General features: G+C 69.7%; 97 protein-coding genes, 3 tRNA genes and 1 pseudogene (1 of these 101 cut by a window edge). 50 read left to right on the top strand and 51 right to left on the bottom strand.

What is annotated here, in order from left to right:
• The 11 genes from GQR16_RS05500 to GQR16_RS05550 form a co-directional block, all read right to left on the bottom strand.
• A protein-coding gene (locus tag GQR16_RS05500; RefSeq protein ID WP_157414143.1) for an MATE family efflux transporter crosses the window boundary here: on the bottom strand, positions 1-781 show its 5' portion. It extends 707 nt beyond the left edge of the window; only the first 781 of its 1,488 coding nucleotides appear in the window; its start codon is at positions 779-781; the stop codon falls past the left edge of the window.
• 156 nt (positions 782-937) lie between these two features.
• Positions 938-1,735 (bottom strand): SDR family oxidoreductase, encoded by a 798-nt coding sequence (locus tag GQR16_RS05505; RefSeq protein WP_211373446.1) that lies wholly within the window; start codon positions 1,733-1,735, stop codon positions 938-940.
• 27 nt (positions 1,736-1,762) lie between these two features.
• Complete coding sequence (locus tag GQR16_RS05510) at positions 1,763-2,713, bottom strand: alpha/beta hydrolase (protein WP_157414145.1); 951 nt, start codon at positions 2,711-2,713, stop codon at positions 1,763-1,765.
• Between the two features lie 188 nt (positions 2,714-2,901).
• Positions 2,902-3,561: a sigma-70 family RNA polymerase sigma factor gene (locus GQR16_RS05515; RefSeq protein ID WP_157414146.1), complete on the bottom strand. Its 660-nt coding sequence runs from the start codon at positions 3,559-3,561 to the stop codon at positions 2,902-2,904.
• Between the two features lie 112 nt (positions 3,562-3,673).
• Positions 3,674-6,487: an AfsR/SARP family transcriptional regulator gene (locus GQR16_RS05520; RefSeq protein WP_157414147.1), complete on the bottom strand. Its 2,814-nt coding sequence runs from the start codon at positions 6,485-6,487 to the stop codon at positions 3,674-3,676.
• A 148-nt stretch (positions 6,488-6,635) separates the two neighbouring features.
• Complete coding sequence (gene dnaB / locus GQR16_RS05525; RefSeq protein WP_157414305.1) at positions 6,636-8,009, bottom strand: replicative DNA helicase; 1,374 nt, start codon at positions 8,007-8,009, stop codon at positions 6,636-6,638.
• 523 nt (positions 8,010-8,532) lie between these two features.
• Entirely contained in the window at positions 8,533-8,985 is a 453-nt protein-coding gene (gene rplI, locus GQR16_RS05530; RefSeq protein ID WP_157414148.1) for a 50S ribosomal protein L9, read from the bottom strand.
• A gap of 11 nt (positions 8,986-8,996) precedes the next feature.
• Positions 8,997-9,257, bottom strand: a complete 261-nt coding sequence (gene rpsR / locus GQR16_RS05535; protein WP_022889097.1) for a 30S ribosomal protein S18 — start codon at positions 9,255-9,257, stop codon at positions 8,997-8,999.
• A gap of 78 nt (positions 9,258-9,335) precedes the next feature.
• Entirely contained in the window at positions 9,336-9,857 is a 522-nt protein-coding gene (locus tag GQR16_RS05540) for a single-stranded DNA-binding protein (RefSeq protein WP_157414149.1), read from the bottom strand.
• Positions 9,858-9,862: 5 nt separating this feature from the next.
• Positions 9,863-10,234, bottom strand: a complete 372-nt coding sequence (gene rpsF, locus GQR16_RS05545) for a 30S ribosomal protein S6 (RefSeq protein ID WP_055854044.1) — start codon at positions 10,232-10,234, stop codon at positions 9,863-9,865.
• 208 nt (positions 10,235-10,442) lie between these two features.
• Positions 10,443-11,873, bottom strand: coding sequence for a CCA tRNA nucleotidyltransferase (locus GQR16_RS05550; RefSeq protein ID WP_157414150.1), 1,431 nt, complete (start codon positions 11,871-11,873; stop codon positions 10,443-10,445).
• 148 nt (positions 11,874-12,021) lie between these two features.
• Between GQR16_RS05550 and GQR16_RS05555 the strand changes: the two genes are divergently transcribed.
• The 6 genes from GQR16_RS05555 (at position 12,022) to GQR16_RS05580 (ending at position 20,091) form a co-directional block, all read left to right on the top strand.
• A complete protein-coding gene (locus GQR16_RS05555; RefSeq protein ID WP_157414151.1) occupies positions 12,022-14,436 on the top strand; it encodes a DUF6049 family protein in 2,415 nt (804 codons plus the stop codon).
• Positions 14,429-16,045 carry a murein biosynthesis integral membrane protein MurJ gene (gene murJ / locus GQR16_RS05560; protein ID WP_157414152.1) on the top strand — a complete coding sequence of 539 codons (1,617 nt, stop codon included), beginning with the start codon at positions 14,429-14,431 and terminating at the stop codon, positions 16,043-16,045. Before GQR16_RS05555 ends, murJ begins: the two co-directional genes overlap by 8 nt.
• A gap of 182 nt (positions 16,046-16,227) precedes the next feature.
• Entirely contained in the window at positions 16,228-17,202 is a 975-nt protein-coding gene (gene trxB / locus GQR16_RS05565; protein WP_157414153.1) for a thioredoxin-disulfide reductase, read from the top strand.
• 39 nt (positions 17,203-17,241) lie between these two features.
• Positions 17,242-17,565 (top strand): thioredoxin, encoded by a 324-nt coding sequence (gene trxA / locus GQR16_RS05570; protein ID WP_157414154.1) that lies wholly within the window; start codon positions 17,242-17,244, stop codon positions 17,563-17,565.
• Positions 17,566-17,773: 208 nt separating this feature from the next.
• Positions 17,774-19,096: an aminotransferase-like domain-containing protein gene (locus GQR16_RS05575; protein WP_246200555.1), complete on the top strand. Its 1,323-nt coding sequence runs from the start codon at positions 17,774-17,776 to the stop codon at positions 19,094-19,096.
• 17 nt (positions 19,097-19,113) lie between these two features.
• Positions 19,114-20,091 (top strand): D-alanine--D-alanine ligase family protein, encoded by a 978-nt coding sequence (locus GQR16_RS05580; RefSeq protein WP_157414155.1) that lies wholly within the window; start codon positions 19,114-19,116, stop codon positions 20,089-20,091.
• A 138-nt stretch (positions 20,092-20,229) separates the two neighbouring features.
• Here the strand turns inward: GQR16_RS05580 and GQR16_RS05585 are convergent, their stop codons facing one another.
• The 8 genes from GQR16_RS05585 to rpmH all read right to left on the bottom strand — a co-directional run bounded on the left by GQR16_RS05585 (position 20,230) and on the right by rpmH (position 27,719).
• Positions 20,230-21,216 (bottom strand): ParB/RepB/Spo0J family partition protein, encoded by a 987-nt coding sequence (locus GQR16_RS05585; RefSeq protein WP_157414156.1) that lies wholly within the window; start codon positions 21,214-21,216, stop codon positions 20,230-20,232.
• The gene (locus tag GQR16_RS19870) at positions 21,216-22,094 is read right to left on the bottom strand and encodes a ParA family protein (protein WP_281351373.1); all 879 of its coding nucleotides are present in this window, start codon (positions 22,092-22,094) and stop codon (positions 21,216-21,218) included. Before GQR16_RS19870 ends, GQR16_RS05585 begins: the two co-directional genes overlap by 1 nt.
• A 2,415-nt stretch (positions 22,095-24,509) precedes the next feature.
• Positions 24,510-25,175: a 16S rRNA (guanine(527)-N(7))-methyltransferase RsmG gene (gene rsmG / locus GQR16_RS05595; protein ID WP_157414158.1), complete on the bottom strand. Its 666-nt coding sequence runs from the start codon at positions 25,173-25,175 to the stop codon at positions 24,510-24,512.
• Positions 25,176-25,191: 16 nt separating this feature from the next.
• Positions 25,192-25,692 carry a Jag family protein gene (locus GQR16_RS05600; protein ID WP_157414159.1) on the bottom strand — a complete coding sequence of 167 codons (501 nt, stop codon included), beginning with the start codon at positions 25,690-25,692 and terminating at the stop codon, positions 25,192-25,194.
• A 2-nt stretch (positions 25,693-25,694) separates the two neighbouring features.
• Complete coding sequence (gene yidC / locus GQR16_RS05605) at positions 25,695-26,651, bottom strand: membrane protein insertase YidC (RefSeq protein WP_157414160.1); 957 nt, start codon at positions 26,649-26,651, stop codon at positions 25,695-25,697.
• A gap of 9 nt (positions 26,652-26,660) precedes the next feature.
• Positions 26,661-27,167 carry a membrane protein insertion efficiency factor YidD gene (gene yidD / locus GQR16_RS20170; protein ID WP_157414161.1) on the bottom strand — a complete coding sequence of 169 codons (507 nt, stop codon included), beginning with the start codon at positions 27,165-27,167 and terminating at the stop codon, positions 26,661-26,663.
• Entirely contained in the window at positions 27,160-27,573 is a 414-nt protein-coding gene (gene rnpA, locus GQR16_RS05615) for a ribonuclease P protein component (RefSeq protein ID WP_157414162.1), read from the bottom strand. The genes yidD and rnpA overlap by 8 nt, the downstream gene beginning before the upstream one ends.
• Positions 27,574-27,581: 8 nt before the next feature.
• A complete protein-coding gene (rpmH, locus tag GQR16_RS05620; protein WP_022889115.1) occupies positions 27,582-27,719 on the bottom strand; it encodes a 50S ribosomal protein L34 in 138 nt (45 codons plus the stop codon).
• Positions 27,720-28,158: 439 nt separating this feature from the next.
• On the opposite strand from rpmH, the gene dnaA reads away from it, so the two are divergent.
• The 10 genes from dnaA to GQR16_RS05670 all read left to right on the top strand — a co-directional run bounded on the left by dnaA (position 28,159) and on the right by GQR16_RS05670 (position 39,045).
• The gene (dnaA, locus tag GQR16_RS05625) at positions 28,159-29,589 is read left to right on the top strand and encodes a chromosomal replication initiator protein DnaA (RefSeq protein ID WP_157414163.1); all 1,431 of its coding nucleotides are present in this window, start codon (positions 28,159-28,161) and stop codon (positions 29,587-29,589) included.
• Between the two features lie 494 nt (positions 29,590-30,083).
• Complete coding sequence (dnaN, locus tag GQR16_RS05630; protein ID WP_157414307.1) at positions 30,084-31,244, top strand: DNA polymerase III subunit beta; 1,161 nt, start codon at positions 30,084-30,086, stop codon at positions 31,242-31,244.
• Positions 31,245-31,301: 57 nt separating this feature from the next.
• The gene (gene recF, locus GQR16_RS05635) at positions 31,302-32,573 is read left to right on the top strand and encodes a DNA replication/repair protein RecF (protein ID WP_157414164.1); all 1,272 of its coding nucleotides are present in this window, start codon (positions 31,302-31,304) and stop codon (positions 32,571-32,573) included.
• Positions 32,566-33,063, top strand: coding sequence for a DciA family protein (locus GQR16_RS05640; protein WP_157414165.1), 498 nt, complete (start codon positions 32,566-32,568; stop codon positions 33,061-33,063). The genes recF and GQR16_RS05640 overlap by 8 nt, the downstream gene beginning before the upstream one ends.
• A gap of 123 nt (positions 33,064-33,186) precedes the next feature.
• A complete protein-coding gene (gene gyrB / locus GQR16_RS05645; protein WP_157414166.1) occupies positions 33,187-35,202 on the top strand; it encodes a DNA topoisomerase (ATP-hydrolyzing) subunit B in 2,016 nt (671 codons plus the stop codon).
• Between the two features lie 103 nt (positions 35,203-35,305).
• A complete protein-coding gene (gyrA, locus tag GQR16_RS05650) occupies positions 35,306-37,840 on the top strand; it encodes a DNA gyrase subunit A (protein WP_425482612.1) in 2,535 nt (844 codons plus the stop codon).
• A gap of 6 nt (positions 37,841-37,846) precedes the next feature.
• A complete protein-coding gene (locus GQR16_RS05655; protein ID WP_157414168.1) occupies positions 37,847-38,251 on the top strand; it encodes a DUF3566 domain-containing protein in 405 nt (134 codons plus the stop codon).
• A 65-nt stretch (positions 38,252-38,316) separates the two neighbouring features.
• A tRNA-Ile gene (locus tag GQR16_RS05660) sits at positions 38,317-38,390 on the top strand.
• 42 nt (positions 38,391-38,432) lie between these two features.
• Positions 38,433-38,505 (top strand) — tRNA-Ala (locus tag GQR16_RS05665).
• Positions 38,506-38,577: 72 nt separating this feature from the next.
• Positions 38,578-39,045, top strand: a complete 468-nt coding sequence (locus GQR16_RS05670; RefSeq protein ID WP_157414169.1) for an NUDIX hydrolase — start codon at positions 38,578-38,580, stop codon at positions 39,043-39,045.
• A gap of 287 nt (positions 39,046-39,332) precedes the next feature.
• Here GQR16_RS05670 and GQR16_RS05675 read toward each other — a convergent pair whose 3' ends face one another.
• On the bottom strand, positions 39,333-39,584 hold the full coding sequence (locus GQR16_RS05675) for a hypothetical protein (RefSeq protein WP_157414170.1): 252 nt from the start codon (positions 39,582-39,584) through the stop codon (positions 39,333-39,335).
• Positions 39,585-40,156: 572 nt separating this feature from the next.
• On the bottom strand, positions 40,157-40,687 hold the full coding sequence (locus GQR16_RS05680; protein ID WP_157414171.1) for a hypothetical protein: 531 nt from the start codon (positions 40,685-40,687) through the stop codon (positions 40,157-40,159).
• A 119-nt stretch (positions 40,688-40,806) separates the two neighbouring features.
• On the opposite strand from GQR16_RS05680, the gene GQR16_RS05685 reads away from it, so the two are divergent.
• The gene (locus tag GQR16_RS05685) at positions 40,807-41,346 is read left to right on the top strand and encodes a peptidylprolyl isomerase (RefSeq protein ID WP_157414172.1); all 540 of its coding nucleotides are present in this window, start codon (positions 40,807-40,809) and stop codon (positions 41,344-41,346) included.
• 7 nt (positions 41,347-41,353) lie between these two features.
• A complete protein-coding gene (locus tag GQR16_RS05690) occupies positions 41,354-42,217 on the top strand; it encodes a rhomboid family intramembrane serine protease (RefSeq protein WP_157414173.1) in 864 nt (287 codons plus the stop codon).
• A 138-nt stretch (positions 42,218-42,355) separates the two neighbouring features.
• Here the strand turns inward: GQR16_RS05690 and GQR16_RS05695 are convergent, their stop codons facing one another.
• On the bottom strand, positions 42,356-42,595 hold the full coding sequence (locus GQR16_RS05695; protein ID WP_092963691.1) for a cell division protein CrgA: 240 nt from the start codon (positions 42,593-42,595) through the stop codon (positions 42,356-42,358).
• Between the two features lie 72 nt (positions 42,596-42,667).
• On the opposite strand from GQR16_RS05695, the gene GQR16_RS05700 reads away from it, so the two are divergent.
• From GQR16_RS05700 to GQR16_RS05705, 3 genes are read left to right on the top strand one after another with little or no spacing between them, the layout of a single operon-like run.
• Positions 42,668-43,492, top strand: coding sequence for a class E sortase (locus GQR16_RS05700; protein ID WP_246200557.1), 825 nt, complete (start codon positions 42,668-42,670; stop codon positions 43,490-43,492).
• Complete coding sequence (locus tag GQR16_RS19570; protein ID WP_170298420.1) at positions 43,493-43,651, top strand: hypothetical protein; 159 nt, start codon at positions 43,493-43,495, stop codon at positions 43,649-43,651.
• Positions 43,648-44,289, top strand: coding sequence for an anthranilate synthase component II (locus GQR16_RS05705; RefSeq protein WP_157414174.1), 642 nt, complete (start codon positions 43,648-43,650; stop codon positions 44,287-44,289). The genes GQR16_RS19570 and GQR16_RS05705 overlap by 4 nt, the downstream gene beginning before the upstream one ends.
• A 29-nt stretch (positions 44,290-44,318) precedes the next feature.
• Here GQR16_RS05705 and pknB read toward each other — a convergent pair whose 3' ends face one another.
• From pknB to GQR16_RS05750, 9 genes are all read right to left on the bottom strand, one after another.
• On the bottom strand, positions 44,319-46,013 hold the full coding sequence (gene pknB / locus GQR16_RS05710; protein ID WP_157414175.1) for a Stk1 family PASTA domain-containing Ser/Thr kinase: 1,695 nt from the start codon (positions 46,011-46,013) through the stop codon (positions 44,319-44,321).
• 79 nt (positions 46,014-46,092) lie between these two features.
• Positions 46,093-47,832: a protein kinase domain-containing protein gene (locus GQR16_RS05715; protein ID WP_157414176.1), complete on the bottom strand. Its 1,740-nt coding sequence runs from the start codon at positions 47,830-47,832 to the stop codon at positions 46,093-46,095.
• Complete coding sequence (locus GQR16_RS05720) at positions 47,829-49,286, bottom strand: peptidoglycan D,D-transpeptidase FtsI family protein (protein WP_157414177.1); 1,458 nt, start codon at positions 49,284-49,286, stop codon at positions 47,829-47,831. Before GQR16_RS05720 ends, GQR16_RS05715 begins: the two co-directional genes overlap by 4 nt.
• Complete coding sequence (locus GQR16_RS05725) at positions 49,283-50,617, bottom strand: FtsW/RodA/SpoVE family cell cycle protein (protein ID WP_157414309.1); 1,335 nt, start codon at positions 50,615-50,617, stop codon at positions 49,283-49,285. Before GQR16_RS05725 ends, GQR16_RS05720 begins: the two co-directional genes overlap by 4 nt.
• Before the next feature lie 109 nt (positions 50,618-50,726).
• A complete protein-coding gene (locus GQR16_RS05730; protein ID WP_157414178.1) occupies positions 50,727-51,959 on the bottom strand; it encodes a PP2C family protein-serine/threonine phosphatase in 1,233 nt (410 codons plus the stop codon).
• 3 nt (positions 51,960-51,962) lie between these two features.
• Positions 51,963-52,493 carry an FHA domain-containing protein FhaB/FipA gene (locus GQR16_RS05735; RefSeq protein ID WP_157414179.1) on the bottom strand — a complete coding sequence of 177 codons (531 nt, stop codon included), beginning with the start codon at positions 52,491-52,493 and terminating at the stop codon, positions 51,963-51,965.
• Positions 52,490-53,227 carry an FHA domain-containing protein gene (locus tag GQR16_RS05740; protein ID WP_157414180.1) on the bottom strand — a complete coding sequence of 246 codons (738 nt, stop codon included), beginning with the start codon at positions 53,225-53,227 and terminating at the stop codon, positions 52,490-52,492. The genes GQR16_RS05735 and GQR16_RS05740 overlap by 4 nt, the downstream gene beginning before the upstream one ends.
• A 66-nt stretch (positions 53,228-53,293) precedes the next feature.
• The gene (locus GQR16_RS05745) at positions 53,294-55,810 is read right to left on the bottom strand and encodes a glycoside hydrolase family 65 protein (RefSeq protein WP_157414181.1); all 2,517 of its coding nucleotides are present in this window, start codon (positions 55,808-55,810) and stop codon (positions 53,294-53,296) included.
• Positions 55,807-56,691, bottom strand: coding sequence for an HAD family hydrolase (locus GQR16_RS05750; RefSeq protein WP_211373448.1), 885 nt, complete (start codon positions 56,689-56,691; stop codon positions 55,807-55,809). The genes GQR16_RS05745 and GQR16_RS05750 overlap by 4 nt, the downstream gene beginning before the upstream one ends.
• A gap of 244 nt (positions 56,692-56,935) precedes the next feature.
• On the opposite strand from GQR16_RS05750, the gene GQR16_RS05755 reads away from it, so the two are divergent.
• Positions 56,936-57,019: transfer RNA gene (locus GQR16_RS05755), tRNA-Leu, on the top strand.
• Positions 57,020-57,105: 86 nt separating this feature from the next.
• Here GQR16_RS05755 and GQR16_RS05760 read toward each other — a convergent pair.
• Positions 57,106-57,576, bottom strand: a complete 471-nt coding sequence (locus tag GQR16_RS05760; RefSeq protein ID WP_157414182.1) for an NUDIX domain-containing protein — start codon at positions 57,574-57,576, stop codon at positions 57,106-57,108.
• Positions 57,577-57,691: 115 nt separating this feature from the next.
• Between GQR16_RS05760 and GQR16_RS05765 the strand changes: the two genes are divergently transcribed.
• Together GQR16_RS05765 and GQR16_RS05770 are read left to right on the top strand one after the other, a co-directional pair.
• A complete protein-coding gene (locus GQR16_RS05765; protein ID WP_157414183.1) occupies positions 57,692-59,542 on the top strand; it encodes a threonine/serine exporter family protein in 1,851 nt (616 codons plus the stop codon).
• Between the two features lie 127 nt (positions 59,543-59,669).
• Positions 59,670-60,767, top strand: coding sequence for a DUF2278 family protein (locus GQR16_RS05770; protein WP_157414184.1), 1,098 nt, complete (start codon positions 59,670-59,672; stop codon positions 60,765-60,767).
• Between the two features lie 48 nt (positions 60,768-60,815).
• On the opposite strand, the gene GQR16_RS05775 is transcribed toward GQR16_RS05770, so the two are convergent.
• The gene (locus tag GQR16_RS05775; protein ID WP_157414185.1) at positions 60,816-62,300 is read right to left on the bottom strand and encodes an NAD(P)/FAD-dependent oxidoreductase; all 1,485 of its coding nucleotides are present in this window, start codon (positions 62,298-62,300) and stop codon (positions 60,816-60,818) included.
• Between the two features lie 122 nt (positions 62,301-62,422).
• A complete protein-coding gene (locus tag GQR16_RS05780; RefSeq protein ID WP_157414186.1) occupies positions 62,423-62,689 on the bottom strand; it encodes a hypothetical protein in 267 nt (88 codons plus the stop codon).
• Positions 62,690-62,855: 166 nt separating this feature from the next.
• Between GQR16_RS05780 and GQR16_RS05785 the strand changes: the two genes are divergently transcribed.
• From GQR16_RS05785 to GQR16_RS05805, 5 genes are read left to right on the top strand one after another with little or no spacing between them, the layout of a single operon-like run.
• Positions 62,856-65,828 (top strand): alpha-mannosidase, encoded by a 2,973-nt coding sequence (locus GQR16_RS05785; RefSeq protein ID WP_157414187.1) that lies wholly within the window; start codon positions 62,856-62,858, stop codon positions 65,826-65,828.
• A complete protein-coding gene (locus tag GQR16_RS05790; protein WP_170298421.1) occupies positions 65,825-67,159 on the top strand; it encodes an MFS transporter in 1,335 nt (444 codons plus the stop codon). Before GQR16_RS05785 ends, GQR16_RS05790 begins: the two co-directional genes overlap by 4 nt.
• Complete coding sequence (locus GQR16_RS05795) at positions 67,156-68,136, top strand: hypothetical protein (protein WP_157414189.1); 981 nt, start codon at positions 67,156-67,158, stop codon at positions 68,134-68,136. The genes GQR16_RS05790 and GQR16_RS05795 overlap by 4 nt, the downstream gene beginning before the upstream one ends.
• A 33-nt stretch (positions 68,137-68,169) precedes the next feature.
• A complete protein-coding gene (locus tag GQR16_RS05800; RefSeq protein ID WP_157414190.1) occupies positions 68,170-68,769 on the top strand; it encodes a GrpB family protein in 600 nt (199 codons plus the stop codon).
• A 44-nt stretch (positions 68,770-68,813) separates the two neighbouring features.
• Complete coding sequence (locus GQR16_RS05805; RefSeq protein ID WP_157414191.1) at positions 68,814-69,227, top strand: nitroreductase/quinone reductase family protein; 414 nt, start codon at positions 68,814-68,816, stop codon at positions 69,225-69,227.
• A gap of 81 nt (positions 69,228-69,308) precedes the next feature.
• Here the strand turns inward: GQR16_RS05805 and GQR16_RS05810 are convergent, their stop codons facing one another.
• The 7 genes from GQR16_RS05810 to GQR16_RS05840 all read right to left on the bottom strand — a co-directional run bounded on the left by GQR16_RS05810 (position 69,309) and on the right by GQR16_RS05840 (position 78,784).
• Positions 69,309-70,355 (bottom strand): NAD(P)-dependent alcohol dehydrogenase, encoded by a 1,047-nt coding sequence (locus tag GQR16_RS05810; protein WP_157414192.1) that lies wholly within the window; start codon positions 70,353-70,355, stop codon positions 69,309-69,311.
• Positions 70,356-70,522: 167 nt separating this feature from the next.
• A complete protein-coding gene (locus GQR16_RS05815) occupies positions 70,523-71,128 on the bottom strand; it encodes a GNAT family N-acetyltransferase (protein ID WP_157414193.1) in 606 nt (201 codons plus the stop codon).
• Positions 71,125-73,317, bottom strand: coding sequence for a penicillin acylase family protein (locus GQR16_RS05820; RefSeq protein WP_170298422.1), 2,193 nt, complete (start codon positions 73,315-73,317; stop codon positions 71,125-71,127). Before GQR16_RS05820 ends, GQR16_RS05815 begins: the two co-directional genes overlap by 4 nt.
• 10 nt (positions 73,318-73,327) lie before the next feature.
• Positions 73,328-75,328 carry an IucA/IucC family protein gene (locus GQR16_RS05825; RefSeq protein ID WP_157414195.1) on the bottom strand — a complete coding sequence of 667 codons (2,001 nt, stop codon included), beginning with the start codon at positions 75,326-75,328 and terminating at the stop codon, positions 73,328-73,330.
• 5 nt (positions 75,329-75,333) lie between these two features.
• A complete protein-coding gene (locus GQR16_RS05830; protein ID WP_157414196.1) occupies positions 75,334-75,918 on the bottom strand; it encodes a GNAT family N-acetyltransferase in 585 nt (194 codons plus the stop codon).
• Complete coding sequence (locus tag GQR16_RS05835) at positions 75,915-77,339, bottom strand: lysine N(6)-hydroxylase/L-ornithine N(5)-oxygenase family protein (RefSeq protein ID WP_157414197.1); 1,425 nt, start codon at positions 77,337-77,339, stop codon at positions 75,915-75,917. Before GQR16_RS05835 ends, GQR16_RS05830 begins: the two co-directional genes overlap by 4 nt.
• The gene (locus GQR16_RS05840) at positions 77,336-78,784 is read right to left on the bottom strand and encodes a pyridoxal phosphate-dependent decarboxylase family protein (RefSeq protein ID WP_157414198.1); all 1,449 of its coding nucleotides are present in this window, start codon (positions 78,782-78,784) and stop codon (positions 77,336-77,338) included. Before GQR16_RS05840 ends, GQR16_RS05835 begins: the two co-directional genes overlap by 4 nt.
• 365 nt (positions 78,785-79,149) lie before the next feature.
• Between GQR16_RS05840 and GQR16_RS05845 the strand changes: the two genes are divergently transcribed.
• Positions 79,150-80,286, top strand: coding sequence for an LLM class flavin-dependent oxidoreductase (locus GQR16_RS05845; protein ID WP_246200559.1), 1,137 nt, complete (start codon positions 79,150-79,152; stop codon positions 80,284-80,286).
• A gap of 13 nt (positions 80,287-80,299) precedes the next feature.
• On the opposite strand, the gene GQR16_RS05850 is transcribed toward GQR16_RS05845, so the two are convergent.
• Positions 80,300-80,647 (bottom strand): DUF6578 domain-containing protein, encoded by a 348-nt coding sequence (locus GQR16_RS05850; RefSeq protein ID WP_157414199.1) that lies wholly within the window; start codon positions 80,645-80,647, stop codon positions 80,300-80,302.
• 58 nt (positions 80,648-80,705) lie between these two features.
• Between GQR16_RS05850 and GQR16_RS05855 the strand changes: the two genes are divergently transcribed.
• Together GQR16_RS05855 and GQR16_RS05860 are read left to right on the top strand one after the other, a co-directional pair.
• A complete protein-coding gene (locus GQR16_RS05855; protein ID WP_157414200.1) occupies positions 80,706-81,194 on the top strand; it encodes a DUF805 domain-containing protein in 489 nt (162 codons plus the stop codon).
• A 14-nt stretch (positions 81,195-81,208) separates the two neighbouring features.
• Positions 81,209-81,400 (top strand): annotated as a pseudogene (locus GQR16_RS05860) (RidA family protein); the annotation flags it as partial.
• Between the two features lie 56 nt (positions 81,401-81,456).
• Here GQR16_RS05860 and GQR16_RS05865 read toward each other — a convergent pair.
• A complete protein-coding gene (locus GQR16_RS05865; RefSeq protein ID WP_157414312.1) occupies positions 81,457-82,350 on the bottom strand; it encodes a formylglycine-generating enzyme family protein in 894 nt (297 codons plus the stop codon).
• Positions 82,351-82,455: 105 nt separating this feature from the next.
• On the opposite strand from GQR16_RS05865, the gene GQR16_RS05870 reads away from it, so the two are divergent.
• A complete protein-coding gene (locus tag GQR16_RS05870; protein WP_157414201.1) occupies positions 82,456-83,955 on the top strand; it encodes an arylsulfatase in 1,500 nt (499 codons plus the stop codon).
• Between the two features lie 132 nt (positions 83,956-84,087).
• A complete protein-coding gene (locus tag GQR16_RS05875) occupies positions 84,088-85,065 on the top strand; it encodes an alpha/beta hydrolase fold domain-containing protein (RefSeq protein WP_246200561.1) in 978 nt (325 codons plus the stop codon).
• Between the two features lie 51 nt (positions 85,066-85,116).
• On the opposite strand, the gene GQR16_RS05880 is transcribed toward GQR16_RS05875, so the two are convergent.
• Positions 85,117-86,388, bottom strand: coding sequence for a TetR/AcrR family transcriptional regulator (locus tag GQR16_RS05880; protein WP_157414202.1), 1,272 nt, complete (start codon positions 86,386-86,388; stop codon positions 85,117-85,119).
• A 140-nt stretch (positions 86,389-86,528) separates the two neighbouring features.
• On the opposite strand from GQR16_RS05880, the gene GQR16_RS05885 reads away from it, so the two are divergent.
• Both GQR16_RS05885 and GQR16_RS05890 read left to right on the top strand, forming a co-directional pair.
• Positions 86,529-87,848, top strand: a complete 1,320-nt coding sequence (locus GQR16_RS05885; RefSeq protein WP_157414203.1) for an MFS transporter — start codon at positions 86,529-86,531, stop codon at positions 87,846-87,848.
• 4 nt (positions 87,849-87,852) lie between these two features.
• Positions 87,853-89,670, top strand: a complete 1,818-nt coding sequence (locus GQR16_RS05890; RefSeq protein WP_157414204.1) for a glycoside hydrolase family 3 protein — start codon at positions 87,853-87,855, stop codon at positions 89,668-89,670.
• Between the two features lie 118 nt (positions 89,671-89,788).
• Here the strand turns inward: GQR16_RS05890 and GQR16_RS05895 are convergent, their stop codons facing one another.
• Both GQR16_RS05895 and GQR16_RS05900 read right to left on the bottom strand, forming a co-directional pair.
• A complete protein-coding gene (locus GQR16_RS05895; protein ID WP_246200563.1) occupies positions 89,789-91,051 on the bottom strand; it encodes an ion channel protein in 1,263 nt (420 codons plus the stop codon).
• A gap of 219 nt (positions 91,052-91,270) precedes the next feature.
• The gene (locus tag GQR16_RS05900; RefSeq protein WP_170298423.1) at positions 91,271-91,714 is read right to left on the bottom strand and encodes a pyridoxamine 5'-phosphate oxidase family protein; all 444 of its coding nucleotides are present in this window, start codon (positions 91,712-91,714) and stop codon (positions 91,271-91,273) included.
• A 92-nt stretch (positions 91,715-91,806) separates the two neighbouring features.
• On the opposite strand from GQR16_RS05900, the gene GQR16_RS05905 reads away from it, so the two are divergent.
• Complete coding sequence (locus GQR16_RS05905; protein WP_170298424.1) at positions 91,807-93,162, top strand: choice-of-anchor A family protein; 1,356 nt, start codon at positions 91,807-91,809, stop codon at positions 93,160-93,162.
• Positions 93,163-93,300: 138 nt separating this feature from the next.
• On the opposite strand, the gene GQR16_RS05910 is transcribed toward GQR16_RS05905, so the two are convergent.
• The gene (locus GQR16_RS05910; protein ID WP_157414207.1) at positions 93,301-94,029 is read right to left on the bottom strand and encodes an SOS response-associated peptidase; all 729 of its coding nucleotides are present in this window, start codon (positions 94,027-94,029) and stop codon (positions 93,301-93,303) included.
• Between the two features lie 84 nt (positions 94,030-94,113).
• Here GQR16_RS05910 and GQR16_RS05915 point away from each other — a divergent pair, with 84 nt between their 5' ends.
• Both GQR16_RS05915 and GQR16_RS05920 read left to right on the top strand, forming a co-directional pair.
• Positions 94,114-95,043, top strand: coding sequence for a DNA-3-methyladenine glycosylase family protein (locus GQR16_RS05915; protein ID WP_246200565.1), 930 nt, complete (start codon positions 94,114-94,116; stop codon positions 95,041-95,043).
• A 363-nt stretch (positions 95,044-95,406) separates the two neighbouring features.
• Positions 95,407-96,435 carry an acetylxylan esterase gene (locus GQR16_RS05920; RefSeq protein WP_157414208.1) on the top strand — a complete coding sequence of 343 codons (1,029 nt, stop codon included), beginning with the start codon at positions 95,407-95,409 and terminating at the stop codon, positions 96,433-96,435.
• Here the strand turns inward: GQR16_RS05920 and GQR16_RS05925 are convergent.
• Complete coding sequence (locus GQR16_RS05925; RefSeq protein ID WP_157414209.1) at positions 96,432-96,917, bottom strand: winged helix-turn-helix transcriptional regulator; 486 nt, start codon at positions 96,915-96,917, stop codon at positions 96,432-96,434. The genes GQR16_RS05920 and GQR16_RS05925 overlap by 4 nt on opposite strands.
• Positions 96,918-96,994: 77 nt before the next feature.
• On the opposite strand from GQR16_RS05925, the gene GQR16_RS05930 reads away from it, so the two are divergent.
• Positions 96,995-99,358, top strand: a complete 2,364-nt coding sequence (locus GQR16_RS05930) for an LLM class flavin-dependent oxidoreductase (RefSeq protein ID WP_157414210.1) — start codon at positions 96,995-96,997, stop codon at positions 99,356-99,358.
• Positions 99,359-99,487: 129 nt separating this feature from the next.
• On the top strand, positions 99,488-99,976 hold the full coding sequence (locus GQR16_RS05935) for a hypothetical protein (RefSeq protein ID WP_157414211.1): 489 nt from the start codon (positions 99,488-99,490) through the stop codon (positions 99,974-99,976).
• Positions 99,977-100,012: 36 nt separating this feature from the next.
• Here the strand turns inward: GQR16_RS05935 and GQR16_RS05940 are convergent, their stop codons facing one another.
• The gene (locus GQR16_RS05940; protein WP_157414212.1) at positions 100,013-101,428 is read right to left on the bottom strand and encodes a pyridoxal phosphate-dependent decarboxylase family protein; all 1,416 of its coding nucleotides are present in this window, start codon (positions 101,426-101,428) and stop codon (positions 100,013-100,015) included.
• A gap of 291 nt (positions 101,429-101,719) precedes the next feature.
• Here GQR16_RS05940 and GQR16_RS05945 point away from each other — a divergent pair, with 291 nt between their 5' ends.
• The 3 genes from GQR16_RS05945 (at position 101,720) to GQR16_RS05955 (ending at position 107,736) form a co-directional block, all read left to right on the top strand.
• Complete coding sequence (locus GQR16_RS05945) at positions 101,720-102,826, top strand: phospholipase D-like domain-containing protein (protein ID WP_170298425.1); 1,107 nt, start codon at positions 101,720-101,722, stop codon at positions 102,824-102,826.
• 91 nt (positions 102,827-102,917) lie between these two features.
• Positions 102,918-106,808: an SCO7613 C-terminal domain-containing membrane protein gene (locus GQR16_RS05950; protein ID WP_157414214.1), complete on the top strand. Its 3,891-nt coding sequence runs from the start codon at positions 102,918-102,920 to the stop codon at positions 106,806-106,808.
• A 109-nt stretch (positions 106,809-106,917) separates the two neighbouring features.
• On the top strand, positions 106,918-107,736 hold the full coding sequence (locus tag GQR16_RS05955; RefSeq protein WP_157414215.1) for a DNA/RNA non-specific endonuclease: 819 nt from the start codon (positions 106,918-106,920) through the stop codon (positions 107,734-107,736).
• A 498-nt stretch (positions 107,737-108,234) separates the two neighbouring features.
• On the opposite strand, the gene GQR16_RS05960 is transcribed toward GQR16_RS05955, so the two are convergent.
• Positions 108,235-109,200 carry a cation diffusion facilitator family transporter gene (locus GQR16_RS05960; protein WP_246200567.1) on the bottom strand — a complete coding sequence of 322 codons (966 nt, stop codon included), beginning with the start codon at positions 109,198-109,200 and terminating at the stop codon, positions 108,235-108,237.
• 94 nt (positions 109,201-109,294) lie between these two features.
• Here GQR16_RS05960 and GQR16_RS05965 point away from each other — a divergent pair, with 94 nt between their 5' ends.
• From GQR16_RS05965 to GQR16_RS05980, 4 genes are all read left to right on the top strand, one after another.
• Positions 109,295-110,053, top strand: a complete 759-nt coding sequence (locus GQR16_RS05965) for a GAP family protein (RefSeq protein WP_211373459.1) — start codon at positions 109,295-109,297, stop codon at positions 110,051-110,053.
• Positions 110,054-110,148: 95 nt separating this feature from the next.
• On the top strand, positions 110,149-110,964 hold the full coding sequence (locus GQR16_RS05970) for an MBL fold metallo-hydrolase (protein WP_157414217.1): 816 nt from the start codon (positions 110,149-110,151) through the stop codon (positions 110,962-110,964).
• Positions 110,965-111,125: 161 nt separating this feature from the next.
• Positions 111,126-111,992: an AraC family transcriptional regulator gene (locus GQR16_RS05975; RefSeq protein ID WP_157414218.1), complete on the top strand. Its 867-nt coding sequence runs from the start codon at positions 111,126-111,128 to the stop codon at positions 111,990-111,992.
• Positions 111,993-112,049: 57 nt separating this feature from the next.
• Positions 112,050-112,982 (top strand): EamA family transporter, encoded by a 933-nt coding sequence (locus GQR16_RS05980; RefSeq protein WP_246200569.1) that lies wholly within the window; start codon positions 112,050-112,052, stop codon positions 112,980-112,982.
• A gap of 6 nt (positions 112,983-112,988) precedes the next feature.
• Here the strand turns inward: GQR16_RS05980 and GQR16_RS05985 are convergent, their stop codons facing one another.
• Positions 112,989-113,567 carry a GIY-YIG nuclease family protein gene (locus tag GQR16_RS05985; protein WP_157414219.1) on the bottom strand — a complete coding sequence of 193 codons (579 nt, stop codon included), beginning with the start codon at positions 113,565-113,567 and terminating at the stop codon, positions 112,989-112,991.
• 90 nt (positions 113,568-113,657) lie between these two features.
• On the opposite strand from GQR16_RS05985, the gene GQR16_RS05990 reads away from it, so the two are divergent.
• Positions 113,658-114,362, top strand: a complete 705-nt coding sequence (locus GQR16_RS05990) for a hypothetical protein (RefSeq protein ID WP_157414220.1) — start codon at positions 113,658-113,660, stop codon at positions 114,360-114,362.
• Positions 114,363-114,453: 91 nt separating this feature from the next.
• On the top strand, positions 114,454-115,080 hold the full coding sequence (locus GQR16_RS05995) for a dihydrofolate reductase family protein (protein WP_157414221.1): 627 nt from the start codon (positions 114,454-114,456) through the stop codon (positions 115,078-115,080).
• Positions 115,081-115,343 lie beyond the last annotated feature (263 nt).

Consider the following 115,343-nt stretch of genomic DNA (forward strand, 5'->3'; position numbering starts at 1 on the left):
GTGCGACCTGCACGGCGAGGGTGCCGATCGCGATGATCGACGCCTGGAAGCCCATCGGCAGGCCGAGGCGCAGGTGCTCGCGCAGGTCGGCGCGCGTGATGGCCCAGTCTGCTCGCTTCAGGTGCAGCACGGGCACGCGTCGGCGCACGTACTCGAGGCACATGAGCACCGAGATCGCCTGCGCGACGACCGTGGCGAGGGCGGCGCCGCCGACGCCCCAGTCGAGCGGGCCGACCATGAGCACCACGAGCCCGACGTTGAACGCGCACGCGATGCTGAGGAAGATCAGCGGGGTTCGCGAGTCGCCGATCGACCTGATGATCGCCGACAGGTAGTTGAACGCCATCATCGTCGAGGCGCCGAGGAAGCTGACCTGCGTGTAGACCGTCGCCTCGTCGAGGAGCTCGGGCGGGGTCTGCATGAGCTCGAGTGCCGGCCGCGCGATGAGCGGTGCGGCCACGGTCAGGAGGAGGCTCAGGATGCCGGTGAGCAGCGTTCCGGTCGCGACCGAGCGCCGCACGGCTGCATGGTCGCGACCGCCGAACGCCTGCGCCGTCGGGATCGCGAATCCGGATGTCACGCCCCACGCGAACCCGAGCAGCAGGAACAGCAGGCTCCCCGTCGCACCGACCGCGGCGAGCGAGTCGACGCCGAGGTGCCGCCCCACCACGATCGCGTCGGCGAACTGGTAGAGCTGCTGCACGACGTTGCCGATGAGCAGCGGGATCGAGAAGAGGAGGATGACGCGCCAAGGGCGTCCGGTCGTCAGGGCGGTGGACATCGGTGAGGGCTTTCGCGGACGGGTGCGGTCAAGAATGAGGCGGTCCGCTCGGGCACCGCGCCGACCATTGTATCGAATCGATTCGACCCCCGCAGGGCCATTCGCCTCCGCCTCACGCATGACCCGACCCGATCCCGCGCACGGATCAGGCGCCCATCACTGCACCTGATCGGTCGGCCGCACGAGGATCTCGTTGACCGAGACGTGCTCCGGCTGACTCAGCGCGTAGACGATCGCCTCGGCGATGTCCTCGGGTCGAAGCGTGCGCATCGACGCGGCGATGCCGGCGGCCGCCGCCTGCATTGTCGTGTCGGTGATGTGGCTCGTGAGCTCGGTATCCACGAAGCCCGGCTGGATCACGATGACGCGGACGCCGCGGCGGGTGACCTCCTGACGCAGCGACTCCGAGAAGGCGCTGATGCCGAACTTCGTCGCGGCGTAGACGCCACTGCCGAGCGACGCGGACCGAGCGGCGGTCGACGAGACCTGCACGACGGCGCCCTTCGATTCGAGCAGGTGCGGCAGCGCCGCGTGCACGGCGTACATCGAGCCGAGCAGGTTGGTGTCGATCATGCTTCGCCACTCGCGCACATCGGCGCCGACGATCAGCCCGCTCTGCATGAGCCCCGCATTGTTGACGAGCGCGTCGAGGCGGCCGAAACGGGCGACGCTCTCGCTGACGGCGCGCTGCACGGACTCGGGGTCGGTGACGTCGAGCTCGAGCGGCAGGATGTCGCCGGGCGCCGCGTCGACGAGCGCGGCGAGCCGGTCGGTCCGGCGCGCCCCGATCGCGACGCGCGCGCCGACACGCGACAGTGCCAGAGCGGTCTCCCGCCCGATGCCGGACGATGCCCCGGTGACGAGCACCACCTTCCCCTCGAGCGGCCGGCCGGCATCGAGCGAGCGGCGCGCCTCGGGCGTGCGGCCGACCCCTGCGGATGGTTCGGTGTTCACGGTGCTCCCCTTCTGCGTCATCCGTGTTCAGACCCGTCCGAGCGCCTTGCGGAGCACGTGCACCGCCTGCTCGACGGCAGCAGTCACTGCGGCGGAGGGCCGCAGCGGGTTCAGCATCATGAAGTCGTGCAGCGTGTCGTTGTAGCGCACGCTTGTGGTCCGCACGCCCGCCTCCACGAGGCGCCGCGCGTACGCCTCGCCCTCGTCGCGGAGCACGTCGTTCTCGTCGGTGATCACGAACGCCTCGGGGAGCCCGGTCAGCTGTTCGGTCGTCGCCCGAAGCGGCGAGGCGGTGACGTCACCACTCTTCGCGGCATCCGGCAGGTAGCTGTCCCAGAACCACGCCATGGCGGCCGCGGTCAGGTATGGGCCGTCGGCGAACTCGCGGTAGCTTTCGGTGTCCTGCGCGGCGTCGGTCACGGGGTAGTAGAGCGACTGGTGCACGAACGACACATCGCCGCGCTCCTTGGCCAGGATCGCGACCACAGCGGTCATGTTGCCACCGACCGAGTCGCCGGCCACTGCCAGGCGCCCGGCATCGAGCCCCTTCTCCGCGCCAGAGCGGGTGATCCACCGGGCGGTCGCGTAGGCCTGCTCGATTGCGACCGGATGCTTCGCCTCCGGCGAGCGGTCGTACTCGACGAACACCACGGCGGCGTCGACACCGACCGCGATCTCCCGCACGAGGCGGTCGTGGGTGGCGGCGTTGCCGATGACCCAGCCACCGCCGTGGATGTAGAGGATCGTCGGCAGCAGGCCGGTCGATCCCACCGGCTTGACGATCCGCACCCGCACGTCACCGACCTCGGCGGGAACGGTGACCCACTCCTCGTCGACATCGGGCTTCGCGATCGGGGCGGCCTGCAGGTCGTCGAGGACCTTGCGGGCGCCGTCCGCGCCGAGCTGGTAGAGGAACGGGGGAGTCGACGTGGCGTCGGCGATGGCCTGCGCCTCGGGATCGAGGATGTGCGCGTTCATGATCGTGTGCCTTTCCGTTGAGCGTCGGTTCTCTGAGCGGGCGCATCCGGCGGATGCTCCTGCCCACTACGACCGGGCCGCGCCCGTCGTTGTGACGGACACCCTCCCTGACCGCCGGGGCCACAGGCGCACGCCCTGGGCTAGGACGTCCAGCGAGCAGCACCTGAGCCTCGAGGTCAGGCGCAGCCTCACGCCCGCGTCAGCACGAGCTCCAGCGCTGCCGCATCACCCTCACGAGCGGCATTCCGGAATGCGCGCAGGAGCCGCTGATGGGCGCCGGGGTCGACGACGCGCTCCTTGGCGATCGCGAGGTGTTTACGGGCCCGGCTGACGAGCTGCCGCACGGCGGGCTCCGTCGTCTCGATCACGGCGGCGATGTGCGGGTACGGGTAGTCGAACCCCACGCGCAACACGAACGCGGCCCGTTCCGCCGGTGTGAGTCGCGCCATCATCAGGTACGTCGCGCGTTCGAGCTCTTCGTCCCGCTCCACGACCGCGGCGGGGTCGAGCACGTCATTCGGTCGAGCCTCGAATTCCTGGCCGACGGATGTCTCGCGACGTACCCGCGCGCTCTGCAGTACGTTGATCGAGGCGCGAGTCGTGGTCGTCGCCAGGAACGCCATCGGTTCGCGAACGCGGCTCCTGTCGCACGTCTGCCAGCGCACCCACACGTCCTGCAAGACGTCCTCTGCCTCGGCGGCGCTTCCGAGGATGCGGTACGCGATACCGAAGAGCCGGCGGCGGCCCTCGATGAAGACGCTCAGACCGCCGACCGGTGTGCTCGGCGACTCCGCAACCTCTCCGCGGCGGTACCCCGCGAACCCCGGACGATCGATGATCGTGCTCATGCTGTGTCCCTCCCATCGAGTACGGATCCCATGGATCACACACAAGCGAGAGGGCGTGCAGGACGAGTGAAAGCTCAGTGCATGTGCAGTGCACCGGCGGACGAACCCGAGATCAGTGGGCCAGACGGCCCTCCATCGCCGCGATCGCGTCATCCATCCACGGACGCATGATCGCCGACTCGTAGTCGTTCGTCAGGAATTCCTCGTGGTCTCGTTCGAGCCGATCGAACAGTTCGCGGGCCTCGTAAGCCATCTCACGAAGATCGGCACCCGCGGCCGCGATCACGGTGGCCATCGCGCTGTGCGCCTGGATCATCACGTCGAGCGAGTCGCGTGTGGTCTCGACGAGCGCGAGAGCCTCGTCGAACTGCCCGGCTCTGGCGTGGACGATGGCTCGATACACGACCACATAGGGAGTCAGATAGTCGGACCCCGACTCTGCGACACATCGATCCGCCTCGACCGTGACCGCCGCGAGTTCCTCGTTTGTGCCGAACATCAGCACGATGGCGGCGTAGGACACGAGGGAGATCGCGAGGATGTCAGATCTCCCCGACCTGCGGGCGGCCGCGACCGACTGCGCGGTCAGCACCAGACGGGTCGAAGGGTCCGCATCGAGGTACCCGAGATTGCGCAGGGTGTTCGCTTCGCCGGCGTCGTCTCCCCATTCACGGTAGGTCTCGAGCACTCGCTCGAAATGGTGCTGAGATTCCATGTCATGACCACTGAGACCCAGGTTCACCGCGAGATCTCGCCGAAGTTCGATCTCAAGCCGCTCGTCCCCGCATCTGGCCGCAGCATCGGTCGCCTGCCCGATCGCCTCGATCATGATGGACGGCGGATCGACCGCCTGACGCATCGGCCGCCAGTCCAACGCGATCAGCGCGGCCTCGCGATCGAGTCCCAGCGCGAGTGCGAGGCCGAAGGTCTCGAGGACGGCCTTGCGCTCGGAGAGAAACCATCGGACGGCGTCATCCGGCGATGCGAAACTCGAGATCGCTTCCGCCACCGGCGGCGGCGATTCCACCTCCGCCACCGGCTCCCGACCGAAGGCCAGGAACGCGCGTCTGGTCATGTGCACGTAATGACCGACGAGTCGTCGCTGCGCCTCTACCCGCTCGAACGTCCCTCCGGACATCTCGGAAGCATAGATCCGGAGCAGGTCGTGCACGGCGAACTCACCCCTCGCGACCTGCACGAACATGTTCGCACCGACCAACTCGCCCAGGGTCGCGGACGTCCGCGCCAGATCCAGGCACGCAATACTCGCGAGGGCACCGTGGGGATGGGTGACGCCGGGATGCACGGACGCCAAGCGGAACAGCCGTGCAGCGTCTTCCGACAGGGCACGATAAGACCACTCGAAGGTCGACCTCAGATCGTTCTCTGCGTCGAGCGCGAGGAAGTCAAGTGCCGATGACGTGGCCGAGAGTCCGTCGGCCACATCCTGCATCGCCTCAGGTGAACCGGACGCGGAGGCCGCGGCCAACGCCAGGGCAAGCGGCAGTCCGGCACAGGACACGACGATCGAATCGATGGAAGCCGGGTCCGACTCCACGCGAACCGCACCCAACCGTCTAGCCAGGAGCCGACGCGATTCCTCGTCCGTCAGGCGGTTCAACGGCACCGGGACTGCGCCGTCCTTGACGACCAGGCCGGGCAGATGTGTTCGGCTGGTGATGATCACGAGGCAACCCGGCACGCCAGGGAGAAGTGATCGCGCTTGCTCGACATCGGCGACGTTATCGAGCACGACGACCATGCGCCTGCCCGCGATGGCTCGGCGGTACGCCTCCCCCAATGGACCGTCGCCGCCTTGGATCCCCGCGCCCGAACCACCGAGATCAGCGAGGAATTGTCCAAGCGCCTCGGCACTCGACACGGACTCGCCCTTCGGCGAATAGCCGCGCAGGTTGACGAACAGTTCCCCGTCGGGAAACCGGTCGGCCACCGAGTGTGCCCATTGCACTGCGAGCGTCGTCTTGCCGATTCCGGCCATCCCGCTGATCGCGAGAATGGCGGGCTCACCGCGCAACGCGGTCGCAGTGGCCTCCTCGAGGACGGTTCGGATGCCGGCCCGATCGACCACAGCGGCCGGCGCCAGCGGGAGCTTCCGCGGCACGTCCGCACCGGAGGCAACCCGTGCGTCTTCGCTCAGGATGTCGTCGACCGCCTCCTGCAACTCGGGGCCCGGCGCGATCGAGAGCTCTTCCCAGAGGCGGCGCCTGGCGGTGTCGTACACCGCGATCGCCTCGGCGCGACGACCGCAGCGGGCGAGCAGCGTCACCAGCCTGGCCTGCAGGCGCTCGTCGAGCGGCGCATCGGCTGCGACGCGCTCGAGCGCCTGAGCGAGCGACGACGGGTCGCGGAGCTCGAGCGCACAGTCGGCCGCGTCCAGCGCGAGGGCGATGCGGTCTCGCTCGACAGCGGAGAACTGTGGGCGGGTCAGCTTCCCCCATGCGAGCCCACTGAAGGGCGCGCCCGCCACGAGCTCGAGCGCCTCGAGATATGCAGGCGCCGCCTGCGCCGCGCTGGAGCGCCGAGCCTGAGTCCACAGCACGGCGACGCGATCCAGGTCGGAGCCCACGACCGCGGGGTCGAGCCGGTATCCATCTCCTGCGCCCAGTACTGCCGTGCCCGTTGCTCGCGGAGGAAGCTCCGGCTCCAACAGACGGCGCAACTCGCCGACATGACGTTGCACCTGGTTGATCGCGGTCGACGGCGGCTCCTCCCCCCACAGGATGTCGACGAGGTCGCTGACGGAGACTGTCCTGCCGCGGGCGGCGACGAGAGTCGCCAGGATGAGGCGCTCGCGGGGCGGTCGGCTCGCGAGATCGACTTCGGGGCGAATGAGGCGGAGACCGCCGAAGACCCCGACCGAGACTGTCCGCTCAGTGCGGCCCGAACGAGCTGGTGAGGAGGTCAACGATTCCGCCGATCGGTCCGCGGGGAGTGAGCGAGACCAGAATATCCATCACGACTCCACCGCGACGCGCGCGGAGGTGTTTCGTGTCATGGCCCACGAGCGCAACGGTCGCGCGCGTTGATTCGGCGATCCGGCAGCACCGCCGGCGCTAGACCTGCACCATGTCGGTGAACCGCGAGAAGTGGCCGTGGAACGCGACCGTGATGGTGCGGGTCGGACCGTTGCGGTGCTTGGCGACGATGAGGTCGGCCTCGCCCGCACGAGGGCTGTCGCGCTCGTAGGCGGCCTCGCGGTGCAGCAGGATGACCATGTCGGCGTCCTGCTCGATCGAGCCCGACTCGCGCAGGTCGCTGAGGGCGGGCATCTTGTCGGCGCGCTGCTCGGGGCCACGGTTCAGCTGCGAGAGGGCGATGACCGGCACCTGGAGCTCCTTCGCGAGCAGCTTCAGTGCACGCGAGAACTCCGAGACCTCCTGCTGGCGGCTCTCGACGCGCTTGCCGCTCGTCATGAGCTGCAGGTAGTCGATGACCACCATCTTGAGCCCGACGCGCTGCTTGAGCCGTCGGCACTTCGCGCGGATCTCGACGAGCGTCATGTTGGGGGAGTCGTCGATGTAGAGGGGGGCGTCGTTGATGCGCCCGCGGGTCGACGCGATGGTGGTCCAGTCGCGCGTGTCGACCGTGCCCTTGCGCATGTTCTGCAGGGGAACGGATGCCTCGGCCGAGAGCAGGCGCATCGCGATCTCGCTCTTGCCCATCTCGAGGCTGAAGAACACGGCGGGCATGTCGTTCGTGATGGCCGCGGCGCGGGCGAAGTCGAGCGCGAGCGTCGACTTTCCCATGGCGGGACGCGCGGCGACGATGATCATCTGGCCGGGGTGGAACCCGTTGGTCAGGTCGTCGAGGTCGGCGAAGCCGGTGGGCACGCCCGTGAACTTGCCGTCGGTGTGGGAGGCTGCCTCGATCTCGTCGAAGGCCGCGCTGACGGCCTCGGAGAGCGGCACGTAGTCTTCGGTCTCGACCGAGCCCGTGACCGAGTAGATCTCGGCCTGCGCGTTGTTGACGAGGTCGACGACCTCGCCCTCGCCCTGGTAGCCCATCTGCACGATGCGCGTGCCGGCCTCGACGAGACGGCGGAGCAGCGCCCGCTCGGCCACGATCGAGGAGTAGAAGCCCGCGTTCGCCGCGGTCGGCACGAGGCTCGTGAGCGTGTGCAGGTACTCGACGCCGCCGGCGCGCTGCAGCTCACCGGTCTTGGTGAGCTCGTCGGTGACGGCGATGACGTCGGTCGGCTCGCCGTGCGAGTAGAGCGTGAGGATCGCGTTGAAGACGACCTCGTGCTTCGGCACGTAGAAGTCGACGCCGCGCACGGTCTCGATGACGTCGGCGACGGCGTCTTTGGAGAGCATCATGCCGCCGAGGGCGCTCTGCTCGGCCAGGAGGTCGTGCGGGGGGACGCGTTCGCCGCGTCGGGCGTCACCGTCTTCGGACGGTTCAGCGAGCCCGATGTGCGCGATCGACAACTCCATGACCTCCGGTTCCGGCCGTCTGGCCGCATACGTCTACGCCCACGACCGAGTCTCGGCGGAACCACTGACATGTGGGTTCCGACACGCGAAGGACAGGGTGATCGAAGGACGCTGCTTCACGATATGGAAGCGAACTCCACAGCACAACCCGGCCTGTGGATAACTCTGGGGAGAATCTGGGCGAAACGCCGCAGAACATGTGCAATCGGCCTGTGGATATCTGTGGAATTCGTGTGAATTACATGGGTTGAATTTCAGACTGATCAGGCATTTACTCTTTCCACACCTGTGTGGAAAAACTTCTTGAAAAGTCCACGGTCATGCACACCCCACCTGTGTACAACAGTCACAGGAAACACTGACGATTCCTTGCTTTCGCGGCCGATCGGATGCGCTCGATCACGCGCCCGGAACCGCGCGCGAAGCCCTCGTCGGCGCTGGGCACGGCGCTCGGGGCAAGACGCGAAACGGCGGTCCGGGCCGAAGCCCGAACCGCCGTCCGTGATGCGTGCGCGAATTACTTCGCGGCGACCACCTGAAGGATGATCGTGGCCGAGAGCTCGTCGTGCAGACGCACGACGGCCTCGTGGTCGCCGACCGACTTGATCGGCGAGGGGATCGTGACCTTGCGCTTGTCGACCGAGCCGAGGCCTGCGGCCTCGACTGCAGCAGCGACATCCGAGGTCTTGACGGAGCCGAAGAGGCGTCCGCCGACGCCGGCCTTGACAGCCAGCTTGACCTTGCCCGACTCGAGCGAGGCCTTGAAGGCCTGCGCGTCTTCGAGCGAGTGCAGAGCGCGAGCCGTGCGAGCGGCCTTGATCTGGTCGACCTGCTTCTCGCCACCGCGGGTCCACGGAGTCGCGAAGCCCTGGGGGACGAGGTAGTTGCGTGCGTAGCCGTTCTTGACCTCGACCACGTCACCGGCGACACCGAGGCCGGAGACCTCGTGCGTGAGAATAACCTTTGCCATTGTCGTGCTCCTTAACGGCCAGAGCCGGAGTAGGGCAGAAGGGCCATCTCGCGTGCGTTCTTGACGGCACGGGCGATCAGGCGCTGCTCCTGCACGGAGACACCGGTGATGCGGCGGGCGCGGATCTTTCCACGCTCGGAGATGAACTTGCGAAGGGTCGCAACGTCCTTGTAGTCGATGATGCCGACCTTGATGGACTTCGCCGGGGCGGCGTTCTTCGCGCCCTTCCCGCGGCTCGGCTTGCGGCGATCGCCGCTGCTCTTTCCAGCCATTGGATTTCCTGTCTATTGAAGATTTTCGAGTGAAGCGGACGCACCGGCTGGCAGCATCCGAATCACCGGCCGTGAGGCCTAGAAGGGCGTCTCGTCGCCGTAGTTCGTTCCAGGCGTGTTCCAGACGTCGCCGCCGCCGCCCGACTGGGCTGCGGGAGCGCTGGGAGCCCAAGCGTCGTCGGACTGGTTGCTGCCGCCCCCGTAGGAGCCGCCGCCACCGACCGCACCGCGGTTGGACTGTGCACGCGTGATGGAAGCCGTTGCGTACCGGAGCGAGGGACCGATCTCGTCGATCTCCAGCTCCATGGAGGTGCGCTTCTCGCCTTCCTTCGTCTCGTAGGAACGCTGCTTGAGACGTCCGGTAGCGATGACCCGGGAACCCTTGGTGAGCGAACCTGCGACGTGCTCGGCGAATTCACGCCAGCAGCTCGCACGCAGGAACAGCGCTTCGCCGTCCTTCCACTCGTTCGCCTGACGGTCGAACGTACGAGGAGTGGAAGCGATGGTGAAGTTGGCAACCGCCAGTCCGCCCTGCGTGTACCGCAGTTCGGGATCTGCCGTGAGGTTGCCCACCACAGTGATGATGGTCTCGCCTGCCATGGGGACTAGGCGTCCTTCTTGGCCGAAGCGGCAGCCTTCTTGGCGGCCTTCTCTTCCTGAGCCTTCGCGTGAGCGGCGACCTGTGCGATCGCCTCTTCTGCGCGGAGCACCTTCGTGCGCATGACTGCTTCGCTGAGGTTCAGCTGGCGGTCGAGCTCGTCGGTGGTCTTGGACTCGGCGGTGAAGTCGACGACGGCGTAGATGCCCTCGTTCTTCTTGTTGATCTCGTAGGCCAGGCGACGACGTCCCCAGATGTCGACCTTGTCGACACTGCCGCCATCGTTACGGATGACGTTGAGGAACTTGTCAAGGCTGGGAGCAACGGTGCGCTCATCGATCTCGGGATCGAGGATAACCATCAGCTCGTACTGGTGCATGACTAACCCACCTCCTTCGGACTCAAACGGCTACAGGATCTCTGCAGCAGGAGGGTTGTGCATACGCCACCCGAGGAGGCCTCACATTCGAGGCGCACGGGCAACCTTGACAGTCTAGCGGATGCCGCGTGCAGAAGCCATTCGGCGGCGAGCCGCCGAGCGGGCCGGCGCTCGGCGCCGAACCCCGACACGACGTCCGGCGACGGACTCAGGCCTCGCGCGAGGCCCACCAGTCGCGCAGGCGCTGCTCTGCGGCATCCGCCCCGATGGGGCCCTCGTCGAGCCGCACCTCGAGGAGGTAGCGATAGGCCTCGCCGACGACGGGCCCGGGCGGAATCGAGAGCAGGCGCATGATGTCGGCGCCGTCGAGCTCGGGCCGCACGGCTGCGAGCTCCTCCTCCTCTGCGAGCACGGCGATGCGCTCCTCGAGGTCGTCGTACGCGAATCCGAGGCGGTCGGCCTTGCGCCGGTTGCGCGTCGTGACATCGGCGCGCGTGAGGATGTGCAGGCGCTCGAGCTGGTCGCCCGCGTCGCGCACGTAGCGTCGAACCGCGGAGTCGGTCCACGCGGCATCCGCATAGCCGAAGAAGCGCAGGTGCAGCTCGATGAGGCGCGAGACCGCCGCGATGGTGTCGTTGTCGAAGCGCAGGGCGCGCAGGCGCTTGCGCGCGAGCTTGGCGCCGACCACGTCGTGGTGGTGGAACGACACCACCCCGCCCGACTCGAGCCGCCGCGTGCCCGGCTTGCCGATGTCGTGCAGCAGTGCCGCGATGCGCACCACGAGATCGGGGGAGTCGAGGTTGCCGCGCGAGACCTCGTAGTCGATGGCCTGGTCGAGCACGGTCAGCGAGTGCTCGTAGACGTCCTTGTGGTGATGGTGCTCGTCGACCTCGAGGCGAAGGGCCGGCACCTCGGGCAGCACGCGCTCGGCGAGGCCCGAGTCCACCAGCAGACGGATGCCGCCGCGGGGCGACGACGTCAGCAGCAGCTTGACGAGTTCGTCGCGCACGCGCTCGGCCGAGATGCGGTCGATCTCGGCGGCGAGCGTCGACATCGCCTCGAGCGTGCCCTCCTCGACCTCGAAGCCGAGCTGCGCCGAGAAGCGGGCCGCGCGCAGCATGCGCAGCGGGTCGTCGCCGAACGAGCGCTCGGGCGCGGCCGGTGTGCGGAGCGTCTTCGCGAGCAGGTCTTCGACGCCGCCCGTCGGGTCGACGAGCTCGAGCTTCGGCAGGCGCAGCGCGAGCGCGTTCACCGTGAAGTCGCGGCGGCCGAGGTCGCCCTCGAGGCTGTCGCCGAAGACCACTTCGGGCTTGCGGGACTCGCCGTCGTAGGCGTCGGCCCGGTACGTCGTGATCTCGACCTGCTCGCCCGCGACCTTGGCGCCGATCGTGCCGAACGCGCGGCCGATGTCCCAGTGCGCCTCGGCGATGGGCTTCACGATCGCGAGGATCTCGTCGGGCGTGGCGTCGGTCGTGAAGTCGAGGTCGTTCACGGGCCGGCCGAGGAACGCGTCGCGCACCGGACCGCCGACGAGGGCGAGCTCGTGGCCGGCGCGCTCGAACGCCGTCGCGAGCTTCGAGACCGTCGGCGAAGCCGCCAGCTCGCCCAGCCGGTCGAGGGCTGCCGCGACACTCTCCATGCCTCCCATGTTAAGCGGGGCGGATGTCGCTGCGCCGCGCCCGTCGAACGCGACGGGTCCGATCGCAGCCGCCCGCGGCATCCGTCGACCGCCTCGAAGCTGTGCAAACACGCACAGACACGGCGGACTCACGCCGTAGAATCCCTGCATGGCCGACTCGAATGCTGCGCGTCGTCGCGCCCGCAGGCGAGTCGGTTCCACCGGCGCGACGGGCGTGCGACGCACCCTCCTCGTCAGCGCCGCCACCGTCGCGGCCGCGACCCTCGTGCTGGTGCCCCTGGCGGCCGGCACGACGGGCGCCGACCCCGTCGGCGACATCCAAGACGTGCTGTTCGGCACCGAGAACGCGTTCGACCCGACCGCGGGCGACTCCGGCGACGAGGCCGCGAGCAGCGCCGCGATGCTGGGGCGCGCAGCCCCCGAGGGCGGAGCAGAGGGTGTGCTCCTGAGCATCGCGCCGACGCTCGCCCCCACCTACACGCCGGGCACGGCGACCGCGCCCGTGACCATCACCGTCGAGCTCGAGAACCGCAGCGGCTCCTTCGTCGAAGCCGGCTCCGTGCGCCTCGTACGCTCGGCCGACGCGATCGACGACGACTCCGAACTCGATGCATGGCTCGCGACCCTCGACACCGGCGCCGCATTCGGGTCGAGCAGCGTCGCCCTCGGCGAGACGGCCTCGCGCACGCTCGCCGCCGGCGGCGTCACCCAGGTCGCGTTCACGGTGCCCGCCGCCGCCTTCGACGAACTCGCCGCATCGCCCGTCGTCGGTCTCGGAGCCGAACTCGTGGTCGGCGACACGGTCGTCTCGACCGGCACGTCGGCCTTCGCGAACACGGCGGTCGCCTCCGCCGGCGCACCGCTCGCCCTCGTCGCACCGATCACGGTTCCCGCCTCGTCATCGGGCCTCATCGCCAGCGACGACCTCGAGAACTGGACTTCGGCCAGCGGACTCCTCACCCGGCAGCTCGACGCGCTGAGCGGCCGCCAGATCGCGATCGGCATCGATCCGCGCATCATCGCCTCGATCCGTGTGCTCGGCACCTCCGCACCGGTCACCGCGACCGAATGGCTCGATCGCCTCGCCGCCCTGCCCAACGAGACGTTCCCGCTCGCCTACGCCGATGCAGACCTCGCCCTCGAGGCGCAGATCGGACTCCCGGCACCGCTGCAGCCGACCTCGTTCGACGACGTGCTCGACCCCGACGACTTCCTGGTCGACCCCGCAGCCGGGCAGAACGCCGATGGCGATGACGCCGCGACCCCCACGCCGACGCCCGTTCCCACCGAGCCGGTGTCGCCCGTTCCGAGCATCGAGGCGCTCCTCGACTGGCCCTACACCCGTGCCGACATCGCCTGGCCGGGCGACGACACGGTCGGGCCGGGCAACCTCTCCTTCTTCAGCTCGGCTGGGCTCACCACGACCGTGCTCGACTCGGCGAACGTCGAGCCGCTCGAAGGGGCACGTGCCTCCGCCCTGGTCGATGGGGGCACGGCCATCGTCTCCGACGACGACCTCACCGAGGCCGTCCGCACCGCCGGCGCCGCCGCGACCGACCTCGAGTGGCGCGACGCCACCGGCGAGGTATTGGCCCGCGCAGCCCTCGACGGCTCGGCGAACGCGTCGAACGGGCCGCTGCTGGCCACGTTCGGCCGCGACTACGGCCTGGTGTCCGACCGGGTCGGCGACCTGCTCGACGAGCTCGCGACCGCACCGTTCGTCTCGCTCACCGGGCTCGCGCAGGCCATCGGCGCACCGCCCACGGCCCGCTCGCTCGTCGACTCGACCGAAGACGAGGCGCGGCGCACGCTCGCCGAGAACATGGTGACCGTCGAGGGCGACGTCGACGCCTTCGCGACCGTGCTCGAAGAGCCGACCGAGCTCACCGGCCCCGTACGTCGCGACATGCTCGCACTGTTCGACACCGGCTGGCTCGCCACCCCCACCGAGTGGAGCGCCTCGACGACCGAGTGGATCGCCGCCCAGCATGCCGCCGTCGACTCGATCTCGGTCGTGCCGAGTAGCACCGTGCTCGTCGTGGCGAGCGAGACCGGCATCCCCGTCACCGTGCAGAACACGCTCTCCTTGCCGGTCACCGTGCAGGTCGACGTCGCCCCCTCCAACGGCCGCCTGGTCGTCGACGAGCCCGTACAGGTCACCGTCGAGCCCGAGTCCCGCAGCACGGTCATCGTGCCGGTCGCCGCCGGCGTCGGCAACGGCGAGGTACGGCTCGCGGTCTCGCTGCAGTCGCTCACCGGCGTGTCGGTCGGGTCCACCGTCATCATCACCGCAGATGTCCGCGCCGACTGGGAGGGCCTCGGCGCCGCGATCCTCGGCGGAATCGTCATCATCGTGTTCGGCATCGGCCTGTGGCGCAACATCCGTCGCCGCCGCCGAGCACGGGCCGCGGATGCCGCAGCCACGGCCGAGTCCTCCGAGCCCGCCGGTGCGAACGAGTCGTCCGAACCGAACGAACGCGACGAACACGACGAACCGACCGAACCGACCGAACCCGACGATACGACCGAACCCGATGAAACGAGCGACCGAGACGATGACTGACGACCGCATCGGGCGGGCGAGCCTGTTCCTCGCTTCGGGAACGCTCGTCTCGCGCGTCCTCGGGTTCGTGAAGGCCATCGTGCTCGCGGGCACGATCGGCGTGGTGCCGTCGATCAGCGCCGACGCCTTCGCCGTCGCGAACGGACTGCCCAACACGGTGTACGTGATCGTCGCGGGCGGCGTACTGAGCGCCGTCCTCGTGCCGCAGATCGTCCGTGCCTCGGCCCACGCCGATGGCGGCACCGGATACATCAACAAGCTGCTCACCCTGGCGATGGTGATCCTGCTCGGCGCCACGCTGCTCGCGACCGCCCTGGCCCCCCTGCTCACCTCGCTGTACGCAGGTTCCAACGCCGACATCCTGCCGTTGGCCATCGCCTTCGCCTGGTGGTGCATGCCGCAGATCTTCTTCTACGGGCTCTACACGCTGCTCGGCGAGGTGCTCAACGCGCGCCGGAGCTTCGGCCCGTTCACCTGGGTGCCGGTGCTGAACAACATCGTGGCCATCGCGGGTCTCGTGGTGTTCGGCTTCGCGTTCGGCTTCGACCCCGACGGTGCTCGGGGCGTCGACGACTGGACCTCTGGCATGGTCGCCCTCCTCGCCGGCTCGGCCACCCTCGGCATCGCGGTGCAGGCGCTCGTGCTGTTCTGGTTCTGGCGCAGGGTCGGCCTCCGGTTCCGGCCCGACTTCGCCTGGCGCGGCGTCGGCCTCCGCACCGCGGGCAGGCTCGCCGGCTGGACCTTCGGGATGCTCCTGCTCACGACGCTGGCGGGCATCGTGCAGACCCGTGTTCTCTTCACGGCATCCGGTCAGGGCGCCTCGGTCGCCGCATTCGACACGGCGTGGCTCGTCTTCATGCTGCCGCACTCGGTGATCACCGTCTCGATCGCCACCGCCTACTTCACCCGAATGAGCGAGCATGCGGCGATCGACAACCTCGACGAGGTGCGGAGCGACCTGTCGAGCGCCGTGCGGGGCGTGCTCGTGATCCTCGCCCTCGCCGCCGCCGGTCTCATCGTGGTCGCCTACCCGTTCGGCGCTGTGTTCCAGACCGGGTTCGCCGCGGCATCCGCCATCGGCAACATCCTGATCGCGCTCGCGATCGGTCTCGTGGCGTTCAGTCTCCTCTTCGTCGTGCAGCGCACCTTCTACGCACTCAACGACACCCGCACCCCGTTCTTCTTCACGCTGTTCCAGGTGATCGTCTTCTCGATCGCCGCCTTCTCCTGCCTGTTGCTGCCCCTCGAGTGGATCGGCGTCGGTGTGGCCGTCGCGACCACCCTGGCGGTGCTCGCGCAGTTCGTGCTCGCCACGGTTCTCCTGCGCCGACGCCTCGGCACGCTCGACGGTCGTCGCATCGGTGGCGCGGTCGCCCGGTCGCTGCTCGCGCTCGTCGTACCGGTGATCGTCGGGCTCGCACTGCTGGTCGTCCTCGGCGGAACCACCGAAGGCGGTTACGCCGTGTCCAGTCGAATCGGCGCGATCGTCTCGATGGTCGTCATCGGCATCGTCATGTCGGGCCTGTACTTCGGCGGACTGTGGCTGCTCAAGTCGCCCGAGTTCCGCGGATTCGCCGAGCCGGCCATCGCGCGCCTGCGCCGGCGCTGAGCCGCAGCCCCGAGGCGCTGACCGCAGGCGGCACGAGCGCCGACCCGCGGCATCCGTCACAAACCGCGTGCGCCGAGGGCACCGGAATACGCGACGCCTAGACTGTGTTGACCATGTCGGTGCCTCCGATCGACTCCATCGATCCGGAAGCCACGAACCACCGAACGACGACAGGAGCTTCCTTGCGCGACATCATCATCATCGGCTCAGGTCCCGCGGGCTTCACCGCGGCGATCTACGCAGCCCGCGCAGAGCTCAAGCCCCTGCTCATCGCGAGCTCGGTCGAGATCGGCGGCGAGCTGATGAACACGACCGAGGTCGAGAACTTCCCCGGTTTCCCCGAGGGCATCATGGGTCCCGACCTCATGGGCAAGCTGCAGGCGCAGGCCGAGCGCTTCGGCACCGAGGTCGTCTACGACGACGTCGTGTCGCTCGACATCGACGGCCCCGTCAAGCGCGTCACGCTCGGCAACGGCGAGACCCACGAGGCTGCGGCGCTCATCTACGCGACCGGCTCCGCCTACCGCAAGCTCGGCCTCCCCGAGGAGGAGGTCCTGTCGGGCCACGGCCTCTCGTGGTGCGCCACCTGCGACGGCTTCTTCTTCCGCCAGAAGACCATCGCGGTCGTCGGCGGCGGCGACTCGGCCATGGAGGAGGCGACGTTCCTCACGCGCTTCGCCGACAAGGTCTACGTGATCCACCGTCGCGACAGCCTCAAGGCATCGAAGATCATGCAGCAGCGCGCTGCCGACAACGAGAAGATCGAGTTCGTCTGGAACTCCGAGGTCGCCGCGATCCAGGGCGAGACCGCGGTCACCGGCGTCACGCTGCGCGACACGGTCACCGGCGAGGAGCGCCTGCTCGAGCTCGACGGCCTGTTCGTCGCGATCGGCAACGACCCTCGTACCCACCTCGTGCACGGCAAGCTCGACCTGACCGCCGAGGGCACCATCTGGGTCGACGGCCGCACCTCGAAGACCTCGCTGCCCGGTGTGTTCGCCGCCGGCGACGTCATCGACCCGCACTACCGCCAGGCCATCACCGCCGCAGGCTCGGGCACGGTCGCCGCGCTCGACGCCGAGCACTACCTCGCCGCGCAGGGCAACGTGCACGCTGCCGAGGCCCTGCTCGAGAACGAATTCGTCTCGGTCGACTGACCGACGACGCTGATCCACTTCACCCCTGAGGAGACATCCATGAGTGCACGTGCAGTGAACGAGGCCACCTTCGAGCAGGAGGTCCTCAACAACGAGAAGGCCGTCCTGGTCGACTTCTGGGCCGAGTGGTGCGGACCGTGTCGTGCGGTCAGCCCGATCCTCGACCAGATCGCGACCGAGCACGCCGACAAGCTCGACATCGTCAAGATCAACGTCGACGAGAACCCCCAGCTCGCGATGAAGTACCAGATCACCGCGATCCCCGCGTTCAAGGTCTTCGAGAAGGGCGAGGTCGTCAAGACCGTCATCGGCGCCAAGCCGAAGCCCGCCCTCGAGGCCGACCTCGCCGCCTACATCTCGTAGCCGGCAGCCTCGTAGCGCATCGAGACCCGCCCGGCACACGCCGGGCGGGTCTTTCGCATCTCCAGGGCAGGTCTCGCGGATGTCGCATGCGGATGTCGCGGCATCCGCCCAGCACGTCGCCGCCGCCCTCACCGGGCGACGCGGTGCGAATCACCCCTCCATGCGGCAATTAGCATGGAACAACTCGAACAGAACGGAAGAACCACTCGTGACCTCTGACGGCGTCCCCCAGCGGACCGGCAACAACCTCGACCCGTGGTACGCGAACTACGCCGAGCGAGCCGCCGGCCTGGCCGCCTCCGAAGTCCGAGCCCTGTTCGCCGTCGCCTCGCGGCCCGAGGTGGTCTCGCTCGCCGGCGGCATGCCGTTCGTCTCCGCGCTGCCGCAAGAACTGATCATCTCCTCGATGGATCGGGTCATGCGCACCGATGGTCCGACCGCTCTGCAATACGGCTCTGGCCAGGGAGTTCCCGCCCTTCGCGAGCACATCCTCGACGTCATGGCGCTCGAGGGCATCCACGGCTCGGTCGACAACGTCGTCACGTCGACCGGGTCGCAGCAGGCACTCGACCTGGTCGCGAAGCTGTTCATCGATCCCGGAGACGTGATCCTCGCGGAGTCGCCCAGCTACGTCGGCGCGCTCGGCGTGTTCCGCTCCTACCAGGCGAACGTGGTGCACGTCGCGATGGACGAAGACGGCCTGATTCCCGAGGCCCTCCGCCAGACGATCGCCCACCTTCGGGGCCAGGGCCGTCGCATCAAGTTCCTCTACACGATCCCGAACTTCCACAACCCGGCAGGTGTGACGCTCTCGGCCGAGCGCCGACCCGAGATCCTCGAGATCTGCCGAACGAACGAGATCCTCGTCCTCGAAGACAACCCGTACGGCCTGCTCCACTTCGACGAACCCGCACCGAATGCGCTGCGATCGCTCGACCCCGAGGGGGTCATCTACCTCGGATCATTCTCGAAGACCCTCGCGCCCGGGTTCCGCGTCGGATGGGCGCTCGCACCGCACGCGATCCGCGAGAAGCTCATCCTCGCCGCCGAGTCGGCGATCCTCTCGCCGAGCTCGTTCAGCCAGCTCGTGGTCTCCGAGTACCTCTCGACGACCGATTGGCGTGCGCAGATCGACACGTTCCGCGGTGTCTATCGCGAGCGGAAGGACGCCATGATCGAGGCACTGGGGGAGCACCTGCCCCAGCTCAGTTGGACCAACCCCAAGGGCGGGTTCTACGTCTGGGTCACCATGCCCGACGTCCTCGATTCGAAGCAGATGCTGCCCCGCGCGGTGAAGGAGCTGGTCGCCTACACGCCCGGCACGGCGTTCTTCGCCGATGGCCGAGGCCGACACGCGATGCGCCTCTCGTTCTGCTACCCGACGCCAGACGCGATCCGCGTCGGCATCCGTCGACTGGCCACCGTCGTCAACGGCGAGCTCGACCTGCTCGACACGTTCGCCGGCACCGGAACGCTCCAACTCCCCGCGACGCCCGGCATCGAGCTCGCGCCCCCGACCGACCTCAAGTAGTGGAGAAACCCCAGATCATGAGCGATTCCAACGGTCTGAACGTCGTCGTCCTCGCGGGCGGCATCTCCCACGAGCGCGATGTCTCACTCCGCTCCGGGCGACGTGTCGCCGACGCACTCACGTCCGCGGGCCACACCGTGACCCTCCGCGATCCGGATGCCGGTCTGCTGCCGTTCCTCGCCGACACCCGCCCCGACGTGGTGTTCCCGGCACTGCACGGCTCGAGCGGCGAAGACGGATCCCTTCTCGGCCTGCTCGACGCCCTCGGCATCCCCACCGTCGGATCCACGGCGGCCGCCGCGCGACGTGCCTGGTCGAAGCCGATCGCGAGCTCGCTCATCGCCGCCTCGGGTGCGTCGGTTCCCGAGTCGATCGTGCTCTCGCACGAATCGTTCCGCGAGCTCGGAGCGGCCGGCGTGCTTCAGATCGTGCGCGACGCCCTGCCGGGCGAGCTCGTCGTGAAGCCTGCGATGGGCGGCTCGGCGCAGGGTGTCAGCATCGTCACCGACCCGAGCGACCTGGCACGTGCGATGGTCGATGCCTTCACCTACGCCGACGTGGTCGTCGTCGAGCGACGAATCCTCGGCACCGAGATCGCGGTCGCCATCGTCGATGCCGGCGAGGGTCCAGTCGCATTGACTCCGGTGGAGATCGACCCAACCGCGGGCATCTACAGTTTCCAGGCACGGTACAACGCGGGGGAGACCACGTTCTATGCACCGTCGCGTCTCGACTCCGCGGCGATCGAGACGGTCGCGGCAGCAGCGATCCATGCACACACGACCCTCGGTCTCCGTGATCTGTCGCGTGTCGACTTCATCGTGGATGCCGCAGGGGTGCCGTGGTTCCTCGAGGCGAACGTACTGCCTGGACTGACCGAGACCTCCCTGGTGCCCCTCGCCATCGAGGCCTCGGCGACGAACGCGGCGGCCGTCTACTCCGGTCTCGTGCATGCGGCGGTCGCGCGAGCAGCCCGGACCACCGCGCGGGCCTGACCGCGTTCGGTCGATCGACCTTCGACGGCGCACATCCTTCGTGCGCTGAATCGAGAAACGGCACCTGATCCAGACGGATCAGGTGCCGTTTCTCGTCGATTTCAGTTCGTCAGGAACGATTCTGAGCGCGAGATCGCATCACACGCCTTCGAGATCCTCGCCGAGGTCACTGAGAATGCGACGAAGGTCCTGCACGGTGGCGAAATCGATGCTGATCTGGCCTTTTCGTGCTCCCAATGCGATCTTCACGCGGGTGTTGAGGCGATCTCCGAGTCGCGTGGCCAGGTCGTCCAGAAAGTCCTGGCGCTTGCCCGCTGCGGGCTTCGCTCGGGTCGCCGCCGGCGCCTGCGAGGTGGCCGCTGCTTCGGCCGCGCGGACGGACAATTCCTCGTTCACGATCTTGTCGGCGAAGCGCTGCATCGATGCAGCATCGCCTGCCGTCGCCAGGATGGCGCGTGCGTGGCCCGCGCTGAGAACGCCGGCCGCGACACGGAGTTGCACCGGCTCGGGGAGCTTCAGCAGACGAAGCGTGTTGGAGATCTGCGGACGCGATCTACCGATGCGCGACGCGAGTTCCTCCTGCGTGATGCCGAAGTCGGCGAGCAACTGCTGGTACGCCGATGCTTCCTCGAGAGGGTTGAGCTGTGAGCGGTGGAGGTTCTCGAGGAGGGCGTCGCGGAGCATGTCCTCGTTCGCAGTGTCCTTGACGACCGCCGGGATCGAATCGAGGCCCGCTGCCTTGGTGGCGCGAAGGCGCCGCTCTCCCATGACCAGCTCGTACTTGCCGGGCAGATCGGGATGCGGACGGACGACGATCGGCTGCAGCACGCCGAACTCGCGAACCGAGTGCACGAGCTCGGCAAGGTCATCGGGATCGAACACGCTTCTCGGCTGGACCGCGTTCGGCACGATGTCTTCGGGGTTTAGACGAGCGAGATGGGCACCAGGAACCGCAAGCAGGCCCTCGTCGGCGACGGCCTGCTCGATCACGGCGACGGACGCGACCGGTGCGGCGTCTGCACCGGGGAAGAAGACGTCAACGGGTCGTGCAGCGCCCTCGGTGGTCTCGCTCGACGGAATGAGGGCGCCGATGCCCCGACCGAGACCGGTTCGCTTGGTGGCCATCAGATTCCTTCCTTCTGCGCCGCAGCAAGAGCGGCACGCTGTGCGATCTCAGCGGCAGCTTCGCGATACGAGAGCGATCCGGACGACGAATAGTCGTAGCTGATCACGCTCTGCCCATAGCTGGGGGCCTCGGAGACGCGGACGGAGCGGGGGATGATCGTCTCGAGCGTCTGGACGGGGAAGTGGTCGCGAACCTCTTGGGCCACCTGCTGAGCGAGGTTGGTCCGCGAGTCGTACATCGTGAGGAGGATCGTCGACAGCCGCAGTTCGGGGTTCAGATGCTTCTCGATCAGCTCGATGTTGCTGAGCAACTGCGAGAGACCCTCCAGTGCGTAGTACTCGCACTGGATCGGAATGAGCACCTCACGCGCAGCGACGAACGCGTTGATCGTCAGGAGCCCGAGCGAGGGCGGGCAGTCGATGAACACGTAGTCGTACGGGCGCTCCATGGCAGCCAGGTGCTTGTCGATCGCGCGACGCAGGCGTTGCTCACGGGCAACAAGGGAGACGAGTTCGATCTCGGCACCAGCGAGGTGGATCGTGGCGGGAACGCAGTCGAGACGCTCGTGCTCGGTGGATCGACGCACGACCTGTGCAAGGTCGAGATCGGCGACCAGCACCTCGTAGACGCTCTGCTGGTCGGAGCGATGATCAACACCAAGGGCGGTCGAGGCGTTGCCCTGCGGGTCGAGATCGACCACCAGGACGTGAGCGCCCGAACGCGCGAGGGCTGCCGCGAGGTTCACGGCGGTGGTCGTCTTGCCGACGCCGCCCTTCTGGTTCGAGATCGTGATGACCCGGGTGGTCGCCGGGAGCGGCAGCACTGCGGTTTCGAGAGCGATGCGTCGACGAGTCTCGTCGGCAATCTGGTCAGCCAGGGGAGTTCCTCCGAATTCGGCGGGCGTTTCACGTGAAACGCCCGTTGCGGGTGCCTGCTCGGTCGGGCGCTGCGGTGCAGGCGCCGTCGGGGGAGCGGCGGACGATGATGCGATGGGCGCGTCGGTGCGTTCGACAGGCGCTTCAGCGTTGGTGGCGAGCGTTGCAGACGCGTCCGTTTCACGTGAAACGGGCTGCGTGGCTACTGATGTCAGGGGGGCTGGGGAAGGATCCGTCCGCGCCTCGTCGGCAGCCGGTTCGATCGATCCCGTGAAAGCGTCTGGTGAATCTGACGTAGGCGGTGCAGACCGCGGTGATTCCTGAGCGTGCTCGCCGATTGGCGCGGCCCCCGCGTCCGAGAGCGTGGCGGTCGGTCGTCCACCGTTGTCAACGAAGCGCTGGGTCTCGGTCTGTGGACTCGGTGGGGTTGCAGTGGTCTCTGGCTTCAAAGCCGTATCGTCCACGGTCACCGGCGTGGAAACCGCTGGGGTCGGTCCGGCACTCGCCGCTGCGCGAGCCGAGTGCAGCGAACTCACCGTGTCGACGGCGGCATCGCCGACGATCTCACGAATGATGTCCTCGAGGAGCCGATCAGGTTCGCTGACCGTGTGCTCGTGCGGCGTGGTGCGAGGCGGCGCATCGGGCTCCGCGAACGCAGCAGCCGTCGCGGCGTCCCAGTCGTAGGCAGCCGAGCGCGGTGCGGGCACAGGACTGGCAGTCGACGCAGGGTTCGCCGACGCCGCAACCGGGCTCGATGAAGCAGCGGGGGGTGACGGCACCGTCTGCTCGTATCGCTGAGCGGGAGGTAGATCACCTGCTGGGGGAGCCGTGACGGGAACCAAACTGTTCGGTCGCGCCGAATCAGAGGAGCCGTGGGACACCGGAGACACCTCGGCCGGCGCCTCGAAGGACTGAGTGCCAGCGACGTCTTGGGGTGGAACGTGGTTCGAAGGGGGCAGCACTGGCTCGTCAGACTTCATTCGGGGAGCGGATGATTGGTTCTCGGATGCCGGTTCAGGCTGTGGGCGACGCCGATGAAACCATCCACGTCCTCCGCCCTGCGCCATACCGAACTCTCCTGCCCTGATCCGTCATTCCCCACGATCGGCCGCCCACCACGTTCGGCGAGTCTCGATGGACTCGCCAGACAGTCAAGCTTAACCGTCGGCACCGACGCAGACCGACTGATTGCGCTGGTATTCGTGGTCACGCACGACTCTGTCGGCAGAAGAGCCAGATGTGCGCGAATGCCGTTCAAGATCCCGCCGTTTCACGTGAAACGCAACGTACCGCGCACCGTCTGTGCGCGGTACGCGTCCAGCCCAGGTTCCCGTGGTGCTCGCGAGCCGGACGACCGAAGAGACATGCCGACTGAACCCGCCGGGCCGCTCGTCTGACACATCACCGTTTCACGTGAAACGGTGATCCGGCACGAGCGAATCCACGCACTGCGGTGAAGTCGAGTCGGCGGGATGGATGTGCTGGCGTACCAGCCTGCGGCATGCGAGTCGCCGACGAAGTGCGTCGAATGTCGACCTAACGGCACTCCGTATCGCTTCGCATCGACAGGCTCCGACCAACACCCAGGCGACGATCACCGCGCGCGTCCCTGAAGGCCACGTCGTTGGTTAAGTCTGCAGGTGCCTTCACTCTCGTTCCCCGCGCGCTGCAGCCATGCCAGAGGTCTCCTGATACAGCGTAGGCACCTGCCGCAAGCCTCCAGAGAGGAGCAGCCTCCACGATGGAGCCCCGCCATTCGAGGGCGTCGTGCCTGTGCGCGGCAGACAACGCGCGAGCGTGATCGTTCGAACGCGCGGTCCCGGCGCCGTCACCCAGGCACTGTGATCTAGGCGCCGTGACCCAGGGGGCCGACTGCGGTAGCCCCGCCCACCAGTGCGGACCGACCGGACACCCCTCCAGCAGATCACTTCGGCGGTGCGTCCTGATGACTCTGTCGATCGACATGGGGGAGCGGTCCAACCGAGCACCCCTGTAGCCCGCACCTGCCGGCAGTCGCAGAACCGAAGGACACGTCTGTGAGCTGAGCGCACACGACACAGCGCGCCGCGCAGCACGCCCAAGGCGCCGATGTTCGAACATTCACGCCACAAGAAGCTCGACCCTCACCGACCAGCAACGCGCGGCCACGCCATCACGGACCAGGACGGCATCCGTGTGACTGCGCACTGAAGTGCAGGCCAAGGGACGACCGCGCCATCTCGGTGGTCGCATCGCCTGAGCGATATCTCCAGAGTTCTGCAACGCGACCGCAGTGGGCGCAAGCCAGCCGCCCCACGAGACCGCACCGAGCGACCACCAACGCAGAACGCCCGGCTCCGCTTCGATGAAGCGAAGACCGGGCGTTCAGTGGAACCGGTCGGCGAGCTCGACAGAGCACGCCATGGAGTAGGGGAACGTCAGGGCGCTGCGATACGGGCCCGGAACACCCGAGTGACTTCGGTGTCGAGCTCTTCACCGAGCAGCACCACCTCAGGATCGATCACCCGGTACTTGCGGAAGACCTTCTCGGCGGCACCCATCTCGCCATCGACGCCGGCGCCCTTCAACAGCACGAACTCGCCGCCGGCCTTCAGTAGGGGAGCGGTGACCGGGATCAGCGTACGCAGCGCGCTCACTGCACGGGCGGTCACCTGGTCGAACTGGTGCTTGAACCCGGAGTCTTCAGCACGAGCCCGCTCGACGACGACGTTCGAGAGTTGCAGCTCATCGACCTGGCGCGACAGCCAGTCGACACGACGCTCCATCGGCTCGATCAGGGTGAACGAGACATCCGGTCGAATGATCGCGAGCACGAGTCCGGGAAGCCCGGCGCCGGAACCGACATCGGCGACCCGGCCCGGCCGCAGCAGAGGCGCGACAAGGGCGGAGTTCACGATATGGCGCGTCCAGAGACGTGGGAGTTCGAGCGGGCCGATAAGCCCCAACTCCTCGCCGTGCGTCGCGAGCGAAGCAGCGAACTGCCGGCCGAGGTCGAGATGCGAACCGAAGGCTGCGGCCGCCGCGGCCGGCTCTGCCTCGAGTTCAGTGTTCACGGGTGCAGCACCCGACTCGTCTGTCGTCATCGTTTCACGTGAAACGTCACGCGGAACGCGTGATGACCGTGTGGCGGTCGGCACCCTCACCGCGCGACGCGGAGTGGAAGCCGCGCTCACCGACGAGGTCGTGCACGAGCTTGCGCTCGTAGGACGACATCGGCGGCAGCGACGCCTCGGCGGAGCCGGCCTCGATGCGCTCGACCGCACGGTCGACGAGGCGTGCCAGCTCGTCGCGACGCGCATCGCGCGAGCCACCGATGTCGAGGATGAGGCGTGAGAACACCCCGGTCTTCGTCTGCACCGCGAGGCGCGTGAGCTCCTGGAGGGCGGTCACGGTCTCGGGCTTCGAGAGCAGGTTCAGGTTCGCGCCGTCGCCTGCGTTGACGGAGATGTACGCGCGGCCGTTGCGGGCATCGATGTCGATGTCGCCATCGAGGTCGCAGATGTCGAGAAGCTCCTCGATGTAGTCCGCGGCGATGTCGCCCTCTTCTTCGAGCTGAGGAACGGTGCGCTCGTCATTCACGTGCTGCTGAACGTCGGTCATGGTTACTTTCCACCCTGCTTCTTCGCGCGGTTCTTGCCGACCGGCTGCTGGCGCTGCGTCGTCGTCTTCTTCTCCTCGACGACGATCGTCGTCGAGTCCTGGTCTTCCACCACGAGCTTGCCGCGCTTCGCGAGGCGAGCCTCGCGGGCCTTGGCGGCTTCGCTGCCCGGAGTCGGCATGTTGCGGATCACGAGGAACTGCTGGCCCATGGTCCAGAAGTTCGAGACGAGCCAGTAGAACATGACGCCGATGGGGAACGCCACGCCCGAGAACGCGAAGACCAGGGGGAGCAGGTACAACATGATGCGCTGCTGGCGGAACATCGGGCTCGCCTTGGTCTCAGGCGACATGTTCTTCGAGACGATCTGGAGCTGCGTGATGAACTGCGACGCCGTCATGAGCACGATCATCGTGGCCGCGATGACCATGACCTGCCAGGGGTACTCGCCGTTCATCGCACCGATGAACGTGCCTTTCAGCGGAGCGCCGAGGAACTCGGAGTTGGCGAACGAGTTCGCGAGCTCTTGGGTGAAGACGCCGACGCCGGCCTTGTCGTGCTGCGCATCGTTGAGCACGGAGAAGAGGCCGAAGAAGATCGGCATCTGCAGCAGCAGGGGGAGGCACGACGAGAGCGGGTTGGTGCCCGTCTTCTTGTAGAGCTCCATGGTCTCGCGTGACATCGCCTCGCGCGAGAACTGGTCCTTCTTGCCCTTGTACTTCTCCTGGATCTTCTTGAGCTGCGGCGCAACCTCGAGCATGCGTCGCTGGCTCTTGATCTGGCGCACGAAGATCGGGATCAGCGCGGCACGCACCACGATGACGAGGCCGACGATCGAGAGGATCCAGGTGATGCCCGCATCGGGGTCGAGCCCGGTGAACGTCCACAGCGAGTGGAACGCGACGAGGATCAGCTCGATGACCCATTTGATGGGCCAGAGAACAAGGCTGATGATATCCATTGCTGCGGGTCAGTCCTTTCGGGACAGTGCGGGGGAGGAAACCGAAAGCGCCGGCTCGACGACGAGCGGGCGAAGCATGGGGGCGCCGGAGCCGGAAGGCGACGTCTTCGAGACGTCGGAGGCAGGAGCGTCGGAAGCGACGTGCGCACCGGGGGAGAGGTGCGCCTGCTCGTGGGCGAGGCGGGCGGCCGCGGCATCCGCCTCGGCCTTGGGGAACATGCCCTTGGGCACGACCCATCCGAACGTCGTGGTCCGGTAGCGGTCGTGTCGAGGAGGCCGGACGTCGTCGATGCCGCCGGCGGTCCAGGGGTTGCATCGGAGGATGCGCCACGCCGTCAGGGCGCTGCCGAGCAGAAGGCCTCGTTGCTGCACGGATCCGAGTCCGTATGCGGAGCAGGAGGGGTAGTAGCGGCAGACATCCCCGTAGAGCGGGGAAATCGCGGCGCGGTACCCGCGGAGCAGCAGGACTCCGAGGTTTCGCGGGATCAACCCCACGAAGAGCGCGACGTCACGCATCGCGCACCGTCTTCGCGGAGGGCGCACCCGAAGAACCCGGCGCCCTCGGGGCGTCGGGTTCGGTATCGGCGATCACGTTTCGCCGCACGAGCGCGTTGAGCACTTCGGAGCGGAGCTCGGGCCAGGTGGCGTCGGCAGCGCCCGGGAGCGCACGCACGACGACATCGACATCGCAAGCACCGGCGAGCAGCGCTTCGCGACTCACGGCCTTGAGCCGGCGACGGATGCGATTGCGTCGCACCGCAGAGCCGACCTTCTTCGAGACGATGAAGCCGAATCGCGCGTCGCTGGTCGCTTCGCGCGACCGGACGTAGCTCACGGTGTGCTGGGTCGCCACCTTCGCACCACGACGCACGACGACTCGATAGTCATCGGCGCTCGTGATGCGATTGGCCTTGGCGAGCACCGAACGACTTATGCGGAGAGTTCGGTGCGACCCTTGGCGCGACGTGCCGACAGGATGGCACGGCCGGCGCGGGTGCGCATGCGAAGACGGAAGCCGTGCTTCTTGGCACGACGACGGTTGTTCGGCTGGAACGTACGCTTGCTCATTCTTCTTCTCCGACTTTCGGATCTCCGCGCCGCTCAGGACGTTCGGCAGGAGCCGAACCAGAGGGTGACGGGAAAACTGGGTGCCCGGAACGGGCTGGGGTCAACTGATTAAAACTACGGCCTCGAGGCCCCGTGGTCAAACCAGGCATGGTTCCAGTCGGCGTAGCGCAAACGAAAGAGTATCTCTCGTACCTCCGGAATACCTGTGGAAAGACACGCCGAGAACGCGGGATCCCCCAATCGGCATTTGTCCACAGGCCCGACTTTCGCTACCGTTTGAGACCAGTTATCCCCAGCTTCGGGCGCGGAATCACGCGCATCGCCCAGAATCTGCCCACAGCCAGTGGATAACGTTGTGAATACTTCGCCTCGCGCCGCTCGCTCCGTCGTTCGGGGGGACGACGAGCGGATGACGAGAGCACCGAGATTGCGGGGAAAGATGACCGAACAGCCCATCACCGATACATGGGCGGCCGTCCTCGATCGACTTTCCGAAGACACGGCGATCACGCCGATGCTCCAGGGCTTCCTCAGCCTGGTCGAGCCGAAGGGCATCGCCGCGGGCACGTTCTACCTCGAGGTGCCGAACGACTTCACGGCGACCATGCTGAATCAGCGCATGCGCGTCTCGCTGCTCTCGGCCATGAGCGTGATCGAGGCGCCGACCCCGGTCACCTCCTTCTACGTGGTCGTGAACCCCGAGCTCGAAGAGGTCCGCGCGCCCGATCCCGATCCGCTGTCGCCGATCGGCCTGACAGCACTCGAGGATCGCGTCGACCTCCCGGCCAGTCCGCAGTCGGTGTTCGAGAACACGAGTCCCGATCGACCGGGCGACACCCGACTCAACCCGAAGTACGCCTTCGAGAGCTTCGTCATCGGCCAGTCCAACCGGTTCGCGCATGCGGCCGCGGTCGCCGTGGCCGAAGCGCCGGCCAAGGCGTACAACCCGCTGTTCATCTACGGCGACTCCGGCTTGGGCAAGACCCACCTCCTGCATGCCATCGGCCACTATGCGATGAGCCTGTACCCCGGTATCCGGGTGCGGTACGTGAGTTCCGAGGAGTTCACGAACGACTTCATCAACTCGATCGCGAACAACCGAGGCTCCCTGTTCCAGCAGCGCTACCGGAGCATCGACATCCTGCTGATCGACGACATCCAGTTCCTGCAGGGCAAGGCGGAGACGCAGGAGGCGTTCTTCCACACCTTCAACACACTGCACGATCACAACAAGCAGGTCGTGATCACGAGCGACGTGCCTCCGAAGCTGCTGACGGGCTTCGAGGACCGCATGCGCAGCCGGTTCGAGTGGGGCCTCATCACCGACGTGCAGGCGCCCGACCTCGAGACGCGCATCGCGATCCTCCGCAAGAAGGCGCAGTCCGAGCGTCTGCAGGTGCCCGACGAGATCCTTGAGTACATGGCCTCGAAGGTGTCGAGCAACATCCGCGAGCTCGAGGGCACCCTCATCCGCGTGACCGCGTTCGCGAGCCTGAACCGCACGCCGGTCGACATGCCCCTGGTGCAGACCGTGCTGAAGGACCTGATCACGGATGACGCCGACAACGTGGTGGCGCCGGTCGACATCATCACGGCGACCGCCGACTACTTCAAGCTCACGGTCGACGACCTCTACGGCTCGAGCCGGTCGCAGGCCGTCGCGACCGCGCGTCAGATCGCGATGTACCTGTGCCGTGAGCTCACGAGCCTGTCGCTGCCGAAGATCGGACAGCTCTTCGGCAACCGCGACCACACGACGGTGATGTACGCCAACAAGAAGATCTCCGAGCTGATGAAGGAGCGGCGGTCGATCTACAACCAGGTCACCGAGCTCACCGCACGCATCAAGCAGGTCAGCCGCTACCGCTGATCCGGATGCCGCAGCGCGCCGCGGTACGCCCGCGCCGGCGGTGACCGGCGACCCCGCGAACGCGGTCGGCGGGCCGCCGAACGGCCGGGACACGCCCGAAATGCGCGCGGATGCGACATCCGGAACCGAATCCCACACCTGTGGACAGCTTGTGGATTGTTAACGAGCAACCGCCTGAACACTGTGAACCTTTCGCGCAGGCCTGTGGAGAACTGCAGACGGCGTGCAGATATGACCGGGGTCGAGACCGTGCGAATCCACACACCGTGCACAGATGCGATGGCCTCCGATCGGCACCGTTCCGCGCATCTCCGAACACCATCCACAGTTTCCACAACGGTTAACACCGTTAAGAGAACTGGTTAATCCCAGAGGGCTCCATAACATGTGCGGTCGGGGAGCGCTCCGCGACCGCATCGCTCGATTCGCTCGGCGTGCTGCTGCACCCTGCGGATAGCATGGGAGCCACCCAGCACCTCCACGACAGGAGAACCGTGAAGTTCCAGGTCAATCGCGACGTCTTCAGCGAAGCCGTGTCGTTCGCCGTCAAGCTGCTGCCGCAGCGAACCACGCTTCCGATCCTGTCCGGCGTGCTCATCCAGGCGAACGAGGGCGGCCTCGTGCTCTCCTCGTTCGACTACGAGGTCTCGTCGCAGACCGAGATCCAGGCCGACGTCGAGGAGCAGGGCACCGTGCTGGTCTCGGGCCGACTGCTCGCCGAGATCGCCGGCCGTCTGCCGAACGCGCCCGTGCGCATCGCGACCGAGGAGTCGCGCATCCAGGTCAGCTGCGGATCGGCGAGCTTCACGCTGCTGTCGATGCCCGTCGAGGAGTACCCGTCGATCCCCGAGATCGGCGAGCAGTCGGGCGTCGTTCCGGCCGAGGAGTTCGCGGCCGCGGTCGCACAGGTCGCGGTCGCCGCATCGCGCGACGACGTGACGCCGGTGATCACGGGCGTGCAGCTCGAGGTCCGCGAGAACAGCCTGGGTCTCGTCGCGACCGACCGCTACCGCGTCGCCGTGCGCGAGATCGACTGGGACGGCGGGGCCGTCGGCGGCACCGCGGCCGCCGAGGAATCGGTCACCGCGCTCGTTCCGGCCCGCACCCTGCAGGAGGTCGGCAAGACGTTCGGCCACTCCGGCACCATCTCGGTCTCGATCACGAGCCGCGACGATCGCGAGCTGATCGCCTTCAGCGCCGACCGGAAGACCGTCACGAGCCTGCTCATCAAGGGCAACTTCCCTCCGGTCCGCCGGTTGTTCCCCGAGACGGTGGAGAACTACGCGGTCATGAACACGGCTGAGCTCATCGAGGCCACCCGCCGCGTCTCGCTCGTGCTCGAGCGCGAGGCGGCACTGCGCTTCACGTTCACGTCCGACGGACTCACGCTCGAGGCCATCGGCAGCGAGCAGGCCCAGGCGCAGGAGAGCATCGATGCGATCCTCACCGGCGACGACACGGTCGTCTCGCTGAAGCCGCAGTTCCTGCTCGACGGGCTCGGCGCCGTGAACTCCGAGTTCGTGCGCATCTCGTTCACCAAGACCGAGAACCCGAACAAGCCGGGCCCTGTGCTCATCACGAGCCAGACCTCGCGCGAGCAGGCCGGCGCCGACACGTACCGCTACCTGCTGCAGCCCAACCTGTTGCTCCGCTGATTCGGGTGTCGGCCGCCGCCGATAGCGTGGGTCGCGTTCGAATCGAAGGGAGCTGACGTGCACGTCGTGCGGCTCTCGTTGACCGATTACCGCAACTACGCACGCGCCGAGCTCTCGCTGGGGCCGGGCACGACGGTCTTCGTCGGTCGCAACGGTCAAGGCAAGACCAACCTCGTCGAGGCGATCGGCTATCTCGCGACGCTCGGCTCGCACCGCGTCTCCAACGACCAGGCACTGATCAAGGCCGGGTCGGACGCCGCGATCGTGCGGGCACTGCTCGCCCACGCCGAACGCGAGCTGCTGGTCGAGCTCCAGTTGAACCGCAAGGGTGCGAACCGTGCGCAGCTGAACCGATCGGCCGTGAAGACCCGCGAACTTCCCCGCTATGCGCACAGCGTGCTCTTCGCCCCCGAAGACCTCGCGATCGTGCGCGGCGAACCCTCGGTCCGCCGGCGCCTGCTCGACGAGCTCCTCGTGCAGCGCACTCCGCGACTCGCCGGCGTCATGGCCGACTACGACCGGGTGCTCCGTCAGCGCAACACCCTGCTGAAGAGCGCCAGGGCTCGCGGCCTCGCGGCCGACAAGCTCACGACCCTCGACATCTGGGACGAACGCCTCGTGCACTTCGGTTCCGAGATCATCGATCGACGGGTCGCGCTCGTCGAAGAGCTCGCCGGCCCGCTCGCCGAGGCCTACGCATCGATCGTCGATGCCGACCATGCGCCCGAACTGCGATCGATGCTCTCCGTCGACGGCGCCGATCCCGACGCCGACGCGCTCGACGGCGGGTCGGTCGAGGGGAGCTCGATCGACGGTGCGTCCGATTCGGGCGATCAGGTTCCGGATGCCGGTGGCCCGCCGGTCTCGGGCACGGCCCAACGATTCGCCGAGGCCCTCCGAACGCTCCGCGCGAAAGAACTCGAGCGCGGCGTCACGCTCGTCGGCCCGCATCGCGACGACGTGCTGCTCATGCTCAACGGCCTGCCGGCGAAGGGGTACGCGAGCCACGGGGAGTCGTGGTCGTTCGCACTCGCCCTGCGACTGGCATCCGCGCAGCTCCTCCGACGCGATTCGGCGACGGGCGATCCCGTGCTCGTGCTCGACGACGTCTTCGCCGAGCTCGATCGGGCGCGGCGCGAGCGCCTGGCGGCAGCGATCGGCGGGTACGAGCAGGTGCTCGTCACGGCGGCCGTGCTCGAAGACGTGCCCGAGCACCTGGTGGCTCGCGTCATCCGCATCGATCATGGAACCGTGCTCGAAGACGACCCGACCGAGGCAGTCGACGAGGCCGGGCGCGCCGACGCCGAAGACGGAGCGGTCGATGGCTGAGCGCCCTGCAGAATCCGAGTCGCTCCGCGTCTACCAGCACTTCCGCGAGGTGTTCGGCGGCCAGCCGCGCACGGGCGGCGCACGCCTTCGACGCAAGGTGCGCGAGCGCTCGGGCAGCGAGCCGTTCACGCCCGGTCGCGACCCGAAGCCGCTCGGCGACGCCATCGACGGACTCACGTCGCAGCTCGGCTGGAGCGCACCGCTGTCGCAGCACGAACTGCTCGCGTCGTGGTCCTCGCTCGTCGGCGACGAGATCGCGGCGCACTCCGAACCGATCGGCATCGAGCACGGCGTTCTCCAGGTGCGGTGCGAGTCGACCGCGTGGGCGACGCAGCTGCGAATCCTGCGTGCCGACCTCGTCACCCGCATCCTCGACGGATTCCCCGAAGCGGGTGTCGAGAGCATCCGCTTTCAGGGGCCGGACGCCCCCACCTGGAAAAGGGGCCCCAGATCGATTCCAGGGCGCGGTCCGCGCGATACCTACGGCTGAGACGGCAAATTCGGTCGCCCGAGGTGCGTTCTCGTCTGAGAACGGCGCTTCCGGGCTGCTCCGGCGTCTCCGTTTGATAGGATCGAGAGTCGCCAGTACGACGGTTTGGAGCCCGATTCACCCATGACAGCGGAACCGATCAAGGCCGAGAGCGAGCCTGAATACGGCGCCGATGCGATCCAGGTTCTCGAGGGCCTCGAAGCGGTTCGCAAGCGCCCCGGAATGTACATCGGATCAACCGGGCCGCGAGGACTCCACCACCTCGTCTACGAGATCGTCGACAACTCCGTCGACGAGGCGCTCGCCGGCTACGCCGACACCATCGACGTGACGATCCTGCCCGACGGCGCGATCCGGGTCGTCGACAACGGTCGCGGCATTCCCGTGGGCATCCACAAGACCGAGGGCAAGTCGACCGTCGAGGTCGTGCTCACCGTGCTCCACGCCGGCGGCAAGTTCGGCGGCGGCGCCTACGCCGTCTCGGGCGGCCTGCACGGCGTCGGCTCGTCGGTCGTGAACGCGCTGTCGACGCGTCTCGAGGTCGAGGTGCGTCAGCAGGGTCAGGTCTGGACCCAGTCGTACCGCGACGGCGGTGTGCCGCAGGCGCCCCTGGCCCTGGTCGGCGAGAGCACCGAGACCGGCACCACGATCACGTTCTGGCCCGACGGCAGCATCTTCGAGACGCTCGAGTTCGACTACGAGACGCTTCGCACCCGGTTCCAGCAGATGGCGTTCCTCAACAAGGGCCTTCGCATCGAGCTGACCGACCTCCGCGCCGGCCACAGCGAGATTCCGCTCGAAGACACGGCCGAGCACGAATCGGATGCCGCGGCTCCGCGCACCGACACCTTCCTCTACGAGCGCGGCCTCGTCGACTACGTCGAGTACCTCAACCGTTCGAAGAAGTCCGACGTCGTGAACGACGAGATCATCTCGTTCGAATCCGAGGACACCGAGCGCAAGATCGCGCTCGAGGTCGCGATGCAGTGGACCACCTCCTACTCCGAGTCGGTGCACACCTATGCGAACACGATCAACACGCATGAGGGCGGCACGCACGAAGAGGGCTTCCGTGCAGCGCTGACCACGCTCGTCAACCGGTACGCGCGCGAGAAGAACATCATCAAGGAGAAGGACGAGAACCTCTCCGGCGACGATGTGCGCGAGGGGCTGACCGCCGTCATCTCGGTGAAGCTCGGCGAACCGCAGTTCGAGGGCCAGACCAAGACCAAGCTCGGCAACACCGAGGCGAAGTCCTTCGTGCAGAAGGTCACCGCCGACCAGCTCGGCGACTGGTTCGAACGCAACCCGACGCAGGCCCGCGAGATCATCCGCAAGGCGATCCAGGCCGCAACGGCTCGACTCGCCGCCCGCAAGGCGCGCGAGGCGACCCGCCGCAAGGGCCTCCTCGAGTCCGGCGGCATGCCGGGCAAGCTCAAGGACTGCTCCTCGAAGGACCCGTCGATCTCCGAGATCTTCATCGTCGAGGGCGACTCGGCCGGAGGCTCCGCCGTGCAGGGCCGCAACCCCGAGACGCAGGCGATCCTCCCGCTCCGCGGCAAGATCCTGAACGTCGAGAAGGCCAGGCTCGACCGCGCCCTCGCGAACGCCGAGGTGCAGGCCATGATCACGGCGTTCGGCGCCGGCATCGGCGAGGACTTCAACACCGACAAGGCCCGGTACCACAAGATCGTGCTCATGGCCGACGCCGATGTCGACGGCCAGCACATCACGACGCTGCTGCTCACCCTGCTCTTCCGCTACATGCGCCCGCTCATCGAGTTCGGCTACGTGTACCTCGCGCAGCCGCCGCTGTACCGACTCAAGTGGACGAACGCCGAGCACGAGTACGTCTACTCCGACCGCGAGCGCGACGCGCTGCTCGTCGAGGGGCAGGCCAAGGGCTGGCGCATCCCGAAGGACAACGGCGTGCAGCGCTACAAGGGTCTCGGCGAGATGAACCACCAGGAGCTCTGGGAGACCACGATGAACCCCGAGACCCGCACGCTGCTGCAGGTCACCATGGACGACGCGGCCGCCGCCGACGAGATCTTCTCGACCCTGATGGGTGAAGACGTCGAGAGCCGCCGCAACTTCATCCAGAAGAACGCGAAGGACGTGCGTTTCCTTGACATCTGATGTGATCGAGCCCGGCGCGGGCGGCGAAGAGACCCGCGCCGACGCAACCAACGGCGGACACGGCATCCACGGGCGCATCGACCAGGTCGACCTGCAACTCGAGATGCAGCGCTCGTACCTCGACTACGCCATGAGCGTCATCGTCGGTCGTGCGCTGCCCGACGTGCGCGACGGCCTGAAGCCAGTGCACCGTCGCGTCATCTACGCGATGTACGACGGCGGCTACCGACCCGACAAGGCGTTCTCGAAGTGCGCCCGCGTGGTCGGCGACGTCATGGGACAGTTCCACCCCCACGGCGACACGGCGATCTACGACGCGCTCGTGCGACTCGTGCAGCCGTGGAGCCTCCGCTACCCGCTCGCGCTCGGCCAGGGCAACTTCGGCTCGCCCGGCAACGACGGCGCCGCGGCCCCTCGATACACCGAGACGAAGATGGCCCCGCTCGCGCTCGAGATGGTGCGCGACATCGACGAAGAGACCGTCGACTTCCAGGACAACTACGACGGCCGCACGCAGGAGCCGTCGATCCTGCCCGCGCGCTTCCCGAACCTGCTCGTCAACGGCTCGGTCGGCATCGCCGTCGGCATGGCGACGAACATCCCGCCGCACAACCTGCGCGAAGTGGCATCCGGAGCCCAGTGGTACCTCGAGCACCCCGAGGCATCCCGCGAAGAGCTGCAAGAGGCGCTCATCCAGCGCATCAAGGGGCCCGACTTCCCGACCGGCGCCCAGATCCTCGGCGTCAAGGGCATCAACGACGCCTACCGCACGGGTCGCGGTTCGATCACCATGCGCGCCGTCGTCTCGGTCGAGGAGCTGCAGGGTCGCACCTGCCTCGTCGTCACCGAGCTGCCGTACCAGGTCAACCCCGACAACCTCGCGATCAAGATCGCCGACATGGTGAAAGACGGAAAGCTCGGCGGCATCGCCGACATCCGCGACGAGACCTCGGGCCGCACCGGCCAGCGCCTCGTGCTCGTGCTCAAGCGCGACGCGGTCGCGAAGGTCGTGCTCAACAACCTGTACAAGCACACCCCGCTGCAGGAGAACTTCGGCGCGAACATGCTCGCGATCGTCGACGGCGTGCCCCGCACCCTCTCGATCGACGGCTTCATCGCGCACTGGGTCGACCACCAGATCGACGTCATCGTGCGCCGCACGCAGTTCCGCCTGCGCAAGGCCGAAGAGCGCATGCACATCCTGCAGGGCTACCTCAAGGCGCTCGACGCGCTCGACGAGGTCATCGCCCTCATCCGTCGTTCGCCCACGGTCGAAGAGGCCCGCGACGGCCTCATCGACCTGCTCTCGATCGACGAGCTCCAGGCGCGCGCGATCCTCGAGATGCAGCTGCGTCGTCTCGCCGCCCTCGAGCGTCAGAAGATCATCGACGAGGCCGCGCAGCTCGAGCTCGAGATCGCCGACTTCCGTGCGATCATCGCCTCGCCCGAGCGGCAGCGCACGATCGTCTCCGAGGAGCTCGCAGAGATCGTCGACAAGTACGGCGACGACCGGCGCACGCAGATCATGCCGGGCTTCGACGGCGACATGTCGGTCGAAGACCTGATCCCCGAAGAGGAGATGGTCGTCACCGTCACCCGCGGCGGGTACGTCAAGCGCACGCGCAGCGACAACTACCGTTCGCAGCACCGCGGCGGCAAGGGCGTCAAGGGCGCACAGCTGCGGGCCGACGACGTGGTCGAGCACTTCTTCGTCACCACCACGCACCACTGGCTGCTGTTCTTCACGAACATGGGCCGCGTGTACCGCGCGAAGACGTACGAGCTGCAGGAGGGCGGCCGCGACGCGAAGGGCCAGCACCTCGCGAACCTGCTCGAGCTCCAGCCCGACGAGCAGGTCGCCGAGATCCTCGACATCCGCGACTACGCCGTCGCCCAGTACCTGGTGCTGGCAACGCGCGACGGCCTCGTGAAGAAGACCGAGCTCACGGCCTACGACACGAACCGTGCGCGCGGCGTCATCGCCATCAACCTGCGCGAGGGCGACGAGCTCGTGTCGGCCATGCTCGCCGACGAGCACGACGAGATCCTCCTCGTCTCCCGCAAGGGCATGTCGCTCCGCTTCGAGGCGACCGACGAGGCGCTTCGCCCAATGGGCCGTTCGACGTCGGGCGTCAAGGGCATGAGCTTCCGTGACGGAGACAGCCTGCTCGAGGCATCCGTGGTCGCGCATTCCGACCCCGATGCGCCGATCGAGGCGACCGATCCGGTTCCGGATGCCGCGGTCGAGGTCGCCGGCCAGAAGCTCAGCCCGACCGACACGTACGTGTTCGTGGTCACCGAGGGCGGGTACGCCAAGAGCACCCGCATCGAGGAGTACCGCAAGCAGCAGCGCGGCGGACTGGGCATCAAGGTCGCCAAGTTGAACGACGATCGCGGCGATCTCGCGGGTGCGCTGATCGTCTCGCGCACCGACGAGGTGCTTGTGGTTCTTGCCAGTGGCAAGGTGGTACGCTCTGACGTCGCCGAGGTTCCCGCCAAGGGCAGGGACACGATGGGGGTCGTCTTCGCGAAGTTCGCCGAAGCCGACCGGATCATCGCGATCGCGAAGAATTCCGAACGGAATCTCGTGGAGGAAGCCGCAGAAACCGAAGCGGACGAGACCACGGGAGAGGAGTAACCGTCTATGAGTAGCGTTGCCGAGAAGCTCGCCCGCAAATCGAACCGGCGACCCGCCGCCAAGCAGGTCCGCCTGCGGCTGGTCTACGTCGACTTCTGGTCGGCCGTGAAGCTGTCCTTCCTCGTGGCGGTCGCACTGGCCGTCGTGAGCATCGTGGTCACGTTCCTCGTGCACACGGTGCTCAGCTCGACGGGCATCTTCGAGAACTTGAACTCCCTGGTTCAGGATGTCGCGGGTGCCGGCACCGACCTCACGGCCGTGCTCTCGCTCGGCAACGTCATGGGCTTCGCGATCGTGGCAGCACTGCTGAACCTCGTCGTGACGACCGCGCTCGGCGCGATCCTGGCCGTTCTGTACAACCTGAGCGTCAAGATCACGGGCGGCATCCTCGTCGGTTTCACCAACAACTGACGCGGTCTTCGGCTCGATTCGGTAATTCGACCACCTTCAGGTAGTCTTTTCCACGGCCGAAATTCGGGGATATAGCTCAGGCGGTTAGAGCGCTTCGCTGATAACGAAGAGGTCCGAGGTTCAAGTCCTCGTATCCCCACTCCATAACTCCATAGATCGGGTGCCATCGGCGCCCGACCCAGGGGCCTTAGCTCAGTTGGTAGAGCGCCTGCTTTGCAAGCAGGATGTCAGGAGTTCGAATCTCCTAGGCTCCACAGTTTCCCCGCCGCACGTCGATCTCGATCCGTGCGGCACTCCACCTCGGGCGCACCGGATACAGTGTGCGGATGGACATCCGCATCGCCGCGTACGCCGTCATCATCCGTGACGGCGAGATCCTGCTGTCGCACTGGAACGAGCACGGCCGTTCCGGGTGGACGCTTCCCGGCGGCGGCATCGAAGGCGAGGAGCATCCTGCCGTCGCGGTCGTGCGCGAGGTGCGTGAGGAGACCGGCCACGATGCGGCCATCGATCGACTGCTCGGCATCGACACGATGATCGTTCCGGCGAGCAAGCGCCTCAGGGGTTCGGCGCCGCTGTACGGCATGCGAGTCGTGTACCGCGCGCACATCACCGGTGGAACGCTGCGCAACGAGATCGGCGGTTCGAGCGACGAGGCGAGATGGTTCCGGCTCGATGAGCTGCCCGCGCTGAAGACGGTCGGCCTGGTCGACGTCGCTCTCCAGTTGAACGCCGACGAGCCGGCCGACGGCGTGCCGGCGCCCGCGTGGCCGCAGTCGCGCGAGCTGCGGTGAACTGGGCAGCGAACCCCTGACCGGAATCCGCCGGCCGTCGGTCGGCCTCGTCGCCGCGGTGGCTGTCGCACCCGTGCGTGCTGCCGCGGCAGCCGACGTCGGCGCCTCTCCGACAACGGATCGACGAGCGATGTCGTCGCTCCGCTCTCGGCGAGGCGCCGTCGACCCGGCGGCGACGATGAGCTGAGACCCGGCTTCCGTGCGGGTGGACGGGCCGTGCACGGACCGGATCGAGTCGAGGTGACCCGGATCCGATCCGTGCAGGGCGGTGTCGGTTGCGGCGCCCATTAGACGAGCGGGCTTCCGAGCGTGCCGAGCTGGCGCTGCAGGTCGGCGAGGGCGTTCTGTGCGTCGAGCTCCGTCTGGCGGCGCAGGAGCACGGTCTCGGGGGAGCGGAGTGCCTCGCGGCGGTTGCTCCAATCGAGCAGCGCCAGACCGAGTCGGCGGGCGGTGCGCTCCTGCAGGCCTAGTGCCCGCGGTTGGTAGAGCGATGCGCGTCCCGGAACGGGGCGAGCGGCGGTGAGTGACGTGGTGTTCACGGTGATTCCTTCATTGGAGGTGGTGAAGATCCGCGCGACGGGATGCCGGCGGGGAGACGTTCGAACGCGCGCTCGAGGCGCGCTGGAGGCGTCGGCGCTCGTCGACGACGAGACGGAACGCCTACCGGGGAGCGATCGCGCCGAGGGCGACGACCGTGGCTGATCGCAGTGGATCGAGAGCGTCGCAGGCGGCGACCGGAGTCGCAGTTCGCGAGGCGCTCACGCCGGATCAGGCGGAGTGACGATCACGCACGAGGTGCGCGAGGTCGGGGCGAGTCAGCAGGCCGGAGACACGAGGAGGAATCCCGTGTGCGGCTTCGTGAAGGTGACCTTGATCATGGGACTCAACTCCTCTCTCTGTTTCGGGGCGGGTTCGCCGAGTCACGAACATACCGGCATATTCACAGGGAGCGCAAGCGTTGAACGCGAAATCGTTCGAAGATCAGTGCTGGCCCTGAACACAGGTCGGCTGACGGTCGGTCGGCGTGCGCGCGATTCCCGCCTGGCTGGGGCCGAATCCGGGCGCGCGAAAGGCCCCGCCGTCGGGCGGGGCCTTTCAGCGAGATCCGGTGCTAGAGCGCGGCGGAGGAGGTCGGCGCAGGGCCGGGCTCGTCGTCGGCGACCCAGAGCTCGTCGTCGGCGCGGAACGTCTGCCACACGGCGTAGGCGATGCCCGCGGCGACCGCGATGCCGGCGCCGATGGCGAGATATCCGCCGAATCCGGGGCCGCTCTTCTGCTGCTTCGCGATGCTGGCGGCGGCCTTCGGCGAGACGCGCTGCACGGCACGGCGTACGCGGGTGTCGTTGGCGATGTCGCCGATCGAGAGCACGGTCCCGAGCGCGGAGCCGAGTGCGCGCTCGACGCCGTCGCCTGCGGTCGAGGCGTATTCGCGAGCCTGGCTCAGGCCGGGGCGCACGTAGTTCTCGTAGCCGGTCCGGACGCGCGGAACGACCTCTTCGTGGTGGAGCGCACTGATCTGGCGGCTCGCCTCACGTGCGACGGCGTTTGCACGGTCGAGGACCTGCTGCTGGTCTCCCCACAGATCTTCGGCACTACTGCGCAGCCGCTTGAGTTCCTTCTGGCGCTTGCGTGACAGGCTCATCTGACCCTCCATCGATGTGCAGCGAATCACTCCATCTTGCCACCGAAACAGCTGGAAGCGGGGTGAGAGTCGCAAACGTGCATTCCCCTTGACGAATCCGCCCGTGACAGAATATGGGAATGCCGATTCACACTGCAGTCGCGACGCTCAACACCAGCCTCGGACCCATCAAGGTCGACCTCTACGGCCACCACGCTCCGAAGACCGTCAAGAACTTCGTCGGCCTCGCGACCGGCGAGATCGAGTGGACCCACCCCTCCACGGGCCAGAAGACCAACGACCCGCTGTACGACGGCGTCGTGTTCCACCGCATCATCCCCGGCTTCATGATCCAGGGCGGCGACCCGCTCGGTCAGGGCATCGGCGGACCGGGCTACCAGTTCGACGACGAGATCAACCCCGAGCTCGACTTCACCGAGCCCTACGTCCTCGCCATGGCCAACGCCGGCATCCAGGGCGGCCGCGGCACCAACGGCTCGCAGTTCTTCATCACGGTCGGCCCGACCACGTGGCTGCAGGGCAAGCACAGCATCTTCGGCAAGGTGACGGATGCCGCGAGCCAGGCCATCGTCGACAAGCTGGCCTCCGTTCCGACCGACGGCCGTGACCGCCCGCTCGACGACGTCGTCATCGAGAGCGTCACCGTCGAGCAGGTCTGACACTCAGGTGACGGATGCCGGCGCGGAACGCGCGAACTTCTGCTACCGGCATCCAGACCGTCAGAGCTTCGTGCTCTGCCAACGCTGCGGGCGCACGGTGTGCGGCGAATGCCAGACCCCTGCGCCCGTCGGCGTGATCTGCCCCGAGTGCATGCGCGAACAGCGCGCATCGGCGCCGCGCACCAAGCCGGCGATGGTCTCGCGCTTCCGCTCGGCCGCCGACCGCGGGGCGCCCGTGGTGACATATGCCCTGATCGGCATCACCGCCCTCGTGTATCTCCTGCAGTGGATTCCGGGCCTCGGCGTGACCAACGCGCTGTTCTTCAGCCCCGTCTTCATGACCGAGGTCTTCCCCGAGCCGTGGCGTGCCCTGACCTCGGTGTTCCTGCACTCCACGTCGTTGTTCTTCCACATCCTGCTGAACATGTACACGCTGTGGATCTTCGGGCGCCTGCTCGAGCCGATGCTCGGCCGCGGGCGCTTCCTCGCGCTGTATCTGATCAGCGGTTTGGCCGGTTCGATCGGCGTCGTCGTGTTCGCAGACCCGGGGTCGCAGGTACTGGGTGCGTCGGGCGCCATCTTCGGCCTGATGGGGGCGTTCGTCGTCATCCAGCGGCGGCTCGGCGGCAACATGACCCAGCTCTACATCCTGTTGGCCGTCAACCTCGCGATCGGGTTCATCCCTGGTGCGAACATCTCGTGGCAGGCGCACCTGGGCGGCCTGATCGGCGGAGCGCTCGTCGGGCTCATCCTCCTCGAGACGAGGGCACGTACGCGTCTCGGCATCCAGATCGGCCTGCTGATCGGATTGACCGTGGTCCTGTTCGCGATCGGGTGGCTCGTCGCCAGTTGGAAGATCGGCGCCTTCTAGTTATCCACATCTCCCTCCACAACTGGGGAGAGAGTTACACGCGTGTAATTGCGGCGACCTCGAGCAGGTGAGACCGCGCCAGGGCGCACAAAACGGGCGGATGTCGCATCCGCCCGTTTCGTGTTCAGTGGAGCCGGCTCAGCGCCAGCGCGTCGTCATCAAGAAGCCGACGAATGCGATGCCGAAGCCGATGAGGATGTTCCACGAACCGAGGTCTGCGATGGGCAGCTTGCCCTGGCTCACGTAGAAGACGATGATCCAAGCCAGTCCGAGCAGCATGAAGCCGAACATGACGGGCTTGAACCAGACCGGGTTGGGCGCTTCTTCGCCGCTCGCCTGTTCCGCTCGCGCGGGCTTCGATGATTTCGTACGTGCCATGCGGGCGATTCTATCCGAGGGAAGGCACGACTCACAGCCGGGGCCTCCTCCGGGCCGAATAGAATCGTCCTCATGTCCGAGATGCCGCCCGAAGGCCGTCGTCGTGACCGTGGGCGTCGAAGCGCCACGGCCGACCGAGCCAAGCCGCGGCACCGGGTCAGCGTCGTCGGCGTCTTCGGCGAGCTCCTGCTCACGGCGGGCGTGCTGATCCTGCTGTTCCTGGGTTGGCAGCTCTGGTGGAACGACGCGATCATGGCCGGGCAGCAGTCCGCCGCGGCATCCGCCCAGAGCTCCGAATGGACCGAGCAGGCCCGTGCGCAACAGGGCGATCAGCCCGCGCCCGACCCGGCGGATTACGGCGACCCGGTCGTCGGCCCCGCCGAGTACCCCCACGCCGAGGCGTTCGCCGTCATGTATGTTCCGCGCTTCGACGCACCGGGCACGCACGACTCGGTGCGCCAGATCGCCGAGGGCTACAGCACCGACGTGCTCAACAGCTTCGAGACGGGCGTCGGGCACTACCCGGGCACGCAGATGCCCGGGCAGGTCGGCAACTTCGCCATCGCCTCGCACCGCAGCGCCTACGGCGGCGGCATGCACGAGATCGAGCAGTTCCAGCTGGGCGACCCGATCTACATCCAGACGAAAGACGGCTGGTACACGTATCGGTTCCGCGACTTCGAGTACGTCACGCCATCGACGGTCGACGTGCTTGCGGCCGTGCCGCATCACCCCGAACTGGCCCCGACCGATCGCATCATCACGCTGACCACGTGCAACCCCCTCTACTCGACGGCCGAGCGTCTCGTCGCGTACGGCGTGCTCGACTCGTGGCAGCCCGCTTCCGCCGGTCCGCCGGCCGAGATCGCCGACATCGTCGCAAGCTGGGGGTCCTGAGTGTACGGAGCACTGTGGCGGGTCCTGCCCGGACCCATCTGGCTGCGCATCATCCTGCTGCTGCTGCTCATCGCGGCGGCGGTCTACGCCCTCTTCACGTGGGTGTTCCCCTGGGTCGACGGCATCGTCAACCCGATCGACGTCACGGTGGACCAATGACCCGAATCCTCGTCATCGACAACTACGACAGCTTCGTCTACACGCTGAACGGATACCTCCAGGAGCTCGGCGCCGAGACCGAGGTGCTGCGCAACGACGCGTTCTCCGAATCGGAGGTCGCCTCGCGCCTCGCCGAGTACGACGCCGTGCTGCTCTCACCAGGGCCCGGCAAGCCGTCCGACGCCGGCGTCTCGATCCCCTTCGTGCATGCGGCGCTGGCATCCGGAACGCCGCTGCTCGGCGTCTGCCTCGGCCACCAGGCGATCGCCGAGGCCTTCGGAGGCGTCGTGACGAACGCCGAAGAGCTCATGCACGGCAAGACCTCGAGCATCGCCCACGACGAGAGCGACTTCTACGAGGGCGTTCCGCAGCCGTTCACAGCAACGCGGTACCACTCGCTCGCCGTCGTCGACGGCACGATGCCGGCGGAGCTCGAGGTGACCAGCCGCACGCAGGGCGGGGTCATCATGGGACTGCGTCACGTGAGCGCGCCGATCTACGGCGTGCAGTTCCACCCCGAGTCCGTGCTCACCGAGGGCGGGTACCGCATGCTCGGCAACTGGCTCGCCGTCGCGGGTCTCGCCGAGGCGCCCGAGCGCGCCGCCGGACTCAACCCGCTGCTGCGCACTGCGGACTGACCGCACCCGACGGCGCGACGGCCGGGGGCTCAGCCCGCGCAGTACGTGAGTTCGACCGAGGAGTGCTGCGGCACGTCGCCAGGCGAGAGCGACTGATGCGTCACCGGGGACCCGGGTTCCGACTTGCAGCCGGGATCGGGCTTCGGAACCGCCGTCAGCTGGAGGTTCTCTGCGGTGAGCAACGAGGACGCCGCGTCGAGCGTCTGCTCGGTGAGGTCGGGCAGCGTCACCATGCCGTTCGAGATGCGGAAGTTGACCGTCGCCCCGGTCTCGACCGACGTGCCGGCCTCGGGGTCGGTGCCCAGCACCACGTCGGCGGGCACGGTCGGCGAGGTCACCCGCGTCTCGGACCCGGGCACGAGCCCGGCATCGGTGATCGTGGTCTTCGCCTGATCGAGGCCTGCGTTGCGGACGTCGGGGACGTCGACGGCCTCCCGGCCGGCTGACACGTACAGCGTGATCGGCGTGTTCGCGTCGACGATCTCGCCCGCGGCAGGGTCGGAGCGCACCACGTTGCCGGCGACGACATCGGCGCTGGTCTCGTCGATGCGGGAGGCCGAGAGCCCCAGCTCCTGCAGCTGTTCGACCGCGGCCTCGTAGGTGGTGTCGACGAAGGCCGGCACCTCACGGGCGTTCGAGGGCACCTCGACGGTCGGCTGCAGGTTGAACGCCCAGTACATGACGGCGATCACGATGACCACGACGCCGATGATGCCCGACCAGATCCAGATGGCCGGAGGCCGGCGCTGGGTGCGGGTCATCGTCTCGTCTTCGGTGAGCTGACGCAGTGCCAGCTCGGAAGTCGAGAGCGAACCGGTGGGCGAGCCGAACAGCGAGGCGGACTCGTCGACTCGCTGATGCACCGGAACGCGACCGGATGCCGCCGTGTCGATGTCTGCGCGGAACTCGGCCGCCGTCTGGTACCTGCCGTCGCGCGTCTTCACGAGCGCGTGCATGACGACCGCATCGAGCGCGGGGGAGACCTTGGGGTTGATGACGCTCGGCTTCACCGGGCGCTCGCTCACGTGCTGGTAGGCGACCGCCACGGGGGTGTCACCGCGGAACGGAGGGCGACCGGTGAGCATCTCGAAGAGCACGACGCCGGTCGAGTACAGGTCGGTGCGGGCGTCGACGGTCTCGCCCTTCGCCTGCTCGGGCGAGAAGTACGAGGCCGTGCCGAGGATCGCGGTCGTCTGGGCCACGGTCGTCGACGAGTCGGACACCGCGCGCGCGATGCCGAAGTCCATGACCTTCACCTGTCCGGTGGTCGTGATCATGATGTTGCCGGGCTTGATGTCGCGGTGCACGACGCCCGCGCGGTGCGAGTACTCGAGCGCGGTCAGCACGCCGTCGATGACGCGCACGGCCGCGGCGGGCTCGAGGGGTCCGTCGTGGATGATGTCCTTGAGCAGACGACCCTCGACGAACTCCATGACGATGAACGGAAGCTGCACCTCGTGACCGGAGGCGTCGGCGACAGTCTCTTCACCGGCGTCGAAGACGCGCACGATCGTCGGATGCGCCATGCGTGCGGCCGACTGCGCCTCTTGACGGAAGCGCATGCGGAACGCGGGATCGGTGGCGAGCTGCGGCTTCAGCAGCTTGATGGCGACCTGACGACCGAGCCGGGTGTCCTGTCCGACGTGGACGTCGGACATGCCGCCGCGACCGATGAGCTGACCGACGCGGTAGCGTCCGGCGAGTACTTGTCCTTCGTCAGTCACGTGCGCCCGGTTTCCTCTCGTCGTCGTGGTCGTCGTGCGGCGTAGGCCTGCCTCGCGCACGAGGCAGGCCGGACCGCGATCAGTTGCCGGTGTCGTCGCCGCCGTCGGACCCGGCGTCGGGGGTCGGGGCGGGACTTGCGACCACCGTGACGGTTGCAGCCGGGGAGGCGGCAGAACTCAGCGCACCGCAGAAGTACAGGTAGCTGATGTTGATGGCTGCACCGTCGGCCGCGTCGGCGTTGACCGTGATCGTCACGTTCGTCGCGTCGGCGCCCAGCGGCGGTGCGGATGCCGCGGGGCCGTCGACGTTGACCTGGTAGCCCGACCTGGTCTGGCCGGCGGGGCACTGCGCTGCCGTCCAGGAGACCTGGATGGATCCGCCGGGGGCGACGGTGGACGGGGTCACCGTGGGCGCCGATCCGGGTGCGGCGGGCGTCTCGGGTGCGGCGTAGGCCGTGACCGTGATCTCAGAGCCGAGCGGAACGGGCCCGGTCGGGTTCACTTCGTAGACGATGCCGGTACCCGACGGGTCTGCTGCCGGCTTGCCTTCGACGACGTTGGCGACCATGCCCAGATCCTGGAGCTTGGCGCGTGCGTCGTCGACCGAGAGGCCGACGAAGTCGGCCGCGGTGATCTGCGCGGTCGTCGGTGCCTCGGAGGTCGGCGGAGCCGACGTGGGAGGAGCACTCCGCGTGGTCGGCGGCTTCGAGCTCGTCGCCGGGGTGCCACCGCCGCCGCCGTTGACCGCGAGGGCGATGATCGTGCCGATGAGCACGATCGCCAGCACGGCGATGAGCACGATGAGCGGCCACGTCCAGGGGTTGCGCTTCTTCTCTTCGGTCGCCTCTTCGGCGTCCTCGTCGCCGGGGGCACCGGCCGCGCCGGTGCTGAGCACCGTCGTCGCCGCCGTCGCGCCCTGCTGCGGCATCAGCATCGTGGCCGCGGTCGCGCCGCCGGCGATGCCGAGCACTGCCGGCACGGCCACCGCGGCGCCCTGCACGTCGCCGCGTCGCAGTGCGGAGGCCGCGCGCGCGAGGTGGGCCGAGGTCGGCGGGCGTTCGGCCGGGTTCTTCGCGATGCACGCGTAGACGAGGTTGCGCACCGGTTCGGAGACGGTGACCGGAAGGTCGGGCGGCGTCTCGTTGATCTGCGCCATGGCGATCGCGACCTGCGACTCGCCCGTGAACGGGCGACGGCCGGCGAGGGCCTCGTAGGCCACGATGCCGAGCGAGTAGATGTCGGTCGTGGGCGAGGCCGGGTGGCCGGATGCCTGCTCGGGCGAGAGGTACTGCACCGTTCCCATGACCTGGCCGGTCGCGGTGAGCGGAACCTGGTCGGCGATGCGCGCGATGCCGAAGTCGGTGATCTTCACACGCCCGTCGGGCGTGATGAGCAGGTTGCCGGGCTTGATGTCGCGGTGCACGAGACCGGCCGCGTGGGCGGCCTGGAGCGCGTTCGCCGTCTGGGCGACGATGTCGAGCACCTTGTCGGTCGAGAGCACGTGCTCCCGCTCGAGGATGGTCGACAGGGCCTCGCCGGGCACGAGTTCCATGACGAGGTAGGCGCTGCCCTCTTCCTCGCCATAGTCGAAGACATTGGCGATGCCCTCGTGGTTCACGAGTGCGGCGTGGCGGGCCTCGGCGCGGAAGCGCTCGAGGAAGCCCGGGTCGCCGAGGTACTCGTCTTTCAGGATCTTGATCGCGACCTGTCGGCCGATGACGAGGTCTGTGGCCTGCCACACCTCGCCCATCCCGCCGATCGCGATGCGGGATTGCAGTTCGTAGCGCCCCCCGAAGGTGAGCCCTGCGCTCGGTCTCATTTGTTCAGCACCGCCTCTAGTACCTGCTTTGCGATGGGTGCGGCGATGAGATTGCCGTACCCCTCCTGACCAAGTCCCCCGCCATCCTCCACGAGTACCGTGATCGCATACTGAGGGTTGTCTGCGGGGGCAAAACCGGTGAACCACAAGGTGTAAGGGTCATCCTCGCCGTTCTCCGCTGTACCCGTCTTACCGGCCACGCTGACGCCGTCTATTCTTGCATTAGTCGCGGCCCCGGTTTCGACGCCGTTGACCATCATCTCGGTCATCGTCTTGGCCGTGTCCTCGCTGATCGCTCGGCCGAATTCGGAGCCTTCGAACTCCTGGAGCGGAGTGAAGTCGGGCGCGGTGATCTGGTCGACCAGGTTCGGGTTCATGACGATGCCGCCGTTCGCGATCGTGGCCGAGACGACGGCCATCTGCAGCGGGGTCGCCCGCACGGTGTACTGGCCGAAGGCGCTGAGGGCGGTCTGCGGTTCGTCGAGGCCGCGCGGGTATACGCTCTCTTCCGTCATCGTGGGGATCTCGAACGCGTGGTTGAAGCCGAACTTCTCGGCCTGCTCGCGGATCGCGTCGTCGCCGAGTTCCATGCCGAGCTCCGCGAACGGGATGTTGCAGGAGAAGCGAAGGGCGTCGGCGAGGGTCACGGTGGCTCCACCGCTGCCGCAGGTGCCGCCACCGGAGTTGATCACGACGGAGTCGGTGCCGGGGAGCGTCAGCGTCCCGGGGTTCGGGAAGGTGCTCTCGGGCGTGTAGCGGCCGGACTCGAGCGCTGCTGCGGTGACGACCAGCTTGAAGACCGACCCGGGCGGGTTCATGTCGCCGCCGGTCGCGCGGTTGATGAGGGGCTCGCTCGGGTCGGCGAGGAGGCCCTCATAGGTCGCCTCGACGGCGGCCCCGTCGTGCACGACCATCGAGTTGGGGTCGAAGGTCGGCTTGGTGACCATGGCGAGGATGCGGCCGGTCGCCGGCTCGGTCACGACGACGGCGCCCTGGTAGTCGCCGAGGGCGTCCCAGGCGGCCTGCTGGGCCACGGGGTCGATCGCGATGTCCACCGAGGCGCCCATGGGGTCCTGTCCGGAGATGAGCCGGTTGATCTTGTCGAAGAACTGGCTCGAGTCCTGCCCGCTGAGGTACTCGTTGAGCGAGCTCTCGAGTCCGGTGGCCTCGCCGTTCACCGGGATGTAGCCGGTGATGCCGGCGTAGAGCGGGCCGTTCGGGTACACGCGGAGGAACTTGTAGTCGTCGTCGGAGGGCTGCGAGAACGCGACCGGGGTGCCGTCGACGAGGATCGGGCCGCGCTCGACGGAGAAGCTCGCGTAGAGCGTGCGCGCGTTGCGGGGGTCTGCGGCGAGGTCGTCGGCCGCGAAGTACTGGATCACGGTCGTCGAGACGAACAACGCCACGAACATCAGCAGCGAGAAGATGCTGACGCGTTTGAGTTCGCGGTTCATCCGTCGATCACCAGCCTCGGATGGTTGCGGACCGTGTCGGAGAGCCGCAGGAGCAGCGCGATGATGATCCAGTTGGCCACGAGCGAGGATCCGCCCGCGGCGAGGAACGGCGTCGTCAGACCCGTGAGCGGGATCACGCGGGTCACGCCGCCGACGACGATGAACACCTGCAGCGCGATGACGAACGCGAGGCCGACGCCGAGCAGCTTGCCGAAGTCGTCCTGGCCGGCGAACCCGATGCGGAAGCCGCGGGCGACGAGCAGCACGTAGAGGGCGAGGATCGCGAACAGACCCGCGAGGCCCAGCTCCTCGCCGAGGCTCGCGATGATGTAGTCGCTCTGCGGCACCGGCGTGAGCTCGGGGCTGCCCTGCCCCCATCCGGTGCCGATCAGGCCTCCGTTGGCCAGGCCGAACAGGCCCTGCACGAGCTGGTAGCTCCCGCCGGGGTCGGCGTTGTAACGGGCGTCGCTCAGCGGATCGAGCCAGTTCTGGAAGCGGTTGTTCACGTAGTCGAGCGTCTGGCTCGCGATGAGCGCACCCGCGAGGAAGAGCGAGAGGCCGAGCACGACCCACGAGAGGCGGCTCGTCGCGACGTAGAGCATGACGAGGAAGAGGCCGAAGTAGAGCAGTGCGGTTCCGAGGTCGCGCTGGAACACGATGACGCTCATCGAGAGCGCCCACACGATGAGCAGCGGGCCGAGGTCGCGGGCCCGCGGGAACCGCATGCCGAGGAACTGCTTGCCGACCATCGACAGCGAGTCGCGATTGCGCACGAGGTACCCGGCGAAGAACACCGCGAGGGCGATCTTCGCGATCTCGCCCGGCTGGAAGGTGGCGATGTCGCCGATGCCGATCCAGACCCGTGCACCGCCGCGATTCTGGCCGAGGCCGGGCACGAGCGGCAGCATGAGCAGGATGATCGCGACGAAGCCCGCGACGTACGTGTACCGGAAGAGCACCCGGTGGTTGCGGATCAGCAGGATCGTGGCGATGGCGCAGATGATCGCGATCGCGCTCCAGACGATCTGGCGAACGGCCGCGCTCTGCCATCCGGAGTCGCCGTCGGCGATGTCGATGCGGTAGATCATCGCGATGCCGAGGCCGTTGAGCACGGTCGCGATGGGGAGCAGGAACGGGTCGGCGTCGCGCGCGACGAAGCGCATGGCGATGTGCAGGCCGAACACGAGCACCGAGAGGCCGGCGCCGAGCAGCACGAGTTGCGTGTCGACGCGTCCGAGGGCGCCGAGCTGCACGAGCACGATCGAGGCCGCATTGATGAGGCAGGCCATGAGCAGCAGCCAGAACTCGAGGTTGCGCAGTCGCTGCGGCATCCTGATGCGACGGATGCCGGCCGGCGGCGTGCTCGCGGGCGGCTGCGCCGAGGAGGCCTGCGCGGTCGGGGTCGGCGCGCTCGGGGTCTGGCCGATCAGGCCGTCGAAGTCACTCAAGGGACTCCTCCAATCGCGACACGATCTTCGTCGCGTCGGTCAGCGAGCCCGCGTTGATGGTCTTCTCGACGCGCTGCTGGTCGTACGGACGGAGTTCGGAGACGTCGATGGTGGTCTCGCGGTAGAGCTCGTGCATCGAGATGGGCCCGATGTCCTGCTGGATGCCCTGGAAGATGGCGACCCGGCCGTTGGACTCGCCCACGTAGAAGCGGGTCTGGGTCCACTGGTAGCCGAGCACCACGACCGCGACGATCGCGGCGATGAGCGCGAAGATCCAGAAGCCCCAGACCCAGCGGCGGCGCCGGCGTCGACGGGCGTCCTCTTCGAGGATCTCGTCGAAGAAGTCCTCGGAGTCGGGCTCGAAGTGCGTCTCCTGCACGGGGTGCGGGCGGAACGGCGTCAGGCGGATGGCGCGTGCGCGCACGGGCTCGGAGGGCGCACCGAACGCGAGCGGGGCCGCGGCCGAGCCGACGACGAGCGGCGGGGTCGCGGGCGCGGGCGGGTCGCCGATGTCGACGATCACGACGGTGACGTTGTCGGGGGCTCCGCCGTCGAGCGAGGCCTTCACGAGCCGGTCGGCGACCTGCTTCGCGCCGGCATCGGCCGCGAGCTGCTCCTGCAGCTCGTCGAACGACACGACGCCCGAGAGGCCGTCGGAGCAGATCAACCAGCGATCTCCGGGTCGCGTGTCGAGCACCATGGAGTCGATCTCGGGGGAGGCCTCGACGTCGCCGAGCACGCGCATGAGCACCGAGCGGCGGGGGTGCACCATCGCCTCCTCGGCGGTGATGCGACCGGCGTCGACGAGGCGCTGCACGAACGTGTGGTCGATGGAGATCTGGCTGAGTTCGCCCGACCGGAGCAGGTAGATGCGCGAGTCGCCGATGTGCGCGATGACCATGCGGTCCTCGTGCAGGAGCATCGCCGAAGCGGTCGTGCCCATGCCGGTGAGCTCGGAGTGGCCGGCGACGGTCTCGGCGAGCCGTCGATTGGCCGCGATCAGGGCGCCCTCGAGCGCGGCGGCGGCCTCGGGGGCGGTCTGGTAGTCGGCGTCGGCCTCGGCGACGCGCTGCGTGACGATCGCGCTCGCGACGTCACCGCCGGCGTGCCCGCCCATGCCGTCGGCCACCAGGAACAGCCGTCGCCCCGAATAGCCGGAGTCCTGGTTGTTGGAGCGGATGCGTCCGACATGCGAGACCGCGGCGCTCGCCTTGATCGAGGCCATGGGCTACCGCCGCAGCTCGAACGTCGTCGCTCCGACCTTGATGGTCGCTCCGAGGGGGATCTGCACGGGCACGGTGACGCGCGCCCCGTTGAGGAACGTGCCGTTGGTCGAGTCGAGGTCCTGCAGCATCCACTGGCCGTTCCAGAGCATCATGCGCGCGTGGTGGGTGGACGTGTAGTCGTCGCGGATGATGATCGCCGAGTCGCTCGACCGGCCGATCGTGATCTCGTCGCGGCCGAGGGGGAACTCGGTGCCGGCCTTCTGCCCGCTCGTGATCACGAGCCGCAGGGGCCCGTCGCCGGCGGGCGGCGTGGTCGGGCGGGAGACGGGCGCCGTGGCGGCCGCCGCTGCCACGGGGGCCGCGGCCGGGAACGCCGCTGCGGGTGAGGGTGCTGCCGCGGCGCTCTCGGGCTGGAGCTTGCGCACCCGCTGCCCGAACAGGTCGCTGCGCAGGGCGTAGACGATCGAGAAGATGAACGCCCACAGCAGCAGGAGGAACCCGAGTTGCAGAACGAGCAGCGTCAGTTCACTCATTCGGCCGGCCCCCAGAACCCGCCGACGTCATGACGTTCGGTGGCCGGGTCGGCGCGGGGCGCGGGGGTTGCGGCTTGGGCGAGCACTCGGAACACGATACGCGAGCGCCCGATGGTGATGACGGAGTCGGGTTCGAGGATCGCCTCGGTCACGCGTGCGCCGTTCAACTGCGTGCCGTTCGTCGAGCCGAGGTCGCGGACGCGTGCGCGCGAGCCGTCCCACTGCACCTCGGCGTGCCGGCGCGAGGCGCCGGAGTCGTCGATGGTGATGTCGGCCTCGCTGCCCCGGCCGATGACCGTGCGTCCTTTGATGATCGGATGCCGCGTGCCGCCGATGTCGAGAACCGGGGTCCAGGCGACCTGGCCCTTCACGTTGCGCGAGTCGACCTGCACCATGCCCTCGGACAGGCCCGCGTCGGAGCGCAGCGAGATCGTGATGCCGCCGGCGAACTGGAAGTGCTGGCTCGCGGCGTGCTTCTGCACGAGGTCGACGAGCTCGTCGGTGAGTGCGGGCCCGAGGGAGGTCATGCGCTCGTGGTCGGCGGGCGCCATGCGCACGACGAACTGATTGGGGACGAGCACGCGATCGCGCGACACGACCGCCGCCTTCGTGTCGAGCTCGCGCTTCAGCGCCGCCGTGATCTCGACGGGCTGCAGCCCCGAGCGAAAGGTCTTCGCGAAGGCGCCGTTGACGGCGCGCTCGAGACCTTTCTCGAAGTTGTCCAGTAGGCCCACAGGTCTCCCGATCCGGTTCCGTGATTGTGTGACATGCTAGCCCGCTCCACTGGGAACGGGCATTCATCAGTCCACCGGTATGGCGGTCTCGTCGCTGTCGAGGTCGAGCGAGAGCGTCGGGATCGACGCCGTCAGCAGGGTGCCGTCGGATCGACGCGAGCCCGTGACGTCCTTCATGCGCGGCGCGCCGGTGAGACGCGGACCATGGCCGTCGAGCGGCACCGAGACATCCGCCCCGGCTCGGATCAGCACCTTCTCGCCGCGCACCGCGACCTCGGCGAACTCGCCCTCCTCGACGTGGAAGGCGATCGCGTCGGGCTCGAGCGTGACGCGCAGGCGCGTGCCGCGAAGCGTGATGCGGAACTCGAGGCGGCTCCACCCGTCCGGCAGGCGCGGATCGAACGTGAACCGGCCGCCGTGGTCGCGGAATCCGCCGAAGCCCATGACGAGTGCGCCCCACACGCCGCCCGTCGACGCGACGTGCACGCCGTCGGCCGCGTTGTGGTGCAGGTCGGCGAGGTCGACGTAGAGCGCCGAGCGGAAGTAGCGCACGGCGAGGTCGTGGTAGCCGACCTCGGCGGCGATGATCGACTGCACGACCGCCGAGAGGGTCGAGTCGCCCGTGGTCAGCGGGTCGTAGTACTCGAAGTCGGCGAGTTTCTGCTCGGCCGAGAACCGGTCGCCCTGCAGGTACAGGGCGAGCACGACGTCGGCCTGCTTCAGCACCTGGAAGCGGTAGATCACGAGCGGGTGGTAGTGCAGCAGCAGCGGGCGGCTGCTCTCGGGGGTGTTCTCGAGGTCCCACAGCTCCTTCTCGAGGAAGGCCGAGTCCTGCGGGTGCACGCCGAGCTGCTCGTCGAACGGGATGTGCATGTGCGCGGCGGCGCGGCGCCACTCCGCCACCTCGCCGGCCGTCACCCCGAGGCGGGCGACGAGCTTCGCGTACCCGACCGGGTCGCGCAGCTGCAGGCTGTCGACGGCGGATGCCGCGGACGCGAGGTTCGCCCGCGCCATGACGTTCGTGTACAGGTTGTCGTTCACGACGGTCGTGTACTCGTCGGGTCCGGTGACGCCGTGGATGTGGAAGACGTCGTCGACCGTGCCGCCGGATCGCCAGAACCCGAGATCCTCCCACATGCGCGCCGTCTCGACGAGGATGTCGATCGCCCCGCGCCCCAGGAAGTCGGTGTCGCCGGTGGCCGCCACGTACTGGCACAGCGCGAAGGCGATGTCGGCATCGATGTGGTACTGCGCCGTGCCCGCCGCGTAGTAGGCGGAGGATTCGAGCCCGTTGATCGTGCGCCACGGGAACAGGGCGCCCCGCTGGTTCAGCTCGAGGGCCCTGGCGCGCGCGTTGTCGAGCATGCGCTGGCGGAACCGAAGCACGTTGCGCGCCACGATCGGCGCCGTGAAGCTGAGGAACGGCATCACGTAGATCTCGGTGTCCCAGAAGTAGTGTCCGCCGTAGCCCGAGCCGCTCACGCCCTTCGCCGCGACCCCGTCGCCGTCGGTGCGGGCGGTGGCTTGCGCCAGCTGGAACAGGTTCCACCGCACGGCCTGCTGCACCTCGGATTCGCCGTCGATCGCGACATCCGACCGCTCCCAGAAGTCGTCGAGCCACGCGCGCTGGTGCTCGAACAGCTCGGCGACGCCCTGCTCGGCGCCCCGGTCGAGCGTGCGGTCGCAGCGGTCGACGAGTTCGCGCGCCGGCACCTTGCGGGCCGTGTGGTAGCTGATGAACTTCGTGACCCGGATCGGCTTGCCCTGCTCGGCGCGCACCCGGTAGATGTGCTTCGCCAGGTCGTCGCCGACGGAGCCCGACTCGGTGAAGTCGTTCTCGGTCGCGATGGCGTGCTCGACGCCGACCGCGATCGTCATGCCCGAGTTCGTGCACTGGTAGCCGAGCATGTAGCGGCCGCCCTCGTGGCGCTGCACACGTGGCTGCAGCACGCGGTCGGCGAACATCTCGGCCTTGCGCGGGTCGAACGCGCTCGGCGCCTCCTGCACACCGCCGCGGTACTCGTCGCGACCGTCCTGACGGTTGAGGATCTGGCTCGAGATCGTCACCGCGGCATCGGCGTCGAGCATCTCGACCTCGTAGTCGAGCACGGCGAGGTGCCGGTCGGTGAACGAGACCATGCGGCGGCTCGTGATGCGCACATGCTTGCCCGACGGCGTGCGCCACACGATCGCGCGCGACAGGGCGCCCTGACGGAAGTCGAGGCGGCGCTCGTAGTCGATCAGTTCGGCGATCGTGATCACGAGCGGTTCGTCGTCGACGTAGAGACGGATCACCTTCGCGTCGGGGGCGTTCACGATCGTCTGCCCGACGCGCGCGAACCCGAACGCCTCCTCGGCATGGCGGATCGGCCAGGTCTCGTGGAACCCGTTCACGAACGTGCCGTGCAGGTGCCCGTCGCGCCCCTCTTCGATGTTGCCGCGCAGGCCCAGGTAGCCGTTGCCCACGGCGAACAGCGTCTCGGTGCGGCCCATGTCGTCGAGGCCGAACTCGGTCTCGACGAGCGCCCACTCGTCGATGGGGAACCGGTTGCGGTCGAGCGGGTCGGTGTCGGCGAACCTCATTCGGCGTTCCCTTCTTCTGCGGTGTCTCGTCGCGGGTCTTCGTGGGCGGATGTCGCGAGGTCGGCGTCCGTGCCGGTGCTGTCGGTCCTTTCGGCGACCCGCGCGACCGCCGGCAGCAGCTCGTCGAGCTCGTCGACGATGACGTCGGCGCCGAGCTCGTGCAGGGTGTCGCGGCCCACGCCGCGATCGACCCCCACCACGAGGGCGAAGTCGCCGTCGGCTCCCGCCTTGACGCCGGACTCGGCGTCTTCGACCACGGCGCACGCGGTCGTCGGCAGGCCGAGCAGCTCGGCCGCCCGGTCGAACATGTCGGGCGCGGGCTTTCCGGCGATGCCCTCGCGCGCCGCCACGAGTCCGTCGACCACGACGGTGAAGCGGTCGTCGATGCCCGCGGCGGCTAGGACCGAGGGGGCGTTCTTGGAGCTCGAGACCACGGCCACGCGGCATCCGCTCGCGATGACCGCGTCGAGGAAGGCGAGACTCGCGGGATACGGGGCGACGCCCTCGTCGGCGAGCGTCGCATTGAAGGCGTCGTTCTTGCGGTTGCCGAGCCCGTGCACGGTCTCTTGGTCGGGGGAGTCCGAGACGTCACCCTCGGGAATGCGGATGCCGCGGCTCTCGAGCAGGCTTCGCACGCCGTCGTAGCGGGGCTTGCCGTCGATGTAGGCGAAGTAGTCGCCCTCGCCGTAGGGCGCGACGCCGTGCGACTCGAGGTACGGCGTGAACAGGCGCGACCACGCGTGCATGTGCACGATCGCGGTCGGCGTCAGCACTCCGTCGAGGTCGAAGAGCCAGCCGCGGATGCCGCTGAGATCGAGGTCGGCGGGGGTGGGGCCGGCGGGGGAGCCGGGGCGGGTTCTGGGGGTGTCTGGCGAGGTCACGGCCGTCCTTTCGTCGTGCCGGTCGCGGCTCTGGGGCCAGCCGTTCGATGCTATTGCGCCGGGGTGCGGGAGCGCGAGGGCGGATACCGGTTCGGAGCATTCACGGAGGGTTTCGGGTGGGCTCGGGGGTAGGCTCCGGCGGCCACTTCGAGGGTGCCGTCTGGGCACCCCCGGCTCGAATGGCCTTTGCCCCCGCAAGATGTTAGGCTCTCGTGGCTGGACGCATTCAGGTGCGACCACATTTGCGCGAGTGGCGGAATTGGCAGACGCGCTGGCTTCAGGTGCCAGTACTCGCAAGGGTGTGGGGGTTCAAGTCCCCCCTCGCGCACAACAACAACACGGTGAAACGGCTCGGATCTCGATGAGATCCGGGCCGTTCTCGCATTCGCGGGCTGCGGCAGGAGCGGGGGCGATTCACACGCGAGCGGCCGCAGCGCGAGCGACCAGCGACTCGCGGTGCTCGAGCACGAACGACTTCAGTGCTTCGGGCTTCAGGTCGATCGACTCGAACTCGCGCGAGCTCGGGTCGATGCGGTCGACGTCGTAGGTTCCGAGGCCCGGGTCGGTGTACTCCTCGCCCGTGCGGAGGGTCGCATCGATTCCGGTCAGCGCAGCCAGGAAGAAGTGCTGCACGCCGTGGGCACCACCGTCCCCGAGTCGCAGCACCTGACCGGCGCAGACGGCCGTCGCCCCGAGCTCCTCGGCGAGTTCGCGGTGGACGGTCGCCTCGAGCGTCGCGTCGGCGGGCTCGACACCCCCGCCGGGCGTGGTCCAGTACGCGGACCGGCCGGGGCGCTGTCGACGGATGAGCACGAGTCGACCGCGCTCGTCGATGAGGATCGCGCGGGCCGAGCGTCGCGGGGTCGGGAGCGAGGTCGCGTCCATGGTCGAGAACGCTAGCGGTCCGCGGCGCGGGAGGAGGCGCAGACGCGTGCGCCCGGCGGGCTCGGGTCCTACGCTGGGGGCGAGGCGCGCGGGGGCGCGGCGGATCGGGGGCAGCGTGGGGGTCCGCTCGGGCGGCTCGGTGCGCGCGCGGCGCGCGGCATCCGGTCGGGGTGCGACGGGCGCTGCGACGGTCGTGGTGCTCGCGTTCGCGCTCGGCGGGGGCGCGGCATCCGCACTGCTGTCGATGCCCACGGCGGCCGCGGCATCCGTCGTCGGTGTCGCGGATGCCGCGTCGACGCGAAGCTCGACCGCACCGTTCGAGCCGCTGCCGGTCGACCCCGGCGCTGACGACGACCCGACGCCCACGCCCACCCCGACGCCCACCCCGACTCCGACTCCGACGGGCGAACCGCAGACGCCGATCCCGACGCCGACCGACGAGCCGACCGAGGCGCCGATCGTGCCGCCCGAGACCGTCGAGCCGGTCGAGACGGCGACCCCGACGCCGGAGCCCACGCAGACGCCGGTGCCGACCGTGGTGCCCGCAGTGCCGCCCGCAGCGGCGACCCCGACCACCTCGGTGCTCTCGTGGGTGATCGCGGCGGTCGTGCTCGTCGCGGCGGCGGGCATCCTGCTCATGGTGCGACGCAGAGGGTCGGATGCCGCGGCGGCCGCTGGTGCCGACGCCGGCCTGATCGCGGCCGCGACGGGCGATGGCGCGCCCGAACCCCCGGGCGAAGGCGGGATACAGGTCGATGCGGGCGCGACGCTCGCGGCGATGGAGGACATCGGCGCGGCGATGACGGATGCCGGGTACTCGGTCGTGACGATCCGCCAGACGCTCGAGGACGTCGCGCGGGCGAACGGGCTGGCGGCGACCGAGATCGTCGTGTTCCCGACGGCGCTGCTCGTCTCGGTGCGCGGCACCGGGCCCGTGAGCACGGGCGCCGTGACGAGCGGCGAGCGGACGCTGCTGCTGCACCAGATCGACGACCTGCACCACATCGTCGAGGACGCGCGCACGGGAGCGGCGGGCCCCCACGACATCCGTGACCGCGTCCGACGCATGCGCGCGCTCCCGCGCCCCTACTCGCCGGTGCAGCGAGGAGCCGCCTACGTGCTGCTGAGCGCCGGCCTGTCGGTGCTGCTGGGCGCGTCGTGGACCGGCGTGGTGTTCGCGGCGGTGCTCGGCGCCGGCGTCGGCGCCGTGCTGCTCGCAGGGGAGCGCCTCTCGGGCCGGTACCGGGCGCTGCTCACCGTCGCCGTCGCGTTCTCGGTCGGGATCGTCGTGCTGCTCGGCCTGCATCTCGGGTTGGACTCGGGCGTGCTGCCGGCGCTCATCGCACCGCTCGTGGTGCTGCTGCCCGGCGCGCTGCTCACGGTCGGCGCGATCGAGCTCGCGACCGGGCAGATGATGTCGGGAGCCGGGCGGCTCGCGGCGGGCGCGATGCAGCTCGTGCTGCTCGCCGTCGGCATCGTCGCCGCGAGTGCGCTCATCGGCATCCCCGCGATCGAGGCCACCGGCTCGGCGACGACCCTCGGCGTGCTCGCGCCCTGGATCGCCGTCGCGCTGTTCGGCATCGGCATCGTCGTCTACCAGTGCGGGCCGCGGTCGTCGCTCGCATGGATCCTCGTCGTGCTCTACGTCGCCTACGGCGCGCAGGTGCTCGGCGCCGTGTTCTTCGGCGGCGTGCTGTCGGCGCTCATCGGCGCGCTCGTCGTCACGCCCGTGACGGTGCTCATCGCCCGTCAGCCGTCGGGTCCTGCTGCGCTCGTGAGCTTCCTGCCCGCGTTCTGGCTGCTCGTGCCCGGCGCGCTCGGACTCGTGGGCGTCGCCTCGGTGTTGGGCGGAACGACCACCGGCTCGAGCTCGCTCGTCACCATGATCGCCACGATGGTCGCGATCTCGCTCGGCGTGCTCGCGGGCACGGCGCTGTCGAGCCGCATCGGGCGGCCGGTGCTCTGAGTCGCGGGACCGAGCGCGGGGGCGAGCGCGGGACCAGTGCTGCCCCTGATGCCGCGCTCGGGCGTGCGGCGCAGCATCCGAATCGAACACCTCGGTCGACCGTGCATCACGCGAGAGGAGTCGGACGATGTCACTGAATTCCTATGGGCTGCTCAAGGGGCGCGCCGTCGCGAAGCGGCGCGAGGAACGATCCGGGTCGAGCCCGCACTACCAGATCCACCTCGTCGACGACGCGGGCGCGAACTACCGGATCGCCGTCAACGTGCTCTCGCAGCTCGCGCCGTCGGAGCTGCTGTTCATCGCGGACGAGGACTTCCGGCATCCGCTGCTCGCCGCCCTGCCCGATGCCTCGGGGTGGACGCCGTTGCCGTCGGCGCCGGGCGGAGCCAGCCTCGACTTCATTCGCGGCAACCTCTTCGACCGCACCGAGATGCGACTGCTGCCGCCCAGTGCCGACGGACCCGACAACGACCTGGCCGACGTGTTCGACCACTACGTCGACCGTGCGATCGCCACCCCGAGCGTGCAGGTGTACGCGTTCGGCGAGCGGTGGGGGCCCGAGCAGGCCAAGCCCGACAAGGTCTTCGGCTTCGCGCCGGGCAACGGCGTGCACGACATCCACATGAACCAGGGCAACTCCGGAACCTTCACGGGCGACGACGGGGTCTTCCAGGACGGCGGCATCCTGTTCCACTTCGTCGACGACGACCGATGGGTCGCGGTGTTCCTCGCGTTCCAGAGCCAGGCATGGCATACGGATGACGCGACGGGTCACACGCTCGTCGGCGGCCTGCCGGGCACGCCGCAGGGCTCGGGCGCGACGCCGGCCGGCGGATCGCCGGGGGCCGGGACTCCCGGGTCCGGAACGGCGGTGCCGGGCACCTCGCCCGTCGGCGACGGCGACCACCGGGTGCGCATCGTCGGGGCCCTCGTGAACCCCGTCGGCCCGGCCCCGGAGGCGGAGTCCGTCACGCTGATCAACACGACGCCCGCGTCGATCGATCTCGCGGGCTGGCAGCTCGCCGACCAGCAGAAGCACCGAGGACCGGTGCCGAGCGGCGCCCTGGCCGCCGGCGCAACCGTCTCGTTCGGCATGCCGTCAGGGGTCCAGCTCGGCAATCGCGGCGGCATCCTCACCCTGCTCGACGACCACAACCTGAAGGTCGACGGCGTCGCGTACACCGCTGACGAGGCGAGGAACGAGGGCTGGACGGTCGTGTTCTGAGGTGCGGGGCACCGGTCTCGAGTCGCTTCGCTCCTCGACCCGTCGGATCTACTCGACGGTGGGCGCGGGCTCGGGGGCCGGCGTGCTCGACTCGGCCGGCGACTCGATCTTGATGACCTCGTCGGCGCGGTCGGAGGCGAGCGCGGCGTCGGTCGCCTTCAGCTGCTCGGGCGTGAGGCGCAGGCGCTCGGCCTTCGAGGGGCGGATGGCGGGCACGTCGCCGACGATGGGCACGGGCGTGCGGTAGCGGCGGAACGCGTAGCGCGCCCAGAGTCCGCTCATGGTGCTGAGTCGATTGCGGGCGCCGAGCAGGCTGTTGATGTGCACGAACAGCCAGGCGGCCCACGCCGGGTAGCCGGTGAGGCCGATGAGCTTGCGGAATCCGGGCACGTGACGCATGAACGACATCGAGTGGATCACGGGCAGGTTCGCGATGCCCGGGATCTCGCCGACGGCGGAGCGGCGGCCGATGATCGCGAGCTGGCCCTTGTCGTAGTACTCGAACGGCACGGTCGGCTCGCCGGCGAGGATGCGGATGATCTGCCGGCCGATGTGCCGGCCGCCCTGGATCGCCGGCTGCGCGAGCTGGGGGAAGTCCTGCGGGGCGATCGCGATGTCGCCGGCGGCGAAGACGCCCGGCATGCCCACGACCTGCAGGTCTTCGCCGACCCTGATGCGGTCGTGCTCGTCGAGCGGGAGGCTCCAGTACTGCACCTCTTCATGGGGTGCGACGCCGGTCGCCCAGATGGTCATGTCGGACGGGATCGACCGGCCGTCGGTGAGCACCACGGCCCGCTCCTGCACCTCGGCCACGCCGGTGCCGAGGCAGAGCTCGACGTCGCGGTGCACGAGCTGCTTCGCGGCGTAGCTGCGCAGCTTCGGGATGAACGGCTTCAGCAGCTCCTGGCCGCGCTGCACGATCGTGATGCGGAACGCCTCGCCTTCGAGCTCGGGGTAGGCGGGCCGGAGACCCTGGTCGCGGAGCTCGGCGAGGGCGCCGGCCATCTCGACGCCCGTCGCGCCGCCGCCGACGACCACGACGTGCAGGCCGTCGGTGCGCCCCTCCTGCTGGGTGGCCAGTTCGAGGCGCGTGAAGAGGGTGTCGCGGATGCGGATCGCCTGCGATCGCGAGTACACCGCGAACGCGTGCTCCTTGGCGCCGGGCGTGCCGAAGTAGGCCGTGGTCACGCCGTTCGCGAGCACGAGGTAGTCGTAGTCGATGGTCTTGCCGTCGAGGAGGCGCACCGACTTGACGTCGGGGTCGATCTCCATGAGGTGCTCGTGCACGATGTCGAGGTTCGGCTGGTGCATGCGCAGGCTGCGCAGGAAGTGCGTGACGTCGCCCGGGTTCAGGCCGCCGGTCGCGACCTGGTACAGCAGCGGCTGGAAGGTGTTGTAGACCCGGCGATCGATGAGCGTCACACGCACCGGGGCCTTCGCGAGGGCCTTCGCGGCATTCACGCCGGCGAAGCCGCCGCCGACGATCACGACGTGGGGGAGCGGTGCGTCAGAGGGCGTGGTTGTGTGCGTCACAGGATCAACGGTACAGACCCCGCCGCCGCACGTGGTTCCCAGGGCGCGCGGCGACCGGACCGGTCAACGACGCGGACGGGCCGAGGATGCGCTCGCACGCGGCATCCGAGGCCCTGGAACGCCTAGATCGACTCGTCGTCCTTCTCGGACTGCACGGGATCGCTGTCGGGGGCGTCGAAGCGGTACTCGACGACCTTCTCGTCGTCGACGACGCGCTGGTCGCCCGCGGTGTACCAGAAGATCGACTCCAGGCCGCGGACCGCGGCGATCGACGCGATGCGCTCGTCGACCTCGCCGTCGACGAGCGCTCGGCGCTCGGTCGTGCCGGCCAACGGTCCGTCGACGTACTCGACCAGATACTCGACCTCGGTGCTGCTGTTGTCCGTCATGCCTCCAACGTACGCCTCCGGACGGCCGATGCCGAGGGGAAACCGCCTCGGCCGGTCGCGTCGCGCTCGGCGCCGACGCGTGACCTAGACTGCTGCCGCGACACCCCCATCGCGCCGCACCGACGCGGCCGGGCCACGAGGTGATCGACCGATCTGGAGGCGGCACATGGGGTTCGGCGACTTTCTGTTCGGGCTTGCGGCACGGCGGCCGGGCGAGTACCGGCGGCTCCGCGGCATCCGTCGCCGCATCTACACGCGGGTCGCACCGCTGCGCGCCGAGATCGTGCGCTCACCCGAACCGATCGCGTTCGGCGACCTCGACCGATCGCGGTTCGAACCGATCCGGCCCGGCTCGGCGTGGGGCGGCGTATTCGACTGCGCCTGGCTGCGGATCACGGGCGAGGTGCCGGCCGGCGTCGAGCGCCCGGTGGTGCTGCTCGGCATCCGAGGCGAGGGTGCGGTGTACTCGCCTGGGGGCGAACTGCTCGACTCGGTGAGCACGGTCTTCCAGCAGGGCGACCACCCGCACAGCGGCGGTCGGTTCCGCCCGGTGCAGGGTGTCGACCTCTCGAACGGACGGGTCGAGTTCTTCGCCGACGTCGCCTACAACGGGTTCATCCTCTACGAGGTCGGCCGCGGCCGGTATCACGGGGCCCACCTGGCGACCCGCGACGACGAGGCGTACTCCCTCTATTACGACTACCTGACGCTTGCCGTGCTCGCGGATGCGACGGAGGATGCCGCGCTCGCCGCCGAGCTGCGCGACGCACTCGATGCTGCCTGGGCGCTGTTCCGTCGCGACGACCTCGTCGGCGCGAGGGCTGCGCTCGCTCCGGCGCTCGCCGCACCCTCGACGTCCGACTTCGTCTACGACGCCGTCGGGCACGGGCATCTCGACATGGCGTGGCTCTGGCCGCTCCGCGAGACGCACCGCAAGTCGGCCCGCACGTACGTGCGCGCGATGAACGCCCTCGAGCGCAGGCCCGACTACGTCTACGGCACGAGCCAGCCGCAGCAGATGCACTGGATGCAGCAGGAGCATCCGGCCCTCTTCGATCGCATGAAGGCCGCCGTCGCCGACGGCCGCATGGAACTGCAGGGCTCGTTCTGGGTCGAACCCGACACGAACCTGCCGTCGGGGGAGTCGCTCGTGCGCCAGGCGCTCGTCGGCCGCGCCTACCTGCAGGAGCAGTTCGGGCTCACCGACGAGCAGCTGCGGCTGTGCTGGCTGCCCGACACGTTCGGGTACAACGGCAACCTGCCGCAGATCCTCAAGAAGAGCGGCATGGACTGGTTCCAGACCATCAAGCTCGCGTGGAACAAGACGAACGACTTTCCGCACCGCACGTTCAGATGGCAGGGCATCGACGGGTCGAGCGTGCTCGTGCACATGCCGCCCGAGGGTGACTACAACAGCCGCGCGGGCGCCGACAACCTGCTGACCGGGATCGCGCGCTACCCGGAGAAGGCGCTCGAGACCGCCCTGCTCGTCTACGGCTCGGGCGACGGCGGCGGCGGCCCGAACGAGATCCACCACGAGCTCACCGACCGCGAGTACGGCATCGAGGGCCAGGGCCTGCGCGGGCTGCCGAAGATCCGCAGGTCGACGGCGGGCGACTTCTTCCGCCGGCTCGAGCAGCGCGACATCGCCCACACCCACGTGGGCGAGCTCTACCTCGAGACGCACCAGGGCACGTACACGACGCAGGCGCAGATCAAGCGCCACAACCGGCTCGTCGAGCGCAAGCTGCACGAGGTCGAGGCGCTCGCGGTGCTCGTGGGCGACGATCACCGGCCCGTGCTCGCCGGCCACTGGCGCGAGGTGCTGCTGAACCAGTTCCACGACATCATCCCCGGCTCCTCGATCGCGCGCGTCAACCGCGAGGCGATCGCCACGTACGAGCGCATCGAGGGCGAGCTCGACGCATACGCGGCCGAGTTGATCGGGCGGATGCCGCGGCGCACCGATGCGGCTACGGCGCTCAACCTCACGAGCCACGCGCGCGACGAGATCGTGAAGGTGGGCGACGGCTGGTATCGGGCGGAGGTCGGTCCCTACGCGGCGGCCGAACTGCAGCCGGTCGCCGCGGCATCCGACCTCGCGTTCACCGACGACAGCCTGGGCAACGGGGTCGTCAGCCTGCGCTTCGACGCCGACGGCGTGATCGTCTCGTGCCGTGACAGCGGGGGAGCCGAGCACGCAGGTGCGGGCCTCAACCGCCTCGTCGTGCACCGCGACCCCTACGTCTGGCCGTTCAACGCGTGGGACATCGACCCCGACTACGTGAAGAAGCCGACGCGCGTGCTGCGCATGGCGCACGTGGGTTCCGAGATCGACGGGCCGACCGTGTTGCGCACGCAGGAGTACCGATCGAAGGCCGTGACCGTGCGCCAGCGCATCGTGCTCGAGGCCGGCAGCGACGTCGTACGCTTCGAGACCGAGGTCGACTGGCACGAGAAGCACCGCATGCTGCGCGCCGAGTTCCGGCCGACGCACTACGCCGAGACGGTGCGCTGCGAGATCCAGTTCGGGCACCTCGAGCGCGTCACGACCGAGCGCGACTCGGTCGAGCAGGCGCAGTTCGAGGTCTGCGCGCACAAGTGGATCGCCACCGAAGACGCCGCCGGAGGGTTCGCACTGCTCAACGACGCGAAGTACGGGCATCGTGCCAAGAACGGGCTGCTCAGCCTCAACCTCCTGCGCGCGCCGACCTTCCCCGACAAGACCGCCGACCGCGGCCATCACCGCTTCACCTACGCCTTCACGCCGTTCGCGTCGGGCGACCTCGCGAAGGTCGTGCGCGAGGGCTACCGCCTCAACAACCCGCTGCGGGTGACGGATGTCGCGGCCTTCGGCCCCGCGGCATCCGTCGACGATCCGGGCGTGATCGTCGAGACCGTGAAGCGCGCCGAGCACGGCGCCGGCGTGGTGCTGCGTCTCTACGAGAGCCTCGGGCGTGCGACGACCACCGCGTTGCGCGTGGCGATTCCGGGGCTGACGGATGCCGCGGCATCCGTCACCGCGATCGAGACCGACCTGCTCGAGCGACCCGCCGGCGCAGCCGAGCACGTCGACCTCGGCCGGCTCGAGTTCGGGCCCTTCGAGATCAAGACCATCCGATTGGAGGCTCGACGGTGAGCCAGGCCACGCACGCGACCATCGCGCCTCGCATCCAGGCGAGGGCCGTGGTCACCGCGGGGTTCGGGCAGAACTTCGTGCTGACCACGGTGTCGACGTTCATCCTCGTGTACCTGCTGCAGTACGCGGGCATCAGCAGCGGCGGCCTCGCGGCCGTCACCGTGATCATCACGGTGTCGAAGTTCGTCGACGCCGTGCTCGACCCGCTCATGGGCAGCATCGTCGACATGACCCGGTCGCGGTGGGGCAAGCTGCGGCCCTACATCCTGTTCTCGGCGGTGCCGGTCGCGGTGCTCTCGGGGCTGCTGTTCTCGGTGCCCGACATCGACGAGCCGGCGAAGATCGCGTTCTTCGGCATCACGTACATCCTCTGGAGCCTCGCGTACACGGTGTGCGACGTGCCGTTCTGGGGCCTGATCGGCTCGGCGTTCGTCGACCCCGTGCAGCGCACCCGGGTCATCGGCAGCGTGCGCGCGTTCGGATCGATCGCGCTCGGCCTCTCGACGCTCGGCATGCCGTGGATCGCGAAGCTGCTGAGCTTCGGCCCCGAGACCACCGGCAGCGGATGGACGCTCGCCGTGTTCCTCACGTCGTTCCTCGGCATGGGCGTGTTCCTGCTCGCGTTCTTCTTCACGCGCGAGCGCGAGACCGCCGCCGCATCCGACGGGCTCAGCGTTCGCCAGCTCGTGTCGACGCTCTTCAAGAACAAGGAGCTGCTCACCGTGCTGCTCGCCTCGGTGCTCGGCTTCGGCCGGTTCATCGTGCAGGCCGGCGGCGCGCTCTTCGTCGTGATCGCCTACGGCGACGAGGGCGCGTTCACGCTCGTCGGCGCGGCGATCATCGTGGGCATGGTCATCTCGTCGTTCACGAGCCCACTGCTGCTGCGGGCCATGTCGGCCCGACGCGTGATGGTGTGGAGCTCGCTCGTCGCGGCGGCGCTCTACCTGCTGATGTTCGTCGTCGGCTTCGCGAATCTCGCGGTGCTGCTCGTCTTCATCTTCCTCACCGGTCTCATGCTCGGCGTGTTCCTCGTGACGCAGGCGACCATGATCGCCGACTCGGTCGACGACGCCGAGCGTCGCCTCGGCGTGCGCAACGACGGCATCTCGTTCGCCTCGCTCACGTTCGTGTCGAAGATCATGAACGCGCTCGCGGTGCTCGTCTTCGGCGTGTTCGTCGTGATCGCCGGCTACGAGCGCGGCGTCGAGGTCACGCCCGAGATGCAGCAGACGGTGTTCCTCGCCCTCACGATCGTGCCGGCGGTCAGCTGCGTGCTCTCGGCGGTGCCGTTCATGGTCGGACGGCGGGCTGCAGAGGGAGCGCAGCCGTGACCGAGGTGACGAGGGTCGTCGAGACCGAGGACTCGGTGCCGACGGCCCTGAAGACCGATCGATACCTGCGCCTGTCGCTCGTGTTCCTGATCGTCGGGCTCTTCGTCGCCGTCGTGCTCCAGACCGTGGTCGTCTCGTGGGACCCGGTGCGATTCGGCTGGCACGTGCTTCCATCGATCAGCCACTACTCCTACACGCCGGCGAGACTCGTGTTCGTCAGCGTGCTCGTCGCCGCGTCGCTGGCGATGCTGGCGATCTCGGGGCGCCGCCGTCCGACCATCTTCCTCGACATCGCCGCGCTGTTCGCACCCCTGATCGCGATCGTGCCGACCGGCCTCGAGAAGCCGGCCGACCCGAGTGAGGCCGTCGGACTGAAGTGCGTCGGATCGACCTGCGTGCCAGAGAGCCTGCTGCCCGACATCCGCTCCAGCGTCGCCACCTACGTCGTCATGGTGGTCGTGGTCGTCGTCGCTATGTTCGTGGTCCGCCGACGCAAGCGCATCGCCACCTCGCCGGCTCATGTCGTCGTCTCGATCGTCGCCCTCGTCACGGCGGCCGGTCTCACCGCGCTGGCGTTCGCACCCGGACTGAGCGACGGCTTCCCGTTCAACCTCTGGCCGCTCACCGAGGTGCACTTCGCCGCGGTGCTGCTCTTCTTCGGCGCGTTCGCGGTGGTGCCGATCATCTACGGATGGCGACCCGCCGAGGCCGACGAGACCGCGCCCACGCCTCGGCAGGCGCTGAGCTACCGGCTGGTGGCGTGGCTGCTGGGGGCCGATCTGGTCTTCCTCGTGCTCGTGTTCTTCGACGACACCTTCGACTGGGGGTGGTTCGGCGAGGTGCCCGTCGTGTTCATCGGCGAGTCGGCCGCACTGATCCTGTTCGCCTGGTTCTGGTGGGAGCAGACCTTGCAGCGCTGGGACGACCTCTTCCACCCGTTGCGTGCCGCGCAGGTCGAGGGGTCGAGCGCGCCGTAGGGCCGCGCCCGGGTCGCCTGCGACGATTGACGGGTGACGGACCGCAGACCTCGCATACCTCGCAGACCGGATGTCGCGACGCTCGAGCTCGTCGGGGGCCGCGAGCGACTCGTCGTCGGGCTCCACGAAGCCGACGAGCGGTGGGCCGACACCTTCCTCGAGCATCGACGGAGGATCCTCGACGCGCTCGCTCCCGTGCAGGTCGGGATCGAGCACATCGGCTCGACGTCGGTGCCTGGGCTGGCGGCGAAGCCCATCATCGACATCCTGGTCACGGTCGACGACATCACCGCCGAGGAGGACTACCTCGACGCGCTGCTGGCTGCCGGGTTCGAGCTGCGGGTCCGCGAGCCCGGGCATCGGCTCGTGCGCACCCCGGCGCGCGACGTGCACGTGCACCTCTTCGAACGGGACGATCCCGCGGTGCCGGAGTACCTGCTCTTCCGCGACCACCTCCGCTCCGACCCCGACGACCGTGCCCTCTACGAGCGCACCAAGCGCGCGCTCATCGCCCGGCAGTGGGACGACATGAACGACTACGCCGACGCGAAGACCGATGTCATCGTCGCGATCAAGGCGCGTGCGCGGGCGAGGGCAGCTCGCGACGCGGATCCCGACGGCGGGACGCAGTAGCCCGGTTGCGGAATTTCTGCGGTGCGCCTGCGTTGGCCTCTTGCATGGGTTGGAACGAAGACGTCATCGAGAAGTTCCGCGACAGCAAGGGCACCGAGAACTACTGGGGTCCGAAGCTCGTCATCCTGCACTCGATCGGAGCGAAGTCCGGCGAGACGCACCTGAACCCCGTCGTGGGCTTCCGCAACGAGCAGGGCTGGCGCGTCGTGGCGTCGAAGGGCGGCTCGCCCGAGAACCCCGCGTGGTACCACAACCTGCGCGCGAACCCGACGTTCGAGCTCGAGGCACTCGTCGACGGCGAGGTCGTCACGCAGACGGTGACCGCGACGGTCGTTCCCGACGACGAGTGGCGTGCGGCGTACGACGCGATCGTGGCCGAGGAGGCGCAGTTCGGCGACTACCTCGAGAAGACCGATCGCCGGATCCCGGTGCTGCAGCTCACGCCCATCGCAGCCTGACCGGCTCGAGTGAGGTTCGACGCAATGAGGTGGGTTCGAACTCACCTCATTGCGTCGAAGTCACCTCAGCAATGAGCTGAATCACGTGGCGAGGGTCTCGGCGTCGATCACGAAGCGGTAGCGCACGTCGCTCGCGAGCACGCGCTCGTAGGCGTCGTTGATCTGGTCGGCCGAGATGAGCTCGATCTCGGGGGCGATGCCGTGCTCGGCGCAGAAGTCGAGCATCTCCTGGGTCTCGCCGATGCTGCCGATGCTCGAGCCGGCGAACGAGCGACGGTTGCCGAACAGGGTGAAGACGTGCACGGGCAGCGGCTCGGGCGGGGCGCCGACGCTCACGAAGGTGCCGTCGAGCGCGAGCAGCGAGAGGTACTTGCGCATGTCGATCGGGGCGCTGACCGTGTTGATGATGAGGTCGAAGCTGTTGCGCAGCTCGCCCCAGGTCGCGTCGTCGTTCGTGGCGTAGTAGCCGGTCGCGCCGAAGCTCAGGCCGTCGTCGCGCTTCGAGAGCGTCTGCGAGAGCACCGTCACCTCGGCGCCCATGGCGGCCGCGATCTTGACGGCCATGTGGCCGAGTCCGCCGAGGCCGACGACGGCGACGCGCTTGCCCGGTCCGGCGTTCCAGTGCGCGAGCGGCGAGTACGTCGTGATGCCCGCGCAGAGCAGCGGGGCGGCGGCCTCGTAGGGGATCGCGGCCGGAACCTTCAGCACGAAGTCCTCGTCGACCACGATGTGGGTCGAGTAGCCGCCCTGGGTGATCGAGCCGTCGCGGTCGCGTGCGGCGTAGGTCTGCGTGTTGCCCTTCAGGCAGTAGTTCTCCATTCCGGCCTTGCAGTTCTCGCACTCGCGGCAGGAGTTGACCATGCAGCCGACGCCAACGCGGTCGCCGACGGCGTGCTTGGTGACCTCCGCCCCGACCTCGACGACCTCGCCGACGATCTCGTGGCCGACGACCTGCGGGTACGCGATCCGACCCCAGTCGCCGCGAACGGTGTGGATGTCGGAGTGGCAGACGCCGGCGTAGCGGATCGCGATGAGCACGTCGCTCGGGCCGACGTCGCGGCGCTCGATCGTCGTGGGAACGAGCGGCTCGGTGGCGGACGGGGCGGCGTAGGCGTGGACGGTGCGCACGGCGGACTCCTTCGGGGTCGAGCGATGGGTGCGGGCGCGCGGAGGGCGCGGGTGTCCAGCCTATGTCGGTCGCATGCGTGGTCGAACCGATTCGAGTGAAGTCGATGGGCTCGCATCGGGAGAGGCCGAGCGGGCGGGGGAGGTGGGGAAGCGGAACCGGACGCACGTCAGCGCGGCATCCGCTCCCAGCGCTCGCGGGGCATGAAGGCGAGGCGGCCCTGCTTGTTCGGCAGGGTGATGACCGGGCCGGGCTCGAAGCCCATGAGGGTCATGCGGTTCACGGCGCCGTCGTTGTTCACGTCGGGCTCGACGATGATGCGGTGGGCGCCGGGTGAGGCGAAGAGGAAGTCCCCGAGCACCCGCGAGATCCGGGTCGTGAAGGCAGCGACCGGCGCGCCGCGGTCGCCGATGAAGAAGTGCAGGCCGACGTCGCCCGGCTCGACGGCGTAGCACTCGCCGACCGGGTCGTGCTCGGGCTCGTAGGTCTGCAGCAGCACGACCGGGGTTCCGTCGCGGAAGATCAGGAACGCGTGGTGCGTGTCGAGCTCGTCGACGTAGGCGTAGAGGTCGCGCAGTTCGGTTCTCGACAGTTCGCCGAGCCCCCAGAACTTCGCACGCGGCTGCGTGACCCACGCGTGAATGACGTCGAGGTGCGCGTCGGGGTCGAGCACGAACACCTCGATCGTGCCGAGGGCGGGGTCGTGGGTCGTGTGCACGAGGTGGCCGGCGGGGCCGGTGGTGAGGCGGTCGGAAGCGAAGGTCGTCTCGGTCATTCGGGTTCCGTTCGGTCGAGGTCGGATGCCGCGGGCGGGCGCGGGTGCGTCGGTGCCACCCGTGGAGGTTCGGCGGCGACCCAGTCGGCGAGCTGGTCGGCGAAATGCGGCGAGGCGGGATCGCCGGAGGCGCCGAAGGGGACGCTCCAGCGGCTGCGGTCGCGATCCCCGAGGTCCCACGCCCAGCGGGCGACCGAGCCGCGCCAGCTGCGGCGGGTCACGCCCGGCGTGGATCCGGTGCAGCGCACGGACTCGCCGTCGCCGCTCAACGGGGCGTCGAGGTCGCGACCGGGATCCGCGACGCCATCGATGTCGGCGAAGACGTGCAGGGGGAGCAGGCGGTGCTCGTCGCCCCAGGCCTCGGCCGGGCGGGTGGCGGCTGCCGCCAGGGCGTCACGGATGAGCGCGTCTCGGCGGTTCGCCAGTGCCGGAGTGTGCAGGAGCCCCGGAAGGGCGGCGGCGATCCGGCCGCGCGCGCCCATCCACGGGTCGAAGATCGCGCCGAACGGATGCGCGTCGTGCAGGCGTTCGAGCTCGGGGAGGGCGGCGACGCGGGCCACGAGCTCCTCGCGGAAGGCCGCGAAGCGTGCGGCGGCGGGGGAGTCGGTGCGCATGACGCCGTCCCACGCGCGGAGTTCGTCGCGCGCTCGCAGAGCGTCGGCCTGGAGCCCGTCGAGCCCGTCGAGCTCGTCGAGCTCGTCCAGCAGGGCGAGCCATTCGTCGAGGCCGCCGAGCAGCGCATCGCCCCAGATCGGCGCGAGCTCGTCGACGCTCGAGGGGTGGCGCTCGGCGATCAGCTCGCGGATGCGGCGCGCGCGGTGCGGCGGCGCATACGCGCGGCCCAGATCCACGTCGGGGTTCGTCGGGCGTTCGTTGGCATCCACCGCGATCGTGTCGACGGCGACCGCCCGCGGCATCCGTCGATCTGCGACCGGGCCCGCGACCCGGCCGTCGAGCGGAAGGCGCCGCTCGACGTGCGCGCGATCGGGCGCTCGGCCGACGGTCGCCGAGAGGACGACTCCCTGCCGATCCGCTGCCAGCACGCGATTGACGGGATCGACCCAACGGCCGAACGCCGCGACGACGTCGGCCGCCGAGCGGGCGCGCAGCAACGGCAGCAGTGCGGCGAATCCGAGGTCGCGTTCGGCGCGCGCCGGCATCCGCACGCTCCAGGCCTCGAACTCGCCGTCGGGCAACGGGGAGAGGTCGGTGACGACGGTGCCGCGCTCGGTCTCGATCGCCTCGACCCAGACCGGGTCGGCGCCGCGGACCTCGATGAGCGAGCGCTCGACGGATGCCGCACGCCAGCCGCCCGGCCCGAGGGCCTCGACGCGCGGGTGCTCGCCGTGCCCGCCGCCGACGCGGCGCAGGCGCTCGCGGAACACGTCGACGCTGTGCGCCATCGCGTTCGTGATGCCCCAGGCGGCATCGCCCGTGTGACCGAAATGCGCGATGCCCGGCACGCCGGGGAACGCCAGGCCGATGACGTCGAACTCGTCGCACGCCAGCCCGACCTGCTGGTAGACCCCCGGCAGCTCGAACAGTCGGTGCGGGTCGCCCGCGAGCAGCGGGAATCCCGACTCGGTCAGCGACCCGTGCACCGCCCACGCGTTGCTGCCCGACGACGGCTCGGCATCGTCGCCGCCGGTGAGCGGGTCGACCCACGCGTCGCCGAGCGTGCGCTCCACGTGCTCCGCCCAGAGCAGGCTCGGGAACGACGAGAACAGGGCGTGCGCCACATGCAGGATGCCGAGCGGCGCGTGGTCGGGCCAGTCGTCGAGGGGGGCGCGCTCGCCGAAGCGGGCGTCGAGCTCGGCGAACTCGACCGCCGCCGCCCCGCCGGAGCCGGAGCGGGAGCCGGATCCGGGGCCGGCGTCGGCGTCGGCGGCGCTCTGCCGCATGCCCCGCTGCACCCCGTCGACGTACGCGCGCACGAACGCGCGATCCTCGTCGCCCAGCCCGTCGAACGCGCGCCGCGCGGTGTCGTCGAGCCGCGCCCGGCGCGCGAACACGTCCCAGTCGAGGCCGGCCTGGCCGATGAGCGCCGAAAGCGTGCCCTCGGCGCGGCGCCGGTCGACCTCGATCTGCCATCCGCGGTCGTGCGCCGTCACCTCGCCCTGCGCGGCGGCGAGCTCGAACACGTCGCCGCCGCGCACGAACGGGATGCCCAGCTCGTCGCGGGAGATCACGGCCGCACGCTCACGCCGACGCGGTCGAGGCGACGGATGCCGCGGCATCCGCCACGTGGTCTGCAGCCGTGGCCGCGCCCGCGTGCTCGAATCGACGCGACCTGGCGATCGGATTCACCATCTGACCAGCGTAGATGAGCGACTCCGACTGGTTCGCGATGTCGACCATCTGCAGGGTGTTGCGCAGCTGCAGGCGGTTCAGGCACGAGTGGGCGAAGGTCTCGGCGCGAAGGTCGATGCCCGACTCGAGGTGCGGGTGCGCGACCTCGTGCTCGTCGACGCACTCGGCCACGAGCGCCCAGAACGTCTCCTCGTCGAGCGTGCCGTCGAGGTGCAGGATGCCGGCGAGGTGCCGCAGCACGCCGTCGAACACGTCGGTGAAGATCGCGAGCGCCTTCTCGGTGTCGTCGACCTCCGCGATGATGCGCTGCACGTCCTCGGGCACGGCACCGGCCTTCGGAGCCGTCAGGAGTGCGACCTCCTCGCCGATGTCCTTCATGAACACGCCGACCGGCACCGCGTCTTCGAGGACGAGGATCAGGTTCTCGCCGTGCGGCATGAACGCCAGGTCGTAGGCCCGCAGGCAGTGCACGAGCGGCCGCAGGTAGGCGCGCAGGTAGGCCCGCACCCAGTCGACGGCGGGCAGGGCGGATGCCGCGACGAGCGCGGACGCGACCGAGCCGCCCGCGGCATCCCGGTGCAGCAGCGCGGCCATCGTGCTGAGTCGCTGGTTCGGCGCCAGCAGGGGCACCGGCGACTCGCGCCAGAGTGCGGCGAGCATCTTGCGGTGCGGCGAGACCGTGCGGGTGCGGTGGTACGCGTCGCCCGTGTAGCCGATCGACGCGCGCTCGCGCAGCACTCGGAACCCGGCCTCGCCGAGCGTCTCGTCGGCGCCGACCAGCTCGGCCACCCAGTCGTTGATCGCGGGCGTCACGCGCATGTACGCGGGGGAGAGGCCGCGGAGGAACCCCATGTTCTGGATCGACAGCGCCGTCTTGACGTAGTCGCGGCCCCAGTCGTCGGCGTTGAACATCGTGCGCAGCGACTGCTGGGCGAGGTATCGGTCGAACCCCTCGCCGAGGAATACGAGGTTGCGCTTCGCGAGGTCGGGCGCGAACGTGATCGCGATGCGGTGCTCCCACTGCCAGGGGTGCACGGGCAGCAGGAGGTAGTCGGCGGGGTCGAGTCCGGCCGCCACGAGTCGCGCCTCGAACGCGTCGTGCTGGGCGCGCCCGAGCTGCTCGCGCAGGAAGGTCTGCCGGTCGAGCCCCTCACCGAGCGCGAAGTGCGTGAACTCGCGGCGCGCGGCGAGCCACACGAGCTTGAACGGCTCGCCGGCTTCGGGAGCGTACGCCGAGTACTCCGAGACGCCGAAGCCGATGCGGCCGTTGTTCGCCACGAAGCCCGGGTGCCCCTCGGTCATCGCGGATTCGATCGTCTGGAAGTCGGCGCGCGCGAGCTCGGCGGCCGTCGGGCCGCCCTGCGTCAGCTTGAACGCGCTGCTCGCGAGGGTCGACGCGATCTCCTCGAGGTAGGTCGCGAGCAGCGCGTCGGGAATGCCCAGCAGCGGCTGCAACTCGATCACGAAGGCCTGCGCGTCGAGCGGGGTCGGCGTGCCGTCGACGAGGCGTTCGAGGCTCGGCTCGTCGATCACCCAGTGCTCGAGCGCGAACCGGTCGGCGTCGAAGCGGTACTCGACCCGGCCGCCGTCGAGGGCGAGGCGGTAGGAGCGTCCGGATGTCGCGGGGGCGGCGTCGGTCGCGTCGTCGGCGGTCGAGGAGCGAAGCGTATCGAGACCAGCGGTTGGGCGGGCTGGGTCTCGATACGGCGCCGGCGCGCCTAGTCGACCGGCGACCGGCTCGGGCGCGAGCAGCCGCTCGTGCGTGAATTCGGCGATGGCCTTGGCCACGAGGTGCCGCTGCGCGGTCGCCATCGCGTCGGGCGTGAGGTGCGCGGCGGGGTTCGCCGGTCGGGTGGTCGGCTGGTGGGCGGCGTGGGTCCGGTGGTTCATGTGCGTCATCCGAGTCGTTCGATGTCGGGAAGGGAGCCGAGGGCGGATGCCGCGAAGTCGGCGCGCGTGCACACCGACAGGTTCGCGCGCTTCACGTGATCGCCCTCGGGCACGTCGATCTCGCCGAGCACGCGGAAGCCCGCCCGGGCGTTCTTCACCGCGATCGCCGCGTTGCGCACGTCGGGCTCGACGACGACGCGCTCGGCGCCGAGCTCGTCGAAGCACCACCGCATGACGGCGGCGAAGACGGCATCGGTGAGTCCGTGGCGGGCGTGGCCGTCGGCCGGGGCGACGAGCACGTGCATGCCCAGGTCGCCCGGCTGCGCGTCGTGGATGCCGACGAGCAGCACGCTCGCCGGGTCGTACGTCTCGGCGAGGAACGCCGCTCCGCCGTCGACCGCACCCAGCCAGGAGTCCTGGTGCGGGTGCGTCGAGACCTCGGCGAGGTACTCGGCCACCTCGTCGACGCCGAGCGCCTGCATGCCCCAGAACGCGGACTTCGGATGCGCCAGCCACCGCTGCACGACGGGTGCGTCGAGCCGCGCATCCACGGGCCTGATCTCGATCTCGTAGTCGGTCACGACGGTCATCGCACGACCTCCGCCGGTCGAGTCGGCGCGCCGGCACCCACCCCCGCCGGTCGAGTAGGCGCGCCAGCGCCGTATCGAGACCCAGCCGCGGCATCCGCTCGGCCCGCGGCCTCCGGCGGCACCCCGAAGTGCTGGAACGCGATGCTGCGCTCGAGCGGGTAGATCTCGTGGCCGCAGATCTTCGCGATGATCTGCGCGTTGCGCCACGCGCCGAAGCCGAGGTCGGGTGCGGTGAGACCGTGCGTGTGCTCCTCGCCGTTCTGCACGAACACGCGTCCGCGCCCGCCGTCGATGCTGTAGTCGCGGGCGACGTCGAGGCGGCCGAGGGCGTCCCACCCGAGGCGGTCGCGCACGGGGTCGAGGAACGCGGGCACGCGAGCCGAGTAGCCGGTCGCGAGCACGAGGGCGTCGGTCTCGCGCTCGTACTCCTGCTCGAGCTGCGCGTGCCGCAGCCGCAGGCGGAACCGGGTGCCGTCCCACTCGGCCTCGAGCAGTTCGGTGTCGGTGAGCAGCGTCGTCGGCACGGGGCCCGAGGCGCTCAGCTCGTAGAGCGTGTCGTAGATCTCGTCGATGAGCTCGCCCGAGATGCCCTTGTAGAGGCCGCGCTGCTCGCGGCCGAGCTGCTGGCGAAGGGCGAGCGGCAGGCCGTGGAAGTGGTCGGTGTACTCGGGGCTCGTCATCTCGAGCGTGAGCTTCGTGTACTCCATCGGGAAGAAGCGCGGCGACCGGGTGATCCAGTCGAGGCGGTAACCCTCAGAGCCGGTGCCGCTTCCGCGTGCCTCGCCGAGCAGGTCGCGGTAGATCTCGGCCGCGGACTGCCCGCTGCCGACGACCGTGATCGACCCGGCGCCCTGCAGGCGCTCGCGGCTCGGCAGGTACTCGGAGCTGTGCACGACGAGCCCGGGCAGGTCGCGGAGCGCCGCCGGCACGGTCGGCGTGGTGCCGACGCCGAGCACCAGGTGGCGGGCCGCGTAGGTCTCGACCTCGCCCGACTCGAGGTCGAGCGCGCGCACCGTGTAGACGTCGTTCGCCTCGTCGTGCTCGACGCTCACCACCTCCCGGCTCCAGTGCAGCGACGGCAGCTGCTCGCTCGCCCAGCGGCAGTACGCGTCGTACTCGGCGCGCAGCGGGTAGAAGCTCTCGCGGATGTAGAAGGGGTACAGTCGGCCGCTCTGCTTGAGCCAGCTCAGGAACGAGAACGGCGAGGTCGGGTCGGCCATGGTCACGAGATCGGCCATGAACGGCACCTGGATGGTCGCACCGTCGAGCATCATGCCGTGGTGCCAGGCGAACCCGTCGGCGCGGTCGAGGAACACCGCATCGAGCGCGAGCGGCTCGAGCAGGCACGCGAGTCCGAGGTTGAACGGGCCGATGCCGATGCCGACGACGTCGTGCACGTGCGGGGTCTCGTTCGCGCTCATGCCACGACCTCCACGTCGCGCAGGTCGACGAGGGCCGCCGCGGCATCCTTCACCAGATCGAGCACGCGACGGATGTCGGCCGCCGACGCCTCGGGGTTCAGCAGCGTGAGCTTCAGGCAGGGCCGCCCGTCGATGACGGTCTTGGCGACGAGCGCCCGGCCGGACTCGAACAGCACGCGCCGCACCTGGGCGACGAGGGCGTCCTGGGTCTGCTCGTCGGCGCCCTCGGGCCGCACTCGGAACAGCACCGTGCTCAGCTGCGAGCGGCCGACGAGCTCGAGCTCGGGGTCCGCCGCGATCTCGTCGCCGACCACTCGAGCCAGCTCGATCACCTCGTCGAAGAGCTCGCCGAGGCCGTCGGCGCCGATGGCGCGCAGCGTCGTCCAGAGCTTCAGCGCGTCGAACCGGCGCGTGGTCTGCAGCGACTTGTCGACCTGGTTCGGCTCCTCGTTCTCGAGCGGGTTCAGGTAGTCGGCATGCCAGGCCGCGGCCGCGAGGTCTTCGGGTTCGCGCACGACGATCGCGCTCGACGAGACCGGCTGGAAGAAGCTCTTGTGGAAGTCGACGGTGACCGAGCGCGCGCGCTCGATGCCCCGGATGAGGTCGCGGTGCCGGCGCGACACGAGCAGCCCGCATCCGTAGGCCGCGTCGACGTGAAGCCACACCTCGTGCGCGTCGCAGTGCTCGGCGATCGCGGCGACCGGGTCGATCACGCCGCGGTCGGTGGTGCCGGCGGTGGCCACGACGGCCATGGGGATACGGCCGGCGGCACGGATCGCCGCGAGCGATGCCGCGAGGGCCGCGGCATCCATTCGCCCCTCGCCGTCGTCGGGAACGCTCACGACGGCGTCGTCGCCGAGACCGAGGATGAGCGCCGACTTCTCGACGCTGAAGTGGCTCGACGCGGTCGCGAGGATGTTGAAGCGCGGCAGCAGTTCGGCCCGCGAACCGCCGTGCTGGGCGAGCGCCCATTCGCGGGCGAGCAGCAGCGCGTGCAGGTTCGACTGCGTGCCGCCCGAGGTGAACACGCCGTCGCCGTGGTCGAAGCCGATGCGCTGCGCGGTCCACGCGATCAGCCGGCGCTCCATGAGCGTGCCGACCGTCGACTGGTCGTACGTGTCGACCGACGGGTTGACCGCGGCGAGGATCGCCTCGGCGGCGACCGCCGGCAGTGCGACCGGGCAGTTCAGGTGCGCGGTGTACGCCGGGTCGTGGAACCAGATCGCGTGCTCGAGGAACAGCTCGTCGACCTCGCGGAGCGCCTCGGCCGTGCCGACGCCCGCCGATCCGAGGTCGACCACGTCGACGAGGTGCTGCAGCTCGGCGCGGCTCGCGCCCGAGAAGGGCTGCGTCACGGACGCCACGCGAGCGGCCACGAGCCCCGTCGCCTGCCCCAGCAGATCGGTGTATTCGGTCACGGTCGAACTCATCAGCAGATCACGCATGTGCGGCGGCTTCCCCTTGTCGGTCACGGTCGGTCGATATGCCGGGGTTAGCATAGCCTTACCTAAGTCGAGCCTCGCAATGTGACGAACTGTTCCGTCCCCCGTTTGCGGGCGATTCCGGTGCGAAACCCCTGATCAGGCGGATGCCGCGGCCCGGCGGAGATCCGATGGAACTCGGCGGTCGAGTAGGCGCGCCAGCGCCGACCTCCGCCGGTCGGGTAGGCGCGCCAGCGCCGTATCGAGACCAGCGACCCAGCACATCCGAGGTCTCGATACGGGCGCTGCGCGCCCTACTCGACCGGCGGGGGACGTCATGCGCGGCAACATCCGAAGTCGCTGACGAGGGCGTTGATTAGGCTCCCGACGTGACCGAGACCCCCACCCCAGAACCGGCCGACGGCGGCATCATCCTCGACTGGTTCATCCCGCTCACGGGCGACTCGCGAACGGACCTCAGCCAGGGCTCGGCGATGACCTACGCAGGGCAGTCGGCGGCGCCCGCGCGGCGGGAACCCGACATCCGGTACCTGTCGCAGATCGCGCGCTCGGTCGAGCAGCTCGGCTACCACGCGGTGCTCATCCCGACCGGGGGCCGCAGCGAGGAGAGCTGGGTCGCGGCGAGCTCGCTCGCGCAGCACACGCGCGATCTCGACTACCTCGTGGCGTTCCGCCCCGGACTCATGTCGCCGACGCTGCAGGCGCAGGTCGCGGCCACATTCCAGCGCTACAGCGGCGACCGCCTGCGCGTGAACGTCGTGGTCGGCGGCGACGACGCCGAGCAGCGCAAGTACGGCGACCGCATCGACAAGGACGGCCGGTACGCACGGGCGGCCGAGTACCTCGACATCATCCGCCGGCTCTGGAACGGCGAACGCGTCGACGTCGACAGCGAGTTCCACACGATCGAGGGGGCGCAGATCCCGAAGCTCGACGCGCAGCCCGAGATCTACCTCGGCGGTTCGTCGGATGCCGCGATCGACGTCGCGGCCGAGCACTGCGACGTCTACCTGACCTGGGGCGAGCCGCCCGCGCAGGCCGGCGAGAAGATCGCCCGCGTGCGCGAGGCCGCCGCCGCCCGCGGACGCACGCTGCGCTACGGCATCCGCCTGCACGTCATCGCGCGCCCGACGAGCGAGGAGGCGTGGCGCGTGGCCGACGAGCTCGTCGCCGGCCTCGACCCCGAGGTCGTCGCGAAGGCCCGCGAGTCGTTCCTCTCATCGGGCTCGGTCGGCCAGCGCCGTCAGGCCGAGCTCGTCGACGGCGGCCTTCGGCGTGAAGACCTCGAGGTCTACCCCGGACTTTGGGCCGGCGTCGGCCTCGTCCGCGGCGGCGCGGGCACGGCCCTCGTCGGCAGCTACGCCGAGGTCGCCGCCCTCATCCGCGAGTACCGGGCCGTCGGCTTCACCGAGTTCGTGCTCTCGGGCTACCCGCACCTCGAGGAGGCGTACTGGTTCGCCGAGGGCGTCGCCCCGCTGCTCGACCTCGCGCCGCGCCGCGCCTGAGCGGGCTGCTTTCTCAGCCGGACTGCTCCACGACGACCACGAACGTTTCACTCGTCGCCGTGAGGACGTCGTCGGATTCGATTGCGAAGAGCTTGCCCTCATCATGCTCATCGAAGCCGCTGAGCGCTCGACCGCTCGGAATGTGCTCGATCCGGGTCGACTCGCCGGTGCGCGGCACGTACCGCAGATCGACGACGGTTCCCTCTACGCGGGTGACGCGAAGGCCGTCGAGATCGTGGTGCGTCTCGTGGACACTGCCGTCGCTCTCGATGATGCAGGTCCACTCGACCGCATCGCCGCGACGGAGGGACTCGCCGCAGCACGCGTGCTCCCAACCACCGACGAACACCTCGACTCGCATTCGACCAAGCTACTGCGGTAGCTCCGCCACGAGGGTGCCGTTCCGCTAGCGTCGGCTCGTGACCTCAGCCTCCGCGACTGCCGAAGCATCCGACACCGCCCCGTGGCCGGGCGCATCGCTGCCGCAGGCCATGGGGCGGTTCATGGCCGGGACGTTTCGCCTCCGAGGTCGCGCCAGCCGGAGCGAGTACTGGTGGTGGATGCTGGTGAACGTCGTCGTTCTCGGCACGACCCAGCTGCTCATCCCGGCGTTGATCACGGGCCGAACGCCGGAGTCGAACCTGGTGGTCGGGCCGTTCGGCTCCTGGTTGTTCGCGAACGTCCAGCTGTTCAGCGTGTCGCCGGCAGTGGCTCCCAGCTCTCCGGTGGTGGTGTTCTGGCTCCTGCTCACCGTGGTCCCGGGATTCACCGTCGCGGTCCGTCGCCTGCACGATTCGAACCTCTCCGGATGGTGGGTGATGCTCGCCCTCATTCCGCCCGGCGCCTTCGTGCTCCTCCTCCTCGCCGCCAGAAGGTCGCGACTCGAGGGCGCTCGCTTCGACCGATGACCGGCTTCCCGGGCAGCATCGAAGACGTGATCAGCACCCGCGTTCTGGTCGCCTCCTCGAAGCGGTCCGATCTCGTCGCGGTCTGGGAGGTCGTCCGTGACGCGTTCGGCGACCATGACGTACCGAGCACGCTGCTCGGTGTCACGGTGCTCGGATACGACGACCAGCTCGTCGAGATCGAAGCCGTTGCCGCAGTGATCGACTGACGGATGCCGCAGGCGGCCGCCCGCGGCATCCGCTCATCGTGTGATCGTGGGCGCCCTCAGGCGTCGCGCGCGCAGCGGAAGCCGATGTGCGACATGCCCGTGTCTTCGGCCTGCGGTGAGCGGGCCGCGGGGCGGAAGCGCAGGCAGTAGTCGGGCGAGCAGAGGTGCGACCCGCCCTTGAGCACGCGCCGGGGGATCTCGGCGAAGCCCTCCTGCGCGCTCGCGGCGGCGAGCAGGTTCTCGCGCTTGCCGGCGTCGACGGGGGAGTCCGAGAGCTGCAGGTGGCGGGGCGTGTAGTAGTCGCTCGTCCACTCCCACGTGTTGCCGATCAGGTCGAAGAGCCCGTAGCCGTTGGCCGGGTACGAGCCGACGGGGGCCGTTCCGCCGACGCCCTGGTTGTCGTACGGGAACCGCCCGAGCCACGAGTTCGCCTGCGCGACCCCGCCCGGATACGGCTCGTCGCCCCATGCGAATCGCGCACCGTCGAGTCCGCCGCGCGCCGCGTACTCGTGCTCGGCCTCGGTCGGGAGCCGCTTGCCGGCCCAGGCGGCGTAGGTCGTCGCGTCTTCGAACGCGACGTGCACGACCGGATGCCGCAGGCGGTCGTCGATGCCCGACCCGGGCCCGAACGGCTCGCGCCAGAATGCGCCGGGCTGCCAACGCCACCAGTTGCGCCAGTTGCGCAGGTCGACGGGGCCGGCGGTCGGCGTGAAGACCATGGCGCCGGGAACGAGGTCGGCGGGGTCGGCGCCCGGGAAGTCGCGCGGGTCCATCGGCCGCTCGGCGACGGTGACATAGCCGGTCTCGTCGACGAAGCGCGCGTAGTCCTCGTTGGTCACCTGGTGGGCGTCGATCCAGAAGTCGGCGACGGTTCGCTCGTGCACCGGGCGCTCGTCTGGGTAGAACTCCTCGCTGCCCATGCGGAACGTTCCCCCAGCGATGAGCACCATGTCGTCAGCCACGAAATCCACCGTAGCCGCCGAACGGGGCCGGGTGCTTGACTGGGCACGGACGGGGGTCGACGAACGATCGCCGGCACTGACGGAGGGGGATCCGTGTCCGACAAGCCGAACATCCTGATCATCTGGGGCGATGACATCGGGATCACGAACCTGAGCGCCTACTCGGACGGCCTCATGGGGTACCGCACCCCGAACATCGACCGCATCGCCGACGAGGGGGTGCGGTTCACCGACTACTACGGCGAGCAGAGCTGCACCGCCGGTCGCGCCGCGTTCATCACCGGCCAGAACCCGTATCGCAGCGGGCTCACCAAGGTCGGCATCCCGGGCTCCGATCTCGGACTGCGCGACGAGGACCCGACGATCGCGACCGCGCTCAAGAACCAGGGCTACGCGACAGGCCAGTTCGGCAAGAACCACCTCGGCGACCGCGACGCGTTCCTGCCCACCATGCACGGCTTCGACGAGTTCTTCGGCAACCTCTACCACCTGAACGCCGAGGAGGAGCCCGAGCACCCCGACTACCCGACCGACGAGGAGTTCCCGGGCTTCAGCGAGAAGTTCCGGCCGCGCGGCGTGCTGCACACGTGGGCGAACGGCGACGGCACGCAGCGCATCGAGGACACCGGTCCCCTCACGAAGAAGCGCATGGAGACCGTCGACGAGGAGTTCCGTGATGCGGCGGCGGACTTCATCCGCGCGAAGGCCGACGAGGACACGCCCTTCTTCGTGTGGTTCAACTCGACGCACATGCACTTCCGCACCCACACCAAGCCCGAGAGCAAGGGCAGGGCGGGGCGCTGGCAGTCGGAGTACCACGACACGATGCTCGACCACGACGATGTCGTGGGGTCGCTGCTCGACCTGCTCGACGAGCTCGGCCTCGCCGAGAACACGATCGTCATGTACTCCACCGATAACGGTCCGCACATGAACAGCTGGCCCGACTCGGGCATGACGCCGTTCCGCAACGAGAAGAACTCCAACTGGGAGGGCGCCTACCGCGTGCCCGCGATGGTGCGCTGGCCCGGGCACATCCCGGCGGGCACGGTGCTGAACGGCATCGTCAGCCACAACGACTGGTTCGTGACCCTGCTCGCTGCCGCCGGTGACATCGATGTCGCCGAGCGCCTCGCCGTTGGCGCCGACCTGGCCGGCACCGAGTACAAGGTGCACCTCGACGGCCACAACCAGCTCGACTACATCACGGGCGCCGTCGACGAGAGTCCACGACGGCACTTCTTCTACGTGTCCGACGACGGCGACCTCACGGCCATGCGCTTCGACAACTGGAAGATCGTGTTCCTCGAGCAGCGGGCCGAGGGCACGCTGAACATCTGGGCGGAGCCGTACACGCACCTTCGGGTGCCGCGCCTGTTCAACCTGCGCACCGATCCGTTCGAGCGGGCGATGCAGACCTCGAACACCTACTTCGACTGGTTCCTCGACCGGGTGTTCCTGCTCGTGCCCGCTCAGGCGTACGTCGCGAGGATGCTGCAGTCGCTCGTCGAGTTCCCGGCGCGCCAGAAGCCCGCGTCGTTCACGATCGACCAGGTGCTCGAGAAGCTCGAGTCGGTCAACGGCAACTCGTAGGGCTCGACCGACTCTCGAGATCGTCGAGCGGGTCGCGTGAGGCGGATGTCTCGCGCGGCCCGCTCTCTCGTACGGTTCCGGCCCCCGTGGTCCAGGTCGTAGAGTTTCGGGCACCGACCCGAGGAGACGCCCGTGCCCGACCAGACCGCCCCGATGACGCTCGACGAGATCGACCCGAGCCTGCATGCGGCGCTCGGCAAGGTGCCGAGGCTCAACCTCGAGAACGCGTTCATGCTCGCGCTCATCGGGCGTGCATCGCGGCTGCAGCCGGGAACGACGGTCGACGGGGTCGAACGTCGTGTCGTGCACGACGGCTCGGTTCGGGTGCGCGTGTTCACGCCCGCCGAGGCGAACGGGTCGGCGTTGCTGTGGATCCACGGCGGTGGGCTCGTCATGGGGTCGGCGGCCGGCGACGACCGCTTCTGCGGCGAGACGGCCCGGGTCACCGGCGCGGTCGTGGTCTCGGCCGACTACCGGCTTGCGCCGAAGCATCCGTTCCCCGCGGCGATCGACGACGTGCGCGCTGCGTTCGCGTGGGTGACGGCCCATGCCGGCGAGCTCGGCGTCGACGTCGATCGCATCGCGATCGGCGGTGCCAGTGCCGGGGGAGGGCTGGCCGCGGCGCTCGTGCAGCGCCTGCACGACGAGGGCGAGACGGTGGCCGCGCAGTGGCTGTTCTGCCCGATGCTCGACGACCGAACGGCCGCCGATCGGTCGCACGACGCGCGGAACCACCTCGTCTGGAACAACCGGTCGAACCTCGTCGGATGGCGGTCGTACCTCGGGGCCGAGCCGGGCGCCGCCGAGGCGCCCGCCTACGCCGTGCCGGCGCGCCGCGCCGACCTGTCGGGGCTGCCGCCCGCCTGGCTCACGTGGACCGACCTCGAGCTGTTCGGCGCCGAGGATGCCGCGTATGCCGAGGCGCTCGCCGGAGCGGGCGTCGACGTTTCGTTCGACGTCGTCGGTGCGGCTCCGCACGGGTTCGAGGTGTGGGGTGAGCAGACGGAGCCTGCTCAGCGGCTGTTCGTGGGCGCGCGCGACTGGCTCGCGCGACAGCTCTCGGTGCGCTCAGGTGCGGACGAGGTCGAGAGCCTCCCGCCGGTCGACTAGCGAAGCGCATCGAGACCTGTTTCGGGTGGTCTCGATACGGCGCCGGCGCGCCTACTCGACCGGCCGGGCGAGGTGCGCCAAGTGCGCCGCGAGCTGCTCGGCGACGTCGACGCTCTCGGGGTCGTAGAGCCACTGCAGCTGCAGGCCGTCCCACAGGGCGATGATCCAGGTCGCCTCGAACACCGGGTCGAGGTCGGCGCGAAGTGCGGGCGCCGCCGCCTCGAAGAGCGTCGTGAAGCGGGAGATGCCCCATTCGAAGCGGCGCTCGAAGTAGGCGTGTCCGGGATGCGTCGGGGCCGCCGCCTCGGCCGAGAGCACCGCGTAGAGCTCGATGAGCCCGGGCTCGAGGTCGGCGGCGATGCGTGCGGACTCGGCGAGGCCGTCGAGGGCGTTGAGCGGACCGACGACGGCGGCGAACTCCGAGCGGATGTCGATGGTCGCGTCGCGTCGGGCGATGACGGCGGCGAGCAGCTCCTCCTTGCTCGAGAAGTGGTGCAGCAGGGTCGACTTGCCGATGCCGACCTGGTCGGCGATCTCACGCAGGCTCGTCGCGTGGAACCCGCGGCTCGCGAAGAGCGTCGAGGCGTCGGCGATGATCTGCAGGCGGCGCACGCGGCCGGGCGCGTATCCGACGTCGACCGGGTCGGGCTCGAAGAGGGGGAGTGACGGCGACGCCGGCACGAGCCCCGCGGGCACCGGCTCGCCGCGCAGTTGTGCGAGGTGCGCATCGAGCAGCGTGGGCAGGTCGAACCGGCCAGGCAGGTAGAGGGACATGAGCTGCAGGCCGTCCCACGCGGCCGCGAGGCGGATCGTCTCGCCCATGGCGTCGGTGCCGGGCGGCAGCTCGCCCGCGTCGATCGCGGCCTGGAACAGCACGGAGGAGCGGGCGCGCAGTTCGGCGTGGCGCTCGCGGAAGTGCTCGTGGGCCGGGTGGGCGTCGCTCGTCGCCTCGCCCGCGAGCACCGAGAAGAGCGGCAGGTAGCCCTCGATCTCGGCGTTGCGTCTGGCGACCTCGCCGAACGTGCGCAGGCCGTCGCCGGTCGGCCCGAACTTCGTCTCGAGATCGGCCTCGGTGATGGCGGTGAACTCGGCCACGACCGCCTCGAGGATCTCGTCCTTCGACGCGAAGTGCCGGATCACGCCGGGATGCGAGAGGCCCGCCTCGGTCGCGATGTCGCGCACCGAGACCGCCCCGAATCCGCGCTCGATGAAGAGGCGGGATGCCGCGGCGACGATGTTCGCGCGGGTGCGGGCGGTGGCGGCGGCACGGCTGACGGGCGCAGCCGCGTGCGCCGCGGCATCCGCCGTGATCACCTGCGCCATGCCGCCCCCCGAATCGTCGTCGATCCATCGTCGCACAGCTCGTTACCAGCTGTTCGAAATTCAGTTACCACTTGGACTAGATTCATGTATCCTCGTGCGAGAGCCAAGGACGGCTCGGTTTTCGTGGAAGAAGGAAACTCATGACAGAGTCGTCACTCACCGACACGGTCGCACCCGGCAGCAACCCCGGTGGCAACCTCGGCGACAGCACCGGCGCAGCCGGCCAGACCGGCAAGACGCCCAAGGGGTACATCCCCACGCTCGCGCTGTCGAACTTCGGCCTCTACATGGCCCTGCTCACGCCCGTGCTCGTCTCGCTCGCCTTCAAGGTGCAGCACATCACCGACTCGCCCGAAGCGGCGACCAACGCCCTCGGCCTCATCATGGGCGTCGGCGCGCTCTTCGCGCTCGTCTGCAACCCGCTCGTCGGGCGCCTCTCCGACCGCACCGTGTCGCGCTTCGGCATGCGCCGGCCCTGGATGCTCGGCGGCGTGCTCGTCGGCCTCGCCGCCTTCGCCCTCATCGGCGTCGCGACCGACGTCTGGATCGTGCTCCTCGCCTGGTGCGTCGTGCAGGCCTCGCTGAACGGCGTCATGGCCGCCTCGACCGCGACCGTGCCCGACCAGGTGCCCGTGAACTCGCGCGGCAAGGTCTCGGGCATCATCGGCCTCACGACCCCCCTCGGCATCCTCGGCGGCAGCTTCCTCGTGAACTTCCTCGCCGACGACCTGACCCGCTTCGTGGTGCCCGGCATCATCGCCGCCGTCTTCGTGACGATCTTCGTCTTCGTGCTGAAGGACCGCGTGCTCACCGAGAAGCCCGCCGAGCGCTACGGCGTCAAGGAGTTCTTCGGCTCGTTCGTCTTCAACCCGCGCAAGCACCCCGACTTCGGGTGGACCTGGCTCACGAAGTTCCTCATCATGTTCGGCTACGCCGGCATCGCCACGTTCCTGCCGTTCTACCTCACCGAGCAGTTCGGCCTCAGCGAGCAGGACGCCATCGGCACGATCCTCATGGCGAACCTCGCCTCGATGGCCGCAATGGCGCTCTCGGGCCCGATCGGCGGCATCCTCTCCGACAAGATCGGCAAGCGCCGCCCGTTCGTCGCCGTCGCCGGCGGCGTCATGGTGCTCGGCCTCGTCGTGCTCGCCTTCGCGCCGAGCATCCCGGTGGTACTCGTCGCGCAGGCCATCATCGGCTTCGGCGCCGGCTCGTTCATGTCGGTCGACACCGCCCTCGCGACCCAGGTGCTGCCGAACCAGAAGGACACCGCGAAGGACCTCGGCGTGCTGAACATGGCGAACGCGCTGCCGCAGTCGATCGCCCCGGTCGTCGCGCCCGCGATCATCGCCTTCGGTGCCACCACGTCGCTCGGCGGCTACAGCACCTTCTACCTCTTCGGCGCACTCGTGGCCCTCGCGGGCGCCGTCCTCGTCTACCGAATCAAGGGAGTGAAGTAACACCATGACCGACACCATCGAGACCACGGATGCCGCGGCATCCGCAGACCTGCCCGTCGACTCGACCTACCGCGACGCGTCGCTGCCCGTCGACGAGCGAGTCGAGAACCTGCTCGCCCAGATGACGCTCGAGGAGAAGGCGGGCCTCTTCTTCCAGACCATGATCGCCATGAGCCAGGACGGCGAACTCTCCGAGGCGAACCCGATGTTCGGGCTGCCCTCGAACCACGACCAGGTCATCGGCAAGGGCATGACGCACTTCAACGTGCTCGGCTCCGCGCCGTCGGCCGAGCTCATGGCCAAGTGGCACAACGCCCTGCAGGAGCTCGCCGCGTCGACCCGCCTCGGCATCCCCGTGACGATCTCGACCGACCCGCGCCACTCGTTCAGCGACAACCCCCTCGCGGGCATGCTCTCCGGACCGTTCTCGAGCTGGCCCGAGACCATCGGCCTCGCGGCGATCCGCGACGAGGCGCTCGTCGAGCGCTTCGGCGACATCGCCCGCCAGGAGTACACGGCCGTCGGCATCCGCGTCGCCCTGCACCCGCAGATCGACCTCGCGACCGAGCCGCGTTGGGGCCGCCAGGTCGCGACGTTCGGCGAGGACGCCGAGCTCACGGGCAAGCTGGGCGCCGCCTACATCCGCGGATTCCAGGGCGAGTCGTTCGGGCCGGGCTCGGTCTCGACCATGACGAAGCACTTCCCGGGCGGCGGCCCCCAGATGGACGGTGAAGACGCGCACTTCGAGCACGGCCGCGAGCAGGTCTACCCCGGCGGCGAGTTCGAGCTGCACCTCAAGCCCTTCGAAGACGCCTTCGCGGCCGGCACCCGCCAGATCATGCCGTACTACGGCATGCCCGTCGGCACCGAGTACGAGGAGGTCGGCTTCGGCTTCAACAAGTCGGTCGTCACGGGCCTGCTGCGCGAGCGCTACGGCTTCGAGGGCATCGTCTGCACCGACTGGGGGCTCATCTCCGACGCCGAGATCTTCGGCGAGCCGTTCCCGGCACGTGCCTGGGGCGTCGAGCACCTCACGCCGCGCGAGCGCGTGATCAAGGTGCTCGAGGCCGGCGTCGACCAGTTCGGCGGCGAGGCGATTCCCGAGCTGCTCGTCGAGCTCGTCGAGGCCGGCGAGATCAGCGAGGAGCGCCTGGACGTCTCGGCGCGCCGCCTGCTGCGCGAGAAGTTCGTGCTCGGCCTCTTCGACCAGCCGTTCGTCGACGTCGAGCACGCGGCTCGCGTCGTCGGCTCCGACGAGTTCGTCGCCGCGGGCGAGGCCGCCCAGCGCGCCTCGATCACGGTGCTCACGAACACGGTGACGGATGCCGGTGCGCCGACGCTGCCCCTCGCGCGCGGTCTTCGCCTCTACGTCGAGGGCATCGCGCCCGAGATCGCCGCCGAGTACGGCACCGTCGTCGAGACCCCGGCCGAGGCGGATGTCGCGGTGATCCGCACGCACGCCCCCTTCGAGGTGCGCTCGTCGACGTTCGAGAACTTCTTCCATCAGGGGTCGCTCGACTTCACGGAGGAGGCCGTCGCGCACCTCTGCGAGGTCGCGGCCGCCGTGCCGACCGTGATCGACGTGCACCTGGACCGCCCGGCGATCCTCACGCCGTTCATCGACGAGGCGGCCGCCGTCGTGGGCAACTACGGCGCCAGCGCGCGCGCCGTGCTCGACGTGCTGACGGGCGCCGTCGCGCCCCTCGGCAAGCTGCCGTTCGACCTGCCGTCGAGCATGGCCGCCGTCGAGGCGAGCCGTGAAGACGTGCCGTTCGACACGAAGGACCCGCTGTTCCGCTTCGGCCACGGGCTCAGCCTGTAGGAGCGACTCGACGACGAACGCCCGCCCGGAGACCCGGGCGGGCGTTCGCCGTCCCGTCGCGGCATCCGCTCGCCTCCGGGTCGCCGATCTCTGCGCCGCCGCCACCCGTGCGGCTTCGCTAGAGCTTGCGCCGGGTGTCGGGGTTCGGCACCGACACACCGGGCGCAGGCGGCGAGACGACCAGCTCGGGCGCCTTCGTCACCATGAGCCACACCGGCAGCACGATGAGGCAGAGCGGCGCGAGCACCGTCGTGTCGCCGACGATCGCCGCACCGATGAACAGCGCGATCCAGCCGTCGCGGGTCGCCGCGAGCACGATGCCCATGACGCCGCACGCGACCGCGAGCGCGATCGGCAGGTCGGGGATCACCGCGGCGCCGAACAGTCCGAGCGCGGTGCCGACGAAGACGACCGGGAAGATGCGGCCACCGCGGAATCCGGCACTCGCGGCGACCAGCATCGCGACGACCTTGATGCCCGTGAACGCCGCGAGCTGACCCGGAGAGTACGCGCTCGGATCCTTCAGCAGCTCGCCCGTCTGCTCGAGCCCCTTGAAGAGGGTGATCGGCCCTCCGAGGATGCCGAGCACGCCGAGCACCATGCCGCCGAGCGTCGTGAAGATGATCGGGTTCCGCAGCGCGTGGAACGCCCGGTGCAGGTGCGGGAACACCCAGGCCGCCGCGATGCCGAGCAGGGCGGATGCCGCGGCCACGACGAGCCCCGTCAGAAGGTAGATCGGCTCCAGCGTGCCCATCGGCTCGAGCTCGAACGACATCTTCGAGCCGCCGAGCAGGTCCATGGTCGCCGCGCCCGCCCCCGCGGAGGCCAACGGCAGGAACAGGCGGTCCCAGAGCGATCCGCCGGTCTTCATCGCGCCGACCAGGCCCGTGAACACGAGTGCGGCGGCCACCGGCGTGCCGAAGAGGGCGCCGATCGTGCCGGCGATCGCCAGTGCGGCGATCAACTGCTGCGGCACCCTCGCCGCGCGCGCGAGCAGCGCCATCGACAGCGCGGCGTTGATCGCGATGATCGGGTTCTCCGGGCCGAGGCTCACGCCGCCCGCGAGGCTCAGCGTGACCACGATCACGAGGGACGGGAGGGCCTTGAGCCCCGGGAAGGGGCCGTTCAGCTCGGTCGTCGCCGAGTCCTGCCCGGCGTGGCCGGGAACCAGCCAGACCACGGCGCCGATGGCGGCGCCCGTCAGGGTCAGCACCGTGAAGATCCACCACGGGGTCGCCTCGTCGGCGCCGAACGAGGCGGGCAGGGTGGTCCACAGGAACCCCTCGAGCAGCTCGGCGAGGCTGCTCACGGTCCACAGCACCAGCGCGGAACCGATGCCGATCGCGACGGCCGGAACCGACAGCACGATGAGCTGTTTCACGCTCGGCCCGGTCGCCCCCAGTGCGCCGCCCGGCTCAGGCGCCCCCGCACCCGCTCCGCTCGGCCCGCTTTCCCCAGGTTCGCTCACGTCGCCCTCCCCGCGTCAGGCCCATCCTGCCCGACACCCGCCCGCCGGCGCGAGAGCGACGCCCGAATCGAACGGGGCCCGAATCGAGCGGCGACGGATGCCGCGGCGCGGCGCCCGCGGCATCCGCTCAGGTCATTCGGGCGAGCCGAACCCGGCGAGGTCGATCTCGACGACGACCGGCGGCCCCTCGCGGTAGTCGCCGAAGCGGGCCCAGTCGAGGCGAACGAGCACGAGCTCGAACTCGGTCCTCGCGAGCGATTCGGCGAACCACGGGAACGCCTCGCCGTAGGCCGCTGCGGCGCGGGCATCCTCGTCGCCGCCTTGCGCGAGCACCTCGGCCGTGCCCTGCACCTGCAACGTCGTCTTGTCGGAGCCCCCGACGACGACCGCGATGCGGGGATCGCGGCGCAGGTTCGCGATCTTGCGCGAACCGCCGCGGGCGTTGAACACGAGCTCGCCGCGATCGGTGGCGGTGATGCTGAGGTAGGCGGCCTGCGGTGCGCCGTCGGGTCCGAGCGTGCTTACGACGGCGTCGCCGTTCGCGCGGACGTGGGCGATCAGCTCGGAGCGGTCCATACGGGCATCGTACGACGGCCGCTTGTCGGCCCGGGGCTCGCGGAGGGTAGCCTGAGATGGTTCAGACCGATCCTCGGGGGAGGGGTTCGTCGATGCAGACCCGAAATGCATCCCGGCGCTCGCGCGTCGCCAAACGCGTCACCGGCGGGGTGATCGCGCTCGCGGGCGCGGCGCTCGTGGTGGCATCGATCCCATCGGCGTTCGCCGTGCAGGTCGACGGCAACACGCCGCTCGACGCGTGCCTCGGCGACGCCTGCCCCGACGTCTGGCCCGAGCCGAACAACGGCGGGGTGACCGGGTTCGACGACGGCGTCAACGTCTTCGTCGGCGGCGACCTCACCACCGGTCCGAGTGCGGCCGAGACCGAGGGCAACCTCGTGGTGCTCGGCGACGCCTCGTTCGATCGGGGCGGTGGCGCCTACAACGTCGGCGTCGCCGGCGTCGGGTCGCGCGTGCCACCGCCGAGCGGCTCGACCATGCTCACCGTCGGCGGAGACCTGACCATCGCCGACGGCACGTCGCTCATCGTCGGCGGGGACACCGGGTTCCCCGACTTCACGCCCATCGTCGGCAACGTCGAGTACGGCGGAACGCTCACCGGCACCCCGTCGGTCGTCACTGGGGCGACCGTCGCGCAGGGCGACGGGGCCTCGGCCTTCGCCGAGCGCGTGGCCAACGTGACGTCGCTCTCGCAGTGCTTCGCCGACCTCCCCGACACCGGCACCGTGACCACGGCCGACGGCCTGACCTCGTTCACGGGCGACGGCGTGAGCGACCCGCAGGTGTTCACGATCGAGGGAACCCTCGGCAACGACCAGGTCGCGATCACGGGAGTCGACGTGCAGGCCGGTGCCCATGTCGTCATCAACGTCACGGGGGACGTCACATTCGCCAACGTGAACAGCTGGTTCATCGAGGGCGTGAACACGTTCGACCCCGACATCACGCAGCTCATCGTCACGAACTTCCCCGATGCGACGACGGTCGAGATCACGGGCGGCGCCCAACTGCCCGGGTCGATCCTCGTGGGCAACCCCGCCAGCACGACCACGATCTCCATCGCGGGCACGAACGGTCGCGTCGAGGTCGCCGGCGATCTCGTGCACCGCTCGCCGACGGGCAGCCAGACCGGTGTCGAGATGCACGCCTACCCGTTCAGCGGCGAGTGCGACGTCATCCCTCCCACGACCACGACGGCCCCGCCGACGACCACGGCCCCGCCGACCACCGCACCGCCGACGAGCCCGCCGCCCACGACGGACGCCCCGACCACTCCGCCGGCGACGCCGACGGTCGGGCCGACGGCCTCGCCGACGACGACTCCCGCGCCCGGCCCCGCCGGGCTCGCGCAGTCGGGCTCGCCCGCCGGAGCCATGATGGCGATCGGGGCGGTGCTCATCGGCGCCGGCATGGTGACGGTGCTCACGACGCGACGACGCCGCGCCTGACACCTGCTGCCGATCACGCTGGCCGGCGACCGCTCGTGAGCGCAGGCGTGGACTCGGTCGTGACCAGTGCGCCGCCGCTGCCCGCCGCTGGCTCCGCCGACCGGATCTGACACGCAGCTCCCGGTTGCGGCGGGGAGGTCAGCCCTGCGAGTCGGTCGCGGACTCCGGCAGCGGATCGATGAGCGTCGGGTCTGCCGGGTCGACGGCTCGGGAGTTGTTGACCCGGCGGTCGACCTCGTAGACCGAGATGGTCGACGCGACCTTGTCGGACTCGGCCGCCAGTTGGTCGACCATGCGCGCCTTGCCGCCCTCGTCGAGCTTGGCCGGGTCGAGGTACTCGCCCCAGAAGTCGGCCTCGAGGAACACGGGCATGCGATCGTGCACCTCACCCGAGGCGTCCTTCGCCTCGCGCGTGATGATCGAGGTCGAGACGTGCCACTCGTCGTCGACCTTGCGCACCGTGTAGATGCCGGCGGCGGCGAGCAACGGCTGGTCGCCGTGGAGGAACCAGGCGCGCTTCTTGCCCGGCTCGCCCGTCCACTCGTAGTAGCCGCGCATCGGCACGAGGCACCGCGACGACGCGAACGCGCCCTTCCAGAGGCCGTTCGTGGCGACGGTCTCGATGCGCGTGTTGAACTGCGGCCGCTTCGCGTCTTTCAGGAACGGCGGATGGAAGTTCCAGGCCGCGGCGTCGAGCCTGCGCGTGATCTCGCCGGTGTCGCGATCGGCACGTTCGCGCACGATCGGGATCACCTCGGTCGGGGCGATCGAGTACTGCGGCCGCCAGTCTCTGTAGTCGCCACCGGCCGCGACGAACTCCTGGATCAGCTCGTCGACCTTTGCGTCATTCGCGAAGCGCCCGCACATGCGCCCAGTCTGCACCCGTCCGCCGACATCGGCGGGGGTCGTGTTCTGCGACGGCTGTCAGCGGACGGGAGCAGACTTGAACCCGTGATCGCGGAACATGCCATGACGTGGACCCCGCGGCATCCGACCGACCTCGCCCGGACCGTCGGCGTGCTGCGGCGCGGCGCCGGCGACCCCACGTTCCACCGGGGCGCCGACGGCTCGTTCTGGCGCACCACCCGCACCACCTCGGGAGTCGCGACGGTGCGGTACTCGCAGGTCGGCGCCGTCGAGCTCCGTGTGCAGGCTTGGGGTCCGGGCGCTGCCGACGCGGCCGCCGAGGCACCGGTCGTGCTCGGCGAGGGCGACGATCCGGCGTCGTTCGACCCGATCATCCCGTTGCTCGCCGAGGCGCACCGACGGATTCCGGGTCTGCGCATGCTGCGCACCGGCCGCGTGATCGAGTCGCTCGTGCCCGCGATCCTCGAGCAGAAGGTCATCACGCTGCAGGCCCACGACTCGTGGCGGGCGCTCGTGCATCGGTTCGGCGATGACGCACCCGGCCCGGTCCCGTCAGGGCTCGCGCGCCCGATGAAGGTCGCTCCCACGGCCGAGGTCTGGCGACGGATCCCGTCGTGGGAGTGGCACCGCGCCGGCGTCGATCCGCAGCGCTCGCGCACGATCGTGAACGCGGCCCGGTACGCCGCGCGTCTCGAAGAGGCGAGCGGCATGAGCCCTGCGGATGCCGCGGCGCGCCTCATGCTCATGCCCGGCGTCGGCGTGTGGACCGCCGCCGAGGTCGCCCAGCGCGCCTTCGGCGACCCCGACGCGCTCGCCGTCGGCGACTACCATCTCGCGAACTACCTGGGCCACGCGCTCTGGGGCCGCGACATGACCGACGACGAGATGGTCGAGGCCATGGCTCCATGGGCCGGACATCGCCAGCGCGTGGTGCGGCTGCTCGGCGCGGCCGGCGTCGCCGGCCGGCCCAAGCGCGGCCCGCGCATGCCTTTCGTCGACCACCGCGCGCGCTGACCCGCTGGCTGGCGCTGGGTGCGCGGACATGCGGTCCCGCTCCCGCGCCCGCTGAATCCCGTGCTCCGGATCCGGCTGATTCCGCGCCCGCAGCGAGTGTTCCCCCGCGTTGATATGCCAGTTCCGCCTCAACGATGAGGCGGAACTGGCATTTCGATTCGGAACGCTCTTGGGTTTGGGTTCGGGGTTGGCATGCGAGTGAGTGAGCGGGGAGTCGGCAGGCGGTGTGGTGGCGCGGAGTAGGCGGGGCTCGGGGGATCCGGTGCTCCGGGATCCGAGGTTCCGACGTCCCGGGGGATACGCTGAGCGTCGCCGCGGCGCCGCGCCGCGGCATCCGCCCGTGTTCCGTCCGAGAGGATGCCGATGCCCCGCTTCGACCTGTCGCCCGCCGACCTGCGCGTCTACCGCCCCGAGGTCGCCGAGCCGGCCGACTTCGACGAGTTCTGGCGCGCGACGCTCGCGGAGTCGCGGGCGCTCGCCGAGGTTCCGCGGCTGACGCGCGTCGACGCCGGGCTGGTCACGGTCGAGGTGTACGACGTCGAGTTCAGCGGGTTCGGCGGCGACCCCGTCGGCGGGTGGTTCGTCGTGCCGGCGGGGGCCGCGGCATCCGCACCGCTGCCGGCGATCGTCGAGTTCAACGGGTACGGCGGGGGTCGGGGCCTGCCGCACGAGCGCCTCGCGTGGGCGAGCGCGGGGTACGCGTACTTCCTCATGGACACGCGCGGGCAGGGCAGCGTGTGGGGCACGGGCGGCACGACGCCCGACCCGCACGGCACCGGTCCGTCGACGCCGGGGTTCATGACGCGGGGCATCCTCGATCCGGCGACCTATTACTACCGGCGCGTCTTCACCGACGCGGTGCTCGCGATCGACGCCGTGCGCTCGCTCGCGCAGGTCGACGTCGACCGGGTGAGCGTGAGCGGCGGAAGCCAGGGCGGCGGCATCGCGATCGCGGCGGCCGGGCTCAGCGAGGGGCTGGTCGGCGCCATGCCCGAAGTGCCGTTCCTCTGCCACTTCGAGCGCGCCGTCGGCCTCACCGACCGCGACCCGTACCAGGAGATCGTGCGGTACCTCTCGGTGCATCGGGATGCCGCAGCAACCGCCTTCGAGACGCTCTCGTACTTCGACGGCGTGAACTTCGCCGCCCGGGCGACCGCGCCGGCGCTGTTCTCGGTCGCGTTGATGGATCCGGTGTGCCCGCCGTCGACGGTGTTCGCCGCGCGCAATCGGTGGGGTGCGGATGCCGCGGCCGACGCCGGGGCTCCCGTCGCCGACATCGTCGAGTACGCGTTCAACGAGCACGAGGGCGGGGCCGGGGCGCACTGGCCGAGGCAGGCGGCGTGGCTGGCCGAGCGCCTGGCCGAGCGCCTGGCCGAGCGACCGGGAGCCTAGCCCGCGTCGCGCGCCGCATCGCCGCCGGCGCGGGCGGCCGTGTGCACGGCGTCCCACTCGACGAGCGGCTGGAGCAGCTCGATCAACTGGAGCCCCGAGGCGCTCGGCGTGTAGGTGATGGTCACGGGCGTCGTCGCCTTCACGTGGCGCTCGATCACGCCCTCGGCTTCGAGCTCCTTGAGCCTGGCTGCGAGCAGCCGGTCGGAGATACCGTCGACGGTGGCGCGGTATTCGCTGAACCGGCGGGCGCCGCGCACGCCGGCGAGCAGGATCGCGCCGTTCCACTTGCGCCCGGCGAACTCGACCGAGCGCTGGAAGCGGCGGCAGGCCGCCTCGTCGATGTGCCCGAACTGCTCGAGCCGCGCGCGGTGGGCGGCGAGGTCGTCGCCGAGGACGGGGGCGTGCTCGGCACCGCCGTCGGCCCCGGCCGCGAGGTCGGCGGAGCTGGAGACGTTCGCCGCGACATCCGATTGACTAACCATAAGTAAGCAGCTTACCAGCGATTGCGTTCGCCTCGCCCGGTGCGAGAGGCTCGAGAGCGCGACACGACGGGAGCACCATGCACTACGGACACGACCTGCAGTTCGGAACCTTCATCACCCCGAGGAACGACCCGCCGCAGGCGGCCGTGCGCCTGGCCGAACTCAGCGAGGCATCGGGCTACGACCTCGTGACGTTCCAGGACCACCCGTACCAGCCGGCGTTCCACGACACGCAGACGCTGCTCACCTGGGTCGCCGCGCGCACCGAGCGCATCCACGTCGCCGCGAACGTCGCGAACATGCCGCTGCGACCGCCGGCCGTGCTCGCCCGGGCCGCGGCGAGCCTCGACCTGCTCTCGGGCGGGCGATTCGACCTCGCGCTCGGTGCGGGCGGCTTCTGGGACCCGATCGCCGCGATGGGCGGCGTCAAGCTCACGCCCGGGCAGGCGGTCGACGCCCTCTCGGAGGCGATCGACGTGATCCGCGGCACGTGGGACGTCGACGAGCACGCCCGGTTCGTGGTCGACGGCACGTACCACCACGTGAACGGCGCGAAGCGCGGCCCGGCGCCCGCCCACAACATCCCGATCTGGATCGGCGCCCTGAAGCCGCGCATGCTGCGCCTCATCGGCCGCAAGGGCGACGGCTGGCTGCCCTCGCTCGGCTACCTGCAGCCCGGCGACCTCGAGCGCGGCAACCGGACGATCGACGAGGCCGCGCTCGCCGCGGGCCGCGACCCCCGCGAGATTCGCCGCCTGCTGAACATCGGCGGTCGGTTCACGAGCGGGCGCGGCGGCGGCGCGGGCGGCGGGGCCGGGCGCGCAGGCGTCAAGGCGACGAGCTTCGACGGCCCCGCCGAGCAGTGGGTCGAGCAGTTGCTCCCGTACGTGCTCGAGGACGGCATCGGCACGTTCATCCTCGCGAGCGACGACCCCGGCACCATCGTGCACTTCGGCGAGGAGGTCGCCCCCGCGCTGCGCGAAGCGGTCGCGGCCGAGCTCGGTCACGCGGGTTCGGGCGCGGGCGACGGCGGCGCACAGGGCGCGACGACGGATGCCGCGGGCGGCCGCATCGTCGCCGCCGCCGGCCAGGTGCGCAGCTCGGCCGTGCGTGCGAAGCGCCGCGACGGCATCGACTACGAGGCCGTGCCGCCGTCGCTCGCGGCGCATGCGATCGAGCCGGGCGACGCGGGCTACTCGCGCGTGAAGTCGACGTACATGCGCGGCGGCTCGCCGGGCATCGTGCTGCAGCCGGGCGACCCCGAGGAGGTCGCCGAGGCGCTCGCGTTCGCGCGCCGCCACCCCGACGTGCCGTTCGGCGTGCGCAGCGGCGGACACGGCATCAGCGGTCGTTCGACGAACGACGGCGGCATCGTGCTCGACCTCTCGCGCCTGAACACGATGCGCGTGCTCGACGCCGACCGGCGGCTCGTGCGCGTCGAGGCGGGCGCCCGGTGGATGGACGTCGCCGCGTTCCTCTCGCCGCACGGCTGGGCGCTGAGCTCGGGCGACTACGGGGGAGTCGGCGTCGGCGGGCTCGCGACGGCCGGCGGCATCGGCTGGCTCGTGCGCGAGCACGGCCTCACCATCGACCACGTGCGGGCCGTCGAGCTCGTGCTGGCCGACGGGTCGATCGTGCGGGCCGACGCCACGCAGCATCCGGATCTCTTCTGGGCCGTGCGCGGCGCGGGCGCGAACATCGGTGTGGCGACCGCCTTCGAGTTCGAGGTCGACGAGGTCGGCGAGGTGGGCTTCGCGCAGCTCGCGTTCGACGCGAGCGACACCGCCGGGTTCCTGCAGGCGTGGGGCGACTGGGTCGTCGACTCGCCTCGCGACCTCACGAGCTTCCTGCTCATGGGCGGCCCGCGCCCCGGCCAGCCGCCCGTAGCGCAGGTCATGGCCGTGATCGACTCGAACGACCCCGACACGATCCTCGCCCGGCTCCAGCCGCTCGCCGAGGTCGCCCCGCTCGTCGGGCAGGAGGTGCGGCTCACCACGTACGAGGCCGTCATCTCGAACGCGTCGGATGCCGCGCACGCCGGACAGGGCGAGCCGATGGCCAAGTCCGGACTCATCGGCCGCATCACGCCCGAGTTCGCCCGCGACGCGGCCGCGTTCCTCGAGAGCGGCGCGACGTACTTCTTCCAGATCCGCGCGGCCGGCGGTGCCGTGCACGACGTGCCGGCGGATGCCACGGCCTACGGCCACCGCGAGGCGGAGTTCTCGGTCTCGGCCATGGGCTCGCCGCGGCACGGGACGCGCGAGCTGTGGAACGAGCTCATGGCCCCGCACATGTCGGGCGCCTACCTGAGCTTCGAGACCGAGCAGGGCCCCGAGCAGCTCGCCGCCGCCTACCCGCCCGCCACGCTCGAGCGCCTGCGCGAGATCAAGCGGCGCGTCGACCCCGACAACCTCTTCCGCGACAACGCGAACATCGCGTAGGCGCCGCGCCGCGGCATCCGCCCCTCCCGACGAGAATGAGGGCGCCGGATGCCGCGGGCCGTCGAACTTCCGATCGATGTCCTGCTTCGGCCGGCCGAATAGGCTCGGAGGCAGAAGAAACGAGGGTCGATGGATCTCGAACCGATGCTCCTGAAGCTCGACCGCATCGCGGGAGGTCGCGACGCGGGCGTGAAGGCCGATCCCGAACTCGTCGCGCACCCGCGCACCAGGCGGGCGTTCGTCTGGATCACCTGGCTGCTCGCCGTCGAGGTGCTGATCGGGCTGGCGGCGCTCGTCGTCGCCTTCGTGCTGTTCGCGAACGGAGTGGTGCTCGCGTTCCCGGTGTGGATGCGCATCTTCATCGTGCTCGCCATGACCGTCACGCTGTTCTACTTCGCGTGGCGGGCTCAGCGCGGCTACCGCTGGGCCTATTCGCGGCTGCGGCTGTTCAGCAAGATCTTCCCGGTGGTCACGCTCGTCATGGCGGCGATCCCGGGCCTCTTCCCGTTCTGGATGGTGACCGAGCAGATCGTGTTCAGCCTGATCCTGATCGGCGTCGCCGACTTCCTCGACAGCGACCACATGCGCGCGGTGTTCCGCAAGCCCGAGGCCGTCTGAGGGTTCCGGGCGGGCGACGGATGCCGCGGCATCCGCTCACTCCATGGTGTCGAGGATCGCGGTGAGCTGCTCGAACGTGGTCAGCGGGTTCACGATCGCGAAGCGCGTGTTCGGGCGGCCGAGGTGCGAGCTCGGGGTGACGAACGCGAGCTGGTCGTCGAGGAGCTTGGCCGACCAGGCGGCGTACTGCTCGCGGGTCCAGCCGTCGCGCTCGAAGACCACGACCGAGAGCTGCGGGTCGCGCACGAGCGAGAAGCCCGGGCGGCGACGGATCTCGGCGGCGATGTCCTGGGCGAGCTGCAGCGACGAGCCGATCGCCTCGCGGTAGGCGCCGCCGCCGTAGGTCGCGAGCGAGAACCACATGGGCAGTCCGCGGGGGCGTCGCGTGAGGTGGATCGCGTAGTCGGAGGGGCTCCACTCCGCCGTCTCGGTGAGCGTGTCGAGGTACTCGGCGTGCTGCGTGTGCGCCGCGCGGCCGCGGTTCGGGTCGCGGTAGATGAGCGCGCACGCGTCGAACGGCGCGAAGAGCCACTTGTGCGGGTCGACGATGACCGAGTCCGCGCGCCCGACGCCCTCGAACCGGTCGCGGGCGAGCGGCGAGAGCATCGCGGCGAGCCCGTAGGCGCCGTCGATGTGCAGCCAGAAGTCGTAGTCGTCCTTCAGCGCGGCGATCGAGGCGACGTCGTCGACGATGCCGAAGTTCGTGGAGCCGCCGGTGGCGACCACGGCGAAGACGGATGCCCCGTGCTCCTCGAGCGCGTCGCGCACCGCCTCGCCGCGCAGCTGCCCGTCGGGCCCGGGCGAGACCTTCACGATGTCGACGTCCATGACGCGCGCGGCCGACGCGATCGAGGAGTGCGCCTCGGCGCTGCAGACGACCTTCCAGCGAGGGGCGGATGCCGCGGGGTCGGTCTCCGCGAGACGGGCGCGGGCCGCCTCGCGGGCGGCGACGAGCGCCGAGAGGTTGCCGAGCGTGCCGCCCTGCACGAACACGCCGCCGGCGCCCGCCGGGAGCCCGAACTCGTTGGAGAGCCAGCGCAGCACCTCGTTCTCGGCGTGCACGGCGCCCGAGCCCTCGAGCCATGAGCCGCCGTAGATCGCGGAGGCCGAGACGACGAGGTCGAACGCCGACGCGGCGTTCGTCGGCGCGATCGGGATGAAGGAGAGGTACTGCGGGTGGTCGGTCGTGATGCAGGCCGGGGCGAGCACGTGCTCGAAGATCGCGAGCGCCCGGCGGGCGCCGATGCCCTGCTCGTCGATCGTGCGACCGGCGAGGCGGTTGAGCTCGGCGGGGGAGAAGGGCTTGTCGAGCGGGGTGTCCTCGGAGAGCATGCGGCGGCGCGAGTAGTCGAGCACGAGGTCGACGATCGCCTCGGTCTCATCGGTGAACGCGTGCATGCGGGTCGGGTCGGCCGGTGCCGAACCGGGGGCGATGCGGTGGTCGGTGTTCATGGTGCTTCCCTTTCTGAGTCGCACGGGGGTTCGGCGAGCTAGGAGCAGCGTCGCACACACGCCCAGCATTGTGCAAAAACGCGCGCGAGAACGGAATCCGCAGCACTTTTCTTGTGTTTCAGGTCGATCGACTGAATGAAAGTGCGCGTTGCGGCGCAGTTTTGCGCAGCGTGTTTCGAGGCGGAATGCACGCGGCATCCGTGGCATCCCTGATCCGGAAGGTGCACGATGAGCGTAGAACGCCACATGAGAGAACCTCAAGGAGAACGTCGCAAGGAGAGGATGTGCGCCATGCCGCTCGTCATCGGCGGAGTCGAACTGCACCTCGGGCCGACCTCGGTCGGCGGCCCCGACGACCTCGACCTCGCCATACGCGAGTTCCTCGCCGGCGCCAAGCACACGCTCGCGATCGCCGTGCAGGAGGTCGACTCGCGCCCGATCGCCGAGGCCATCGTCGACGCCACCAAGCGCGGCGTGCGCGTGCGCCTCATCCTCGAGGGCGACTACCTCACCGAGGACAAGGCGATCGCCGACCCGTGGAACACCGCGGGCGCCCACGACGAGAACCGGTTCCTGCTCGCCGCTCTGCTGAAGTCGCGGGTCGACGTGGTCAGCGACCTGAACCCCAAGATCTTCCACCAGAAGTTCATCGTGCGCGACGCGGGCGAGGCGACGGCGGCCGTGCTCACCGGGTCGACGAACTTCACGCGCACCGACACCGGCACCAACGCGACATCCGGACCGGGCAAGGGGCAGAACCTCAACCACGTGGTCGTGCTGCGCGGAAAGAAGCCGGCGGCCGACTACCTCGTCGAGTTCGAGCGCATGCGCTCCGGCACGTTCGGCGACCTGCACGAGCGCGTCGAGCCCAAGCCGTCGGAGTTCGGGCTGCCCGCCGTGCGCGTGAAGCCGCTCTTCGCCCCGAGGCACGGCCCCGAGATGGAGATCATGAAGCAGATGCTGAAGGCGAAGACCTCGATCGACTTCGCGATGTTCACGTTCGCGCAGTCCTCGGGCATCGACGACACGATGATCCGGCTGCGGCCGCTCGTGGCCCGCATGCGCGGCGTGCTCGACCGGGGGCAGGGCGCGGCGAAGTGGGCCGCGACGAAGGGGCTCGCCGGCGGGGCCGTCGAGCTCTACACGACGAAGCTCGGCACGGGCGTGCGCAAGCTGCACCACAAGCTCATGGTCATCGACGAACGCGTGCTCATCGTCGGCAGCTTCAACTACACGGCACCGGCCAACACCCTGAACGACGAGAACATCGTCGTCATCGGCGATCTCGAAGAGCCGGAGGGCACCCCGACGGATGTCGCGCAGCGGGCGCTCGCGACCTACGCGCTCACCGAGATCGACCGCATCATCGACGAGCTCGCCGAGCCGATCGTCGTGTGAGTGCTCCTCCCCGGAGAACGGATGCCGCGACCCGTCGCCGCGCTGTGGACGCCTCCCGAATGCCGTAGCCGACCCTGAATAGACTGCGCGGATGGCGTCCACGTGGAGTGAACAGTCGGCGGCCTACCTCACCGCCACGAACGAGTGCCCGCGATGCAGAGCGGCACTCGCCTCGGCGGTGTGCGCGAACTGCCATGCAGACCTGCGCGGGCCCGAGGCCATCGCGGTCCACGAGGTCTCGCAGCGGGCGGCGTCGGCGCTGCTCGAGCGCGAGCGACTGATCGGCGCGCTGCCGACGGCGGTTGCTCCGGCGGCTGCATCGGCCGCGCCGGTTGCCCCGGCTGCTGCGCCTGCTGCGGCAACGCCGGTCGCGGCGTCGGCAGCCGTCGCTCCCGTCGCGGCCGCTGTTTCAGCCGCTGCGCCGACGGCTGCGCCTGCTGGCGCGCACGCCCCCGCGCCGACGAGCGGGCCCTTCGCTTCCGCGCCTGCCGGCGTGGCCGGCCCGCCCGCGGCATCCGCACCCCGCCCCGAGAGCCAGACGAGCGTGCAGTCGGTGCTCGCGGTGGCCGGCGCCGGCCTCTTCGCCGTGGCCGCGATCGTCTTCACGTTCCTCAACCCCGAGATCACGCAGGTCGTGCGCACGCTCGTGACGATCGGCGTCACGGTCGTGTTCCTGGTGGTCGCGTGGCTGCTGCGGGTGCGGGGGGTGCTGTTCTCGGCCGAGGCCATCGGCGCGCTCGGCATGGTGTTCGTCGCGCTCGACGTGCAGGCGCTCGCCGAGGTCGCGCCGCCGGGGGTGAGCGGGTGGGTGTTCGCCTCGCTCGGCACGTTCGTCGCCTCCGCGATCATGCTCGCCGTGAGCCTCGCCACGCGCATGCGCACGTGGTTCTGGTCGGCCCTCGTCGGGCTCGTGCTCACGCCCGTGTTCCTCGGGTACTCCACCGGGGCGTCCGACTTCGGGTTCGCCTGGGCGCACGTCGCGGCGGCCGCGGTGGCGCTCGCGGCCAACCTGCTCGTGCCGCGGGCGGCTGCGCGGTTCGGCGGCGGGCTCCGCACCGAGCGCGTGACGCTGACCGTGCTGCAGCTCGTCGCGACCGCCATCGTGCTCGTGCAGGTGCCGTTCCTCGGCAACACCCCCGAACGCGAGGTCGGGCGCATCCTGCTGCTGCTCGCGCTCGGCGCCTGCGCGCTCGTCGCGGTCGGCACCGGTGCCCGGCGCTTCTGGAGCGCCTTCGGCGGCGTGCTGTGCGCGAGCGCCGTGACGATCACGCCGCTCCTGCTCGTCGACCTGCTCGCCGACTCCACCTGGCAGATCACGCTCATCCCGCTCGCGGCCGCGGTCGCGCTCGCGCTCGCGTCGTTCGTGCCGAGCATCGGCGGCATGCTCGCGCAACCGCTTCGCGCCGGCGCGCTGGGCGTGCTGCTCGCGAGCGCGACCGTGGGCTTCACCATGACCCTCATGGCCCTGATGCGGGTGGTCGTGGTGTTCGCCTCCTCGATGCCCGAGCCCGGCCGCGGCACCGAGCTGTTCAGCGACTCAGGCCTGTACACCGAAGTCGCGTCGACCTACGCGCTCGCGGCCCTGCTCGGACTCGTCGCCGCATCGATCGGCATCGGGGTGCTCGCCTGGCGCTCGCGGGTCGACCATCGACGCGGGCTCGGCACCTGGACCGGCACCGGTTTCGCGGCGGTCGCACTGTGGGTCGCCGGTCTCGCGGTGCTGCAGTTCATCGCCTGGCCCGCGCTGCTCACCGTGACGCAGGTCGGCCTCGGCATCGGGGTCGCCGTGCTCGCCGCGCTCGCGCTCGTCGTTCCGGCCTCGCCGCTGTCGCGGGCGGGCCTCGCGGTGCGGGCGCCGTTCATCGTCGCCGCCCACGCGGCCCTGCTCGAGGCCGCGCTGCTCAGCTGGGCCGATGCGGCGATCACGGTGCCGCTCGGCGCGGTCATCGTCGTGGCGCTGCTGCTCGTCGGGCGCACCGTGCCGGTTCCGTTCCGTGTGGTGCACCTCGCGATCGCCTACGCCTACGCGCTCGTCCTGCTCGCCACGGCGCTCGGCCGTGCGGGCGTCGAGACCGTCGCCGTGCTCTGCCTCACCACCACGACCGCCGCGCTCGTCGCGCTCGCCGCGACCCTCGTGCGCCGCGTCGACGCGCGCTCGTGGTACGCGATCCTCGTGGTCACCCTCGTGCCGTTCCTCGTGGGCATCGTCACGGTGCTCGTCGAGCGCAGCGGATGGACCGCGCTGTCCACCGCCGTCATCGCCGCGCTCGCCGTGGCCCTCGTCTTCACGCGGCGCCCCGGGCTCAACCGGTTCGTGCGCTCGGCCGCTGCGGCGCTGATCGTGCCGGCGCTCTCGGTCGTGGTCGTCTGCCTCGGCGCTGCGACGCTCGCCACCAGCGGGTCGCCGGTCGCCCTGCCGATCATCGCCGCGCTCGTCGCCGTCGCGCTGCCGCTCACCGTCGTGCTCGAGCGCACCATGCTGCGCGACGAGATTCCCGCAGCGGATGCCGCATCCGCCCGTCTCTGGTTCGAGGTCGGCGCCCTCGTGTCGGCCGCCGTCACCGTGCTGCTCGCCCTCGTGCGCGACGCCGCCGGGCTGGGCACGACGGCGGTCGTGCTCGTCGTGCTCGGACTCGGCGCCGCGGCGGTTCGCGTGGTCGCCGGTCGTCGCTACGGCTGGTGGCTCGCGGCCGCGAGCTGGACCGGCGCGCTCTGGTGCGTCTGGGCCATCCAGGGCGTCGCCGTCATCGAGCCGTACACCCTGCCGCCGGCCGTCGCCGCCATCACGGTATCGACGATCCTCATCGCGCGTCGCGGCCGAGGGCGTGCGCTGCTCGCCAGTGGACTCGCCGTCGCCGTGCTGCCGTCGCTCGTCGCGCTCGCGGCCCTCGGCTCCGAATCCGATGTGGCGCCGTGGCGAACGCTCGGGCTGCTGGGCGGGGCGATGCTCCTGCTCGGTGCCGGAGCCGTGCTCTCCCTCGGATCGGGCGAGCGCATGCGCCGACTGCGCACGGTGCGTCCGCTGGTGTTCGCGACGGCGATCGTCGCGGCGTCCGCCGGTGCGATCCAGGGCGTGCGGTGGGCGCTCGGCGCCGACGCGGCCACGTGGACCACGCCGGTCATGGGCCAGGTGCTGGCCGTGGCGGTGATCGCCGCGGTGATCGCCGGTCTCGGTGCGGTCGGCATCGACGCCTCAGCCCTGTCGACCGGCCCCGGGTCGGCCGCCGCGAACGCGGATGCCGATGCCGTCACCGGGTTCCTCACCGCGAACCGCTGGGTCGGCGCCCCCGCGTTCGTCTACCTCGCGCTCGGGCCGATCTTCGCGACGCAGCGCGACTGGTTCTCGATCTGGACCCTCTGGGGCCTCATGGCCGTGCTGCTCGTCACGGCGGTCGTGTTCGTCGCCCGCGACCGAACGCGCGAACCCGTGCTTCCGCCGTTCTGGTTCGTCTACGCCCTGGCGTGGGCGGCGGGCGTCTCGGGCTGGAGCCAGCGCGACCTGCGAGTCGAGACGTTCTCGCTGCCGCTCGGCCTCGCGGTGCTCGTCGCGGGCATCCTGTGCCTGCGCCCTCGCCCCGAGTGGCGCGCGCCGAAGGCCTCGCTCGACTCCTGGCCGGTCGGCTTCCGCGGGTCGTGGCGGCTGCTCGCGCCCGGCATCGTCCTCACGCTGCTGCCCTCCGTGCTCGCCACGGCTACCGACCCGCAGCTCTACCGCCCGATCATGGTGATCGCGTTCGCGCTCGTGCTGATCCTCGTGGGCTCGGCGCGCAAGCTCGCGGCGCCGTTCATCCTCGGACTCGTGGTGCTGCCGATCGAGAACATCGTGGTGTTCGCCGCGCAGATCGACCGCACGGTCGGCGCGATGCCGTGGTGGATCACCCTCGCGACCGCGGGTGCCGTGCTGCTCGCGATCGCCGTCGGCGCCGAACGCAAGACCACCCAAGGTCGCGGCGTCGCCGCCCGCCTGCGCGAGCTCGAGTAGGCGGGGTCGGGCGGCCACCGGGTGGCCGTGCGGTGTCCGTTCGGGTTCCCCGCACGGCGCCCGCGCGTGGCTGGCACGGCATGTCGGCGGGGTGTGATCTGGTTGGCGCATGGGCTTCGATGAACGCTTCCTCGGTGTCGGCGCCGCGCTCCCGCGCGTGAACGGGGCGGATGCCGCGGCATCCGTCAGCCTCGACTACGTGCACTTCACGGTAGTGCTCGACTCGGTGCGGCGGCTCGCCCGCGTCACGGGCGTGAACATCGACGGGGCGTCGCTCGTCGACGTACCTCGCGGCGACGACTGGCGCTTCGACGAGCGCGTTCCCGAAGACTGGCAGACCGGGCCCGCGGTCTACGCGGCCAACGACCTCGATCGCGGCCACCTTGTACGGCGGCGCGATCCGGTCTGGGGCACGCCCGAGGTCGCGGCCAGAGCCAATAGCGACACGTTCCACTTCACGAACGCGGCCCCGCAGGCGGGCGGCTTCAACCAGTCCGAAGAGCTGTGGCTCGGCCTCGAAGACCACGTGCTCGGGCACGCCGAGGCGAACCGGCTGCGGCTCAGCGTGTTCACCGCGCCCGTGCTCGCGGTCGACGATCCGCCGTACCGGGGCATCCGCATCCCCCTGCGCTTCTGGAAGATCGCAGCCTGGAACCGGTCGGTCGACGGCAGCGAGGGCGGCGAGCTCGCCGCCACGGGCTTCGTGCTCGACCAGTCGCCGCTCGTCGACACGAGCGAGGTCGTCGCCCCGGCTCCCGGCGAGGTTCCCCCGCTCGGGCCGTTCCGTACGTTCCAGGTGCCGATCGCCGACATCGCGGCGATCACGGGGCTCGCGATGCCCGACCTCGTCGCGGCTGACGTGCTGCCGCAGACCGTCGCGGCGGCCGGGTGGCGACGGCTCGCCGCGGCATCCGACATCCTGCTCTGAGGAGCGTGGGCGTTTCTGACGGGCGTGCGCGTTCTCTAACGAACGTGTGCGCTCTGAGGCTCTGCGTTCTCGGACAAACGAGTGCGTTCTCGGACGAGCGTGCGCGTTCTCTGAGGCGCTTCGTTCTCTGAGGGCTCGTTCTCGGACGATCGCGTGTGAACGTGCCCAGCGCACGCCCGTCTCGACGTGTGCGGGCGTCCGCGACGCCCGGCGCCCGCATCCCGTGCACGGGCGTTTCGCGAATCCGAATGCCAGTTCCGCCTCAACGTTGAGGCGGAACTGGCATAACGATCAGGCGTGGATCGGCCGGGACCGTGCGAGCCTGGGCTGGCCGATGTGAGCGGATGGGCTCGGTGGGTGACCGTCAGCGAGCTGATGAGCACGGTGGGTGACTGATATGGGCGGACAGGCTCGGCGGGTGGCTGACCGATGTGAGCGGATGGGCCCGGTGGGTGGCCGACGTGAGTGACGAGCCCGTGGGTGGTCGTCGTGAGCGGATCAGTCCGGCGCGTGTGGAACGAGCGAGGGGCCGCCGGGCGCGGCCAGGGTGAGCGACGCCAGCTCGACCATGGGGTCGCGCTCGAGCACGGCTTCGAGGGCCCGGAGCTCGCGCGCGGCATCCGCTTCGGAGCGATCGCCGACGAGGTCGACTGCGGCGATCAGGAGCACCCGGCCGGGCCCGATGAACTCCATGTGCAGGAACGAGACGCGATCGACCGAGGGCAGCGCGAGCAGGTCGCCGATCATGCCCGAGCGCACTTCCGACGGAACGGCCTCGCCGATGAGGAACGCCCGGTTGCGCCCGATGAGCAGCACGGCCACGACGCCGAGCAGCACGCCGACGGCGATCGAGCCGATCGCGTCGAAGACCGGCGAGCCCGTGACCTGGTGCAGCAGGATCCCGGTGAACGCGATCGCGAGGCCGATGAGCGCCGCCGCGTCCTCGGCGAACACCGCGCGAAGCGTCGGGTCGGAGCTGCGCGACACGTGGCGCAGCGTGCCCACGCGTCGTCGCTGCGCATCCGTGCGCGCCTGCCGGTAGGCGCGCACGAACGAGATGCCCTCGAGCACGAACGAGATGCCGAGCACGACGTAGGCGACTACGTAGTCGCCCGCCGGTTCGGGGTCGAGCAGCTCGGTGATGCCGTGCTGGATCGACACGGCCGCGCCGACCGTGAACAGGCCGAAGGCCGCGAACATCGACCAGACGTAGGCGTCCTTGCCGTAGCCGAGCGGATGCCGGGCGTCGGCCGGCCGCCTCGACCGCCGTTCGGCGATGACGAGCAGCACCTCGTTGCCGGTGTCGGCCCAGGAGTGCGCGGCCTCGGCCACCATCGACGCCGACCCGGTCAGCGACGCGGCGACGGACTTCGCCAGGGCGATGAGCGCGTTCACGACGAGCGCGACGAGCACCGTGACGAGCGAGTCGCCGGTCTGCGGCCTCGCCGCGGCTGTGTCCCCCACGGGCAGAGTCTGGCACCGCGACGCCGCGCGATGGAGCGGAACCTCCGTCGGGCGGCGGATGCCTCGCGGACCCGGGTCGGGCAGGCTCGAAACCGTGGACCTCGACCTGCTCTCCGGCGCCGCCCTCACCGGCCCGGCGCTCCTCGGCGCGCTGGCCGTGCTCGCGCTCGTCGACTCGACGAGCTTCGGCACCCTGCTCATCCCGGTCTGGCTCATGCTCGTTCCCGGGCGCCTGCGCCACAGCCGCATCCTGCTCTACCTCGCGACCGTCGCGGGTTTCTACCTCCTGGTCGGGCTGGCGCTGCTCACCATCGCGAGCGTCGCGCTGCCGCAGCTCATGGAGCTCGCCTCGACGACGCCGTTCCTCTGGGCGCAGCTCGTGGTGGGCGCGGGGCTGCTCGTCGCCTCCTTCTTCGTGGGCGGCAAGCGCCGGCGCGAGGGCGGCGGGCCTGGGCGGTTCGCCAGGTGGCGCGAGCGGGCGGTGACGGATGCCGCGGGCGAGCGTTCGAGCGTGCTTCCGCTCATGGGGCTCGCCGTCGCCGCGGCGGGCGTCGAGGTGGCCTCGATGCTGCCGTACCTGATCGGCATCGGGATGCTCTCGTCGTCGGACCTCGACGCTCCGGCGCGCGTGCTCGTGCTCGTCGGATACTGCGTCGTGATGGTGCTGCCCGCGCTCGTGCTGCTCGCCGTGCGCACGGTCGCGAGCCGCGCGATCGAGTCGGGGCTCGCCCGCATGAGCGGCTGGCTCGAACGCAATGCCGCCGAGACGACCGCGTGGATCGTCGGCATCCTCGGGTTCCTGCTCGCACGCGCCGCAGCGGTCGAGCTCGGCCTGTTCGACGCGATCGGCTGAGGCGCCGGGGCTCGCCACCGGCATCGGCGACTCAGGAAGCGCCGGCTTTCGCACCGTTCGTTGTCGGCTCGCGTACGGCGGCGTAGCCTTGCCGCGTGCTGAGGCGGGTCGCAGAGGGCGTTTGGGTTCACGAGAGTGAGTTCCTCCAGAGCAACACGGTGGTCGTGCAGGGTCGCGAGGGCGTGCTGCTCATCGACCCGGGCATCACGGTCGACGAGCTGGCGGATGTCGCGAAGGACCTTCGCGAGTCGGGGCAGCCCGTCGTGGCGGCCTTCGCGACGCATCCCCACTGGGATCACGTGCTGTGGCACCCCGACTTCGGCGACGCGCCCCGCTACGGCACCGCTCGCGCTGCGGCATCCCTCCGGGACCTGCTGTCGAAGGAGGACTGGCAGGCGCTCGTCGCCCCTGGCCTGCCGCCCGAGTACGCCGACGACATCCCGATGGATCTGCTCGGCCTCGTCACGGGCCTGCCCGTCGACGCCGAGCGGATTCCGTGGGACGGCCCCGACATCCGGATCCTCGAGCATCGGGCGCACGCCGACGGACACGCGGCCCTGCTGATCGAGGACCGCGGTGTGCTCGTCGCCGGCGACATGCTCTCCGACATCCTGATGCCGTTCCTCGATCTCGAGGCGGCGGATCCGGTCGACGACTACCTGGCCGCGCTGCGCCTGTTCGAGAGCGTGGGCGATGACGTGGCCGTCGTCATCCCGGGTCACGGCGGGGTCGGCGACGGCGAGCAGTTCCGGGCGCGACTCGCACTGGACCGGGCGTATGCGGAGGCGTTGCGAGAGCGCCGTGCGCCCGAAGACCCGCGCCTCGACCCGACCGGCCCGTTGTACTGGTTGGTCGACGTGCACGAATGGCAGCTCGAGCGGCTCGGGCAGAAGAACGACCCCGCCGACTGACGAGCGCGAGCGCAACGCTCACCGCCGCCGGCTCCACGCTCCAGCAGCTCGACCTGGAGGCCGCGATCGACGAGACGTGAACGACCCGACCCGATCGGACCGCGAAAGTCGGGTGCAGGCCGAGCCCGACGAGCAGGCTTGAGGCGAAAGAAGGGGGAACCGTGATCGCGGATCTCAATCACCTCGTCGAGTACGTCGAGCGGCACCTCGCCGAGGAACTCGACATCGACGGCCTCGCACGCGATGCCGGCACGACGGAGTACCACCTCCGGCGCATGTTCTCGTCGTTGGCCGGCATGCCGCTGTCGGAGTACGTGCGGCGGCGCCGCATGTCGGTCGCCGCGGCCGACGTGCTCGGCGACGGCGACCTGCTCGGCATCGCCGTGCGGTTCGGCTACGGATCGACCGAGGCGTTCAACCGCGCGTTCCGGGCGGTCCACGGCGTGGGGCCGGCCGAGGTTCGTCGAGACGGCGGCCCCCTTCGCACGCAACCGCAGCTCAGGTTCCGCCTGACCGTCGAAGGGAACACCCCCATGGACACCCGCATCGCCGATCGCCCGGCCTTCCGACTCGTCGGTCACTCGGCCAGAGTGCCGCTGATCCACGAGGGCGCCAATCCGCACATCCAGGCGTTCATCGCCTCCCTGCCCATGACGGAGCACGCACGCCTGAAGGAACTGGGCGACACCGTGCCCGCCGGCCTTCTGCAGGTCAGCGCCGATGTCGACCCCGACTACCGAGAGGGCACCGAACTGACCTACCTGCATGGCGTCGCCGTCGATGAGGCGACGGTGGTGCCCGAGGACCTCGCCGCGATCGGCGTGCCGGCCGGCACCTGGGCGGTGTTCCGCACCGAAGGCCCCTACCCGGCGAGCCTGCAGGCGACATGGGCGGCGACCGCGACGGACTGGTTCCCGTCCAACCCGTGGCGTCTGAGGCCGGGCCCCTCGATCGTCGCAGTGCTCGATCGCGCCGACGACTTCAGCACGGCGACCTGCGAGTTGTGGTTGCCCGTGGAACGCGCCTAGACGAGCGACGCAGGCGCCGCGGCATCCGCCCGTCTCGATTGCACGTATCTTCGTACGGTGCCCCACGAGAACCACCCCACCGAGATGACGGAAGCCACGCTCAAGCGCCGCCGGTTCACCGGAGCGGCGACGCAGCTCGGCACCGAGGTCTCGATCAACTTCGGCTCGTCGCTCGCGGGCCTCGTCATTCCGGTGGTCGGATCGTTCGTGGTCGTCGCGGTGCGGCAGTTCGTGATGCTCGTGGCCGTGCTGCCGTTCTACCGCCCGAAGCGCGCGGAACTCACGTGGTCGCGCCTGTGGCCGGCGATCGCGCTCGGCGTGGTGCTCGCCGTCATGAACGTCGCGTTCTACGAGGCCGTGCACCTGCTCGGACTCGGCATCGCGGCGACCATCGAGTTCCTCGGGCCGCTCGCCATCGCGCTCGCGACCTCGCGTCGCTGGCTCGACGGCGTCTGCGCGGCGGCGGCGGGCCTCGGCGTGGTGCTCCTCATCGGACCCGGATCCTCGGATGCCGCGGCCATCGACCCGTGGGGCGTGGCTCTCGCCCTGACGGCCGCCGCCACCTGGGCGCTGTACATCCTGCTCACGCGTCGCGTCGCCGTCGGACTGCCCGGGCTCGAGGGCCTCACGGTCGCGAGCATCGTGAGCCTCGCCCTGCTCGTGCCGTTCGCCGTCGCGACGTTCGATGCGAGCGCGTTCGACTGGACCGTCGTGCTCCTGCTGCTCGGCGTCGGCGTGCTCTCGTCGGCGCTGCCGTACAGCCTCGACACGTTCATCCTGCGGCGCATCACGCCGCGCCTCTACGCGATCATCACGAGCTTCGGGCCCGTGATCGCGGCGATCTTCGGCTGGCTCGTGCTCGCCGAGACGTTCTCGCTCGTCGAGGTGATCGCGATCGCGATCGTGTGCGGCGCCGCGGGCACGGCCATCGCGACCCAGCGCGACCGCCCGAAGTCCGACCTGGAGCAGACCGCCGAGGGCATCGTCTAGGCCGACTCAGCCGCGCACCGCGTGCCGGCGGCTGACCCAGCGGTCGTACGCCGCCCACGGGTCGTCGATGCCGAGTGCGAGCGCGGCGATGTGCTCGGCGAGGGCGTCGTGCGCGGCGAACCACTCGGTGCCGGCGAACCGATGCTCGGCGAACTGCGCGTGCCGGCGCTGCTCGAGCCGCCGCCCGCCGGGCTCGAACGCGAGCACCTCGTCGTGCGGGATGCTCGCGAGCCGCTGCCGCGGGTTCGCCGACGTGCCGATCTTGACCTGCTCGCGGTAGCGCACGTAGTAGACGACCTCGACCCGCACGGGCTGCAGCTCGCCGTCGGGCGCATCGCCCAGCCGCCACTCGCAGTCGGCGCAGAGCCAGCCCGACGGGTAGTGCACGCCCACCCGGCATCCGCAGGCCGGGCACGGGTGCGGCGCGAGATCGGCGACGCCGACCTCGGCGGCGACCAGGTCGTACGCCTCGAGCAGGTGCCGCGCGCAGAGGCGCATCGCCGCCGCCGCGGCGGGCGCCGCGCATGCCGCGCCCGACGCGTCGAGGAACCCGCACGTCGGGCTCGCGGCATCCGCTCGGTCCATGCAGTGCAGGCTACGTCGCCCCGCCCACATCGCCCGGACACCGCCGAGACACCCGCCCGCGATAGGCTCGGTCTTCGACTGGACGTGGTCGTGCAGCGCCTGATTCGGCGGTCGGTGCAGGCGTTCGAGAGCGAGGCGGGCGGCATGGCGTGGTGGGGCAGGCGCAAGCGTCGACGGTTCACGCCGTTCGACCGCAGCGCCCTGCCCGAGGCCGAGCCGCTCACCTTCGAAGAGACCTTCAACGAGGGCCTGCTGGTGGCCGAGGCGGCCGGGCGCATGGCGCTGAAGAACCGCATCATCGTGCGTGCCCTGCGCGGCGACGAGCCGTTCGACGCCGAGCGGGCGTCGGCCGAGGCGCGCGAGGTGCTGCGCGAGCTCATCCACGAGTTCGACCAGGTCGCCGAGTGGGCCGAGACCGAGCGCGAGTCGGCGGCCAGGCGCGAAGGCCGATCGGCGCACCAGCACGACTACCACCGCGCCGACTCGTGGAACCTGCGCCTGCGCGAACGCGTCAACGAGGCGGTCGCACAACGACTCGGCGAGCTGCGCAACGACAGTGAGTACCTTGCCGCGTTCGCCGAACGCGCCCGCCAGGAGGCGTGGGCCGAGCTCTCCGAGGCGATCGAGCAGCGCCTCGCGCGCGACTGGCCCGACATCGAGATCGACGAGGCCTACATCGCCGAGCGCGAAGACCGCATGGCGGGCGTCGCCTTCGACCTGCTGAAGGACCTCGACGAGGTGCGGCAGCGGCGCGAGGAGCGCGACGCGCTCGACGACGCGTTCGGCGGCTGGTAGCCGTCGCGGCCGCCGGGCCGCCCGACTGGTCGTCCGGTCCTGACGACGACTGGTCTTCATCATGTGGGCGGCCAGGAGTAGCCTCGCGCGCATGAGCATCGACGACGGCCTCGTGGTCGCGACCCTGACCATCTCGCTCGACGGCTTCGTCGCCGGGCCGAATCAGACGCTCGAGAACCCGCTCGGCGAGGGCGCCGAGCGCCTGCACGCCTGGATGTTCGACGACCCAGACTCCAGCCAGTCGATCATCGACACGATCCTGGGCGTGGCCGCGGTCATCCAGGGGCGCAACATGTTCGGGCCGATCCGGGGCGAGTGGCCGGATGACGCGTGGCGCGGCTGGTGGGGCGAGGATCCGCCCTACCACTCACCCGTGTTCGTGCTCACCCATCACCCGCGTGCATCGCTCGAGATGGAGGGCGGCACGACCTTCCACTTCGTGACCGGCGGCATCGAGGAGGCGTTCGAGCGTGCGCGTGCTGCCGCAGGTCCAGATGGGCACATCTCGATCGCGGGCGGCGCGAGCACGGTGCGGCAGGTGTTGAACGCAGGGCTGCTCGATCGCCTCGTGCTGAGCGTCGCGCCCATCACGCTCGGCGCAGGGGAGCGCCTGTTCGACGGCGTGACGGTCGGCGGGCCCGACGGCATCGTGTTGAAGCCGATCGACGTGCTTGCGACGCCGCTCGCCACGCACATCACGTACGAGGTGGTGCGCTGAGACCGGCGACACTCGTGTGTCACCCGTTCGGGGGGCTTGCAACGGGCGCTGCTCTGCGCTCCACTGTGCTGATCCCGAACGTCGCCGAAACGCGTCGATGCGCAACCCGGCCTGAGCCCTGCGAGCCCCATTGCACCCACGTTCCGCCCGCCCGCGACCCTTCTCGCGCGGCGTGGTCCTGGCGCTCGCCCTCGTTCTGCTGATCGGCAGCGCGGTCGCGACATCCCGCGATTCCGCATACGCCGCGGCTGAAACGGGCGATG

It is taken from the genome of Agromyces allii (genome assembly GCF_009749385.1).
GTDB classification, from domain to species: Bacteria; Actinomycetota; Actinomycetes; order Actinomycetales; family Microbacteriaceae; genus Agromyces; species Agromyces allii.

Excerpts from the sequence above, each read along its gene's own strand:
- GQR16_RS05925 (WP_157414209.1), bottom strand. The coding sequence starts at position 96,917 with ATGGTTAGTCAATCGGATGTCGCGGCGAACGTCTCCAGCTCCGCCGAC.
- GQR16_RS05910 (WP_157414207.1), bottom strand. The coding sequence starts at position 94,029 with ATGTGCGGGCGCTTCGCGAATGACGCAAAGGTCGACGAGCTGATCCAG.
- rpsF (WP_055854044.1), bottom strand. The coding sequence starts at position 10,234 with ATGCACCAGTACGAGCTGATGGTTATCCTCGATCCCGAGATCGATGAG.
- GQR16_RS05700 (WP_246200557.1), top strand. The coding sequence starts at position 42,668 with ATGTCCGAGATGCCGCCCGAAGGCCGTCGTCGTGACCGTGGGCGTCGA.
- GQR16_RS05840 (WP_157414198.1), bottom strand. The coding sequence starts at position 78,784 with ATGCGTGATCTGCTGATGAGTTCGACCGTGACCGAATACACCGATCTG.
- GQR16_RS05825 (WP_157414195.1), bottom strand. The coding sequence starts at position 75,328 with ATGAACCACCGGACCCACGCCGCCCACCAGCCGACCACCCGACCGGCG.
- GQR16_RS05920 (WP_157414208.1), top strand. The coding sequence starts at position 95,407 with ATGCCCCGCTTCGACCTGTCGCCCGCCGACCTGCGCGTCTACCGCCCC.
- GQR16_RS05600 (WP_157414159.1), bottom strand. The coding sequence starts at position 25,692 with ATGACCGACGTTCAGCAGCACGTGAATGACGAGCGCACCGTTCCTCAG.
- rpmH (WP_022889115.1), bottom strand. The coding sequence starts at position 27,719 with ATGAGCAAGCGTACGTTCCAGCCGAACAACCGTCGTCGTGCCAAGAAG.
- GQR16_RS05905 (WP_170298424.1), top strand. The coding sequence starts at position 91,807 with ATGCAGACCCGAAATGCATCCCGGCGCTCGCGCGTCGCCAAACGCGTC.
- GQR16_RS05805 (WP_157414191.1), top strand. The coding sequence starts at position 68,814 with ATGGGTTGGAACGAAGACGTCATCGAGAAGTTCCGCGACAGCAAGGGC.
- GQR16_RS05540 (WP_157414149.1), bottom strand. The coding sequence starts at position 9,857 with ATGGCAGGCGAGACCATCATCACTGTGGTGGGCAACCTCACGGCAGAT.
- GQR16_RS05555 (WP_157414151.1), top strand. The coding sequence starts at position 12,022 with ATGGCCGACTCGAATGCTGCGCGTCGTCGCGCCCGCAGGCGAGTCGGT.
- GQR16_RS05760 (WP_157414182.1), bottom strand. The coding sequence starts at position 57,576 with ATGGACGCGACCTCGCTCCCGACCCCGCGACGCTCGGCCCGCGCGATC.
- GQR16_RS05940 (WP_157414212.1), bottom strand. The coding sequence starts at position 101,428 with ATGAACACCGACCACCGCATCGCCCCCGGTTCGGCACCGGCCGACCCG.
- GQR16_RS05705 (WP_157414174.1), top strand. The coding sequence starts at position 43,648 with ATGACCCGAATCCTCGTCATCGACAACTACGACAGCTTCGTCTACACG.
- GQR16_RS05865 (WP_157414312.1), bottom strand. The coding sequence starts at position 82,350 with ATGGTGCTCATCGCTGGGGGAACGTTCCGCATGGGCAGCGAGGAGTTC.
- GQR16_RS05680 (WP_157414171.1), bottom strand. The coding sequence starts at position 40,687 with ATGAGCCTGTCACGCAAGCGCCAGAAGGAACTCAAGCGGCTGCGCAGT.
- dnaA (WP_157414163.1), top strand. The coding sequence starts at position 28,159 with ATGACCGAACAGCCCATCACCGATACATGGGCGGCCGTCCTCGATCGA.
- GQR16_RS05735 (WP_157414179.1), bottom strand. The coding sequence starts at position 52,493 with ATGAGTGAACTGACGCTGCTCGTTCTGCAACTCGGGTTCCTCCTGCTG.
- GQR16_RS05585 (WP_157414156.1), bottom strand. The coding sequence starts at position 21,216 with ATGGCCACCAAGCGAACCGGTCTCGGTCGGGGCATCGGCGCCCTCATT.
- GQR16_RS05670 (WP_157414169.1), top strand. The coding sequence starts at position 38,578 with ATGGACATCCGCATCGCCGCGTACGCCGTCATCATCCGTGACGGCGAG.
- GQR16_RS05815 (WP_157414193.1), bottom strand. The coding sequence starts at position 71,128 with ATGACCGAGACGACCTTCGCTTCCGACCGCCTCACCACCGGCCCCGCC.
- GQR16_RS05930 (WP_157414210.1), top strand. The coding sequence starts at position 96,995 with ATGCACTACGGACACGACCTGCAGTTCGGAACCTTCATCACCCCGAGG.
- GQR16_RS05580 (WP_157414155.1), top strand. The coding sequence starts at position 19,114 with ATGAGCGATTCCAACGGTCTGAACGTCGTCGTCCTCGCGGGCGGCATC.
- GQR16_RS05785 (WP_157414187.1), top strand. The coding sequence starts at position 62,856 with ATGGGGTTCGGCGACTTTCTGTTCGGGCTTGCGGCACGGCGGCCGGGC.
- GQR16_RS05725 (WP_157414309.1), bottom strand. The coding sequence starts at position 50,617 with ATGCCGCAGCGACTGCGCAACCTCGAGTTCTGGCTGCTGCTCATGGCC.
- GQR16_RS05515 (WP_157414146.1), bottom strand. The coding sequence starts at position 3,561 with ATGAGCACGATCATCGATCGTCCGGGGTTCGCGGGGTACCGCCGCGGA.
- GQR16_RS05640 (WP_157414165.1), top strand. The coding sequence starts at position 32,566 with ATGGCTGAGCGCCCTGCAGAATCCGAGTCGCTCCGCGTCTACCAGCAC.
- GQR16_RS05830 (WP_157414196.1), bottom strand. The coding sequence starts at position 75,918 with ATGACCGTCGTGACCGACTACGAGATCGAGATCAGGCCCGTGGATGCG.
- GQR16_RS05770 (WP_157414184.1), top strand. The coding sequence starts at position 59,670 with ATGTCACTGAATTCCTATGGGCTGCTCAAGGGGCGCGCCGTCGCGAAG.
- rpsR (WP_022889097.1), bottom strand. The coding sequence starts at position 9,257 with ATGGCTGGAAAGAGCAGCGGCGATCGCCGCAAGCCGAGCCGCGGGAAG.
- murJ (WP_157414152.1), top strand. The coding sequence starts at position 14,429 with ATGACTGACGACCGCATCGGGCGGGCGAGCCTGTTCCTCGCTTCGGGA.
- GQR16_RS05720 (WP_157414177.1), bottom strand. The coding sequence starts at position 49,286 with ATGAACCGCGAACTCAAACGCGTCAGCATCTTCTCGCTGCTGATGTTC.
- rsmG (WP_157414158.1), bottom strand. The coding sequence starts at position 25,175 with ATGACGACAGACGAGTCGGGTGCTGCACCCGTGAACACTGAACTCGAG.
- gyrB (WP_157414166.1), top strand. The coding sequence starts at position 33,187 with ATGACAGCGGAACCGATCAAGGCCGAGAGCGAGCCTGAATACGGCGCC.
- yidC (WP_157414160.1), bottom strand. The coding sequence starts at position 26,651 with ATGGATATCATCAGCCTTGTTCTCTGGCCCATCAAATGGGTCATCGAG.
- GQR16_RS05995 (WP_157414221.1), top strand. The coding sequence starts at position 114,454 with ATGAGCATCGACGACGGCCTCGTGGTCGCGACCCTGACCATCTCGCTC.
- GQR16_RS05950 (WP_157414214.1), top strand. The coding sequence starts at position 102,918 with ATGGCGTCCACGTGGAGTGAACAGTCGGCGGCCTACCTCACCGCCACG.
- GQR16_RS05890 (WP_157414204.1), top strand. The coding sequence starts at position 87,853 with ATGACCGACACCATCGAGACCACGGATGCCGCGGCATCCGCAGACCTG.
- gyrA (WP_425482612.1), top strand. The coding sequence starts at position 35,306 with ATGCAGCGCTCGTACCTCGACTACGCCATGAGCGTCATCGTCGGTCGT.
- GQR16_RS05685 (WP_157414172.1), top strand. The coding sequence starts at position 40,807 with ATGCCGATTCACACTGCAGTCGCGACGCTCAACACCAGCCTCGGACCC.
- trxA (WP_157414154.1), top strand. The coding sequence starts at position 17,242 with ATGAGTGCACGTGCAGTGAACGAGGCCACCTTCGAGCAGGAGGTCCTC.
- yidD (WP_157414161.1), bottom strand. The coding sequence starts at position 27,167 with ATGCGTGACGTCGCGCTCTTCGTGGGGTTGATCCCGCGAAACCTCGGA.
- GQR16_RS05880 (WP_157414202.1), bottom strand. The coding sequence starts at position 86,388 with ATGGCGCAGGTGATCACGGCGGATGCCGCGGCGCACGCGGCTGCGCCC.
- GQR16_RS05900 (WP_170298423.1), bottom strand. The coding sequence starts at position 91,714 with ATGGACCGCTCCGAGCTGATCGCCCACGTCCGCGCGAACGGCGACGCC.
- GQR16_RS05945 (WP_170298425.1), top strand. The coding sequence starts at position 101,720 with ATGCCGCTCGTCATCGGCGGAGTCGAACTGCACCTCGGGCCGACCTCG.
- GQR16_RS05745 (WP_157414181.1), bottom strand. The coding sequence starts at position 55,810 with ATGAGGTTCGCCGACACCGACCCGCTCGACCGCAACCGGTTCCCCATC.
- GQR16_RS05780 (WP_157414186.1), bottom strand. The coding sequence starts at position 62,689 with ATGACGGACAACAGCAGCACCGAGGTCGAGTATCTGGTCGAGTACGTC.
- GQR16_RS05935 (WP_157414211.1), top strand. The coding sequence starts at position 99,488 with ATGGATCTCGAACCGATGCTCCTGAAGCTCGACCGCATCGCGGGAGGT.
- GQR16_RS05730 (WP_157414178.1), bottom strand. The coding sequence starts at position 51,959 with ATGGCCTCGATCAAGGCGAGCGCCGCGGTCTCGCATGTCGGACGCATC.
- GQR16_RS05835 (WP_157414197.1), bottom strand. The coding sequence starts at position 77,339 with ATGAGCGCGAACGAGACCCCGCACGTGCACGACGTCGTCGGCATCGGC.
- GQR16_RS05655 (WP_157414168.1), top strand. The coding sequence starts at position 37,847 with ATGAGTAGCGTTGCCGAGAAGCTCGCCCGCAAATCGAACCGGCGACCC.
- rplI (WP_157414148.1), bottom strand. The coding sequence starts at position 8,985 with ATGGCAAAGGTTATTCTCACGCACGAGGTCTCCGGCCTCGGTGTCGCC.
- GQR16_RS05955 (WP_157414215.1), top strand. The coding sequence starts at position 106,918 with ATGGGCTTCGATGAACGCTTCCTCGGTGTCGGCGCCGCGCTCCCGCGC.
- GQR16_RS05695 (WP_092963691.1), bottom strand. The coding sequence starts at position 42,595 with ATGGCACGTACGAAATCATCGAAGCCCGCGCGAGCGGAACAGGCGAGC.
- GQR16_RS05985 (WP_157414219.1), bottom strand. The coding sequence starts at position 113,567 with ATGGACCGAGCGGATGCCGCGAGCCCGACGTGCGGGTTCCTCGACGCG.
- GQR16_RS05850 (WP_157414199.1), bottom strand. The coding sequence starts at position 80,647 with ATGCGAGTCGAGGTGTTCGTCGGTGGTTGGGAGCACGCGTGCTGCGGC.
- GQR16_RS05510 (WP_157414145.1), bottom strand. The coding sequence starts at position 2,713 with ATGAACGCGCACATCCTCGATCCCGAGGCGCAGGCCATCGCCGACGCC.
- GQR16_RS05550 (WP_157414150.1), bottom strand. The coding sequence starts at position 11,873 with ATGGAGAGTGTCGCGGCAGCCCTCGACCGGCTGGGCGAGCTGGCGGCT.
- GQR16_RS05715 (WP_157414176.1), bottom strand. The coding sequence starts at position 47,832 with ATGAGACCGAGCGCAGGGCTCACCTTCGGGGGGCGCTACGAACTGCAA.
- GQR16_RS05885 (WP_157414203.1), top strand. The coding sequence starts at position 86,529 with ATGACAGAGTCGTCACTCACCGACACGGTCGCACCCGGCAGCAACCCC.